Genomic DNA, 115,343 nt, shown 5'->3' with positions numbered 1-115,343 from the left:
AAGAGTGTCGTTCCATCTAAATGAAGACCCGTTAGTCTTTTGACAACTCGAACCGTTGCTGTCGCTGTATAAGTGTTGCCCTTATTCGTAATAACCGTTAGTTTAACGGTAGAAGTTCCTTTGTTGATACCAGTAGCTGTTGTTGATGCTTGATTTGTTGGACTGATCGACAAGAAGCTGCTGCCTGAATCAATACTCCAGGAATATGAAGTGACTTGCTCGTAATCTGCAGCCATTAATCTTGATGTCAAAGTGATATTTTCACCCACAGCTACTTCATCAGGTCCGTTAATAAATAGTCCGGGCTTAACGACTGTAATATTGGCTGTGGCTGACAAATTGCTGCCGTCCAGCGCTGTGACTGTGATCCTTGCTGTTCCTTCGGCGATGCCTCTAATAGTACCCGTGTTATCGACTGTTACAATGCCTGGTTTATCCGATGACCAAGTAAAAGGTACATCGGTTAAATCCCCGGGAGTGTAGGTCGGGAACAGTTTCAGTGAATCTCCAACTAAAATAGTCCTGTCACTTAAACTGAGCGAGGTCAGCTTGGTTACAGCTTCTAATGTAGAGCCTGGAAACGGTAATGTGAAATTAGATGATTGACCGATGTCCTTAAAAGTGAGTGTGGCACTATTTAAGGGATAGAATCCACGTTTTATCGGTACGGCTGTAATTGAGAAAGTGACAGGATCTGCTGTATATAACGTGTCAGTACCTTTCTTTGTGTATTGAATATTGCTCAAGTTTCTTGAGATCGTGTATCCCGTTGTGACATTTCCGGTTTTTGTGAAACCAGTAGGCAAAGATGAGACTTCCAGATTTGGAGGAAGTGTCTCTTTGAACTGAATATTAGTTACGCTCATCGATGATCCGCTGCCAGCAATCGGCTTTGGCGTAATCGTATAATTCATCGTAACCGTACTTCCAGTGTCCACTTTATTATTTACAACATTGTTGGAGAAGCTGCGGGACAGCTCCAGATTGGAGCTTACCTTCTTGACCTTTACTTTAATCTGCTTTTTAGATTGTGCCCCTTTACTATCCGTTGCAATAATTTCTACGATTAAGTCCCCCCCATTAGGCAGAGGATTTTCAAAAGACATGTTAATGGTATCGCCCGAAATGATGCTGCGAGCAGGTATCTTGCTGTAGGTTTGTCCATTATAAATGAAGTTAACCGAGGTAGTAAGGTTGGTATCACCCAGATCAAGATCATCAACTTGATAATGAACAGGAATTTCATTGAATGTAGGTATGAAATTGTCCTTTACCGAGTCATATTCTTCAGGCGAGAACACGGTAATGACTGGGCCATGATTAGCCATTGTGAATGCCCGATACATTGTGTTAAGGAAGAGCTGTCTCTCACCTTCGGTATATCCGGTCGTGGTTTGTCCAGAGTGACCTGAATTCGTAAAGGTAATATTACCTTTAGAATAGGCATAGTAGTGGTTCCAGCTATCACCGACTGTACGCCCGCCTCCAGATAAGTTATACCAAGGAATCACATCAGGGTCCTCGAGATCAAGTGTGTAGTATTGGCCGTGTGTGCTCATCACCTCAATATCGTTTGGTAATACAAAAGGAAAATCAGTTAGCAAGCCGGAGTTTGCCCTCTTTGTTGATGTAGTGTAGCTGTTGTTGATATTACCTACATTATTTGCAGGATCAATCATAGCAGCAATAGCTCTAAAATTGTTCCAGTATTCACTTCTATAACCTTCTCTGCTATAAGGGTTGAAGGTATCATGAGTGAACATGACACTTTTTCCAGAATTGATATAACTCAATAACGCTTCTCTTGCTGCTTGAACTTCAATGAAAGCATACTCTTTATATTCATGAGCGAATCCGAAAATCAGCATGTCGTATGCCTGAAATTTTTCATATCCATAAGAGCCACCACCACCATTAAAGCTATTGACCGTAGTCGCCGTAAATTTAATCTCATAATCCCCAGATTTAACGAGATAGCTGCTGTCAAAATTATGATCCTTATCGAGACCTGCATCGTCACCGCTATTATTTGGTCTATATTGCAGAACATTGATTACTTTGGTCTCATCTTTAAATCGAAAGCTGCCAGCATGTACATCCTTGAGACCGCTACTGAGATCTACTAGCTCAAGACGCCAGTACCTTGGACCGGAATAGCCGCGAGGCAGTGAATAGGAAATTGTGCCGTTGTTCGCTGTTACAGTTGTGGAAGCAACGAGCTGTTTCGTGGTAAATGGAACGGCGCTGTCGATTCCAATGTACAGATTTACTTCCAGATTGCCAAGATTATTGGAATTGGTAATGTTATAGCTATAGGTGAGTGTTTCACCCCTCGTATATATTTTGTTAGTGCTAGCATATTCACTTGGTTTGCTGACAATTGTAAGTTGGGGGCGAACAGTTGCTTTTGTCAGTAATGATGTTTTATTAGCAAATGTTGTTGCATTGCTTATTTCACTAGAGTTAACAAAGCTTACATTGCTTTTATTCTGAACCGAAGTAATGAATTTATGCAATTTACCGTCAGTAGATTGTTTTAAGGCACCGGTAGTAGTGTCTCCATAAACAATTAATGGAAGCCCTTTGTTAACAAAATAGTGTTTTAGTTCAGTAGCTTTAAGATTTGTTATGTCGTTTTGTTTAGTACTTGTGTTGAGCACTCCAGCAGGTATTGCTGTACTGTAGGTTCCTTTTCCTATGTAAACGGCATCATATTTTCCGTCCAGATAATCTCGTGAAGCGACGAATTGCTTCATACTGTATGTTGTTAAATCAAGCTTGAAGGCACTATTAGATAGCCCTGTAAGATCAGATGTCCCATTCTCTGTTATTTCGAGCATTTTGATGGTTGTTTGCCCTGCTGCATTCGCGTATTCCAGTTTTGCTCCTAAAGTACTGAACATCACGATGAAAAACGAAATGATTAACAGAATTGAAATGTGCTTTTGTTTAATCGTATTTTTCATAGTTATATCCTCCTAAGAGTATCGTCGCAACAATTATAAAAAAACTGTTACTTTAAGACTATTATATTTGAGAGAATATGTTGTATTAATTCCAACAAAGATTATAATTAGTGTATGTTAGTGCGACTTTAGTTGCAATAGTTTTGATGAAACATTACCTGAATATGAAAAGGAAGCTGGTTTGGGTATAAGTACCTATTTATTTTAAGAGTTTGCAACCTCTCTCTTGAACTTGATTTTAACGAAAATGGGGGTTAAATATGGTTGCTATAAAAAAAAGATTAGGTGATTTGCTTGTAGAAAGCGCTATCATCTCGGAAGATCAGCTTCAGGAGGCATTGCGGGAGCAAAGAAAGAGTAAGCAGAAACTTGGAGATCTGCTCATTACGCAAGGTTACATAACTGAGCAGCAGCTAATAGAAGTATTGGAATTTCAGCTAGGGATTCCTCACGTAAGTTTATTTAAGTATCAGATTGATCCGGCTATAGCGCAGATTATCCCTGAAAGTATAGCCAGACGTTATCAAGTCATTCCGTTCTACAAAGATGGCGATAGACTTATGGTAGCCATGACGGACCCGCTGGATTATTTTGCTATTGAAGAATTGAGAATGAGTACTGGTTTTCGAATTGAACCGGCTATTTCAAGCAAGGATGAATTACAGCGCGCATTGGCGCGTTTCTATGGGCTTCAAGATTCAATGAGCAAAATGATGGTTGATCTATCCACACCGGAAGAAATCGGTGAGCTTGAAATTACGGATGAAGATGCGCCGGTAGTACGACTTGTAAATCAAATGATTGAACAGGCTATACAGCTGCGTGCGTCAGATATCCATGTGGATCCGGGTGAAAATGGAGTCACCATTCGTTACCGGATTGATGGTGTGCTGCGTAAAGAAAGAACTATTCCAAAGCAAATGCAAGGATACATAATTGCCAGACTCAAAATCATGTCCCAACTTAATATAGCCGAACGCAGACTTCCTCAGGATGGAAGAATGAAGTTTCAGGCTGATTTTAAAGTCGTGGATATTCGCGTATCTTCGTTGCCTACGGTGCATGGAGAGAAGATTGTAATGCGGCTGCTCGATTTGAGTACAGGCCTTAAAGCTATTAGTCATCTAGGTTTTAATAATCATAACCTTGAAATGTTCAAAGAAATGATTGAACGACCTTACGGGATTTTACTCATTACTGGTCCAACAGGTAGCGGTAAGTCGACGACGCTATATTCTGCCCTTAGTCACCTTAATGATGAAGAAAGAAATATTATTACGGTAGAGGACCCTGTTGAATATCAGCTGGAAGGAATAAATCAGGTTCAGGTTAACCCTAACATCGGAATGACCTTTGCAGCAGGGCTTCGTTCCATTTTGCGGCAAGATCCAAATATCGTGATGGTCGGTGAAATTCGTGACAGTGAAACTGCAGAAATAGCGATCCGCGCATCATTAACGGGTCATCTCGTATTATCCACGTTGCATACTAATGATTCGATCAGCTCCATTATACGTTTTCGCGATATGGGAGTTGAATCGTATCTAATTGCTTCATCATTGATTGGGGTCGTTGCGCAGCGTCTAGTTAGAAGAGTGTGCAACGATTGTAAGCAGCAGGTTGCTCCAACTGGTCAGGAAGCTGTCTTCTTAAAAAGTCGTGGAGCGCATCCTGAGGTTTTATATCGGGGTAAGGGCTGCGGCAGCTGTAACAGGACGGGATACCGGGGACGAGTAGCCATTCATGAGGTTCTTTTTATTAATAATGAAATAAGAGAGCTTATTAATTCATCGGCTTCATTGAATGAGCTCCGTGAAGCGGCTGCCAAGCAAGGGATGATTCAATTGATGGATGATGGCATAGATAAGGTTATTCAGGGAATTACAACATTGCAGGAAGTACTTAGGGAAACTGTTGCAACATAATGGCAGGGGGATTATATGGATGGGAAAATAATGATGCTTGATTTGTTAAATCAGGCACATAAGAGACAAGCATCTGACTTGCATTTATCCGTTGGGACACCTCCGATGATGAGAATTAATGGCTCACTGGTTGCGATTGGCGAGTCACCGATCTCAATAGAAGCTTCAGAGAGTATGGCTTTAAGCTTGCTTGATGAAGAACAAAAGGGGTTGTTTCACTCAATAGGCGAGATTGATTTTCTGTATGAATTACCAGGTGTTTCCCGATTTCGAATTAATGTATACAGGCAAAGAAAATATGTTAGTGCTGCAGTGAGGAGAATTGCACTTAGCGTACCTTCTTTGATGGAATTAAAGCTTCCTTCAGTTGTTGCCTCGTTTGCTGATAAGAATCAGGGTCTTATTCTTGTAACGGGTCCGACAGGCAGTGGAAAATCATCAACAGTTGCTGCTTTGATTGATTTTATTAATCGAAATCAGTCCAAGCATATTGTTACACTTGAGGATCCTATCGAGTACATTCATACAAATAAGAATTCAATGATTAATCAGCGGGAAGTAGGCAGGGATACTCAGACTTTCGAAAGTGGTCTCAGGTCGGTATTAAGACAGGACCCTGATGTTATTTTTGTCGGAGAAATGCGTGATTTAGAGACCGTTTCAGCGGCTATTACAGCTGCTGAAACGGGGCATCTCGTATTAGCTACTTTGCACACAAGTGACGCCGTGCAAACGATTGACCGAATTATTGACGCTTTTCCCGGTCATCAGCAGGGTCAAATCCGAATGCAATTGTCTTCAGTTCTCGTTGCGGTCATCTCCCAGCGATTATTACCGACCGTTGATGGAAGCGGAAGGGGCTGTGCAACTGAAATTCTAGTTAACACACCAGCCGTTGGTCATTTGATTCGCTCAGAGAAAAATCATCAGATCAAGAGTGTGATGCAAACCAGTTTTCATTTAGGGATGCGCACGTTGGAGATGTCCATCAAGGAGATGATTCAGTCGGGACGAATACATCACTCGGTAGCTAAGACATATATGGTGGAAGGAGGCTCTAATAATGCCTCAGTATATGTACCATGTGAAGAGCAATTCAGGTAAACATCTTAAGGGGAAATTCACGGCGACGGACAAATCCTCTGCAGTAGAGGAGCTTCGCAAGCGAGGATTAACGGTGCTGTCTGTAGAGGAAATTCGTAAAACTGTACTTACAACAGATATTTATATCGGTAACCCTGTAAAAAGTATTCACTTTGTAATCTTCTGTCGTCAATTTGCGACATTGATGCGTGCGGGAGTTCCGATGGTAGAAGCAACGATGATACTAGCTCAGCAAACGGAGAGTAAACCACTTAAAAAGGCTTTAGCTGAAGTTAGTTCAGCATTAATACGAGGATTATCCTTTTCGCAGGCTGCTCAGGAACACAAAAAAATATTTCCCCCGTTGTTTATTAGTATGATTCGTTCAGGCGAGGAGTCCGGTGATTTGGATGGTACGCTTGATCGATTGGCGATGTTCTTTGAGAAGAACCATATCGTAAGGGAGAAAATAAAGTCGGCGATGACTTATCCCATTATAGTTGGGTTATTGTCGATTGCTGCTGTTATTTACTTGTTGCAAGGTGTAGTACCTCAGTTTGTAGAAATGTTCGACTCATTTGATGCTGAATTGCCGCTAATTACGAAAATGGTACTGTCATTAAGTGAAAGTATTTCGAATCAATGGTATATATGGTTGGGTTCTGTTCTTGTCATCGTTGTAGCTTTTCTGTTCATGAAGCGCAGCGAAAGAGGCAGTTATCTAATAGATTATGCAAAGTTGAGAATACCTGTATTTGGTAAGGTCATGCAAAAAGGGGCAATCGCCCAAATGACGAGGACCTTGTCTTCGTTATATGCCAGTTCAGTACCGGTATTGCAATCACTATCTATAGTTGAGGGGGTGGTAGGCAACAAAGTGATCAGTGGTTATATTCACCAATCAAGTGACTCTCTCCGTCAAGGAAATCCGCTGTCAGACCCGCTCAAGAAGGCGTGGGTATTTCCTCCGCTTGTGACGCAGATGATTGCGATTGGGGAAGAGACGGGAGCGTTGGATGAAATGCTCGGTAAAGTCGCTGACTTCTACGAGATGGATGTCGATAATACAGTGGATCGTCTTAAATCATTGATTGAGCCGCTGCTTATTGTGTTTTTGGCAGGGATCATTGGAATGATTGTGATGGCGATCATGTTGCCGATGTTCACATTGTATTCCAACGTTGGATAGGTTGCTTTACTAACTTCGAGAATATCACAAAGGGGCAGTCTGAATGTTAGTATTTTTATAATCAAGGAGGCATAAATATGCAAATGGTATTGAAGCGTTTGAAGAAAGAGGAGAAAGGTTTTACATTGATTGAGCTTCTGGCAGTTATCGTAATTATTGCTGTAATTGCAGTAATCGCAGTTCCGTTGATCGGGAATATAATTGACAATACAAAAACAAAGGCTGATTTGGCTACTGCACGTCAAATTTATGAGGCCGCACGTCTTCACGCTGCCGATAAGACAAATGGAACTCTTGCGGATGTGACATTGGAAAAACTTCAAACTGATAAATTTTTGGATAGCCCACTTTACTTGCCAAGTAATAAACAAGCATTAGTTGTTGCGACTACATTGATAGATGTATCTGAAGAAACTGGCGATTACTTAGTAATGGTAACAACCGGTAAAACCGTAAAATTTACCAAGGCCCAAATAATGGCTCAGTAAGTATGGGATCAGATTTCTTATCAGGGATAAGATTACTATCTTGTCCCTGGTATTAATTTCATTCTATTATCTACCAAAAGAAAGTGACCTACAAATGACTCTATTTATTTCATCCTATCTATTCATCCTTGGTCTGATCCTGGGATCCTTTTATAACGTAGTTGGACTTCGAGTGCCTGTACGAGAATCAATCGTACATCCACCTTCAAGATGTCCATCCTGTGAGACTCGATTGAAGCCTTTCGATCTTATACCTGTTATTAGTTATTTGCTATCACGCGGAAAATGCAGGCATTGCTGCTCTCGTGTATCACCGCTTTACCCATTAGGGGAATTAGCAACAGGTTTGTTATTTGTGTGGATATACCTTAATTTTGGAAACTCTTGGGAAACGTTAACTGGACTGCTGTTAGTTAGTTTGTCTGTTATGATTACGGTTTCTGATTTGAAATATATGCTTATTCCTAATCGGATTTTACTAGTGTTCACACCTTTCTTCCTCGTATTACGCTTGTTGTATCCACTGGAATCCATATGGCTTCATTTTTGGGGAGCAATAGCTGGTGGTGGCGTACTTCTATTTATTGTAGTAATTACTCGAGGTGGAATGGGATCAGGTGATGTTAAACTATTTTGTTTACTTGGTTGGGTGTTGGGTCTCTATAATATAATCCCGGCATTTATAATAGCTTGTCTAATAGGAAGTGTGGTAGGCGGGGGATTGATGCTATTCAAATTGATCAAGCCTAAACAACCGATCCCATTTGGACCTTTCCTGCTTATAGGGTCATTATTATCGTTTACTTTTGGATCTACAATCATTAGTTTTTATCTTTCTATATTCAATTAGCGGGATGTGATGGATTATGTTGGCTGTCAATAGACATATGGGCTTAACGATAGACCCAAGTGGAATCCGTTATGTAACGGTGAAGAAAAAAAAGGAATGGGAAGTAGAAAAATACGGTTTTTTTCCATTTGAAGAGGCTGTTACAGATGGTGAAAAATTCCACTTTTCTGATGAGCTAAGGAAACAGCTAAAAGCATGGGTTAAAAGTGAGAAAATCTATGGAATGGCAGTCACTTTATCGATGCCAACCTCACATATTATTATTCGCAAGCTCCAAGTGGGAACGGTTAATGCACGAGAATTAGATCAATTAGTAGATCTCGAAGTTGAGACAACGCTGCATCTTCCTTTTGCTGATCCGGTATATGATTATTTAGCTGCAACTTCAACTGAGGATTCGACGGAGGTCCTCGTATATGCATCACGTCATAATTGGATAGAACAGTGTAATGAATTACTTAATGACGTTGGGCTTAAAGTCAAAACCGCTGAATTATCTTCCATGGCATTGGCGAGAACGATTCAAGAAGTCTTGAATGAACCGCTTGAGGATACGATGCTGCTGCATTTGGATAAAGAAAGTACAGAAGTATATCTTTTTCACAATGATCTACCTGTTTTTATGAGAGTGCTTAATGAATACTCGCATCAGGAGGTTGTTGAGAAAGAATTTACTCCCGAATTAGTCGGAAGTATTAATGCTGAGCTATCGAGACTCCTGAATTTCTACCAATATAGCATTCGTAATGGCGAATCACGTATTACCAAGGTTGTAGTTTCCGGCGAACGGCGAGGTCGAGAGAATCTTGTATCCGAGTTTCGCACGGAGCAACCAGACATCAAGGTGGATGTATTCGATTTCGATGCAATAGATTATATCGTACCTTTCGGATTGGCTATTAGGGAACGAGGAAGTAAAAGTGTAAATTTACTTCCAGAATCAACACCAATTAAGACAAGTATACCTTTAACTTTTGTTGTTATTGGGCTGGGCTGGATAATGTGTCTGGGCGTTATTTTAACCTTATATATGATGAATCAAAGTGATATCAAAGATCACGAATCCGAGCTTGCAGCTTTAAGTGAGACTGCTTCCGGTTTAGAGCTTCAGATTAGCGAGTTGAGTAAGGATGAGTACACGGACCCTACAGAATTTATTGAATTTGTCAATAAAAACAAAATGTCTGCAAAAGATGTTTGGTGGCAGCTTGATTCACGGCTACCGATAAGTGAGGAGCTTGAAACCTCAAACCTAACATCGATAGAGTATACTTATCTGTTAAAGGAAACGGATTCATTAAAAGTACAAGTTAGCTTTCATGAATTTCATGAAATTGCAGAGTTTTTGATCGAACTGAGGAAAATATCTTTTGTAAAAGACGTAAAGCTTGAATCTTTTACACCCGATACAGTAAATGAGAGTAAAAAATGGATTGGAACGTATAAAATTCAATGGAAAAATGATCTGAATGATAAAGGGCAGAAAGAGGGGGAATTTGCAGATGAGAAACATGCATAATCGCTCAGTGCTCCTTTTGATTACGAGTACCGCTTTTCTTTTATTGATTATTATGTATGTTTGGGTGTATTTGCCTTCCCATCAGCAGTTGTCTGATCTCAAAGCTGAGAAGAATCGAGTGAATACCCAGATTGAAACCTTACAGAGCGTGTTGGATGAAAAGATGTCAAAGAAGTATAATATTGATGAAAGAGTGGTTCAAGCCGCAGTTCCACTTTGGGATAATACAGAGCAGTTGATATTTCAATTGGATGTGATTAATAAGTTAACAAATGTTTCAGTTAAGAACGGGTCAATTGGCTTTCAGGAGAAATCAGAAATAGAACTACAAGATGAATCAAGCAGTCAAACTAATGCTGAAACTAACGGAACATCTGATAATGGAGTAAAGGAAATGGTTGTAAATCTTACGGTAGATGGTAAAGTTACTGATGTAATTGAATGGGTTGACCGACTTGAAAAACTTCCAAGGCTGATCTTTGTTTCTTCGTTTAATTTAAAGAAAGGTGAAACTTATGGTGACGCCGTCGTAGATTTGTCTTTTGTCGCCTTTTTTGATCCAAGCTATGAGCCTATTCTGGAGAAACCCATTTTGCCTAAAACATCGGATGAAGAACACAATTGATATGCTCCCCATACGGTAGACAGGCGAAATAACAAAAACCTGTTACTACAGGGGGAGCATTTTTATGCATAAAAAGAAATATACAGCGAATTTATTTTCATGCCTCAAATGGATATTGTTTAAAAAATTGTTAGACAGTCGGACGTACGGTTTGATGAGGTTTACTCTAGAAACTTGTGCGTAAAATAACTTACTACGGGCACAATAATGCTGATTTGAATAGGTTAGACAATTTGCAGCATGATCATGTACATTTTCAGGAGGACACCATGACAAATCATACCAGCGAATTTTTCATGCCATCGGTTAACTTGTTTGGACAAGGCAAAGTAAAAGAGGTTGGGCCTCGTCTTGTCGGTATTGGCTGTAAGAAACCGCTTATTGTCACAGACGAGGGACTTCACAAGCTCGGGCTATCCGAGGAAATCGCATCCATTATTCGTGAAGCCGGACTGCAAGTAGAGATTTTTCCGAAAGCTCAGCCAAACCCTACAGATCAGAATGTAGAAGAAGGATTAAAGGTATACAACGATTCAAAATGTGATTCCATCGTATCCTTAGGTGGGGGAAGTGCCCATGATGCTGCTAAAGGTATAGCACTAGTTGCGGCCAACGGAGGGAAAATACACGACTATGAGGGTGTGGATCAGTCGCAAAATCCGATTGTTCCGTTAGTCGCAATCAACACTACAGCAGGAACTGCGAGTGAAATGACAAGGTTTACGATTATTACGGATACTTCGCGCAAGGTTAAAATGGCGATTGTCGATAAGCACGTAACTCCTCTGCTTTCCATTAATGATCCGGTACTTATGGTCAAAATGCCGCCATTTCTTACAGCAGCAACTGGTCTCGATGCTTTGACTCATTCCATTGAATCCTATGTGTCCACAGCGGCAACACCGATTACGGATGCTTGCGCGATTCAGGCAATGAAGATTATCCCTGAGTTTTTGCCGCGTGCTGTTGCCAACGGTGAGGATATGGAAGCACGCGAACAAATGGTATATGCGCAGTTTCTTGCCGGAATGGCGTTTAATAACGCGAACCTCGGCTATGTGCATGCTATTGCGCATCAGTTTGGCGGTTTTTACAATTTGCCGCATGGATTGTGTAATGCGCTATTACTGCCGCATGTATGCCGCTTTAACTTGATTGCACGTACGAAGCGCTACGCAGAGATTGCTGAATTTCTTGGTGAAAATACGTATGGTCTTAGCACTCGTGATGCGGCGGAGCTGGCAATTGATGCGATCGTAAGATTGTCTTCGGATCTGGGGGTTTCGGGCGGATTCAAGGCAATGGGCGCGAAGGAAGAGGATATTGAGACACTCGCGAAAAACGCGATGAAAGACGCGACTGCAGTAACGAATCCTCGTCGACCTAAATTAGAAGAGGTTATTCAAATTATTACGAATGCAATGTAATGAGACATGAATCATGTTTGACATCTACTGTAAATCTCGATACATTATTTATAAATGAATAGGAAGTCCACTAGGGGAGCCGTTAGCGGCTGAGACAAGAGTATATCTTGGACCCTTTGAACCTGATCTAGTTCGCACTAGCGTAGGAAAGTGGAGCACGGAATAATGACGCTGCGCATCCGATGTAATGGTGCAGATCACTATGAAGCCGCTCCCGATCTGGGGTGGCTTTTTTTGCTTTACCTTGGTATCGGAACACTCCTTAACCAGGGACTTCCTCCCATTACTTAAAACTGTGGAGGTGGATGAAATTGAGTTTTTCTCAGGAGCTTCGTCAGCAAGGAAACTATATTTTTGAAGCGATTTATGATCATCCTTTTGTACGCGGGATAGCCGAGGGGAATTTGAAAAAGGAGCAGCTCATACATTATGTGAAGCAGGATTTTGAATATTTGAATGCTTACATGCGAATTTATGGGATAGCGATTTCTAAAAGTAGTACTAGAGAGGAAATAGAAGTATTTAACGAGCAGATCCAGTTTATTTTGCACAGTGAGATTCATCCGCATAACAATTTTTGCAGGATGGCAGGTGTAAGCTATGAGCAGCTTCAGGGTTATCCGTTATCTCCATCAGCGCACCACTATATTCGTCATATGCTGACCGTTGCACATGAAGGAAGTCTCGGAGAGATTATGGCGGTGCTGCTGCCTTGTCCTTGGACTTATTTGGATATTGGCCAAAGATTGCTAGACGAGGTTAAACCTACTGAACGTCATCCATTCTATGAGTGGATTCATTTTTATGGCAGCCATGCTGATGGAGTGACGTCCAAATTTTGCAACCGACTGGATGAATGGGCTTTGAAATCGACGGATGAGGAGCTTGCCAGGATGAGAGAGCATTTTATGCTGAGCTGCCAGCTTGAATATATGTTTTGGGATATGGCTTATAAGCTGGAGGAGTGGCCTGTTCCTGTGACTATGAATATATAAAAAAGAGAGGAAGAATAGAATGAGTATTGCTGATCATGAATTGTCTGGTTTGTTAGTTAAGGTGCAGAAGCTGAAGCCATTGGTTCATAATATAACGAATGTTGTGGTTACGAATTTTACAGCGAATGGATTGTATGCTTTAGGTGCTTCACCTGTGATGGCTTATGCTCCTGAAGAAGTGGCAGACATGGCCAAAATTGCTGGAGCCGTTGTGCTGAATATTGGCACTTTGTCTAGCGAGCAAGTGGAAGCGATGATCATAGCTGGCTTATCGGCCAATAGGCATGGTGTACCAGTGCTGCTCGACCCGGTGGGGGCGGGAGCAACACAGTTTCGAACGGATTCAGCGCTGAAAATTTTACGAGAGGTAAAGGTATCACTTGTGCGCGGAAATGCGTCGGAAATTGCACATTTGGTAGGCGAGGCGCGTGAAATCAAAGGCGTAGACGTTGGAGAATCAGGCAGTGATGCTGCAGCGAATATTGAATTGGCTATTCGAGTCTCTCGAGAATTAGGAACAGTAATCGTAATTACCGGCAAAGAAGATATCATTACCGATGGAGATAGTTATCGAATCATTAGCGGTGGGGATGCACTTCTCACTCAGGTGACCGGAACAGGGTGCTTGCTTACGTCGGTGTTGGGCGCTTTTGCAGCAATAGAGGACGATATTTTACAAGCAGGAACAGCGGGGTTAGCGTTTTATGGAGCGGCAGCTTCACGAGCGGCAGAACGAACGGCCGAGGTTGGACCGGGAAGCTTTCAGATTGCTTTTCTAGATGAATTGGCTAAGCTGCATCCTCATTCGCTTAAAGGACATGCGGCTGTTAAAGAATTCGTTACTAGAAAAGTAGAGGAAGTGTAATAATGAAAGGAGAAGCTTCAGAGACTTTAATGAATCAAGTGACGGATGCAAATCAGAATCAGAATGTTCCTAGAGCGTTAACGATTGCTGGATCAGATAGCGGCGGTGGCGCGGGGATTCAAGCTGATATTAAAACTTTTCAAGAACTGGACGTCTTCGGAATGTCTGCCATTACGGCTGTCACTGCGCAAAATACATTAGGCGTTCATGGGGTATATCCTCTCACGGTCGATGCGGTTGTTCAACAGATCGATGCCATAGGCGGCGACCTTGGACTTGATGCATTGAAGACAGGAATGTTATTTAGTGCGGAGATTATCAGAGCTGTCGCGGATCGCATTTCACATTTTGGATGGAGACAGGTTGTAGTTGATCCCGTAATGGTGGCTAAAGGCGGGGCTAAGCTGCTGCAATCTGAGGCGGTAGAGGCAATCACATCAAGCTTGCTGCCATTAGCTCGTATAGTAACACCGAACATTCCGGAAGCAGAGGTATTGACTGGACTTCAGATCAACTCGATGACCGATATACGTGAGGCTGCCAGGCATCTTATGGATTTCGGGCCCTCTATGGTTGTTATTAAGGGTGGTCATGCTGCTGAGGATCAAGAGGAGGTTGTTGATCTGGTATATGACGGGCGTTCGTTTACTGAATTTGCGCATACAAGAATACACACTGTTCATACGCACGGCACTGGCTGCACCTTTTCCTCAGCGATTACTGCTGGTCTGGCGAAAGGAATGTCAGCGGAAGAATCTATTAAGATGGCCAGAACCTACATTCAATTTGCTATAGAAGATAGCTTGGGCATAGGTGGAGGACATGGGCCAACGAATCATTGGGCGTACCGCCGCAGATTAGAGATTGTGCGATGAATCAAGATCAAATCAGACATTATCTGCAGATGTATCTAGTCGTAGGCAGCGTAAATTGTAAAGCATCTGACCCGATTACGATAGTTAAAGCTGCTCTTTCTGGAGGAGTAACTCTTGTGCAATTCCGTGAAAAGGGTGCTGATGCACTCCAAGGGACAGAACTTTTAAGACTAGCTCTTCAAATTCAAGCGTTATGTCGAGCGGAAGGAGTACCGTTTATCATCAATGATGATGTGGATTTGGCTCTGGAAATCGATGCGGATGGAGTCCATATCGGACAGGATGATGAAAATGCTGAAGCAGTTCGAGCTAAAATCGGTGACCGCATCCTCGGTGTGTCCGCACATACGGTAAGTGAGGCCAGATTTGCTATGCAACAGGGAGCTGATTATCTTGGAATTGGCCCTATCTATCCAACACATTCCAAGGACGATGCACATGAGGTACAAGGGACTGCGATTTTGTGCGAGCTGCGTGAGAATGGAATACATGTGCCACTGGTCGGTATTGGCGGGATAACGGAGGAGCGTGCCGCTGAAGTGATTAAAGCCGGAGCAGATGGCGTGGCTGTGATCTCAGCGATTACCGAAGCGAAAGATGTTCATGAAACAGTGGTACGGATGAAGAGTAAGGTCGGTAATACATTAAGAGAGCGTATCACAAGCCAGAGATTGATCTAAGGTTTCGAGATAGATGTTGACATCGAAAAACAGAATTTGTAAGATAAAACTATGAGTTAGCACTCTTTGTATGAGAGTGCTAACAAAATCGTTCTATAGAGGAAGGAGATTAAATTAGTAATGGCTAAACAACAATTTAAAGCAGAATCGAAAAGACTTCTGGAAATGATGATCAACTCTATCTACACACAGCGGGAAATTTTCCTTAGAGAACTAATCTCGAATTCAAGTGATGCTATCGATAAAATATACTACAAGGCTCTGACCGATGATGGGTTGGTATTCAACAAAGATGACTATTTCATTAAATTGACCATCGATAAAGAGAACCGTGCTTTGACTATTACCGATACAGGGATCGGGATGACGAAAGAAGATCTGGAGAACAATCTGGGTATTATCGCGAATAGCGGTTCATTTGCCTTCAAGAACGAAAACGAAGCGAAAGATGGACATAACATTATCGGCCAATTTGGTGTAGGCTTCTATTCTGCATTTATGGTTGCTGACAAGGTTACCGTACTTAGCCGTGCGTTGGGCAGTGACGAAGCATATAAATGGGAATCAACTGGAGCAGACGGCTACAGTATTGAACCAGCTGATAAAGAAACTGTAGGTACGGAAATTATTTTGACCATTAAAGAAAATACAGAAGATGATAGCTACGACGAGTATTTGGAAGAATACCGCTTGAAGTCGATCATCAAGAAATATTCTGATTTTATTAGATACCCTATCAAAATGGATGTTACCGGACATCGTCCTAAAGAGGACGCTGAAGGTGAGTTTGAGGAATACAAAGAAGAGCAAACCGTTAACAGCATGGTTCCAATCTGGCGCAAGAACAAAAGTGAGCTGACAGATGAGGACTACCACAACTTCTACATGGAGAAGCGCTACGGTTTTGATAAACCGATTTCCCACATTCACATTAAAGCCGACGGTGCAGTTGTATATAACGCGATTCTGTTCATTCCTGAGAAGACGCCGTTTGATTATTACACGAAGGAATATGAAAAAGGGCTTGAGCTGTACTCCAACGGCGTGTTAATTATGGACAAGTGTGGAGATTTGCTGCCAGATTATTTTAGCTTCGTTAAAGGTATGGTGGATTCCGAGGATTTGTCGCTGAACATTTCCCGGGAATTGCTGCAGCACGACCGTCAATTGAAGCTGATTGCCAAAAATATTCAAAGCAAAATCAAGAGTCAGCTTCAATCCTTACTGAAGGATGATCGTGAGAAATACGAGAATTTCTATGAATCCTTTGGCCGTCAATTGAAGTTTGGCGTATACAATGATTACGGAATGAATAAGGACGTGCTTCAGGATCTTCTCCTGTTCACTTCTTCCAAAGAGAAAAAGCTTGTATCGCTGGATGAATACGTATCTAGAATGCCAGAGGATCAAAAGTATATTTACTATGCGGCTGGTGAATCAGTAGAACGTCTGGAAAAACTTCCTCAATGTGAGCTTGTCGCAGATAAAGGCTTTGAAATTCTGTACTTCACTGATGATATCGATGAATTCGCAATCAAAATGATACTGAATTATAAGGAAAAAGAATTCAAAAACGTATCCAGCGGCGACCTTGGTATTGAGCCGGACGAAAAAGATGAAGAAGCTAAAAATGAAGAGAACGACAATAAAGAACTGTTTGAGCATTTGAGCTCACTTTTGTCTGGCAAAGTAGTCAAGGTAAAAGCTTCTAAACGCTTGAAATCTCATCCGGTATGCCTCTCTACAGAGGGTGAAGTAACGATTGAGATGGAAAAGGTGTTAAATGCTATGCCTAGCGGCCAGGAAGTCAAAGCAGAAAAAGTTCTTGAAATCAACGTACAGCATGAGGTGTTCCAATCGCTGAAAGACGCCTATGCGAACGATAAAGAGAAGCTAGATCTGTTCACCAACCTGCTCTACAATCAAGCACTCTTGATTGAAGGCTTGCCAATTCAGGACCCTGTAGAGTTTACAAACAATATTTGCAAAGTGATGGTTTAATAAGGAAATTGTTTTCCCAATTAAAAGCCGTTCCGATGATCAAATTCATTGGGACGGTTTTTTTGCCTTCCAAATATTTTTAATGAATTTTATACTAGAGATATATGAATTTTGGAGGTTTGGGTATGAACGGAAACTGGTGGCCTAAATTACTTATCTGTATAGCTTTGATTCCTTGCATTGTTTTTTTCGGATTTTTTGTGATGATATACGTCTCATTAATGGGTGGTGACAAGTTTTATGTCCCACTTATCGCTACAATTTCGATCACATTGATCCTCTATCTTATAGTACGATTATTCATCCCCCTCAGACCTCGGATCATCAATATGTCTTTACTCGTATTGCTGCTTATTGCGGGGCTTATTGTTACTGGTTACGAGATTAATAGAGCGTATCATAATAGCATTTCGACCGTAAGTGAGCAAGGTGTTGATGTTAGTGAATACGAACCTTTTCAAAAAAATGTAAAAATCGCTGCACTTGATGAGCCTTCAAATTTATCTCTTGAGGCCGATCTTCCAAGGCTTGATGGAGCGACAGCATTATATCCGTTATACTCAGCTTTTGCACAGGCTGTGTATCCAGGGAAAAGATATGATCCATACGACAGTGAAGTCATGGTAAATACAACGCCCGAAGCATATACCAATCTGATGACAGGTAAAGTGGATGTGATTTTTGTTGCGGGGCCTTCCGCCAGACAGCTTGAAGAGGCAGAACAAAAGGGCGTTGAATTGAAGCTGACTCCGATCGGACGCGAGGCCTTCGTGTTTTTTGTGAATGCTGAGAATCCGGTTAAAGGGATAACCACTGAGCAAATTCAGAACATCTATTCAGGAAAAATTACAAATTGGGACGAAGTTGGTGGCAACAAGGAAAAAATCCGTCCATTTCAGCGTCCAGAAGGTAGTGGCAGTCAGACGATGCTGCAAAAAGTAATGAATGGAAAAACGTTAATGTCACCTCCACTTAAGGATGTCGTCTCAGGCATGGGAGGAATTATCGAACAAACGGCAGATTATCGGAATTATAAAAATGCGCTTGGATTCTCATTCTTGTATTTTGCCACCGAAATGGTTCAGAACGGGAATATTCGATTGCTTGAGGTCGATGGAGTAGCGCCAAATCGCAACACAATCAGTAGCGGTGAATATCCACTGGCTGCAGAGTTTTATGCGGTTACAAGAAATGATGATCATCCGAATCCGAATGTAGATCAATTGATTGAATGGATATTATCCCCTCAGGGTCAGGAATTAGTGGAGAAGACGGGATATACATCTATATCAAAAAAATGAAGCTCTGAAATTGACATGAGGTAGTTATTTAACTAATATAGATACCAACGGTCGGTATTTATAAAGGAGGGCTTTATTCTATGGCAAGAAATAAATATCCTGAGCTGACATTAGAACAAATTATGTCTGTATCCACTAAACTGTTCACGGAAAAAGGCTTCGAGAAAACAAGTATTCAGGATATTATTGCTGAGCTTGGGATGTCGAAGGGAGCGATTTATCACCATTTTAAATCAAAAGAAGATATTTTGGATGCTGTGATGAAGAAGCAATTTCAATATACAGCGAGAATGCTGAATGAGTTGATTCAGAACACGAAAGCTGCGAGCGCTCGGGAGAAGCTGATCCTTATTTTGGAGCATGTTGTATCTGATCCTGAGGCACATTCAATCGACGATATTTTAAGCACGCAAATCAAAAATCCGCAATTTGTGATGACTGGAATTAAGGAAGGTGTAAATAAAGATGCACCTGTTATAGCCAAGTTGATGATTGATGGACAAGTGGATGGTTCACTTACGGTAGAATATCCTGCCGAATGTGCGGAGGTATTTATGCTGCTCGTTAACATATGGATTAATCCTGTCTTGTTCGAGCGAAGCAGAAGTGAGACAATGCGGCGCCTTAAATTCCTGCAGCACATGATGAGACTGTTAGGAGCGGACATTGTAAGTGATGAACTGATTGATAAAATTACTTCGCGTCACGCTGAACTTGGAGGATACAGGACAGATGATCGAGCAGGAGTGGATGAATGATGGTGTTTAATAGTAATTTAATGATTCTACGAAAAGAACAACATATAGTAGATGCTGTGACGGCGATTTCTCTGGAATGGTTGACTGGAGAAGTACGAATTTTGGCCAGTGAGACGGATGATGTCCGAATCATCCAGTATACGAGCAATAGCTTCTCAGATAAGAAGCTTGTTCAAGTTGACCTGCAGGCTGGAATACTCCGAATAGCTGATGGCAGAAGGAAATATAGTCGCATTGGCTTCAATATTAATACAACGGTTCTGGAAGTATATCTTCCTAAGAAAAAGCTGCATTCCTTTTCAATGAATGGTGTAGGCAGTCATGTATTTATTCAAAACTTGGAGGCTGGGCTGGCCAAATTCAGACTTACTTCCAGTCATGCAACTATATCAGGTAAATATGATAAGTGCGAAATAAATGCGATAGGCACTCATTTTGCGGCAGAAGATATAGTCATCTATAAGCTGAATTTGCGCTCAACCTCATCCAAAGTAGAAATAGCAGGCGAAATTTTCCAAATTCACGTCAATGCAACCGGCAGAGGAATAAATCTCCACTCATTTGTAGTGCCTAATGAAATCCAATCTGTGTCAACCGGAGCAAGTGTTACAGTGTCTATGCCTGATCATGAGGGGTTTGTTCTGGAATTCAAAAAAATATCCGGTCAATTCAAAAGTGATTTTCCAATTACCTCGCAGGGCTCTATCTATACTTATAAAAATGGTGGAAGATCATATTGTGCTGAAGTAAGAGGAGGACAATTTTATCTTCGCAAGATTTATCTAGACTCTAAATCCTCCAGTCATTTCTCTTAATTTCTTCGCCATTTGTGATAAACTATCCGCCGTATGGTCAATTTCGTTCATCGTACTCAGCTGCTCCTGAATGCTGGCATTGATCTGCTCTGTACCGCTAGCGATGTCGTTGGTTGACTCCGCAATATTTTGCAGGGCTTGTTCCATTTCCCGGCTGCTGTTGGCCTGCTGTTCATTATCATAATCAATTTGATCAATTTGAGTGACGATGGTCCCGATGCTATCCAGAATATGAACAATACTGTCGTTGGCCTCTGCGCTTTTTTGAACCCCGAGTAGGATCTTGTCCGTAACTTCTTTTGTTGATGTAACGGCGGTTATCGTTTTTTTCTGATTTTCTGACACCATCCTAGCGATCTCCTGTGCCGCCACATTGCTCTCATCAGCAAGCTTTCTGATTTCGTCTGCGACAACTGAAAAACCTCTGCCAGCTTCACCTGCACGAGCAGCTTCAATGGCGGCATTGAGAGCGAGTAAATTAGTCTGAGCGGATATACCGGAAATTAATGAGCTGATGTCACCTATCGTCTTAGAAGATTCGTTCAATTGGTAGATCGTCTCAGACACAGATTGGGCGGCAAAGTCGATATCGTTCATAGATGACGTAATGTCTTCAATTCTGGCTGCACCTGATTGGGCGGCTTCCTTCACTTTTTTGCTCGTATCCGCAGTTCTCTTGCTTGCAACAGCTGTGGATTCTGAAAATTTGGCCATCTCGGTCAGGCTGGCGGTCGTCTCTTCTGCAACGGCTGCGTTCTCAATGGTTGCTTCTGCAATTTCGCTAATTGTAGTGGACACACTCTGAAGGGATGCTGTTGTATTACCTGTAACCTCACTAAGTATTTCGCTTGAAGTATAAATCGTTCCCGTTGAAGTAATTATTTCCGAAATCATAGCTTGAAGTTTTGCGACGAAGGCATCGAAACTGCTGCTCAGTTCTCCCAGCTCATCCTTGCTGTCGTAGTCGATCCTTCCTGTTAGGTCACCGTTATTTTGCGAAATTTCCTTTAGCTTGGCTGTTACTTTTGCAACAGGGTTTACTACGGTCCGCGTAATAAAGATGGATAAAACTACTGTGACTAAGGCGCTGATCAATAATAAGACGATAAAAGATACCGTAGTAGTTTTATATACGACTTTGCTGTCCTCATAAGTATGCTGAGCGGCTTGAATGTGCTTGTCTATCCAGGCATCCATGGATTTGATGAGATCATTTTTAGATTGATCCAATGTCGCCATTTCGGTAGGACCGCCATTTTGTGGAGCACTGGGATTATTCTCTCCGGTTCCTGAATCATCACCTTTATTTTCCGTCGGATTTGCCTGTGCTGCTGGTTCGGCTGGAGGCTGGCCGCCCAAGTTATCTTTACCAGAACTAAAGCGTTCCACAAACTGTTCAAGAGCAGAGCTATATGTATCGAAAAGAGTGAATACGTTGTTCACCTCAGCTTCGTCGCTGAATGGGGATAGTCCATTTTTGATAGAAGATTGGTATGTTTTAAGCTCCTCTTGAATGGTTGACCGTTCAGTATCATCACTTGCATCCATATATGAGTTTGCCAGTGATCTTGTAGATTCCATGTCGGACTTGATTTGTTCAAGCTCTACGATTGGAATAAGTCTGGAATTGTTTAGCTCTTCCAATTTAGCATTCACACTGTAAATTTGCGTGATGCCCGCAGTGCCGATGACAATTAGAAAAATAAAAAAACTGATGGAGAGTAGCCGGATTTTAGATGCGATTTTCATGTTCTGAATCATTTTCATGTGATTGTCCCCCTGTGTACGAGTTCGTATAATGAATGTTATAGATGTAGTTTAGAGGGTCATACTTAATGACACTTGAAAGGCTACTGAATGTTTGCTTAAAGATTAAGGAGGATAATCGATATGTCACTTGAAATTGAACGTAAATTTCTGCTTAAAGAATTCCCGGAACAGTTAATAAAGGAAGGTCAACTTAAGGTTATATCAGAGCAAGTGATCGATCAGACTTACATAGCAATGGATGAGGATCAGGAATTGCGAGTGAGAAAAATCGTGGATAAACTCTCCGGAGATGTCACGTATACACATACTTTTAAAAACGGAAATGGACTTGTCCGTGAGGAAGTCGAGTACTCGATTTCGGGTGAAATATATGAGCAAATATTCAGTGCCTTTAATTTTACCCCTTTGATTAAAACGCGGACAACAGCGCAATGGGAGGGCATCACGGTAGAAATGGATCAATACCACCAAATTGATTTTATTGTATTGGAGGTTGAATTTACGTCGGAGCAAGAAGCTGCGGAATTTCATATTCCCTATTGGTTTGGTGAAGATATCAGCTCAAATAGGCAATTTAGCAATAAAACGGTGTGGAGAGAGCTTCAGCGGAATAATAATAGCCATGATCTGCATATATAGAGAAGTACAGTGCAAACGCTGTTCATGTGATTTTATAACGTCATGCGCATCTTAGTTCATCATCAGAAAGGAGGCAAGGGGCAAGTGGGGCTTTTGTATGAAATCATTCACCATTCCAGCAAACAACAGTATGAGAAGAAATCATTTCCCAAGCTGCTGGTTGACAAGGTGATCTCAGTCAGCAGTGGAACTGCAGATCGGAAATTGAGGGAATACATGCTACAGGAAAAGGCAGCCACTCATAGCACAAGTACCAACATGATATAGTGAATGAACCGCCTGGACGAAGCCATCCGGGCGGTTATTTACATTGAGAAGTGGACATATGATGTCATTTAAGAGAAAATACTATAAAGAGAAGAAAGAAATTGAGTGAAGGGGTTGAGTCGGTAGTGCTACGATTCGGAATTATCGGAACGAATTGGATCACGGAACGCTTTATTCAGGCTGCGGAGGAGACAGAGCAATTTACTTTGACAGCAATATACTCTCGAACAAAAGAGAAAGGTCAGGATTTTGCTGCCAAATATCATGATGTTGATGTATATACGAATTTGGAGGAAATGGTGTCAAGCGACAAGGTAGACGCTGTGTATATCGCTAGTCCGAATTCCTTTCATATGGAACAAGCTATCATTTGTATGAATCATGGTAAGCATGTTTTATGTGAAAAGCCAATTGGTTCGAATGTATTCGAAACCAAGAAAATGATCGAAGCGGCAAAAGCGAATAATGTGCTGCTTATGGAAGCTATGAAATCCACGCTTATGCCGAATTTTCGTGTGATCAAAAACAATCTGTACAAATTAGGAAGAATTAGACGGTATTTTGCAAGCTACTGTCAATACTCATCACGTTATGATGCTTTTCTTGAAGGTACTGTGTTGAATGCATTTAATCCTACATTTTCAAATGGTGCGCTAATGGATTTGGGTACATATTGTCTGTATCCGATGGTAACATTATTCGGTAGACCGGAGTCAATTCAGGCGACTGGAATTAAGCTCTCATCAGGCGTTGATGGGGAGGGTAGTATCATCATGCGATATGAGGATATGGACGCTATTGTTATGTACTCCAAAATATCCGATTCCTACCTCCCAGCTGAAATTCAAGGTGAGAACGGAACGCTTGTTATTGACAAGATAAATCAGCCATACGATGTCAAAATCTATTATCGAGATGGGACGATTGAGGATTTGAGACAGCCGCAAATGCAGGAATCCATGTTTTATGAAGCGAGAGAGTTTATTGAGTTAGTGCAATCAGGACAAAGAGAGTGCAGTGTGAATTCGCACGCTAGCTCCCTCGTTGTGGCTGAAATCATGGAAGAAGCCAGACGTCAGATCGGAGTTGAATATCCGGCAGATCTGCGGTAGTGCCCCAAACTCTGATCCTCTAGTCACCAGTTTGGTGGCGAATGACAAAAACGTGCAAAAGTACATTTTTTTTAACTAAAGATAGTCGAATAAAGCAAAAAACCTGCGAAAGTGCAGGCTTTTTGCTTTATTTTGTGTGGAATCTAAAATTTATAAGTTGAAAGATGCACTTTTGCAGCAATTTAGATTGACGATGATATGAATGGAGCAAAAGATGTATTTTCTGCAGTTTTTGGGAGTAGCTATCCGGATTTTTTGTAGCACACGGTCAATTTACTCATTACAGCAGTTGTAACGCACATTGCTGAAGCTCATAGCGGACAACATGTTTGCCTTTTATACCAGGTGTCGAAGAGAAGATTCCTTTTGACGCGAGAGATTGTAGTGTTCGAACGGCAGTACGATGATTGATATCCAAGTGAGTCTTTACATCGATGGGACGTAATGGGCGGGATAGTGTATATGCAAGTCGGATAATCTCTCGTTCTATTAAACTTTCTAGACTGATAGGTGAAGAGGACGATTGAAAGCGACCAAGTACCATACGCAGAAGCGTGATACAAATCTCCGGCCGATGCGCAACGTCGTCGTAAGCGAATGAAATCACCTGATAGCCCATGGAGGATAAAAAGGTTTCACGATTAAGCTCGTTGCAGTATTTTTGCCGATCCATATCCCGAACATGCGGGCCAAATCCTTTGATTTCAATAACCAGTTTTAGGGGTTGTTTCAGCCAGACAAAATCACAAAAATAGGACATGCCTCGCCAATCGAGCACCTCAAATTCAGGGTGTAAGCCATCGAAGTTACCACGAAGGGGCCACCATACATTCTGACAAAACAACTTCTCAGCCTCCCGATGTCCCCGTCCTAAACGACCTCTCCGTTCCCCCGTTCTTTTCATCAAATGGTACTGGATAAATGCATCATGTGAATCCTCAAAGTTCATTGTTAACATCCCTCCAAAATAAAAGAACGCCCCGGTTCCATTCATTTAAGAATGTAGCGGGACGTTCCTCGTCTCATACTTCTATTATAATAGAAAATCCATTATTTTGGTATATTAGTTTATTGATGGGATTTTGGTTGAACATACATGAGAAATTGCTGCATAAATGCAGTTTTCTACAACTTCCAGCAGACTCTGCACAATTTTAATGCGAAAATGCATCCTTTAACCCGGTGAAAAGCGATTTTAGCTGTTATACACCAGAATTGCTGCAGTTAAGCAGGCTTTTGCTCTAAATCCGGAATTTTGATGAAAAAAACTGCACTTTAGCAGGCTTTAAACCTGAGTTGAACCAACGCCCATACTAACACACTACTGGTACTTCACGACAATCGCGTTGCTGATTTTACGTCCAGGTGTCGTTAGGTATTTGCCATTATGGTAAAGTCCACTAGATGCACCGCCATCCAGATTCATGGCTTGATATGCTCCGGCCTGCTTCATAATTTCAGCCAACTGCGGAATGGTCGCTCCACTCGTTGTAAGCAGGATCAGCTTATGGTCTCGTGTAATTCCAAGGGCACTTCGGGCTCCGCCGCCAGTTAAAATTTTCGGATCACGGAAGCCTTCGTTTTTGACATCGAGAGATACTTTTCCATTGACTAGCAATCTTGGCCCAGCCTGAAGCCCACCTTCAATTGATCCTTGCTCATACTTTTCCGTAAAATCCTGCCCATATATTAGTGCAGCAAGCGAATTTTTATCATAGGTAAAAATGGTTCTGTTTTCTGTGGGATTTACTTTTTTAATCTCACCCTTGCTCACAATATATCCGTACGGTGTTTTAAAATCATTTTTCGTGTAGGCATCAAAGTATGTACCGTTAATGGCTACAATCGCTTTATTTCGTTTGGCTATGCTGCTTAGGTCCTCAACCTTGCCGATGGTGTTACCTGCTAGAGCTACGTCAAGCTCAATTTTAGGATGCAGCAGAGAGATGGTCACCTTTTGAACTGAAAATGATTTAGAGCCAACTTTGTAAGTTTTTCGTTCACTGACTATAGGGGAAGCTGCTGCTTGTATGCTTCCGCGCGTAATGAAAGGTACGGATACACTGTCATCATTGTATGAAATATGTAAGGATGAGGCGTCTTTATCCCACTTGACAGATAATCCGAGTGATTCGCTAATCCACTGCAAGGGGACATATGTAGTTCCGTTTTCAGCAAAAGGCACTTGCTTGAGCGTTACCTTTTCTTCGTTGTTGTAGGCAGTAGCTTGATTCGTGAAAAGGGTAAGCAGGGTTTCTCCTCTTGTAATTTGAATTTTCTTCTCTGCGGCATTTAATGAAACCACAGTATCCGTAAATTCGCTCAGCAATCGGACGGGAATAAATGCCTGGCTGCTCTTCGTGTCTACCAATACATAGTTTTTGACCGTAGAAGCGGCAAAGCTGGATGGGATGAGACACAGAAAGGCCAGAATGGTTAAAAGGATCGTTCTTTTCATGCTGTAATCCTTATGATTAATTTAGAGACTTGCTGTTCAGCATAAAAAGGCTGATTCCGATGAGGAATCAGCCTTTTGTTATGAGATGGACAAGTTCCTAAGCTTTAATATACATCTTGTTGTAGTACTCGTCGAGCATACGTTTAGTAGCAAAGAACTCAGAAGTTGTTTCGATACTCTTTCTCATCATTTGAACCCATTTTGCATTGTTCTCATAATAAGTTGGCACTACTTTGTTAAGCAATACATCGTACAACGCATCGCTATCGTGACGGTCCAATACTTCGAAATCAGTTGTTTCGAAGCCATCACCGATTTGCCAGCCGTTTTCGCCGTCGATGCAAGCCTCTGGCCACCAACCATCAAGTACGGAGCAGTTCAGAACGCCGTTCATAGCTGCCTTCATACCGGAAGTACCACTTGCTTCAAGCGGTCTACGCGGGTTGTTGAGCCAGATGTCAGATCCACGAGTAAGCTGAGCACCGATTGTCATATCGTAGTTTTCAAGGAAAACAACACTCTTCGGATATTTCTTCATCATGTCAACGAGGTTGCTAACGATTTTCTTACCTACGTCATCAAGTGGATGAGCTTTACCGGAGAATACGATTTGGATTTTACCGGATTTCAAATATGGCTCGATTACTTCAGGCTTCGAGAAGATCAAGTCACTGCGTTTGTATGGAGCTGCGCGACGGGAGAACCCGATCAACAGATTGTCCTTGTTAAGCTCAATACCAGTACGTTCCTTGATGAAGTCGATCAACTCGCCTTTAACTTCATTGTGAACAGCCCAAATATCGCCGTTTTCTTTGTAAGCTTTAGTAATTCTTTCGTCCACCCAAGTTGGTGTGTGGATCGCATTAGTAATTCCGATAATTTCGGAACGACCGGCAACTTCTTTCCACATTTTATTGGATGTATCAGCATGCAGCTCAGCAACACCGTTAGAAATACGGGAGAGGCGAAGACCTGCAATTGTCATATTGAAAGGATTTCCACCGATACGCTCCATTTGGTCGCGAGTCAGACCGTTGAATGCAGACATGTACTCAAGTTTGTCGATTGGATGAGTCTCATTACCTTCTTTAATAGGTGTATGTGTAGTGAACACAACTTCTTCTCTTGTCTCATTCCAAGCTTCTTCAAACGTCTTGCGGGAAGACATTTTCTCACGAATCAACTCAGTTGCAGCAAGAGCTGCGTGTCCTTCATTAAAGTGGTAAACGTCAATTGGGATTTGCAGAGCACGCATAGCTTTTACGCCACCGATACCAAGAACGATTTCTTGTGCGATACGCTCTTCACCAAACCATCCATACAATTGACCAGTAATCCAAGTATCACTGTTCTCAGGAATATCTGTATCAAGCAAATAAAGAGGCGCATTGCCAAATTGTTCGGTTTTCCATACTTTACAAATAACATCTAAGTTTCTAACTTTTACGGTTACTTTAACACCAGTATCTTCGAGGAAATCGTAAACATAATTGTGGTAAGTGTCATAAGGTTTACCATTTCCATCGATTCTTTGATCAGTGTAACCTTGTTTCCATTTAATACCGATTGCTACGAGAGGTGCTTCAATATCTTTAGCACCCTTAATGTAGTCACCAGCCAAAATTCCAAGACCCCCGGCATACATTTTAAAATCGGAATGCAGTCCGTACTCCATGCTGAAATAAGCTACTGTAGGCAGTTTCTTCTCACTCATTTTAGATAAGTCCTCCTCAATATCATTTCCTAGTACGACATTGGCATTACATTTCCGAAAGAAACATAGATTTGTGCAAACGTTTGTCCATCGAAAAATAGCATACCAATGTGTAAGCGATTTCTAGGAATATTTTAGCACACAAATCGTAGAATTGGCTATCAAATCATAAAAAAATATGACAAGATCTAAAAAAAACTGCGGTTTTTTTAAATTTTTGTTCACAAAATAAATAATGATCGGACAAACGTTTGCATTTAGCAGCTCATTTCGTACAAATCATTCATAAAATACTTCAGAATTCGAGTGAGCTTCATCCGCAAGAAATTGAATTTCTTCAGAACCGATCGTATACACATCATACTGTTCGTTTGCTTGCTTTTTAAATGCACGCTGTTTGAAGTACTTGGGGCTGGCTTCACCCGCATCCTCATCATACACCAGAAGAATACCTTCGGTTTTGCGAAAAAGAAGCTCATCACGAGCGATAAATTGCCAGCTTCCAATATACTTTTCCTTGCTGACTGCACCATAATAATCGACTTGTCTGATAAGTTCCCGATAATAATGCTGCTTCTCTTCATTCCATTGCTCTTCCTGATGGCTGAAAGCAGTGATGATCGAACATTTCAAATGGGGGTAGTGCTCTTTAAGGCTGATGGCAGCTTCAATAGCCCATAGATCAACTCCATACTGACCAGGGGTAATGACCCATTCCAGTCCGTCTTCAATTAGAGGAATTAACCGATTGGTGATAGACTGCCGAATATATGGAATGCCACGGTGCTTATTATTATATATTCCGAGCTCATGAGCCCGATAACCGGTAACTAATAGGTTTTTCAAAATAGACCGTCCTTTCTAATGACAGAGCCAGGATGCTTGTCACTTTTCATTATAGCGGTAAACCTTGTTTTTCAGGAATGAACACGAATAAAAAGGGCAGTCCGCAGTCATACATGACAAGGAACAGCCCTAATCTCAATTTGTTATTTTATGGGTATGTTTCAAAAGATAACGGTTGCAAAAATGAGTTGTTAATTTTGTACTGTAGACAATATGAAGACGATATAGAACACTGCGTAGAAAATGCCCAGCGCAATGAACAAACCGAAAATATTACTTTTGTATTTGCTGCTTCCAGGTTCCCACATCAGAATCAGCTCCTTTGGCTGTTGATGATTTTTTGATAATTGTGAACATTTTGTGTCTTTTGTGTCTATATCAATTATTGAACATTTTGTGTCTAAATGCAATTATTTTTTTAAAAAATTAAATAAAATTTTAAATGTCAGGTTAGACAAAACGAAAAACGCAGCCCTGACATACAGGACTGCGTAAAGTACAAAGTATCATCTAATTTATTTTTGCGGGTTGAAACCTTCTTCAGCCAAATATTCACCAGCCTCTTCGCGAGTTTCAAACACCATCTCAATGCTGATCCCGGAGTAAATATACCAGAGGTCATCTTCATATTTAAGCGTTAATTGCTCACCGTTGGCGTTTACCCAAACGCCTCCTTGTGTTTGAATGTTTAGACTTGGCTGTGGCGACTCGGAAGAAGCATCCCTTGAGTTACGCTCCATATTTTCATTAACGGATAGGGAAGAAATAGATTTTTCAACAAGGTCGCGTAGTTTTTCCTCATCGTAATCTCGAATGTTAACGAATCCTTTTGGGTCAACTTCATAACCTTCCAGCAATCCTGCGTAGACGTATCCATTTCCGTTCGGATGAAGGCGATAGACCACTGTTTTTTTGTCATAAACACTTTGTTCATAATGGTAATTTACTCGCCCGAGTGATACATCTCTGCGCTCCAGTTGAGGAAAGGAATCAAATATAGAAAGCTTTTGTTCAAATGTAAGCATCATTAGCCTCCGCTTTAGGTTTCGTATGTTCATATGTCACAGAAATTATACCATAGAGAAAATCCTGATGATATTTAGGATGACATGATATTCAAGTATAATTATATAGTCAGGTTAATCTAATAGGGAGGCGGAAGATAGAATGTTGCTTAATGACAATGATGTGGTTCTTTTTCAAGGTGATAGTATAACAGATTGGGGACGCAACCGTGAGGATGGCGCTTCGCTAGGGGTAGGTTATTCTTTGATGGTTGCCTCGCGAGTGGGGCATTTGTATCCTGAAAAAAATATTACTTTCTTGAATCGAGGAATCGGTGGCAATAGGACAATTGATTTACTGGAACGCTGGGATAAAGATTGTCTGGAGTTAAAACCAAATGTGCTGTCCATTATGATTGGAATTAATGACACTTGGCGCAGATTCGATAATAACGAGAACACGCCAGTAGAACAATATGAGGCTAGATATCGCGATTTGCTTCAGCGTGCAACTGATAAATTAGACGTAAAATTGATCATGATGGAGCCATTTGTCCTGCCAGTTCCAGAAGATCGTAAATTATGGCGTGCTGATTTGGACCCGAAAATTCATGTAGTTCGTGAGCTTGCACGAGAATTCGGAGCTGTGCTTGTTCCGCTGGATGGTCTGTTCGCGGAGGCGTCTACTAAAGCTGATCCTGCATTTTGGACTCCGGACGGTGTTCATCCTTCTCCAGCAGGTCATGGGCTGATTGCAGAAGCATGGTTAAAGGCTGTAGGAGCCATTTAATCTCGATTTCAATAAATTTAAGGATGAGGGGCAGAGATGATTGTGACTGATCGAAAAATAAAATGGGGAATTATCGGGACAGGTACGATCGCAGAGAAGTTTGCCAAGGATTTGCCTTATGTGAGCAATGGTGAAGGGGTGGCCGTAGGATCACGCAATTCTCAAAGCGCTGCACAATTTGCCGCAAAATATAACCTCCCACGGTCTTATGGCAGCTATGATGCACTGTTAGCTGACCCAGACGTAGAAGCGGTCTATGTGGCAACCCCGCATCCTTTTCATAAAGACAATGTTGCATCGGCTTTACGTGCTGGAAAAGCGGTGCTGTGTGAAAAACCTTTTACCGTTAATAGTGCCGAGCTTGAAGAATTGATTGCTCTTGCCAGGAAGAATAACGTGTTCCTGATGGAAGCGATGTGGACACGATTTTTACCGCCTATTATTAAAGTAAGAGAGTGGTTGGAATCGGGGCGAATTGGACAAGTGAAGTTAATTAAAGCGGAATTTGGATTCCGCAGCGACTGGAACCCGCAAGGAAGACTGTTTAATCCGGAGCTTGGAGGAGGTGCCTTGCTGGATATAGGAATCTACCCTGTATCGTTTGCGTCCATGCTGTTTGGTGCGGAGCCTGCTCATATAATGAGCACTGTTCAGATCGGGGAGACCGGAGTGGACGAACATTTCTCGCTTTTGCTGGATTATGGCGAAGGAAGAACAGCGTCACTGCATGGTGCGGTTCGACTTGAACTGAGCAATGGTGTGCATATCCATGGTACGAAGGGTGTTATTCATGTTCCTTCTTTCATAAACAGTACAAAGGCTACTCTGCAAGTATATGGCGAGGGTGAAGAGATTTTCCGTGATGATCGCAAGGCGGAAGGGTACGCTTATGAAGCAGAAGAGGTAGGAAGATGTCTTATTGAAGGGCTTAAAGAGAGTCCGGTAATGAAACTTAAGGAGTCGCTTGATATTATGAGACTGTTGGATCAGACTAGGACGCAATGGGGGCTACGTTATCCTTTTGAGAAGTTCTAAAGCAAGAGATAACGTCATATAATTTATCCAAGGGTGCGACTCCTCTGACATAACTGATTATTTGGCTTGATGCTGTTTGGCATGGTTTGTAGATTTGATTTCTGTATTAGATTCATCAAGTCGCTGAATCTCCTGGGCCAAGTTTTGCAATGAATCTTCCATCTTGCTAAGCTTTTCGTCGACATTTTGCAGGACGTACTTAATTAATATAAAACAAAGTGTGACGGGAAAGCCTACATTGGCAACCATCGATACAATATCTGTGACCTGCATGTGCGTGACCACCTTTCTTTGAAAGTTCCTTTCACTATATAGAGAAAAAAAACTCTACATATGACAACCATTTTTTAGAAAAAATGTTATTATAGGTTTAATAACAGTGGAAATGGTTGTATGACTACCTTGATTTTTTCCCTATACATAGAAGATGAATATGGAAGGGGGAGGTAGTTATGAAGGAACAGCAAACTGCATATGAGCAATATCGTAGAGAAGTATACCGAATCGCTTGGAGGGTTCAGTACAAAGCCAAGGTTGTCAAAAGACGGGAATGTTCATTCAATGGAATCGAGCCAGCCACAACCAGCTTCGCTTCATCTTCTGACAACAAGATTGTCATTAGACAAATGATCAATGCACTTCCTTCCAGTACAGGACGAACTATAATTTATAAAATTTATATGCAGGACAAGACGGAGCGTGAAGTAGCCCTTGAGCTAAATATGAGTCAACAAGGGGTGAACAAATGGAAGCGGAAAATGATCCAAGAGTTATCCCGGATGATGAGTTCCTAAAACTACTGCAGCAGGCCAGACAGAATGATGCGGAATCTACATTAAAGCTCATAGAGCTTTTTAAAGGCGATATTATGAGAGTTAGCAAATTCATTCATACGTCGGAAGAAGATGCTGTTTCCGATATCATTCTGGAGTTCCTCGAAATGATTAAGGAGAGGAAAGAGTGAACAAGTATCACAAAAGACCGACTTGGAAGTAGATCTTCTACTTGCGAGACGGTCTTTTTACGTGGGAAGCTCAACTTGAATCTCTATGCATCCGTTCTGCAGTGCTGCGCTGGTGCTGCCGCCCAGTTGCTCGGTCAGCAGCCTGACAATAGATAAGCCTAGACCTGTAGTCGCGCCTCTTGATTGATCTGCGGTATAGAAACGATCAAAAATCCGGTTGATATCTATTTCAGCTGGACTTGTTACGGGATTTCTGAATGAAACGACTGCATTGTTATTTTGTATAGTAAATACTCGTACCTCAAGGTCTCCAGCGGCATGGGTTGCACTATTCCGAATCAGGTTTTGGATGATTCTTACTAGCATTTCTTTATCGGCAAGAACAAATACAGAATCATCTTCCTCAACACGTACCTGTAAATTTTTCCTTTCAAATTCGGTAATAGATTCCGCGAGGCATTCCGTGACGAGGTTCGTCAAGTTGATACGCTCCAGCTTAGGCTTTGGTTCGGCGTTGACAAGATAGGAGTACTCGAAGAAATGTTCAATCAGGGCTCCTAGCTTATTGGCATGCTTTTGGGCAATTTGCAGCTTTTTTCGCTGCTCGTCGGGTAGCTCGTTGGTTTCCATAAGCTGCTGATATCCCTTGATTGCTGTAAGCGGTGTTCGCAGATCATGCGAGATGTTCGCGATCATTTCTTTAAACTGTTTTTCCTCCCGAATGCTATCAAGACGGAGGTTTTCCTCCGCCTTTAGGCATTTGTTGATATTTGCTGTTAATCGGGTTAGCTCACGGTTGATGAGTTCCAGACTGATCGGTTGTCGTGTATTTCTGGTCAGACGCTTATCAAGCTGCCGGTTGATACTGCGCAGCTGCAGCTGGAGATAGGCGATGTATAGAACGAGAACTATAACAACTACGACTAAAAAACCAACGGCAATGACCAACGTCCTCACCAACCCTTCGATTTACTTCATTTCCGATTTTCTGAATAGAGCGAATGTGACAGCAAGAATCAGAATAATAAATGCTAGACTTACAGCTATTGCCTTGATGAAATCTCCCGCGACCGCATCCAATGTCAAAAAGGTGTAATTCCCTCCGTATGGTGTGCAGGAAAATATACGGTCGAACATTGGGGAGCTATTAGCGATTCCCATCAACTGCGCAGTGAGAATTGAGAACCCATAATATATAGCAACCACAAGAACAGGCTTCTTTAAAACAAAGGCAAGTGGTACACAGATACTAAGCTGGGCCACATATACGATGATCAGGGTCATCATGATCGCTAGCAACTTCCAGATCTCTGATGCAGAAAAGACTGTACCGGCCTCAGAAGTTAATAAATGCAGAAATCCTACAGCGACGGAGCCCATATTAAACTTGGAACCGGAGCCAAGAGCAATCCCTGTAATGATAGCGTAAGGAAGCAGAATGAAGGCTACGGCACAACCGAATACAATGGCCTTACTAACGATGACAGTACCCCTGCTATGCCCGGTTGTAATAGCATCATGGATAGTTTTTGTATCGAAATCGCCACAAATAAATATACCTGCGATCACAGCACCAAGAATGCTGATCATGTTTACATCAGAGAACATGAATCCGATTCCGGTCATGCTGGCCTCGATCTTGCCCTGTGGTATCCAATACGCCATCATCACCATAAGCAAGGCACTTGCGGTGGTGATTCCGACTAGGATTTTAAATGCCATTGATTTGCGAAGCTTGAATAGATCAGCCCTGATCAGATTAACCATTCAGACCACCTCCTATAACCGAAATGAAGTAGTCCTCTAGCGTATCTCCCTGGATAGAAAAATTCGAAACAGCAATCCCATTTTCATAAAGGGTTTTAGCCACGAATTCCTGTTCACCCAAATAATCGTATAGCTTAACCGTTTTGTCTGGCATAACCTTATAATTAATCGTATCTAGCTGCACTTCCAACACGCTCACCAGCTTTTCCGGCTGATCACAGTTAATGAGGAAATGGTGCTTACAGCTTTCTTCAAGCTCTGCAAGAGTAATGGATTGCATGAGCTTGCCTTGGTGGATGATTAAGTAGTCGGTCGCAACCTGATAAAGCTCCGGCAGGTTGTGGCTTGAGATGAGGATGGTCATATGCCGCTCCTCGCACAGCTTGATCAATAGATTTCTTATTTCTACAACACCCAATGGGTCTAGTCCATTGATCGGCTCATCCAAAATCAGCAGCTCTGGATCACCGAGCAAGGCGATGGCAATACCTAAACGCTGCTTCATGCCAAGCGAGAAGTTTTTAGCCTTCTTTTTCCCTGTGTCGCTTAAGCCTACCAATGTTAGCAGCTCATTTTCGATAGTTTCGCTCGGAATACCTCTTAAAATCCGGTGCAATGTGAGGTTATCTTTTGCTGACAAATTAGGGGTTATGCTAGGGTACTCGATCATGCAGCCCAGTCTTTTTCTTTCAGCCTGCAGGTCCTTTTCTCCACTTTGGCCAAAAAGCTCAATGCTGCCAGCGGTAGGAAAAGCAAGTCCGGCCACCATCCGCATTAAAGTAGATTTTCCCGCACCATTTTGTCCGATTAATCCGTAGATTTTGCCCGGCTCCAAAGCAATCGATAGATCACGAAGTGCATATGCACCGTTGTAGCTTTTTGTCAGGCTGTTCGTTTTTAAAACATATTGTTTCATTTCGCTCACCTGTCCTCTCTGGCTTTAGTGTAGGATCTAAAGGTTTAGAAAAGGTTAAGGGCAGCCAAAAGAGTGTAAGGAAACCGATAATTCAATCTTTATGCAGGCGATAGCCAAGTCCCCATACCGTTTCGATATATTCCTTAGTCGGGTTTGCTTTCTTTAGCTTGTTGCGCAGATTGCTGATATGAGTCTTAACTGCATTGTCATCACCAAGATATTCATCCTGCCAGACAGATTCGTAGAGATTGGCTTTTGTAAAAACCTTGCCGACGTTCTTTAGCAGCATCTCCAATATCATATATTCCTTTGCTGTCAGGTCAATTTCAGCATCGTTTATTGTAACGCGCTTTGAAGTGTCATCGATCGTTAAATCTTTATATTGTAAAACGCGATTCACCTGTACATGCTTATGAGAACGCCGCAGATTAGATTCAACACGGGCCACAACCTCGCCCAAATCGAAGGGTTTAGTAATGTAGTCATCTGCTCCCAATCTCAAAAGGTCAATCTTCGTGCCTACCATGTCCTTTGCGGAAATGATGATGACAGGAACGTTGGAAAAAGTCCGCACTTCCTTAAGTATTTCATCACCGCTTTTGTAGGGAAGCATGATGTCGAGCAGAACCAGATCATATGTATTGTTCTTGATGTCATGGAGTCCATCCACACCGGAATAAGCCGATTTCACGTGATAGCCTGCATCGGTTAATGCTTGTCCCAGCATGAGATTAACATCCTCGTGATCTTCAATAATTAGAATAGTATCCATAATAAGCCACCTGAATTGTTTTCTTTTATTATATTACAAAAAAATAGATGATCTATACTCAGGATTGGACTGAGCAAGGATCACCTGCAACAGCTATTTGTGACCACTCGTCAGCAAATTCCTGCAAAAGCGCAGGCTTTAGCCCATGAAGATCACTTCTTTTCGTAAAAACCTGCGAAAGTGCAGCTTTTTCAATCGGAACAGGCGTATTTCTGAATTTTGTTCCAAAAAGGATGCAGTTTTACATGAATTTTAGTCAGGGATCTTAGTATCTGTATAAAGGATGCACTTTTGCAGGAATTTTCTCCGTTCTCCTTGGCCACTAATAATTTTTATCCTGGATTTTCTTCTTTATAGGAAAGCAAATCTCAGTTAATAAATTAGCAGATTCATCAGCCTCTTCAGGCGAAATATGATATATATTGAATTGGGAACCGCACAACTCGTAATCATTATCTAATATCCAGTGAGCGACTGTTTCATTCACTTCGCTAAGCTTGTTATAATTTCCTTCATAGATGCATGAAGCTACGGTCTGCTCCTGTTCAAGTTTAATATTGGTTGCTTGCAAATGGTCATAATCCCCCGAAATGGATTTTTGGACTTCTATATCAATATGTTGATTTTGAACATCTTCTTCATAAAAAATCGTCGTACTGAAATACGGATAGCTTAATCGTATATTCTGTTCGTGCACCATCGTTGAGAGCTGTATCCACAAAAGAGTCTCATCCTGATATCGATTGATTTGTGCACGTAGATAAATCACTTGACGCTGAGGGATTTTCTTTTTGGTCACTGTATATTTTGAGGATTCTTTCTGAGAATTCAAGTGTCTAATCATGGATCTAATTAATAGTATTTTCTCTTGTTTTTCGATCATTTCCTCTTGGAGTTGTAATTCCTGTAAACTCAAAAACTTCATCAAATGGGTATTTGCATCATATTCATACAACATTTTTTTGATTAATTGCAGACTAAACCCCATATTTTTCAGCATGTTTATTTTGTTAGCTATTGCTAATTGATTTTCATAATAATATCGATAACCAGTACTTTCATCTATGAAGCCTGGAGGAAGCAAGTCAATGTCAGCATAGTGCCTAAGCATTTTGATACTCAATTGTGATAGTGTGGAGAAATCACTAATTCTCAGCATTGTAACCCTCCCGATTATTCTCTAATTTCTGGTTTTTAACAAATGTAATGCGAGTATAAATGCCAAAGCACCCAAAATCAGAAACAACAGAAATGTTCCTAGAATCGAACTCCAGTCAATACGATTTTGTAAAATAAGATCTCTTATGCAGTTTATAACATGTGTAAAAGGATTTAGCGATACTGGGATTTTGTAACCAACTGGAATGTACTCATACGACATTAAGGAGGTGCTGACAAAAAATATAGGAAGCGTTAAGGTGTTAACAATTGCCAAAAAGGAATTTTCTGTCTTGAAAATAATACTAAGTGCATAGGATAAGCTTGCTACAAAAAAAACGTTGAGGAAGATTAAACCAATGATAAGCAGAAATCCGAGAATGCCTGTCGCAATTTTGACTGATAGGATAAATGAAACTATAAATAGTATGATAACTTCTACAAAAGTTAAAATAGCGGCATCAAAAATATGGCCCAAGACAATTGAGCTTCTTTTTACAGGAGAAATAAATATTCTGTAGAAGATGCCATCTGATTTCCAAGAGTAATTTGAGATACCACTCATGCCTGATGAAGTAAGTGTTACGAGAATTAGAATCCCGGGAAGCGTATAAGCTGTGTAGTTATCCCCAATAAACGTTTCCGATTGAAAGATTGTAGTAAAGAGTAATAGCCAAATTAGTGGCTGTATGAGTGTCATAATTATGGTCTCCATGTTTTTAAATCTCCATTTCACATTTCTGGAGACAATGCTGAAGATTCTCATTCCACTTCCTCCTCGTTAGTAAATTTCATGAAAATATCGGATAATGATGGTTTCTGGATTTCTACCGCACAAAAATCAATATAATTTTCATTTAAAATTGTATTTGTTCTAGCAAAATCCCGAGTACGATCTTCAACAGTAATATATAATGAGTTTTCCTCGATTCTGATGTTTTTGATATAGCTATGGGTATTTAAATGCTCCAGTAAAGTTGCAGGATTCTCATCGGAGGTAAGCTCCACCCTAATGACAGGTTCATTGAAGTATTGTCTAAGCTCTGTCAAGCTGCCTTGAATTAGAGGTTGTCCTTCCTTCATAATACAAATCGTGTTGCTTAATAACTGAGCTTCTTCTAAATAATGAGTTGTCAAAAATATTGTCGTGTTAAATTTCTCCTGAATCGTTCTAATCATTTGCCATAAAATCTGCCTTGATTCTATATCCATCCCAACAGTTGGCTCATCTAAAAATAACACCTTGGGGTGGGATATTAGACTCATCGCAATATCGAGCCGCCTTGTTACACCTCCCGAATATTCCGACACTTTGTAATCACAATATTTTGCTAGATGGAAGGTTTGAATCAACTCCTCACTACGAGCATAGATCGTGGAAGAATCAAGACCGAATAGTCTGCCTTGAAACTCAAGATTCTCTTTAAGGGACATGTGCTTGTCTATGGAAGTATGTTGAGCAACACAGGATATACAGTTTCGGATGCGCTGACTTTCATTCCTCAGATCATATCCCATAATTGTGATTTCGCCGGAAGTAGGTAATATATAAGTCGTTAGAATGTTAATCAAAGTTGATTTTCCTGCCCCATTTGGACCAAGTAAAGAAAATATTTCCCCTTGTGGGACAGTTAAGTTGAAATTGCTTATAGCCTTTTTTCCATTTTTAAACGTTTTATTCAATTTGTTAATCCTTATTGCCTCCAATTCATTCACTCCCTCGTTTAGTATGCAAGGCGAGCATAAACTATCCTATTATAGGAAAGTCAAGGGGAGGAAGGGAATGGCAATCCGAATACATATCTGTTTTTTGGGATCAGCTGTTTTTTTACAATCCGTCATGATAAAATCTCTTAAGGGTTGGTAGGTATTTATATAGTAGTGATAAGGAGAATGAATACTTATGAATTTTATAAAAAATATATTTAAGTCTTCAAGGGATAAAAGAAGGATTGCAAAGTACGAAGCAAGACAATCCTTTTGGGAGAAGATTGGCCGGGTAGAGGATGACGTGTTAGCTCCAATTATTAATCCGGCTTTTCAGGGCTACCCAATGTGGCCGGATTTAAGACAGGCCTATAAGGTTATTAGAACAACAAACACAATTATTATTGCAACGGATGGATTGTCAGATGATTTTGAAGATGAGGAAACGGGAAATGGCCATGGAATAGAGCTCTATGTTGAATCGAACGCCGAAGAGTTAATCAACATGCCAATGGAGCAGCTAAATAAAACTTGGTTGTTTCAATTGTTATTTCAAGCGGCTTGCAATGCTGCGCAAAGTGGAGCTTATTATAATGCGGTAAATACATATGGAGTAGTATCCAGCGAGTTTTGGGACATAGACATAGATGATCGTTACATGACAGAAAATGAAAGTGTAGGGGTCCTGATTGGGATTGAGCATGAGAATAGATCTTCGGCGATGATTTTTGAGAATGACAAGATCATTATGGCTAGCGTTACTGCGATAAAGCCGGAAGAGCTAAATGAAATTGTGGCTAATGGGAGAGCATGTCGAGATCAACTTGCGAAGCTGCTTCAGGATCAGAAAAGATTCAATGTAATTGACTTGAACAGAGAAGCTTTAAAATTAGTATGATGCGGGGGAGAATGAAGGGGATAAAAAAGAGGGCGCAGGCCCTCTTTTTTATTTATAAAATTAAAAGGATTACTTGCCTGCAGGCGGCGCATACGGACGAACGACCCAGACGTTGGCTGTGTAAGAAATTCCATGATAGGTAGCTGTTATATAAGTGATTCCTTGAGCAACGCCAGTGATGTTCCCCTCTTCGTCAATCGTTGCGATTTCAGGATTAGCACTACTAAAGTCGGTATCCCATGTAACTATAGATGTGCTTCCAAGTTCATCAGTATAGAAAGCAGCTATGTCCAGCTCTGTTCCGATGGAGAGAGAGTATTCATCAGAATCTAAAAAGAAGTGTCCAAGAGGCTCTCCAACTGTTGTTATTTCAATTGAAGCTGTGGTCGACAGTCCACTGTAGGTTGCCGTCACGATAGTGCTGCCAGGATGAACCCCTGTAATTTGTCCAAATGAATTCACAGTAGCGATGCTCGGATCAAGAGATGCATAGATTGCAGAATAAGTCACGTCTGTTACGGAAGAATCGGAATATACTGCATTAACAACACTACCGACCGATTGACCGACGGATAGCTTGAGCTGATGGGGAGAAAATTGTATTCTCGTTAATTCTGGATCAGTAGGCCCACCAGGAGTGCCAGCTATTTTGACCAATTGCAGATGAGAATCTCCTCTTTTCACTGTACCTATGACCAGGTATCCACCATCAGGGGTTGCAATACCTTTTCCTACACTTTTCAAGTCAGAGTCTCCGAAAGCATAAGTTTTATTTAATTCACCATCTTCATTTACAATGACGATTTGATATTTCGTTGTAATGGCAGGGTAATTTCCAGTAGTGTTGCGTCCAAGCAAGGCGTAACCGCCATCTACAGATTGAATTTGAGTAAAAAGGTCATTTCCCGCTGCGGGGTCGAAGTTTTTTTCCCAAAGCACATCCCCGGTTTCATTTATTTTTTGAATATAGCTGGTTGAATTTACGCTTTGAAACAATTGACCGGTAATGATGTAACCTCCATCACGGGCGGGGTGAATCGCAAAGGCTGAAGGTCTTTGAGCACCATCATTTCTTTTGATTTTTTCCCATACTGTTTCACCATTTTCACTAAATTTAACGGTAATTGCAGCATTAACAGAAGGATCAAAAAAATTATCAATGGCTCCGACAGCGATGATTCCACCATCAGGGGAAGCGGCGATATCATTAAAATACTGATTGTCATCCAGCCACAAGGTTCTGTACCAGATTTCTTCGCCATCAGGGTTGATCTTCAGAAGATAGGCTGGAGCATATCCTGGAGATGAAGCGCCATACCCGGTAATCACAAAATCGCCACTTGCTGTTTCAATTATTTTTTGCCCATAAAGATGGTAGTAGGAGGAAGAATATTGAGGATACGCCTTATCCCATAGTATAGTTCCGCTTGCATCAAGCTTTGTCACGTAAATAATGTTCGTCGGTTTGCCAACATAATCTGTTGTATAGCCGGTAATGATAATACTTCCATTCGATGATTCTATTACGTCATAAGCGTAGGTGTCATCGTATCTATAAACAGAGTTGTTAGTGACATCGCGTTCCCATTGAGTAACTCCGTTACTATCCACTTTAATTGCATACACTTTGTTATTCGTAATACCGTTCTTATGATCCAGCGTGTAGTAAGTTTTTTGAATGTTGCCTACTGCAACGTATCCGCCATCAGATGTGGGGGTAACGGATTGACCAACTGAAGCAGTTCCTCCGAATAATCGAGACCATTTGATATCCGGCTGCTCATGCTCAGAATCGGCGGCATAACCTGTACTGGCCAAGCTGGACCATAGTAACAAAAATGATAAAGCTAGTGTAGTAAACGTGTACATTCTTTTGAACACTCACAGATCTCCTCTCGCACTGGAAATATTTTAAAATAATATGTGACTGTTTCTATTATTGGAGAGGATGATATAAATTGAATATCCCGCTATATTCTTATATTTATAGGACGTAATGAGTGACTCTGTTGAGGGGAACGAAAATAAAAATAGTGTTGAAATGTCGAGAGGATTTTTCTCGAATATTAATTGTTCTTGGAGGAAGTTGTTAGCATATGAGAGATATTAGGCTATTTCGTCTAACGAAAGATGGGGTTAAAGAACCAAATGGATACACGGTTACTGGTTACTACAGAAAAATCACCTCAAAACTAGATGGAACGTAATCTGAAGGACCTACTTGCGATTCGTTTTGCTGCGTCCGAATAAGGTATCAGGCTTAGCGATTATCTGCTATAATAATTACAAATTGTTTGAAGGGATGATGGGTGAACGATGAAAAACTAATCATATTTTTGTAGAAATAGCATTTTTGCTGTTTAACCAAAATAGGATTAGTCTGCCCATTTTTTCATATAAGTGTCTGCGAAATATTTGCAGATTTTATTGTGATTTGAAAAAATATTGTGACGACTAGTCCTTCCGAAGTCATCGGGGGGATTTTTTGTTTCCTCCCGCGTAATAAAGGGGGACGACTTAATGACAATACAAGCGATATTAAATGAAGCCACTTATCGGGTTGGGAATACAGAGGTATTTCAGCAGATTAGCGCCAAGCTGAAAAAAGGGGGCAGAATCGGGCTGATTGGCCGTAACGGCTCAGGAAAGTCGACGCTGCTGCAAATTTTAGCGGGTGAACTTGAATTATGTTCGGGAAGTCTAAGATGGGAAGAACCCAATTTGAAAATAAAATATGTCCGACAAGAGGAAGAGGACTTCGGCAGCCATGTTTCACATCATCTGGAGGAAAAGCTGCTGATGAAATGGCAGGTTTCCAAAGACGTGCTGTTCTCGGAGCTAAGCGGTGGGGAAAAATTGAAGAGACGATTAGCCGAGGCATTTGCGGTTCAGGCTAACATACTTCTGCTGGATGAGCCGACCAATCATCTGGATGAGGCAGGTATGGAAGTGCTGTTGCACCAGATGGAACAATTTAAAGGAACGATCATTACGGTGTCCCATGATCGAGCCTTTCTTGATCGATTCGCTCAAATTATTTGGTCACTGGAGCAGGGAGGCTTGGTAGTTCATAACGGTAACTATACGAGCTATAGAAATAAACGTGAGAAGGATAGAGAGGATCAAAGACATCATTACGCTATGCAGCAGCAAAAGATAAGCCAAATTCAGGAACAAATATCGGAGCTGCAGTCTTGGTCCGAGAAGGCCCATAGGGAATCGACAAAAAAGGAAGGCTTCAAGGAGTATTACCGTGTAAAGGCAAAAAGGACGGATCAACAAATTAAGTCCAAACGAAAGCGGCTTGAAAAGGAATTAGCCGAAAATAAAATCGAGCGTGTGATCGAAGATGCTGAGGTTAAATTTTCACTTGAGGCTAACAAGAAGGTCGGAAAGAGGTTTCTGGAAGTAAAGGATTTATCGAAGAAATTTAATGAACGAGTATTGTTTGAGAAGGCTAATTTTACAATAAAGCATGGTGAAAAAATAGCAATCCGTGGAGGAAATGGTGCAGGTAAAACAACATTGCTCCAAATGATTGCTGGCCATGAAAGCTATGATGGAACCTTGTGGGTGTCTCCCTCTGCAAATATTGGCTACCTTACACAGAGTGTGTTTGATCTTCCTTTACACGCAAAGCCTGAATCTTTATTTTACACAACTACCTTTGAAGAACGCGCCTGGGTACAAAATACGATGAAGCACCTTGGATTCACCTCCAGGCAGTGGCAGCAGCCAATCGAAAATATGAGCATGGGTGAACGCGTTAAATTAAAGCTTATGGCGTTTATTCTTGAGGATAAAGATGTACTGATCTTAGATGAACCGACGAATCATCTGGATTTGCCTTCACGCGAGCAGCTTGAAAACACGCTTTCCAGCTTTACCGGAACGCTTATTGTAGTCTCACATGACAATTACTTTGTGGATCGAGTGACGGATCAAAGCCTATGGATAGAAGAAGGTAGAATTCGGCGGGATCCAGGTCAAAAGGAAAGTACTTCTGTTGACTATGAACAGCAGCTTCTGAAGCTGGAAACGGAGCGTCAATACGTCCTGGGCAAGCTGAGCATGCTGACGGTTAAAGACATGGAATATGCCAAATTAGATCAAATGTTTATTGATTTATCGAAGGAGATTAGTGTATTGCGGCAAAATAGCTTGAAAAAATAACAGCAAATGAATTAGCTTGACGGCTCCCTAATCTGATTTGATTGGAAAACAAACCCGCAGATGCTATCTTGTTTTTAAAGTGTTGCTGCGGGTTTTTGTAAGTGGAACAGGCTTGAAGTGACTCCTATGGTAAAATTGATTTAAAACTCACCTTGAAGTCATGATTATGATTACAGTTAAAAGGAGAATGCTGCTCATGTACGAACAAAAAACTAAGGAAACCGACAACAGCGTAATCGAGTTCATTGAGAACGTAGATAACACTAAGAAGCGTGAGGATGCCTATAAGCTGTTAGACATATTTACTGAAACAACGGGATATGAGGCGAAGATGTGGGGACCAAGCATTATTGGGTTCGGTTCATATCATTACAAATATGCGACTGGACATGAAGGTGACGCACCACTCGTCGGTTTTTCACCTCGAAAAGCGAAGATTAGCTTATATTTTGCGACTGGTGATACTGAGAGGGAAGCCCTGTTAAATGATCTCGGTAAGCATACATCGGGAAAAGCGTGTGTGTATATCAATAAAGTAGCGGATATTAATGTGGACATCCTGAAAGCATTAATTGTTCAGTCAGTCCATTTCTTGAGAGAGACATATCCGAACTCATAAGTGATGAAACCCGCCTATCATGAATTGATAAAGCCAGCCTGTTGCAGCAACAGGAAGATCGCTGATGCTACTGCTTCACGTATAGCCGAGACCAACGGATTAAATGCAGCAAGCTCATCGCTCTGGATAGAATGACTTATATAGCGATATATATAACAAAGGACGAGTCAGTGAGGGTCTGAACGATAGCTTGTCCTCGCCGCTTTACACCCAACTAGCCCAATGTATTGGATTCGACTAAACGAAGTAAATACTCAATTATTAATCTCACGCCAGCGACTTAGTAGTTCATCATGATTAGAGGCGGCAAGATCAAAACGGTATGTCGAGAGCTGGTTCTCCATCTCCACAGATTCCAATAATGAATTGGCTTTGATGCCTGGAATAACAGGCCGTGAGAAAGCGGAATTCATATATGTTGTTTGGGCATCTTTGGAAAGCAAGAAATCTAAAAGTTTCTTGGCAGCATCTTTATTTGTGCTGCTCTTTAAAATTGATATTCCTCCAACCTCCCAACCTGCTTGGGGAGGGATGGAGGAGTGAATGCTGTAGCCTGAATTGGTGAAACGCAGCTGATCGCCAAGAAAGCTTACGACTGCGGCAACTTCACCCAGAGCAAGTCGTTGGGCAGAGGAAATGCCAGAAAAGGTCGTCGTAGAGCTCTGATTCTTTAATGCATACATAAGCTGGATCGCTTCATCTTCGCCACGTTCCTGTGCTAAAGAAGCAAGCAGGGTATACCCGGTGCCGGAGGTTTCAGGATCAGGAATTTCAATTTTGCCTTTTAATTGTGGCTGCAGTAGATCCTCGTAGCTCTCTGGCATAGGTAAAGATAAAAGTGAAGGGTCGTTTTTCCATACCTGTTCGTTGACTCCAATAGCCAGACTGCCCATGTACATTCCTGTCCAGTAACCGCTGCTGTCCTTGTAGGCATCTGATATTTTATCACTCATACGTGGGGAATAGCGCAACAATTTGCCTTTGCTCTTTAATTGCTCATGCAAATCGGCGGGTCCACCAAGCACTACATCAATTCCTGAAGGGTTCATTTCCAGCAGATGATAGATTGCCTCTCCGCTTGACATACGAATAATTTCATAAGGCTGACCCGTCTCCTTTTTGAATTTCTCAAGTAGTATACGGCCTTCATCCTCCTGAAAAATAACATACACCTTAAGCGGTTTATTGATCGGTTCCCTAGGATAAATTGTGATCAGCAGCAGTGCCACAGCAACAATAGGTAGAATCAAGAACCACCTTTTTTGCAATCTCATTGCCCCCTCTATATAAACAAAACAATGATAACAATACTGATACTTACAAAATAAAGTAGAAAAATGGAGTAGAATTCCTGCACTTTTCCAGGTTTTTCTGAGTCATGGACTCAAGTAAACAAACTATAATTATACGCCAAAAAGGAAAACGAAATGTTTTCCTTTTTTTGTATCAGTTGGTTTTTTAGTCATTGTTTTTTTTAATGAGATGAAGTTTGTCCGCAGAGGCTGTGATGACTACTTCTCCAGTATAGTGGGTTTGTCCTATGTCATAGGCATCAACAATCCATTCCTTACCGGCATTGTCCTCTAGGAAATAACGTTCCTTCTCGCCAAGGAACATGGAGGATTTCACAGTAGCGCGAATGCAGAATTCTCCGCCATCGGGATGATTGATACGAAGTGATTCAGGACGAACGCTGAGCAATACCTGCTCGCCTTTGTTAACAAGAACCTTGGCAAGCACTTTAGTCGGAGTTTCCTTTCCATAGCTCACCAGTGCTTCACGTTCATTATGCTCCAATACAGTAGCTTCGATGAAATTAGTCGTACCGATAAAATCCGCTACATACTGTGTACGAGGCTCATAATAAATTTCATGTGGCGTGCCGTATTGGTCAATAGCCCCTTTGTTGAAAACAACGACATAGTCGGACATGGAAAGAGCTTCGAGCTGGTCATGGGTAACATAGATTACTGTCAGCCCAAGATCCTGTTGAATACCCCGCAGCTCAACCCGAACCTCCTCACGAAGCTTGGCATCAAGGTTACTTAGAGGTTCATCGAGCAGGATAATCGGTGAATTCATAACCAGTGCACGAGCCATGGCTACACGCTGCTGCTGCCCACCGGACATCTCATGCGGATAACGTCCTTCTAGTCCAGTCAATTTTACTTGAGCGAGGGCCCCCTTTACACGTTTCTCAATTTCTTCTTCAGGTCTTTTTTTAATATCAAGTCCGTAAGCAATATTATCAAATACGGTCATGTGAGGGAATAATGCGTATTCCTGGAACACCATCGGTGTGCCGCGTTTGTATGGAGGAAGGTCGTTAACTTGTTTGCCGTCGATCCATACCTCACCTTCATCAACCGTATAGAACCCAGCGATGGAACGGAGCAGGGTTGTCTTGCCGCAACCACTTGGCCCAAGAAACGTAATGAATTTACCTCGTTCAATTTGCAAATTTATATCTCTCAGTACATGGTTATTGCCGAACACCTTGTTTACATTTTTTAAGTCAAGAAGCACTTGTGGTTCCATGAGGTTCACTCCCTTTTTTAACTACTTATCTAGAAGTCGAATATTTTTACCTTGTCGCGGAAGATCAGCTTGATAATTCCAAGCGTTCCGAGTGTTGCACCCATCAAGCCGACAGCCACTGCTGCTGCCCAGTAATAAGTTCCGGTCTCTGCGTAGTTGAAGATGGATACAGCGGCCACGACCCACTTCGGCGTGATGAGGAAGATGATAGTACTCAAGGTGTTCATATTTTTCATAAACGCATAGACAAAATTGGCTACGACGGTTTTTTGCAGCATTGGGAATACAATCGTGGACAAAGTCTTTTGGCTGTTCGCCCCAAGGTTCGTAGCAGCTTCTTCAATGGATTTATCCACTTGCTTGAAGGCAGCCGTTAATCCACGATATCCGACAGGCATCTGCTTGAGCAGCATGGCAATGACGATGAGCGCCGCTGAACCCTGTAGAACAATTGGTCCTTTGCTGAATGCAACAATTAAAGCCAGACCTACGAATGTTCCTGGGAGTGCGATAGGTAATACAGCGGTAAAATCGAGCGCCTTTTTGCCTGGGAACGGTTTGCGAATGATAACATAAGCCAGTACCAAAGCGAAAGCAACGGCCAGAACGGCACTAATCAGAGACAACACCAAACTGTTAAGAACAGCTGGGCTTGAAGAGCTGAATACTACTTTCATAATGTGGTCGAGAGTAAAGGTATTGTCACGACCAAAGTTTTTCGTAAAGGCGTACAGAATCGTAATAGCAAACATTGAAATAATGAACAATGAAATCAAGCTGTTAAAAATAAAGAGCATGGTATCGGTTTTCTTAGATGTAGTAATCCGTTTCAGCCCGGATACCGGTTTACCCGTAATCGTAGAGTAGGAACCTTTTGAGAGAACCTTATTTTGAAGCCAAAAGACAAGAAGTGCAGGAATAACGAGAATGATACCCATAACGGAAGCAAGTCCAGGTTCGTTGTTAATGATTTCCCCGTAAATTTCTACCGCCAGCAAGCTGTAGTTACCACCGATCAGTTTTGGGTTACCGAAGTCTGCGAAGCAGTTGATCGCTACGAGCAGGAATGCATTGATTACGCCCGGAAGAGCTAGCTTCAATGTAATAGTACGGAACAGCTTAAAGCCTCTCGCACCAAGGTTTTGCGCAGCAATTTCCAGGTTAGGAGAAATGGAGCGCAGGACGCCGGTAATCGTCATATATGCCAGTGGGAAGTAGGAGATCGTCTGTACAATCCACAATCCCGGAAGGCCATACAAATCTAGCTCAATGTTAAAATTTGAATTCAGCCATTGGGAGATCATACCACCGCGGCCAAACAACAACAGGAACGCCAGACCACTCATTACCGATGGAGCAAGGAGCGGTATAAATGCGATGAAGCGGAAAAATTTCTTGCCCTTAATATTGCTATAGTTGATTGCATAAGCGTATATAAATCCGACAACGGTTGCTGTTAAAGCGGATAGAGAGGAACTGACGATCGTATTAAGCAGTGCTTTACCATACCGTGGTTTACTGAAAAAAGTACCCCAGTTGTCAAAACCTGATGTAAATACAACGACGATCAGCGGATAAATAACGAACAGAATTAGAAAAATAAAACTAGTAAGCACAAGTATGAGTGACGATGGATCCTTGAAGAGCCTTTTCATCGACTCCCCAGTGCCTTTTTTTTCTTTCATCATAGGTGGCGACACCTACCTTTCTGCTATTCAATGAAGGAGGCATTGTCTTAAGCATCAAGCCTCTAACAATGCCTCTTGTCTCTTTTATTTCAAATCCTTCAAAGCGTTTTGCAAATCTTTACGCTGAGAAGCTGCTGTCCACAAGTCATAGGAGGTGTTGTATTTTGTTGTCTTGATGTCGATACCGCCTTCTGGAACAGGGATAGATGGTTTAACTGATACTGAGAACGCAGATGAAGTATAAATTGTACCTGGTTCTTCAGTTAGCATGAAGTCCATCAATTTCTTGGCAGCTTCAGTGTTAGGGCCATTTTTCACGATAGACAGAGCACCGACTTCATAACCGGCTCCTTCAGGAACGACACTGACAATGGGATTGCCTTGTTTTTTAATTTTGAGTTGGTCGCCAAGGAATGTAACACCAATGGTGTACTCGCCTTTAGCTGCTTTTTGAATCGGTTCGATACCGGATTTAGGTCTTTCTTTCAAGTTAGGCAGCAATTGTCTAACAAAGTCGATCATTTCGTCTTGACCCCATACTTGAGCAAGGGATGCAACTGCAGTATAAGCAGTACCGGACGTAGCTGGGTCAGACATACCGATTTCACCTTTAAACTTAGGATCTAACAAATCCTTGAAGGTTTCAGGGTATGGGTCATTACCATATTTTTCTTTCCAACGATCTTCATTAATACCGATAGCGATTGGATTCAAGTAGAATCCAGTCCAAAATCCTTCAGAATCTTTCATATTGTCAGCGATGTCAGAAGCGTTAGGGGATACATAAGCTTGAAGAGCTCCAGCGTCTTTCAAAACTACGTGAGAGTCAGCTGGACCACCCATCAAGAAGTCAGCTTGAGGCTTCGCCATTTCGTTCTGAACCCGAGAAACCGCTTCACCACTTGGAAGACGGAGGATATCATAATCAATGCCTGTTTCTTCTTTAAATCTATCAAGAATTTTACGTGCCTCTTCTTCTTGGAAAATAGAATAGACAGTAATTTTCCCTTTGGTTTTACCACCGAAAATCCCCGATTTGTAACCAAAGAATCCGGCGATTAATACAACTGCAATAACGGATAAAATAATGATGGAACTTTTATTTTTCTTCTGTCTTGCCATACTTCAACCCACCCTTTCTTAATAAGAAGCGTCGTTGAGTTTGAAATAGGCTCTTTGATTTGTCTCATCAAGCAGGTCATATACGACAAAATAGATGCTGCCGAATCGATCGAGATGTATCCAGTGTTTTCTCGGCTGATCGTACTCCTCAAGCTGAATGACAAAATGTGCATTCGGCTGCTGCTCTACATTATCGAAATGGCTGAAATCTATAATGCGCGCTGCGGATCGAACCTCGCCTATTAGCGCTTTCCTTTCGTCCGATGAAAGAGAGAATAACTCGCCGTTCTCTAGCTTGAACACTTCGTTATCTTTCTTTTCGATGGCGTTTCCGATCGTCGATGTTGTTAATACTTTGTCAATCAACGTGCTCTGCAACTTGCGAATGTTCGCGCTTACATTTAGCGAGTTGACCGATACATCTCCGAACCGAAAAGCATTTGTCTCAACCGTAAACGGTATATCCTCCTGATCCAGATAGGCCATCATACCAGTAAGGAGTAGACGCGGAGATTTATTATGTCTCCGATCATTACCAGATGAGAGCAAGTCTGAGAAAGAAGATTTCAGCTTAAGAAGTTCCTTTGGATCATCAATGGTGATGGTTCCAAGACCCGGATAAGTAAGGCTTACACGCATTGGTATACCAGTAAACCTGTTTGGGTCATCTTGCGATGGAGCTACTACGCTAACTTCATTCATAGGAATTCGGAAGATATAAGAGCAAATGCCAATTAACAGACAGCCTATTACGACTTGAACCAAGATGAGGCGAAACCATGAAAGCCCTTTCTTATCCTCTGGCATTTACTTTACCTCCCCTATATCTCAGAAAAATCGCAGAATTGTATCAGTTTTGTAACAGCGCTTACATTTGTAAGTACCTATTGAATTTAAGCAGAACTTCTGTACCGACACCTTCATGGGACTGAATGTTGATTGCACCGCCTTGCAATTCCATGAACTGTTTAACTAACGGCAGTCCAAGGCCATGAGTATCACTGGAAATCTCGCGATCCTGCTTCTCTGATGATGGGAGAAACAGCTTCGTTAATTGATCCTCTGGAATGCCTTTACCGTTATCCTTAATGCGTATGATGGAATACTGTCCTTGATCAGCCAGCTTGATTTCCAGATACGTACATTCACTGTGCTTAATCACATTGCCAATAACATTGAATAGCACTTGCTGAGTTCTTTTTGGATCAACATATACTTCACTTGCCGATCCTCTGACCGTAGAAGTAATATGCGATTTTTGAATGGTTGGAAGAAGTATGCTCAGACTTTCTGTGACAAGTGTCTTGAGATCAGCCAGCTCCATTCTAATCCTCCATTCTTCCTCGCCCTTTAACGACGTCTGAAGCAACTCCTCCACCATTGTTAGTAGGCGGGAGCTTTCCTTACGGATGTACGTATTACAGTCACGGATGTTGTCCAGAGTATCCAATTTATCTATCAAATCAGAAAATCCAATGATAGAGGTCAAAGGAGTTTTTAATTCATGAGTCATATTATCGTAAAAAGCCTTCTGCTTACCTTGTTCATAATGCAGCATCTCGATATGATGCTCTAGTGCATCAGACATCTGATTGAAGTTTTGCGCCAATTCTCCCACTTCATCCTTCGTTTCTACTTTAATTTTTTTACTGAAATCACCTACGGACACAAGCTTGAGTGCTTGTTGCAATGCTTGCAGTGGCTTCATCAGAAAAGAGGAGAAGGAATAGGTAGCAAAAAGAGACAATATGAGACAGCCAATGGCTGCTCCTACGAACCAGATTCTCATTTGACTAAGCGTCTGGATATTCTGATTCAAATCAAGCAAATATCGAAAACCTCCGACTATTTTTCCTTCGTACCAGAAGGGGGCGGAGTAGATTAAATATTGTGTTCCTTCACCTGCGGCAATCACCGTTGCGGCTTCTCCCTGCAAGGCGGCGGTAATATCGCTTCGTTTCAGCAAGTTATCCTTATCCGTACTGCTGCCAACGATAGTCTCATCTGGAGCAAAAAGCTGAACCTGCAAATTAATGTTGGAGGCGAGGTGTGAAGCAATGAAGGGAGCATAGGTCCCGGAAAACAACTCATCCATATTGATTTTTTTATCGCTAACAATTTTTAGTGCTTCAATACGATGCAAGGCGAAATACTGACTGAGTGTCTGGGTATCCCGTTCAATCATACTCTTGTTCAGCGTGTAGTTTACAACAAAATACATCGCTGCAAGCAGCATAATGATGGTCACGGCATGTTGGAGAAACATTTTATTCCGCAACCCCATAGCTTAAACCTCCAGTTTATAGCCTGTTCCGTGTACGGTGGCGACTAGATAATCGTTAGGCTTCATTTTTTCTCTTAATCGATTGACCATCATGTCAACCGAGCGGGTGTGACCGTAGTAATCAAATCCCCATACTCGATCAAGAAGCTGCTCACGGGTGAAAACTTTCTTGGGATTTGTGCATAGCAGCCACATAAAATCAAATTCCTTGCTCGTTGTTTTGATCAGTTGTCCGTTCAGCTTGAGCGAACGCTCTAGTTTATCGATCTCAATACATCCGATGCTGATTGTTTCTGGAGGAACCGTGGCCTTCATTCTTCGCATAACGGCTTTTATTCGTTCTAGCAGTTCTCTCGTCTCAAACGGTTTCGTCAAATAATCATCTGCCCCGAGCTGAAAACCGAGTATTTTATCGTTCATCTCGTTTTTTGCCGTTAGAACAATGACAGGAATCGACGTGTATTCCTGCTGCATTCTTTGCAGAAGCTCAAACCCCGATCCATCGGGCAACATCAGATCAAGCAGAACGAGGTCGCTATGTTCAGCTTCCAGCTCAGACAACCCGTCCGCAACCGTACCTACCGCTTTCGCCTGAAAGCCTTCTACCTGTAGGCTCAGCTTAAGGAGCGTCTGAATACTGGAGTCGTCCTCAATAATCAATATTTTCATAGATGACCCTCTTTTCTAGTATGGCTTGTTGTATATATATTAACTTACTTTTTTCTGACGGTTCCGGCAAGGCAAAGAGAGATGAAAATAATAGTGATGTGAAAGGTTTTTTACCAGATTTCAAACAGTCTGCGATTAAAAAGTAGTTTTGTGAGGAAAAAAGTCAGATAGAGTCACTAAGCCTATTGTTCGCGTCTAGAGTAAACGAGCAACTCATTTCCTCTATGGATTGTAATGTAATTTCCTGATATACAGCACGATTGAGTGCTTTTTTTAGTTGACAGAAGCAACATAAAACGATGGGAACAAATTGCGAATTTTATGTGACAGACAATTTTTTACAATTATTTATATAAATTAAAGTAAAATTTATATAAAATTATAAAAGATGTAAATTAACTCCATTAAATTTCGAAGGCATTTTCCAGCCTGGCTACGCAGGTACATGTAGTGACAAAAACGCCATATGAACGTGTCTATTACACCTATGTGCTTCAAGCAGAACGTCGCGATGAACTACGCGATCACCTGAGCCGCGAGGGGATCGAAACGAAAGTGTATTATCCTCGAACGCTTCCGTTGCAGCCGGCGTTCTCTTATTTAGGACATCGGGAAGGGGATTTTCCAAACGCAGAAGCTATCTGTAAGCGTTCAATTGCCTTGCCTTTGTACGCTGAAATGCCGGATGCTCATGTAGAGCAGGTGATTGAACAAGTATTGAATTTTTATGCGAAGGTGAAGGCTCATGTCTAGGCAGCATCCTTATTTACTGTCTGGATTAGGTGATGAAGCCGGTCAATCGCTTGGTGAGCAGATTCGGGCGCATCTGGATCTTGGCTGGGAGGAAATGGAATTAAGATCGCTTCAAGGTGAGTTTCTTTCTGATTGGGATTATGGGGTATTTTTGGGTGTTTGCCGTGATCTTGCTGCAGCCGGGCTTCGCGTTACGGTCATTGATTCACGTATAGCCAACTGGTCCCGACCGATTACGGCGCCTTTTGAGCAAGATGAGGAAGAGTTGAGAATACTCGCTGATCGGATGCATACACTGGGTTCCAGGAATGTGCGAGTGATGTCTTATCCTAATGACGGGCTTCCGGAAGATGAATGGCGAGACCGCGTTGTTGAGCGGATGCATCGATTGACGGAGCTGGCTGCAAAGAACGAGATTGTTCTTCTGCATGAAAATTGCTCCGGCTGGGGTGGGGAATCAGCCGAGAACTGCCTCTCTCTGATCCAAAAAATCAATCATCCGGCTTTTCGTCTTTTGTTTGATACGGGGAACGGCATTGCTTACAAATATGATGCTTTTCAATTTTTGCAGCAGGTTTGGCCCTATGTAGAACATGTTCATATCAAAGACGGGATGCGAAAGCGAAGTGATACGATATACACGCTTCCCGGAGAAGGGCATTCAAAGGTACGAGAATGCGTGAAATGGCTGTATGACCATGATTATCGAGGCATCCTTGCGATTGAACCCCATTTGCATTTGATTCCGCATTTGCAGCAGAGCGGGGGAGGCAGCGATATGAGCGCCTCATATATAACATACGGACGTCATTTTGAGCGATGGTTAGCGGACATGTTCTCCTCCACTGAGGGAGGTGTATTTATTTGATCAGCAAATCGCTGTTTACTTCAGATCATGTGGAATTACTGCACGAATTGCTTAAATTGGACACCGTATCTCCAATGGAGACAGGACGAGTGTCGGAAATCATGACTGCGCAGACGCTTTATGCTAATTTTGCAGCGGAACGAACTCCCTGTAAAGTGGTCCATCATGCTCCGCCTCATCCGCGTTTGCTGCAAAATGAAGCAATCCCCCTATCTGTCCAGGAACGAGCCGAAGAAATGGGCAAGGCATTCTGGGAGAGTCAACCCAGTATGGTACTGCTCATAGGAGAACAACGCCTTCTGGAAGAAACAGTCATGTTCAATTTTCATATGGATACTGTAGAAGGCTCTTTTCCGGTGAGTTATGAACGCGAAATCTTTGTGGGTCGTGGAGCAGTCGATATGAAGGGGGCAGGCGTTGCATTGCTCGCGGGGATACAGTCTGCCTTAGCCGAGGAGCCTGATTTACTTGATGATCTCTCGATTCTGATTTAATGCGTCTCTGGGGAGGAAGGCGGCGCCATGGGAGTTTACGGCACGAAACCGCTGATTGAGCAGGGTTGGCTGGGCAGGCTGAATATTTTTGCAGAGCCTTCAGGCGGGTATTATTTCGATCAATCTACTACTTCTATGACGGCTCGCATCGAGGTTAACGGTCGTGATTCTACAGATGATGCGCCGCACAATGGGCATAATGCGACATTGCTTCTAGGGTTTTTGGCACAGTATTTAGTAGATGAACTGTCACAGCGCATTGAGGATGACCATGGAAAGATGTGTCTTGCTGGTTTGTATACAGGGCAAATGCACAATAAGGTGTTTGGCAGCGGTCAATGTCATATTAACTTTGCGTATTCATCAACTGAAAGCGGTGATAGAATCCGTTGCTGGGTGGAGGAAGTTTTTTCAACAGCTTTACACAGTTTTACCGCCAAATATGCTTCTATAGGCATCGCCGCATTAACTGCTCAGGAAGCGAAAAAAATCTGCAAGCTAACGTGGGTGAAGCAAGGACTGCCGGTCTTGCAGAATCGACATGCGGAGCTTGAACAATTCCTGTATCAGCTTGGAATGGTTCGTAATCCCGATGAACTGCAGGAACAAGCTTTTACTTGCGATGCTATGTGGGCACAGCGTCGGGATGTTTATTCTATTGTGTATGGACCAGGAAGCTTGGCTGATCATTTGGCGCACGCGGATGGAGAGTACGTGCACCTTAGCGATTTAGAGCAATATGCAGGCTCGATTTGCAAATTGCTACAAGCTTATGCATCTGTTTTGCGCAATAAACGAGTGAAGGAGTTGAATAGATGAGCAGCGTATTTGTACAGGTTCAGCGGGAAGCTTTGCACAGTTTTGTAGCAAATACTTTCCGTTCCAGCGGCATGTCGGAAGAGGATAGTTTATTAGCAACAGAGGTACTCTGCTACGCCGATGAGAATGGCTTCGATACCCACGGTGTGGCCAATTTGGATCGGATCTATATCTCAAGCCAGCAGGATGGCCGAATCCATGCTCAAGCGCAATACGAGATTGTAACTGAAGCTCCCGGTACTGCTTTGATGGATGCCAGGAACGGTTTGGGGCTGATTGCCGGAGCACGGGCCATGGAGCTTGCTATCGAAAAGGCGAAGAATGTGGGGATTGGTTGTGTTGTGGTTCGCCACAGTTCTCATTTTGGAAGTGCGGGTTACTATACCGGAAAGGCTCTTGAAGCAGGAATGATCGGGATGGCGATGACCAATCTTGGTTCGCAGACGATTGCCCGCCCGATCGGAGGCAAGGTAGCGATGATTGGTACAAATCCGATTGCGGTAAGCGCACCGGCGGGTGAGGTGCCGCCTTTTGTACTGGATATGAGCACTACGGTGGTTGCTACAGGCAAGATTCAAGCGGCGAGACGACGCGGGGAATCGATTCCTGAAGGCTGGTTAATTGACGATGAAGGCAAGACGGTTACAGATCCTAATGCCTATTTTGATGGGACAGGCCATTTACAAATGCTCGGTGGTTCGCTGGAGACAGGGGGAGCCAAAGGATACGGTTTGGGCTTAATGGTTGATATTCTATGCGGTGTATTGTCCGGTGCTAATGTAGGTCCGGACCCGAGACTGCTGGAGCCGGATGGTCAGAGATATGGACAAGAGGATCAGAATATCGGTCATTTTTTTCTGGCCATTAATATAGATGCTTTCCGTCCGAAAGACGAATTCAAATCACATATGGATCGTATGCTGCTGACACTGCTGGGATGTCCGACAGACAGCTCTGTGAAACAGGTTGTATATCCGGGTTATTTAGAGACGGTACGCAAGCAAGCCTCCGATCTTGTTCAGCTTGATATCACTGTTTATGAACAATTGACTAAACTGGCTAATCGATTGGGCTTATCCGAGTTGAAAGTTGAGAAGGAGGTATCTGTTATATGAACATTCGTGTCGGAATCATCGGTATGGGGGTTATATCCAAATTTTATGTAAAGAGTCATTTTGAGGTAATCCCTGATGATAGCTTGCGAGAAGGTTTGAATGTCATACTGGCGACGGGTAAACGTTGTGCCCCTAACCAAGCTGAGGGATGGTCAAACCACCTGTATCGAAGCGATTCACAGTGGCATAAAGAAAATACTACCCTAAAGTTCATTCCTTACTTTACATGGGCAAATTGCGGACTTGGTGAAATGTTGGTATGGGTAGAAGAATCCTGAAAAGTTAGGCAATCAACAATAAGAGAGGCTGTCCCAAAAGTTATCTAAGATAATTTTGAGGGACAACCTCTTCTTTAGCAGTGGAAAGGCTAGTTATGAGGAAAAGCTGCAAAAATGCAGTTTTATTAAAGTAGCCATGAAAGGATGCACAAAAGCCTGCAAAAATGCAGGAATATGTTTCAGAATAGACTAGTTTGAAGAGAATCCTTAGAGAAAACCTGCACATTTGCAGCAATTTAGGGCATTTAGGGGCTTTACATAAACAAAGCCTGCACATTTGCAGGAATTTCAGGAATTCCGCATCATGACACTATTAGACATGAGATACGGTCATAGAATGTTTGGCAGGATCAAGCGGTGCAGGGACCATCTTCCTTGCACCGCTATTTCTAGTTTTGACAGTAAACCTACTTTTGGAACAGCCCCTTCGTATATGAACCTATAATTATTTTTTTGCAGAATAAGCAAAAATGGAAACGATAAATCCGATGATCAGCAGCGCAATTGGTGATCCAATGAGGAGAAAGAGAGATGATGTCATACCTTCATAGGACGTTGTTCCGATTACAACAGGAATTTCTAGTCCAGCTATGGTTAGAATGAACAAAACGACTCCGACGATTAGTCCCAAAATTCCGAAAATTTTAAGGTATCTTGCTGTAAACGAACCGAATGATTGTTTATCCACTGATAAATACCTCCAATATTCATTGAATTAAGATGCCTCTAATTTCCCAAGCGTTCTAAGCTGAGCTTGTAAGATGGTTCCATGAAATATATGCCACGATAAGCAATCAAATTCCAATCGAAATATATTAATTCCATATAGTGGATTGTTTATTTTGATGCTATGTCAATAAACTTCGCATAAACAAAAGTGAAATTTGAAATTTTATCGTTTACATTTCTGATTCAGATTTCTAGTACATTCATTTAAAGGTGTAAATGAATGTTTATACCACGATAATAATAAATTAACACTCATGGATTAATATAATATTAACTTTTATGGTAAATATGAGATAAAATGAAAAAATATATTGAAATTCCAAAATATAAATATTATTGTAATATACGAAAGTTATATTTTAAAATAATACATTAAAGTAATTTATAGGAAAGATAGTAGAGGAAGGGATTGGAACATCAAATGGATTAATATTAATTAATACCCAATTTAATACAAATAATAACAAAAAATAATTTATTTACATAAATAAGAATTTAATAAAATTTATATTCTATTAACTAACATTTTACATCAAAGATTTCTAGCAATCTTATTTCCTCATCATTGGTCAAAGAGGTGAAAATTAAATGAGTCAAGCAGCATTGGTATTTCCAGGCCAGGGCTCACAATATGTAGGAATGGGCAAGTGGCTATTGGAAAATTATTTTGAAGCTCGTGAGATCTTTGAAGAAGCAAATGAAATTTTAGGAATGGATCTAAGGGCGCTTTGCCTGGATGGAAGCTTGTCTGAGTTATCCCGAACGATGAATGCTCAGCCGGCGATACTTACTGTAAGCACGATAGCACATCGTTTCTACATGAACGAGATAGGAATACAACCAAGGTTCGTTGCAGGACATAGTCTTGGAGAATACTCAGCATTAGTTGCTGCTGGAGCTCTGAGCTTTGACAGCGCATTATACATAGTGCGTCAAAGAGGTCTGCTTATGGAAGAATCGGCTAAGGATGGAATCGGGATTATGGTTTCAGTAAAGGGAGTCAGAAAAGAGTGGATTGAACAGGTATGTAGGGAAATCACTTCGGATGAAGCTCCTGTAGTCGTGTCTTGCTATAACACCTCAAAACAATACGTTGTTTCTGCTCATCGCAGCTCTGCTCCCAAATTATTGGACATACTTGACCGAAATAAGGTGGGCCATGTACCTCTAAATGTAAGTGGACCTTTTCACAGTCCTCTGATGCAGCAAGCTGCAGACAAGCTGTCGTTCATTCTCGATCAATGTACTTTTCAAAATTGGAACGTTCCTGTCATTTCTAACTTAACGGGACGTCCTTATATTTCTCCACTCGATATTGCACATAGTTTGCTTTTACAAATGACTTGTCCTGTTATGTGGGAGCCATCGATATGCTTCATGAGTAAACAGAAGGTAAATTTATTAATCGAACTTGGGCCAGGCTCTGTTTTACGCAACATGATCAAAGATATACCAGTACAAATTGAGGCGTTCGCTTTTGATAAAGAAGAAGATATAACTCGATTTAAGAATGACCATATGTTGCTCCATAAAAATACGAATTTTATTAACCGATGTCTTGCACTTGCTGTATCCACGCCAAATCAGAATGAAGCTGAAGACGAATATGAAGCGGGAGTGGTGCAGCCCATAAGAAAGCTGAAGCAAATCCATGCAGGATTTGAGCAGGACGGCGGGGTTTTGGCGGAGGAACAAAAGAGTGCGGCTTGCGAGCTAGTACGCTGCATTTTACAGACAAAGGGACTTTCAGAAGGGGATATTGTTGGCAATATGAACGAATTGGTGCTTTCACTATGAAATTAAATCCTATTGCAGGGGGAAAGAGGAATGAAAGAAGTATCAACGTTAATAGAATTGCTGCAAAACAGAGCCCGGTTCGGCAATAAGGGCGTTACCTTTATTTCAGGTGACAAAGATGAGCTATATGAGCCTTATGGAGAGCTGTATCAACAGGCGTTGAAGGTGCTGCACCATCTTCAGGCCAAAGGAATCAAGCCTGGAGATGAATTGATTTTACAGATTGAAGATAATCGGAATTTCATGCACGTGTTCTGGGGAGCTATACTGGGTGGAATTGTTCCTGTTCCGGTCAGCATTGGCAATAATGATGAGCACCGGATGAAACTCCTGAAAATATGGAATATACTATCAAATCCTTGCATGGTTACAGAAAGAAAAGCATTCGAGCATCTGAATAAATTTGTGCAAGAGATTGAGACAGATCAACAAGGACAGAAGATTGACGAGATAACAAAGAGAACATTAATAATCGATGAATTGAATGCAAGCTTGGCTGAAGCAAGTGGAGCGATCCATTATGCCAATCCTGATGATTTGGCCTTCATACAATTTTCTTCCGGCTCAACAGGCGACCCCAAAGGTGTAATGCTGACGCACGGGAACCTGATAGCTAACATCAGGGCCATAGCTAATGCCGCTCGCGTACTTCCCGACGATTCCTACATTTCATGGATGCCGCTTACACATGATATGGGAATGATCGGCTTCCACTTAAAAAGTTTATGGGCAAATATCCAACAATATATTATGCCGACCTCACTATTTATTCGCAGACCCTCAATTTGGCTAAAGAAGGCATCAGAATATCAAATTACACATTTAAGTTCTCCAAATTTTGGTTACAAATTTTTACTAGGGCAGTTCAAACCTGAAGCAGCATCAGATTGGGATTTATCACATGTAAAGTTTATATATAACGGTGCGGAGCCGATATCAGCGGAATTATGCGATGTATTCCTCGATGAAATGGGCAAATATGGTCTTAAACGAAGCGCCATGCATACGGTTTACGGCTTAGCAGAGGCCTCTGTTGGCGTCACTATAGAGAGGTCGACAAAGGAATTTGTACGGCTGCATTTACAGCGCAAGTTCATGAATATAGGCGATCAGGTGGTAGAACTTGAGGAAGCAAGTAATCAAACCATTACATTCGTTAAAGTTGGTTTTCCAATAAATGATTGCCAAGTGCGCGTTTGTGACTCGGACAATCAACCTGTCCCGGATAATGTCATTGGTCGTATTCAAATAACGGGCTTGAACGTCATGTCCGGGTATTACAACAATCCGGAGGCTACTGCCAAAGCTTTTACACCTGATGGTTGGGTAATCACTGGTGATTTGGGCTTTATGCGAGATGGCGAACTTATTGTTACAGGGCGGGAAAAGGACATCATTTTTGTAAACGGTCAGAACGTATACCCTCATGACATCGAACGTGTTGCCGAGCAGGTAGACGGAGTGGATCTAGGAAAGGTAGCTGCATGCGGGGCCTATAATAAGCTGACTCAAAAGGATGATATTGTCGTCTTTGTTACTCATACGAAATCACTTGATTTATTTCTGCCAATCAGCAAACGGTTAAAGCACCATTTGAACTCCTTTGGCGGTTGGGACATTAAGGATATTGTACCTATACGACGGATTCCCAAGACGACGAGCGGCAAGGTGCAGAGATACAAGCTGGCTCGAGAGTTTGAAGAAGGTAAGTACTCTGGGATGCTGGATTCTCTCAGCAAGCTGTACCAGCAAGAATGGGAGGAGAGGCGTTCAGTACTTCCAAGAAACAAAGTTGAAGAGAAGTTGTTGAGCATCTGTAAGCAATTGCTTCATGTTGAAGGGATCGGAACTGAAGATAGCTATTTTGATATTGGTGCTAGCTCACTTCAGCTTGTTCAGATTGCCGAGCAGATTGAAAAAGAATTTGGTGTACCGATCAGCATCTCTGATTTGTTCTCTTATCCGAACATTGCGAGATTAGCACAATTTATTGCAGAGGGAGACACCAATGACAAGGAATCGACTGAAGAAGCCTCCTCTGATGTGAAGAGCGACGGTTCGAAGGATAGAGATATCGCCATTATCGGGATTTCAGGTAAGTATCCAATGGCCAATCACTTAGAAGAATACTGGAGCAACTTGGCTGAAGGCAGGGACTGTATTCGAGGTATAAATGCTCAGCGACAGCAAGATGTAAATCATTATCTATCAAATATCAATATGCAGGGCCGTGAGATTCGTTTTGTAGAAGGCGGTTATCTGGATGAAATCGACAAGTTTGATTGTGGATTTTTCAAGGTGACACCTAAGGAAGCCAGTCTGATGGATCCAAACCAGCGTTTATTTCTACAGACAGCCTGGAGCACGCTTGAAGATGCAGGTTATAGTGGAGAGCATTTGAAAGGCAGCAGGGTAGGTGTGTATGTCGGTTTTTCCAAATCGAGCTTCGAGTACGAACGGTTGCTAACAGAAGTAAGCCCGGGTCAGCTGCCCAACTTCGCGATAGGTAATCTATCGTCGATTATTCCGAGTCGTATCTCTTATTTGCTTGATTTAAAGGGACCTGCAATAACTGTTGATACGGCTTGCTCATCATCGCTTGTAGCGGTTCATCTGGCTTGTCAGGCCATACGCAATGGAGATTGTGAAATGGCGATTGCGGGTGGAGTAAAGACGATACTGCTTCCAATCAAGGCAGGTATTGGCATGGAATCGTCAGATGATCGGGCGCGTGCTTTCGACGACAGCTCGGATGGAACCGGTTGGGGTGAGGGCGTTGGCGCTGTCATGCTGAAACGTCTCAGTCAGGCTGAGTTAGATGGGGATAATATCTATGCAGTGATTAAAGGGAGTGCAATTAACCAAGATGGAAGCACAGTGGGCATATCTGCTCCTAATGCTTCGGCGCAGACGGATGTGATTTTACAGGCTTGGAAGGATGCACAGATTGATCCGAAGACAATTAGCTATATTGAGGCGCATGGTACTGGCACAAAGCTTGGTGATCCGATAGAAATTGATGGTATTACGAAAGCGTTCCGTCGCAAGAATGTTACGAAGAAGAATTTTGTCGGGATAGGGTCAGTAAAAACAAACATCGGTCATCTGTATGAGGCTGCCGGCGTGGCAAGTCTTTTAAAGACCGTAATGGCATTGAAGCATAAACAAATTCCGCCGTTAGTCCATTTTGAAAAGCCGAATCGCAACATCGCTTTTGAGGAATCACCGGTTTATTTGAATACGAAGCTATCGCCATGGAAGACGCAGGACGGAGTGCCTCGCCGCTGTGGGATCAGTTCATTTGGCTTTAGTGGGACGAACTGTCATGTGATTGTTGAAGAGTATGTAGCTCCGAAAATTGCAGATTCAGTGGCAGACGCTCCGTGTATTTTCACGTTGTCAGCAAAATCTGAAGCTGCTTTGAAAGAACTGGCTAAAGGATACGTTCAAATGCTGAATCGCCATGATCTAAAGGAACTGGCGCTAAGCGATATATGTTATACAGCTTCAACTGGAAGAGTGCATTGGCCGCATCGGATAGCGATAATTGCTTCGAATCCTGATGAGCTGCGAGAACAATTGCTTCAGTTGAACACATCCGGGCCATCCGGTTCTTGCGTATTTGCCGGGGTGCATCGGGTAACTTCTGATACAAACCAGAGTAAGTCTGATGGCGTCTTGACCCGGCAGGAGATTGAGGTATTAAGTGAACGAACCTCTGAATTAATAGAGGCTGTGAATGAATTGAAGATTGCTAGAGTGCTAGAGTCTTCAGACATGATAGATAAGCTTAGTAAGCTTTGTGAGTTGTATGTCCAGGGCGCTCGGGTGAATTGGAAGGCTCTATATCGAAAAGGGGAAAATAAACGTATTCCTCTTCCGACCTATCCTTTTGAGCGAAGACGCTGTTGGATTGACTATATTGTTGAATCTTCCAATACCATATCAATTGGCACGAACGAGCAGTATACATTGACGAGGGAGCCTGAGATCGCCATGAGTGTTAATCAAATGACAAAAGCTGAGCGTAATGAACAGAGTGAATACGTACTTCAGACACTTAAGCAGATGATTCAAAATGTTTCGCACTTAGAGCTTAGTGAAATTGATGATCACACGCACTTTCTGGAAATGGGTCTGGATTCTATCAATTTAATGCAAGTGAGTCAGAATATTAAGGATACCTTCCATTTGGAAATTCCAATGAATGTTTTCTTTGAATCGTTGACATCGATTAATAATTTGGCAGCGTATGTCCAGGCACAGCTCCCGGAACAGGAAATCGTTCCAGCTCTAGTCAAAGTGAATGGTGACATGGGAGTAGTTAGTACTGCCGGATTGGAGCAAAATCAGCGTGAGCTGCAGCCTGTTGCAAGTTATGCAGTAGCGAATAGCGGATTGTCGAATCCATCGGTTCTTCCAGTGTCGGAGCGAGCCAATTTTACTCAGCCTATCGGAGGCTCGTCGGTAGAACAAATTGTAGTAGAGCAACTTCATCTTATGTCACGGCAGCTTGATTTACTACAAAATAAGCCGGTTGAGGGTGCAAGAGTGTCTGAACGATTTGTGGCATCGACTGAAGAACTCAAGAGTGAGTCCAATCATTCAGCAAATGCGACATTAGTGCAATCTCCACCTGAGATCATTCCAACTGAGATAAAGGATGGAGACGGAGGGAGGCCCTTTCAGCCATACCGTCAAATTGATGTCAAAGCTAAAGAACAATTGACCGACAGACAGGAACGACATATACAGAAATTAATGGAAAGCTACACTTCGAAAACGATAAAGACTAAAGAATACACTCAGCAGTATCGTGATGTCTATGCGAATAACCGTAACGTTGCAGGGTTTCGACCTGTTTTGAAGGAGATGGTGTATCAGATCATTTCCGAGAGAGCTGAAGGCTCCAGGATGTGGGATCTCGATGGAAATGAATATATTGATCTAACCATGGGTTTTGGAGTTAATTTATTTGGTCATAAGCCTTTGTTTATAAAGGATGTGCTTCATAAAGAGCTTGATAACGGTATGTGTGTGGGACCCATGTCCAACTTGGCCGGAAATGTAGCTGAAGCTATATGTAATATGACGGGGGTTGAACGTGTAGCGTTTTACAATTCGGGGACAGAAGCTATTATGGTCGCTTTGCGACTGGCCAGGGCAGGTACGGGACGGTCCAAGGTCGTTATTTTTGCAGGATCTTATCACGGTACTTATGACGGAGTGTTGGCTCTGGCTGGACAAAACCATCAAGCGATTCAGATGGCGCCTGGAACATTGCCTAATATGGTAAAAGATATTGTTGTACTGAACTATGGATCTAAACAGTCACTTGAATACATTCGCACTCATGCACATGAATTGGCGGCCGTTCTGGTAGAACCAGTACAGAGCCGTAGACCTGATTTGCAGCCGAAGGAATTTTTGACAGAAATTCGTGCGATCACAGAGGCATCTGGCACAGCTTTGATATTTGATGAGGTGATTACGGGCTTCCGTATTCATCCAGGGGGAGCACAGGCCTGGTTCGGGATTTCTGCGGATCTGGTTACCTATGGAAAAGTTATTGGTGGAGGGCTTCCAATCGGTGTAGTCGCTGGAAAGTCCTACTTTATGGATTCGATCGATGGTGGTACGTGGCGGTTTGGGGATGATTCCTATCCACAGAACGAGAATCGCAGGGTTTTTGTGGCAGGTACTTTCTGTCACCATCCACTTGCTATGACAGCAGCATTGGCCGTCTTAAATGAAATTAACAATAATGGCGGTAAACTGCATGAAGAGTTGAATCAACGGACGGCTTCACTAGTAAGCAGGTTAAACAGCTATTTCGAATCCGAGCAGGTGCCGATCAAGATGGTTCACTTTGGTTCGTTGTTCCGCTTCGTGCTGAAAGGCGATTTAGAGTTATTCTACTACCACTTGCTTGATAAAGGTATTTATGTTTGGGAAGGACGTAATTGCTTCCTCTCAACAGCTCATTCCGATGAGGATGTTGAACGGATCATTACGGCCGTAAAAGAATCGGTTGAGGAGCTAAGAGAAGGTGGCTTTTTGCCACAGCCTCCCAATCCCAATGGGCCTAATGGACCCAATGGACCCAAGGGACAGGTTGAAAAGCAAATCGGCGTATCCAGTGAACAGAAGCAGATGTGGATCGCTTCACAAGCTTCAGCAGAGGCGAATGCAGCGTTCAATCAGACAGCTGCGCTCAAGATGATCGGTCGATTGCAGGCAGACAAGCTGCAAGAGGCAGTAACAATACTCACTGAACGACATGAGGCTCTTAGAACAGTCATTGATGAAACCGGAGAATGTCAGATTATATTGCCCTCCATACAAGTTAATCTTCCGCTCACAGACTGCTCTATCAGAAATGGTGAAGAAAAAGAAGCGTGGGTTCAGCAATGGATGAAGGAAGAAGCGGGTCGTCCATTTGTTCTTGATTCACGATCTCCGTTGTTTCGGATACAGCTGCTGCAATTTGCAGCAGGAGAGGTAATCACCGTAATAACAATGCATCATATTGTTCTGGACGGCTGGTCCATCAGCGTATTTGTTATGGAATTGGAGCAGGTATACTCTGCGCTGTGCAAGGGAGAGACATGGTCTCTCCCTACTCCCGCGCAATTTAGTAGTTTTTTAGGCTGGCAGGAGAAGCAGAACACCTCAGCCGGGATGGTGGAGACGGTTCAATATTGGGAAAGCAAGCTGGACAAACCAATCCCGGCGCTTCAATTTCCATCCAGCGGAAAACTGTCCAAACCGTCGTTCCGAGGCGAGCGGATTACACAAATGATCGATCCGGTGCTAACGGCTAAATTAAAGGAGCTTAGCATCAGGTTCAAAAACAGCCTGTTTGTGACAATGCTGGGCTCCTTCCAGTTGTTTCACCACCGACTAACTACCCGAAAACATTTTGTTATTGGTATCCCAACAGCTGGCCAGGCGCAGACGGGCAACTATTCTATGACAGGAAATTGCGTTAATCTGCTTCCAGCGATTACAGAACTAGAAGGTAATGAAACTGTAGAGGAGTTCTTTTCCGGGGTAAAAGGGACTATGGCTACGTTGGATCGATATCAAGCGTATCCTTTCTCATATGTTAGTGAGCAACTGGCACATCTTCCTATGTTAAACATTTTATTTAATATGGATAGACCGCTTCGGAAACTAAGATTTTATGAGCTGGAGACGGAGCTGCTTGCAAATCCGGTACAGTATGTGAACTATGATCTGTTTTTGAATGTACTGGAAGTGAAGGATGGAATGAGACTGGATTTTGATTTCCGACCTGATATCATTCGACCTGAAATCATGAGCTTGTGGGTAGAAAGCTACATTCATTTATTGCGTACTCTAGTTGTCGTAAATCCTGACCACACGCTGATTGGAGAATTGTCGCTTCTGACGAATGAACAACGGAAGCAGTTGTCTACAATTTGGGAGAGACAGGAGATGGAAGTATGTGTTATGGACTCCTATTTCCAGCCTGCGCCTCTAGGCACAGTTGGAGAAGTATTTGTCCGTAATCAAATTTCTGAAACTTGGAACAGAACCGGAGAACTGGCTATTTGTACGCCTGAAGACGGTTTGAAAGTATGGGGTTATAGTGATCGGATCGCTTGCATTCAACATTATGATGTTAGTCTAGATCAATTAGAGCAGACACTACTTGAGGTTTCTCCCATATCAGGTTGTGCGGCTGTGTATTACGAAGAGGAGACAAATGCTGGCTTGACGGTATTTGTTGAATCTTTAACCAATTCGGCTAATCCAGATCCAGTTATGTTGAAGGCGATTTGGATGGAAAATGTACCGAGTTATGCTCTGCCTAAACGGATCATCGTAATGGATCAGTTACCACGTACATCAAATGGTGAAATAGACTATGCTTCTTTGCCAGATCCAGCTGAACTAATCCAGCCTGTCCTGGAATATGTCGCACCTAGAGGAGAACTGGAAATTCAACTGGCTGAAATATGGCAGGAAGTTTTGAATACGAGTGGAATTGGAGCGTTGGACGATTTTTTTGCTCTTGGTGGTCATTCCCTGCAGGCCATGGTTCTCCTATCCCGTATTTCCAAGGAAATTGGCGTGACAGTTCCGTTAAGGCTGATTTTTGATACCCCGAATGTGCGCGAAATTGCAAAGTATATTGGAGAGCAGCTTGGAACAGGTGCAACAATGTACAGCGAAATAGCTCCGATAAGTAAACAGGAGTTCTACCCGGTGTCTTCTGCACAAAAACGTATGTACGTCATGCATCAATTCGAAGGACACGGAGTCACCTATAACATATCAGGTATGTTGAAATTGAAGGGACCACTAGACAGGCGGAGACTGGAGAAGGCTTTTGCAACCCTTGTACAGCGCCACGAGGCAATGCGCACCTCATTTATAGAGACTGAAGGCGGGTTAATGCAGCGTATTACAGATCATGTCATGTTCTCTATTGAAGACATCGCCAGCGATGAACATTCACCGGAAGCTGCGATAGAAGCCTTTATTCAACCATTTGATTTAGACGTGGCTCCACTCATTCGCGTAGGATTAATGCGAGAAAACGAGCAAAACCATACGCTGCTTCTTGATATGCATCATATTATTGGGGATGGAATTTCGGTTCAGACGATCCTTCAGGAATTTGCGGATTTGTATGAAGGAAAAGAGCTTTCTGATCTACGCGTACAGTATAAGGACTACTCGGCTTGGCATCAAGAGTGGATGAACACAGAAGCTTACGCCTCTCAGGAGAGCTATTGGCTTGATCAGTTCAAAAACGGGGCAACTGTGTTAGAGCTTCCTTATGATTATTCCCGACCAGCAGTACAAAGTTTTAAAGGCAATCTTCTGTTTTTTTCAGTCACAAGCGAGTTGAAGGAGCACCTGCAGCAGCTGGCCAAGGACAGTGGAGCGACGATGTATATGGTGCTGTTAGCCGCGTATTTCGCTCTTCTCCATAAATATAACAAGCAGGAGGAAATAGTCGTCGGAACTCCGGTTGCCGGACGAAATCACCCAGATAGTGAAAACATGATCGGCGTATTTATCAATACGTTGGCTTTGCGTTGTTCTATTCATGAAGCTATGAGCTTCCGTAAGCTGCTGGAACAGGTGAAGCTGACAGCATTGTCTGCATTCGAAAACCAAAATTATCCATTTGAAGCTTTGGTAGAAAGTCTTAATATTCCAAGGGATCTAAGTCGAAATCCACTGTTCGATACGATGTTCAGTTATGTGAATGACCCGGATACCTTCCAAATGGGTGACCTGCTCTGTACCGTGGAGGAGGCTAAGAAAAATATTTCAATGTTCGATCTGTCTCTAGAGGCGATGGAATACGATAACAGGCTGATTTTCAAGCTTGAGTATGCTGAACATCTGTGGAAGCGATCAACCATCGAACGGATATCTGGACATTATCTTGAATTGCTGGCGGACATTATTTTACATCCAGACGCTGCTTTGACTCAGTTGAATTTGCTAACTACAGGTGAGAGAAAGCAGTTGATTGAGCAATTTGATGTATATACAAGAACAGATGAAATAGATGTGCCATTCCATACTTTCATTGAGGCGCAGGCTGCAAAAACACCGGATCATACAGCGGTCGTATATCTGGATAAGCAGCTGACCTATCGCGAGCTCGATAATACCGCTAATAGACTGGCACGATCATTGATTTCGGCTGGAATTGGACGCGAATCCATAGTTGGGATTTTGGCAGACCGCTCGGTAGAAATGGTTATTGCTATTCTTGCTGTGTGGAAGTCTGGGGGAGCTTATGTTCCGATTGATCCTGAATATCCGGAAGACAGGATTCAGTTCATGCTGGCGGATAGCGGCGCCAAAGTGTTGATCACGCAATCTTGGTTAACTGAACGTGTTGCAGCCTTGACTCAGCAGCAGGATAAAACATCTGCTTCAATCATTTGTCTTGATGATATCAAGGCATATGATAATGATGATTCCCCGTTGCCTAACCGTAATGAAGGGCATGATCTCGCTTACGTGATCTATACATCAGGAACGACTGGACGACCAAAAGGGGTCATGGTCGAGCATCGAAGCCTCGTTAACACGGCCTACGGCAACAGAAGAGAATATCGTTTGAATGAATTCCCGGTAAGATTGCTGCAATTAGCGAGCTTCTCTTTTGACGTGTCCATAGGAGATATTGCTAGAGCTTTATTTAATGGCGGAACGATGGTCATTTGTCCAAAAGAAGACCGGATTGATCCAACACGTCTGTATGACTGGATTCACGATTGGAAAATCACCTTGTTCGAATCACCACCGGCTCTTGTTGTACCTTTTATGAATTACATTGCTGAGCAGGGACTTGAGATTGATTCGTTGGAATTGCTTATTGTAGGCTCTGATGCTTTCAGTGTTGGAGATTACCGCATGTTAAAACAAAGATTTGAAGCATCAATGCGCATTATTAACAGTTATGGCGTTACTGAGGCGGCTATTGATTCCAGCTTATATGATGAACCGATGGATCGTCTGTCACAGACAGGCAGCGTGCCTATTGGCAAGGCTACGGTAAATGCACGGTTCTATATTCTTGATTCGTCACTTAACCCGGTTCCTGTCGGGGTCCCTGGTGAATTATGTATTGGTGGACCAGGTGTAGCCAGAGGTTATTTGAATCGACCAGAGCTGGACGCTGAGAAGTTTATAGCAAATCCGTTCATACCGGGTGAAAGACTGTATCGGACTGGCGACCTTGCCCGCTGGATGGTAGATGGGAATGTTGATTTTATTGGGCGAATGGATCACCAGGTCAAGATTAGAGGCTACCGCATTGAGCTCGGTGAAATCGAAACAAGAATTGTTGATTTGGAACAGGTTCACGAAGCGATTGTGATAGCTCGATCAGACGATACTGGCGGCAATTATTTATGTGCTTACATTGTGCTCAATTCAGGCTATGACGAGACGATACTTTCGGCGCTTCGTGAAGAGCTGGCTAATCAGGTCCCTAATTATATGGTTCCTGCGTATTTTATTAGCTTAGATCGTCTACCCTTGACACCAAATGGAAAGCTGGATCGTAAAGCGCTGCCTGTGCCGACAGGGCCTATGATGTCTGCTGCGGAATATGTTGCGCCTCGCAATCAGGTGGAAGAAGCATTGGCACGTGTGTGGCAGTCTGTTCTTGGCATGCTAACCATCGGAATCAATGATAATTTCTTTGAAATGGGCGGCGACTCTATTAAGTCACTACAGGTTATCTCCCGTTTGTTACAGGCTGGTTTTAAGTTGGAAATGAGGGATTTATTCCAGTTCCCAACGATTGCCTCGCTTAGCCCATACATTCGTGCTGTAACTAAAAGAGCGAATCAGGGGGAAGTAACAGGGGAAGTCAAGCTGTCGCCTGTTCTTGCATGGTTTGCGCAACAGAAGAACGTGGATAACCACCACTATAATCAAGCAGTTGTTTTGCACCGTGAGGAACGTTTTGATATTGAAGCTTTGAAAGCAGCGATGTCTGCAATTACAGTTCATCATGATGCGTTAAGACTTGTGCTTCGTGGGACTGAAGGAGACTATAAGGCGTTGAATCGCAGTGTGAATGAAGGGGATTCCTATACTCTGGAAGTTATTGATCTCGAGGCAATCTGTGATAAGGATCAATTGGCTGAAACTATTAAAGAGAATGCTACCCGGATTCAAAGCACAATAAATCTGACGGATGGACCGCTTGTTAAGCTGGGCTTATTTCGATGCCATGACGGCGACCATTTGTTGATAGCCATTCACCATCTTGCCGTGGACGGAGTTTCCTGGAGGATTTTGTTCGAGGATTTGGGAACCGCTTATGCCCAGGCATTAAATGGACAGTCAATCCGTCTGCCGCACAAATCGGACTCATTCCAGCTGTGGGCAGCAAAGCTCGAGGATTATGCCAGCAGTCAGGAGGCGGCTGCTGAAGCAAAATACTGGGAGGGGATGGAATCCAGTGCTTTCAGTCCGTTGCCGCGGGATATGCAGTATGATCAGCCGCTCAATAGCAGCACGGATTTGTTGACACTCATTTGGTCAAAAGAAGAAACGGAGCTGCTATTGAAGCATGCGCATCGCGCTTATAACACGGAAGTAAATGATCTGTTGCTGGCTGCTTTAGGTCGAGCTTTAACGTCCTGGTCAGGTCTGGAACGTGTAAGGGTTAATTTGGAGGGACACGGGCGCGAGGAGATTATTCCGGATGTTGATATCACTCGTACGATAGGTTGGTTTACAAGCATGTACCCGGTCATTCTTGAGGGCTCCGGTGAAAGTGATCATGATCTGGGTCAATACATCAAACGGACAAAGGAAATGCTGCGAGCGATACCTAGAAAAGGAATCGGGTATGGTATTTGGAAGTATTCTAGTGAACGATCAAAAAGAGCTGAAGTCGCATCTGATCCTGAAATCAGCTTCAACTATTTAGGGCAATTTGATCAGGATTTTGAGGGAAGCGGATTAAAGGAGTCCAATTTCGGGACTGGAGAGACTGTTAGCACAAATGCACCTATTGAGCATGCTCTTGATCTGAACGGAATAATTACCGGCGGGCAGTTTACGCTGACAATTGCCTACAGCAAACAGCACTATTATCGGGAAACCATAGAACGGTTTGGCAGTGAGATGCAGAACAATCTCCATGAGATTCTGATGTATTGCGCAGCACAGGAGCATCCTGAATTGACACCGAGCGATGTTGCAATGAAAGGACTGTCAGTGGATGAGCTCGATCTCTTGGTAGCACAAACAGTGCATATCGGTGAGCTAGAGAACGTATACATGCTGACGCCAATGCAGAAAGGTATGATGTTCCATTACCTGATGGATCCGGAGTCTGGTTTCTACTTCGAGCAAATGAAGCTGGGTGTTACTGGAAATTTTGACCCGGAAACATTTATCAGTAGCTTTAATCATTTGGTACAGCGACATGAAGTACTGCGGACAAGCTTTATCACTGGCTTAACGAGTGAGACTGTTCAGGCTGTATTCAGGGATCGTAGTGTCGGGTTGCATTACGAAGATATCAGCAGCTTGACCGAATCTGAACAGCATTCATATATTGCTCGTTATGAAGCAGAGGATCAAAAGAAAGGATTTGATCTGTCCAGTGATTCTTTGATGCGGCTCTGCGTACTTCGCACGGGTGAAGACAACTACCATATTGTGTGGAGCTACCATCATATTTTGATGGATGGCTGGTGTATCGGCATCGTCATGGACGAATGGTTTAATTATTATCGGTTTTTACGCAATGGAAAAACGCTTGAGCTGCCGGAAGCCTATCCGTACAGCCGCTATATTCAATGGCTTGATGAGCAGCCAATAGAGGAATCACTGCAATACTGGAGATCCTATTTATCTGAATATGAAGAACTGGCGACCATTCCTTCACCTTCTAACAGGAACAGAAAGCTAGAGGAATACAGTTATGGTGAATTAAGCCTGACCTTTAGTGAATCTGAGACAGCTCTGCTGAAGGCAGCAGCGGATCGTCACACGGTTACGTTTAGCAATCTGTTTTTAGCTGCGTGGGGGCTCGTGCTGGGAAGGTACAACGGGACTGATGATGTTGTTTTTGGTAATGTGGTTTCCGGTCGGCCGTCGGAAGTTCCTGGGGTAGAACGGATGGTGGGACTATTCATTAACACTGTTCCAGTGAGGGTGAAGCTGTCTGACACAGAGACCTTTGCCGAGCTAATGAAAAAGCTGCAGCAGGAATCATTACTGTCGCAAAGTAATCATTATTGCCCATTAGTTGATATCCAGGCTCAATCCGTATTAAAGCAACAGCTTTTTGATCATATAGTCGTTTTCGAGAATTATCCATTGGAAGAAGTAGCTTATTCCGTCGATTTCGATCTGGGCTTTGATATTAAAGAGGCTAGTGTATCCGAACAGACGAATTACGATTTTAACTTAAGTGTAGAAACGGGACCACGATTAACAGTAACACTTTCGTACAACCAAAATGTGTATTCAGCAGAAGCAGTTGAAAGAGTTAAGGGCCATTTGCACTCAGTCCTTACTCAGGCATCGGTTAAGCCGGAAATGTCAGTAACTGAATTTGACTTGCTAACTGTTGAAGAAAGAAATCAGTTATTGAACGTGTTCGCCGGATCTGTAGCTGAACGAACAGAGGATACCTTCCACAGATTGTTCGAAGCACAAGCTGCTCAAACGCCAGATCGTGCTGCAGTCGTGTTCGAAGGAGTGACTCTATCGTATCGTGAGCTGAACGAGCGTGCGAATGTGCTGGCCAGACTGCTTAGATACCGAGGTGTAGGACGCGAGAATATTGTCGCCATTCTGATTGAGCGTTCAGCTGCAATGGTCGTAGCTGCTTTAGCAGTAATGAAAGCGGGCGGAGCATATCTGCCAATCGATCCGTCGTATCCGCAGGAACGGATTGCATATATGCTCTCCGATAGTAAAGCGGGAATTCTTTTGTCTCAGAGCGGTCTGCTTGAGGGGCCTTTTGATGGAGTAAATATTGATGTGACTCTATTGTCTGGCGAAAGCGACAAATGGATGCAGTGGTTAAGTGAAAGGGAGCAAGAGCTTCAGGAAGACGCTCATCTACTCAACGTCTCAGACCTTGAACATGTTAGTGAAATAACAGATTTGATTTATGTCATTTATACATCAGGCACGACAGGGAATGCCAAGGGCGTTATGATTGAGCACCGAAGCTTTGTGAATACAGGCTGGAGCTTCCGTTATGATCACCGGCTCTGTGATTTCGATGTGAAGCTGCTGCAGTTGGCGAGCTACTCCTTCGACGTATTTGCGGGCGATTTGGCGCGGACCTTCTTGAATGGGGGGACGCTGGTCATTACTCCGCAGGAGGTAAGGATCGATCCGTCTGCAATTGCGCGTTATATTGTACAGCACAAGATTACGGTATTGGAATCGACGCCGGTACTGGTCATTCCATTGATGAAATACATTTACGAGAATGATCTTGATATCAGCTCTCTCAAACTATTAATTACGGGTTCAGACAGCTGTAGTGTAAAGGATTACCGCGATTTGCTCGAAAAATTCAACGGACGTATGCGCATCATGAGTACTTACGGAGTAACTGAAGCGTCCATTGACTCAAGTTATTACGAGCCGGCGGTTGATGAGCTTCCTGATGCGGGTAATGTTCCGATCGGACGGCCGTTGAGTAATCAACGATTCTATATCGTGGATGAGAAGCTTCAGCCCGTTCCTATCGGCGTGCTTGGTGAGTTATGTATTGCGGGCGCCGGGGTTGCCCGTGGCTATTTTGGACGCATGGAGTTGACGGCTGAGAAGTTCGTGGAATGTCCATTTGAATCTGGCGTTATGATGTATCGCACTGGTGATTTAGCAAGATGGTTACCGGACGGACAGGTTGATTTTGTGGGGCGCCTTGATTTTCAGGTGAAGATCAGAGGTTATCGGGTAGAGCTTGGTGAGATCGAAACGGCGTTGCTGAAATTCGAACAGGTTAAACAGGCAGTTGTAACCGACCGAATGGATGGCAATGGGCATAAATACTTGTGTGCCTACCTGGTTGCTAATAGTGGACACCTTCTCGATCATGCTGCACTACGAAAAACATTGGCCGAAAAATTGCCTGATTTCATGGTTCCTGCCCAGTTCATGCAATTGGATGAAATTCCGCTTACTCCTAACGGCAAAGTCAATCGTAAGGCATTGCCGAAGCCGGAGGGAGATCCAGCGACATCGTCGCCATATATTGCACCACGTAATGCAACAGAGGCAATTCTGGCAAGAATCTGGCAGGAGGTATTAGGAATCTCTCGAGTCGGAATTGATGATCATTTCTTTGAATTAGGTGGACACTCACTAAGCTCCATGCTGCTGTTGAATCATGTAGCAAAGGAATTTAAGACTGAGCTAGCGCTGCGAGATGTGTTCACAAGACCGACGATTCGTCAACTCTCAGAAATGATCCTGCTATCGGAAAAAAGCGAATACACTTTGATCGAGCCAGTTGAGGAAAATATGTTTTATCCAGTTTCCTCTGCTCAGAAGCGCTTGTTCGTCATTCATCAACTAGATACAGAAGGCACGGCATACAACATGTGTGCAGCACTGCTGATGACGGGACCGATAGATCAGAAGAAGCTGGGAGCAGTATTTAATCAGATGATCCAGCGCCATGAATCGTTCAGAACCTCATTTGAGCTGATTGATGGAGAGCCGGTACAACGTGTATATAAAGAGGTTTCATTTGAGCTTAAATACAGTGAGCTTGATATAGATGCAGTAAGTGAAATAGCGGTTACAGTAGTGGAGGCAGAACTAACAGATCGAACAGATCAAGCGCCTGATGTTATTAATGAAACGGAGAAGTTTTTTGAGATGGTGGTTACTCCGTTCGTTCGCCCATTCGATCTGGCTGAAGCGCCACTTCTCCGTTCTGAGCTTATCAGGATTGCTCCGGACAAGCATATGTTGCTGGTTGATATGCATCACATCATTACAGATGGTATGTCTGTTGAAGTGTTCGTTGAGGAGTTCAGCAGGCTGTATGCAGGTGAAGAACTGCCTGAGCTGCGTGTTCAATACAAAGATTATGCCGCATGGCATAACAAATTCCTTAAGCAGGAGCGGATGAAACGGCAGGAAGAGTTCTGGATAGATCAGTTCCGTGGTGAAATACCGATGCTGAATATGCCAACCGATTACTTGCGGCCTGGCGTTCAGAGCTATGAGGGAGAACAATTGTTTTTTGAGCTTGAATCTCATCTGACCGAGAAGATACGCAAGCTGTGCTCGGAAACTGGAGCAACACTGTTTATGGTGCTTTTCACTGCTTACAATGTTATTTTGCATAAATACACAGGTCAAGATGACATTATTGTTGGTACGCCTGTAGTGGGAAGACCGCATAATGATCTTCAAAACATCATTGGAATGTTTGTCAATACACTTGCCTTGCGCAATTATCCTGAGAATGATAAGACATTTGTCCAGTTTTTAGCCGAGGTCAAGGAAAACGCATTGCAAGCTTTTGAACATCAAGAGTATCAGTTCGAGGAATTGCTGGAACAACTGCAAATTCGTCGGGATGCCAGTCGAAATCCATTGTTTGATACGATGTTCGTGTTGCAAAATACCGGAATGAAGCAGATTGAGATCGATGGGGTAAGTTTTAAACCTTATGATTTCTCAACGGGTATATCAAAATTTGATCTTTCTCTGAATATTGAAGAGATCGGTGAGAAGCTCCTTGTGAATTTTGAGTACTGCACCAAGCTGTACAAAGCAGAAACGATTCACAGATTAGCACATCATTGGATCGAAATATTGACTGCCGTTGTCGAACATAAAGAAGTAAGGCTTGCAGACATTGTGATGATTACAGAAGAAGAAAAAAGTCAGATTATCGATTTGTTCAACGATACGGCAGCCGATTTTCCTGACAGTACGATAGTAGAAATGTTTGAGGCTCAGGTAGCCGAGGCATCTGATCGGGTCGCAGTAACCTATGGCGAAGAACAGCTGACATACGGTGAATTGAACGCACGGGCGAATCAGGCGGCTCGCAGATTGCAGCTACTTGGGGTGAAGCAGGATCAAATCGTTGCTGTAATGATTGAACGCTCCACGGAGATGGCCGTTACTTTGTTGGCAGTTCTTAAGGCCGGAGGAGCTTATCTTCCGATTGATCCTTCAATTCCTGAGGAACGTATAAAGTACATGCTGAAGGATAGCGGCACTGAGGTGCTGCTGACACAGCGCAGATTTGAACCTATGCTTGGGCAAATATTGGATCAAGATACTTCTGAGGGTGATAGTGCTAAGGGAAAAGTGACCACGCTGATCGTAGATGAAGCGGAGCTGTGTGCAGGTGATGATCAAAATCTACCGCTTGCTGCTGGTCCCGGCGATTTGGCTTACATTATCTACACCTCAGGAACGACCGGAAATCCGAAGGGGGTTATGATCGAGCATCGCTCGTTAGTGAATCGTCTTCATTGGATGCAGAAAAAGTATCCGATTGGAGAAACGGATGTTATTTTGCAGAAAACACCGTATACCTTCGATGTATCGGTCTGGGAGCAATTCTGGTGGGCGATCCAAGGAGCTAAGGTCGTATTCCTTGAGCCTGGCGGGGAAAAAGATCCTGCGGTGATTATTGAGGCTATCTCCCGTAACAAAGTCACTACGATGCACTTTGTTCCTTCTATGCTATCGGCATTTCTGGACTTCGTGGAAGCAGGAGACAATCAGGCACTTTCGAGCTTGCGCCAAGTGTTTGCTAGTGGAGAAGCATTAAATATAGAGCAGGTAAAAAGATTTAATCAATTGCTGTATCGCGAGGGATCGACCAAGCTGATCAATTTGTACGGTCCTACTGAAGCGACCATTGATGTTTCCTATTTTGATTGCTCTACTGGTGAGCAGATTGGACAGGTTCCTATTGGTCGACCTATCGACAATACAGAACTGTATATTATGAGCACTGGAGGCACGATACAGCCAATCGGAGTAGCGGGTGAATTATGTATTGCCGGGGTACAGCTTGCACGAGGCTATTTGAATCGTTCGGAGCTTACGGCAGAGAAATTTGTGCCGATCCCGTTCCGTTCGGAAGCAAGGATGTATCGTACTGGAGATTTAGCGCGTTGGCTGCCGGATGGAAACATTGAGTATCTTGGACGAATAGACCATCAGGTAAAAATACGCGGTTACCGGATCGAGCTCGGGGAAATTGAGATGGCTATTCTTAGTCACCCGGCAGCTAAGGAAGCTGTCGTAATCGCTCGAGAGGATTCTCAAGGTTTGAAATATCTGTGTGCTTATCTAACTATAAATGATGGTTTGTCGGTGACGGTAACGGAGATCCGAAGTCATCTTATGGAAAAGCTCCCAGACTACATGGTACCCGCTCGATTCATGGTGCTGGAAGGGATGCCGCTCAGCTCAAATGGCAAGGTTAATCGGCGGGAGCTGCCTGTTCCCGATGGAGAATTGGAGACGGGAACAGCTTATACCGCGCCAGAGAATGAGATGGAGGAATTGCTAGCTGATTTATGGCAGGATGTCCTTGGAATCAGACAAATTGGAACAGAACAGAATTTCTTTGAGCTTGGTGGCGATTCCATAAAAGCGCTGCAGATTTCTGCGCGTTTGGGTGGACGAGGCTACAAGATGGAGATCAGAGATTTGTTCCAATATCCACAAATTCGTATGCTTGGCAAATATATCAAGACAGTTGAGCGGGTGATTGATCAGAGACCGGTTAACGGGAATGTCGAGTTAACTCCGATTCAGCGCAGATTTTTTGAGCAAAATAGTGCCGATCTTCATCACTATAATCAGTCGGTTATGCTGTTCAGTAAATCGGGACTGAGTGAGGAGGCTCTCAAACTTGCTCTGGATAAACTCGTGATTCATCATGATGCATTACGGATGACGTTCCATAATCAAGGTGATCGCTTTACTGCATTCAATGCTGGATTGGAATTCACGGGTCAAGGCGAGCATAGAACCAATCATTATTTATTGGATGTGTATGATTGGTCTGATCCATCCGAGGTGGAGCTTGAGGAACGAATAGAGCAGGAGTCTGGCAATATTCAGGAAGGGATGAACCTGGAGTTCGGCCCACTTATGAGACTAGCCCTGTTTAAAACAAGCTCTGGCGATCATCTGTTGATTGCGATTCATCATCTTATTGTGGATGGAGTATCATGGCGCATTTTGCTGGAGGATCTGGGCTCCGTGTATGAGCAGGCAGTTCAAGGTCTCTTACCGGAGGAACTGAATTTGCCGGAGAAGACGGATTCCTACCGGGAATGGGCAGCAAGATTGAAGGAATATGCCAAGAGCTCGAATCTGCGCCGTGAAATCGAGTATTGGAACAATCGTGCTGAGGGAACAGCAGAGCCATTGCCTAAGGATAAGAATGCTCCACTGGGTCATGTGGGGGACAGCCGTGAGGAAACGATAACACTGACCGCTGAACAGACTGACAAGCTGTTGAAGCAGTCGCATCATGCGTATAACACGGAAATAAACGATCTTCTGCTTGCTGCTCTCGGATGTGCTGTACACGAGTGGGCAGGACATAAGCAAGTCTGGATTAGTCTTGAGGGACATGGCCGCGAAGACATTATGAAAGAAATTGACGTGACTCGTACGGTTGGCTGGTTCACTTCGATTTATCCTGTGAAGCTGGAGATTGAAAAACCTCAGGACCTGTCCCATCTAATCAAAACAACAAAAGATGAGCTTCATAGAGTGCCGAATAAAGGGGTCGGGTACAGTATTTTGAAATATATCACTGACCGTCTGGCTGCGAATGAGCGTCCGATTGAACTGACAACAAAGTGGCTGATACAGCCGGAAATTATTTTTAATTACTTGGGAGAAATGGATAGTACAAATGATGGTGAATCTCAATTCAGCGCCTCCCGTATCTCGACAGGCCAAGAAATCAGCTCAAATATGACAAGATCGTACGTTTGGGAAATTAACGGATTTGTTACAGAAGGTGAACTTCAAATGACCTTCGGTTATAACTCGTCACAATATGACGAGAAAACAGCGAAGCACTTTGCTGCTATGTTCCGGAAGCACTTGCTTGCGATTATCGAACATTGCTCTACGAAGCAGGAGACAGAGCAGAGTCCAACCGATTTTACTTACAATCAATTGTCACTTGAGCAATTCCAGTCACTATCTGATCAGTTGAAAAACAAGATCAAGAAATCCAGATCTAAAGATCAAAATCCGAAAGGTTGATTTCAATTGAGTCAAGTACAAATCCTGAATCTATATCCGTTGTCCCCGATGCAAGAGGGAATGCTGTATCACTTTATGCTTGATCCGGAATCAGACGCCTATTTCCAACAAAATATTGTGACAGTAAGCGAAAAGCTTGATCCTGATCTGCTCAATCGTAGTTTAGAGATGATCATTGAGCGTTTTGATGTATTCCGTACGGTATTTGTATATAAAAATGAGGAGCGACCTTTACAGGTCGTTCTCTCAGAACAAGAGGCGCAATTTTATTTTGAGGATCTAAGTGGCTTGAATGAGGAAGTCAAAGTGTCTAGGTTCGAAGACTTTAAGCTTGAGGATCGGAAGCAGCGCTTTGATCTGGAGGCTGAAGGTCTGATTCGTTTATCCGTTTTTGCATGGGATGAAGAAAGGTTTGAGCTGGTCTGGAGCTTCCCTCACATCATTATGGATGGATGGTGTCTGGGCATTATCGCTAAAGAATTTTTTGAAATATATAGTGCACTTAAGGAATCTCGTCCAGTCCAGCTTGGCCCGATTTTTCCCTACAGCAGCTATATTCAATGGGTGAGCGAACAGAGCAGAGAAGAGGCCTTGAGCTACTGGAATCAGTACATTGGAGATGTTGAACAGGAAACGGCATTGCCCGGGCGCAAGCTGGGTGGTTTTACTGAGGAAAAGTTTGAACTGATGCAAGAAACGCTTCGTTTGGACGAATCGCTAACCCAGGATTTGATCCAGCTATCTCAGAAGCATCAAACTACTTTGAGTACGGTGTTTCAGGCAATCTGGGGTCTCTTGCTTCAAATATATAATCGTTCTAATGAGGCAGTATTTGGAACAGTTGTGTCGGGAAGACCAGATGAGGTGGCCGGCATTGAAGAAATGGTAGGTTTGTTCATTAACACCATACCAGTAAAGGTCTCCTCAGCAGAGGGAGATACGTTTGCCTCAATAGTAAGGCGCATGCAATCTGCATTCGTTGAATCAAACAGGTACTCCTATTTGTCGCTTGCCGATATACAGGCTAAATCTATGCTCAAGCAGCAATTGATTCAGCATATTGTTGTCTTTGAAAATTATCCGATCTCTGAAGAAATCATGGGAAGTGAAGAAGAGAAGGAATCAAGACTAGTGAATATTACTGGTTTTGAAGGCTTTGAGCAAACCAACTATGATTTTGATGTTTTGGTTGCACCAGGTAGAACACTAGAGATTAGTTTTAGATATAACGCAGCCCGATACGATTCGGACATGGTTCGCAGGATAAGCTCGCATCTTTTGAATTTAGCTCAGCAGATCGTTTTGAATTCAGATGTTTCTATTGATTCGTATGAGGTTGTGACAGAGGAAGAACGCAGGCAAATTTTCGAAGTATTTAACGATACTGAGGCAGAATTTCCAGAAAACACAACTATTGTAGAGCAGTTTGAAAGAATAGCAGTCAAGGAACTGGAGCAGACTGCCGTAACTTTTGGTGAAGAGCAGCTTACATACAATGCACTTAACCGACGAGTGAATCAGGCTGCACGCAGATTACAGCAATTAGGAGTCAAGCCGGATCAAATCGTAGGCGTCATGATTGAACGATCCATTGAAATGTCCGTTGTGCTGTTAGCGGTTCTGAAAGCTGGAGGCGCTTATCTCCCGATTGATCCTTCATTGCCGGAAGAGCGGATTGGCTACATGCTGAGGGATAGCGGGGCCAAGGTGGTGCTGACACAGCGGAAATTTGAATCCATGCTCCACAATATTTTGATAGCCAATGAAACAGATACTTCCGGGAACGGAGGAAATGTACAGGGAAATGTGACAACGTTAATCGTAGATGATGCGGAGTTATATGTGGGCGATGATCGTAATCTGCCGCTTGCTGCTGGTCCTGGCGATTTGGCTTACATTATTTACACCTCAGGAACGACAGGAAATCCAAAGGGTGTTATGATCGAGCATCGTTCATTAGTGAACCGTCTCCATTGGATGCAGAAGAAATACCCGATTGGAGAAGCGGATGTTATTTTGCAGAAAACACCTTATACCTTCGATGTATCTGTCTGGGAGCAATTCTGGTGGGCCATTCAAGGAGCCAAGGTCGTATTCCTTGAGCCTGGTGGGGAAAAGGACCCTCAGCAGATCGTAGAAGCTATAGCACGCAATAAAGTAACTACCATTCATTTTGTTCCTTCGATGTTATCGGCGTTTCTGGATTCTATCGAGGCAGGAGACGATATTGTTACGAACTCGCTCACAAGCTTGCGTCAAGTGTTTGCGAGTGGCGAAGCGTTAAATGTAGAGCAGGTAAAAAGATTTAATCAATTGCTGTATCGCGGTGGATCGACCAAGCTGATCAATTTGTACGGTCCTACTGAAGCAACAATTGATGTTTCCTATTTTGATTGCTCTACTGGTGAGCAGATTGAACGGGTTCCTATTGGTCGGCCTATCGACAATACGGAGCTGTATATTCTGAGTGAAAGAGGAACGATACAGCCGATTGGAGTAGCGGGTGAATTGTGTATTGCCGGGGTACAGCTTGCGCGCGGGTACTTGAATCGTCCTGAGCTTACGGCGGAAAAATTTGTACCGATTCCATTCCGTCCTGAAGCAAGGATGTATCGCACGGGTGATTTAGCGCGTTGGTTACCCGATGGAAATATTGAGTACCTTGGACGAATAGACCATCAGGTCAAAATACGCGGCTATCGGATCGAGCTTGGAGAGATTGAGACCGCGCTCCTTAGTCACCCTGCTGTTAAAGAAACGGTTGTCATCGATCGGGAGGATTCACATCGAGAGAAATACTTATGTGCGTATTTGGTAGCCGAAGGGGCTGAGCCTCTTCAATCCAAAGAATTGCGTGAATGGTTAAGTGTAAAGCTTCCACAGTATATGATTCCGATGCATTACGTCATGCTGGAACGGATGCCATTATCACCAAACGGTAAAATCAGCCGGAACCAATTGCCTTCACCAGAAGGAAATCAAGTGGGTAGAGCAGAGTATGCAGCCGCTAAAAATATTGTGGAAGTTCAGCTGGTTCGAATTTGGCAGGAGGTATTGGGTCTTCAAAAAATCGGGGTAAAGGACAATTTCTTTGAAATTGGCGGTCATTCGCTGCGCGCTACAACTCTAGTCGCGAAAATTCATAAAGAAATGAACTGCAGTCTTGCGCTCAAGGATGTATTCCAATATCCGACGATTGAGCAAATGGCTGAAGTGATTTCGGCAATGGAAAAAGACGACTTTGAATCCATTCCGCAGGTTGAGGAGAGAAAGTATTATCCAGTATCTTCAGGGCAAAAACGTCTGTATATTTTGAACCAGATTGAGGGTGGAGAGCTCAGCTACAATATGCCGGGTGCAATGACGCTTGAAGGACGCCTGGATTTGAACCGACTGGAGGAAGCTTTCCGACAATTAATTGCGAGACATGAGATTTTACGAACCAGCTTTGAAATGGTTGAAGGTGAACCTGTACAACGGGTGCATTCAAGCGTGAGCTTTTCTATGGAGAAGTACACTCCTGAAGGAAATATCGAAGAAGCGACTCGTGCTTTTGTACGTTTATTTGATTTGCAACAAGCACCTCTAATGCGAGCAGCCGTCATGGAGCTTAAACCGGATCAACATATTTTGCTGTACGATATGCATCATATTATTTCTGACGGAGCATCCATTGAGGTTCTTATTCAGGAATTGATATTGCTGTATAGCAGCAGCTCAAAGGAATTGGCCCCACTGCGAATTCAGTACAAAGACTACGCTGTATGGCAGCAAGGAGATATGCAGGGCGAACGGAAAAAAGCGCAGGAGGAGTACTGGCTGGATGTGTTCCAGGGAGAGCTTCCAGTGCTTGAGATGCCTACTGATTTTGCCAGAGCTGCGATCCAGCGTTTTGAGGGCGATTCTATTGAATTTGTCATCGATAAACATAGAAGCGAAGGGTTGAAGCAGCTGGCAGCTGAAACAGGATCGACCCTGTATATGGTGCTGTTATCGGTATACACTACATTGCTTCATAAGTATACCGGGCAAGAGGATATCATTGTTGGATCTCCAATAGCAGGCAGACATCATGCGGAATTAGAGAATCTGATCGGTATGTTCGTAAATACTCTTGCTTTTAGAAGCTATCCTGAAGGCGATAAAACGGTCCGTGATCTTATTCTGGAAATCAAAGAACATACGATAGAAGCTTATGAGAATCAGGATTATCCGTTTGAGGAATTGGTAGAGAAGCTGGATATCCGCAGAGATTTGGGACGAAATCCGCTGTTTGATACCATGTTCGTCCTTCAGAATACTGAAGCTACAGTGCTTGAGATGGATGGAGTTCAGCTTATACCGTATCAGCTTGGCCATTCGGTGGCTAAATTCGATATCACGCTTCAGGTGATGGAGCAGGCTGATGAATTGATCTGCAGCTTGGATTATGCCACCTCGTTGTTCAAGCGCGAGACTATGGAACGTTTGACTGTGCATTTAATGCAACTGATTGATGCGATGATTATCGATCCTCAGGCTAAGCTTGCGTCGATCGAGCTAATCACACCGGATGAAAAGGCACAAATTTTGGACCAGTTTAACGATACGGATTCCAATATTTATCAGAATGAAACGATTATTACATTGTTTGAAGCACAGGTAGAACGGAGATCGGAGCATACGGCTATTTCGTTTGAAGGGGCAAACATGTCTTATGGAGAACTGAACAAACGGGCTAACGCTTTGGCCAGAACGCTTCAGGCTAAAGGTGTCACATCAGGACATCGAGTGGGTATTATGGCGGAACGATCCCTGGAAATGATGGTGGGGATTTATGCCATTCTGAAAACTGGTGGAGCTTATGTGCCGATTGATCCGGATTTTCCAAAGGATCGGGTTTCTTTCATTCTTGAGGATTCTGAAGCGAAGCTGCTGCTAACTCAAAACCGATTTATGGAGCGGGCAGAATCAAGCTTTGACGGAAAGCTGGCTTCATTGGACGATCCTTCCATTTACAACGAGGATGTCTCTAACCTGTCTCCGGCTGCGGGTCCTAAAGATTTAGCCTATGTTATGTATACCTCCGGATCAACGGGCAGGCCAAAAGGAGTTATGATCGAGCATCATTCGGTTGTAAACTACTTGTCTTGGCTTCAGGCTCAATATCCGATTAACGAAAGTGACATCATATTGCAGAAAACTACGATTACGTTCGATGTGTCCGTCAGAGAGCTGTTCTGGTGGGTTTTGACGGGTTCAAAAATGGTCCTGCTTAGTGTTGGTGGGGAAAAGAACCCAGAGCAAATCCTCCATACCATCCAAGAGCAGAAGATTACGATGATTCACTTTGTACCTGCGATGCTCAATGCTTTTCTGGAGTATGTTCAGCATGTTCCAAGGAAAGAGCTCATGGATAAGCTCGGATCGCTGCGTCAGGTTTTTACAAGTGGGGAAGCACTTCAGCCACAATATGCAGCACATTTTTGGAGAATGCTGGAAGGCAAGGAGATTAGCCTGATCAATGTGTACGGTCCAACGGAAGCAACGGTAGAGGTATCGTATTTCAATTGCGAGCCGGATCAATCCTTCAAGGTGATGCCGATTGGCAAGCCGGTACACAACACGAAGCTATACGTCATGAAGGAAGGTACAACCAGCTTGCAGCCGATTGGAGTTGCCGGGGAGTTATGTATTGCTGGTGTACAGGTTGCAAGAGGGTACTTGAACAGACCGGAGTTGAACGATGAGAAGTTTGTAGTAGATCCGTTCACACCGGGAGGTCGGATGTATCGAACTGGGGATTTAGTAAGATGGATGCCAGACGGTAACATTGAATATTTGGGGCGGATCGATCATCAGGTGAAGGTTCGTGGATATCGTATCGAGCTTGGTGAAGTAGAGGAACAACTGCTGAATGTGGAGATGGTGAGAGAGGCGGTTGTCATCCCGAGAGAGGACGAATCTGGACAAAAGCTGCTGTGGGCTTATTTTGTTGCAGACAAGGAATTAAAAGCATCTGAGATCAATAAAGCGCTTGGACAATTGTTGCCGAATTACATGATTCCGTCGTGGTATGTGCAGCTTGATCGTATTCCGCTTACATCGAATGGAAAGGTCGATCGCAAAGCGCTAGCTGCTCTGGAAGGAGATTTTGCAGCTGGAACGGAGTATGTTCCTCCTCGCAGTTCTGTAGAGAAGCTGCTGGCCTCCGTATGGCAGGATGTGCTGGGTGTTGAAGCTGTAGGCATTATGGATAACTTTTTTGAGCTTGGAGGAGACTCTATCAAATCTATCGGGGTATCCTCAAGGCTGCATCAAGCAGGCTACAAGCTCGAAATCAGGCATATGTTCAATCACTCTACGATTGCAGAATTAAGTCAGCATGTTAAACCGATTGTTCGAAATGCCGATCAGGGAGAAGTAACAGGAAAAGTAGGTTTTACGCCGATCCAGCATTGGTTCCTGGAGCAGAAGCTTCAGGATCAGCATCATTTTAATCAGGCAATTATGACCTACAGGCAACAAGGCTTTGACGAATCGGCACTTCGGAAGGCGCTCAATAAGCTTGGGGAGCATCACGATGCACTTCGCGTAGTATTACGTCGTAATGAAAATGAACTTGAAGCATGGAACCGGGCTGCCAGTGAAGGAGAGCTTTTTGCGCTTGAAATTATTGATTTTACTAGTGAGCCGAATTTAGAGAACGCTATTGAGGAAAAAGCAAATGAGATTCAAAGCAGCATTTCCCTCGAGAATGGCCCATTAATGAGGGCGGGATTATTCCGTTGTGTGGATGGGGATCATCTGCTCCTGGTAATACATCACTTGGTGGTAGACGGTGTGTCATGGCGTATCTTGTTGGAAGATTTGGCGACTGGATATGATCAAGCCCTTCGTGGAGAAGAGCTTCGCCTTCCGGCTAAAACGGATTCCTTCCAGTTATGGATAGACCGATTATCGGATTATGCAAGCAAATCTGTAGTCGTAAGCGAACTGGAATATTGGCGCTCCATTCTTGGTACGGAGACACAGCCGCTGCCAAAGGATATGCACTGTGATCAGCCATTGCTTCGCGATACGGATATGATAACTATCCAGTGGTCGCAGGAGGAAACGGAACAGCTGCTGAAGCAAGCGAATCAGGCGTATAACACAGATATGAACGACCTGTTGTTAACAGCACTTGGAATGGCTGTATCTGATTGGTCAGGCGTTAGTCAGGTACTGTTGAATCTGGAGGGTCATGGCAGAGAAAGCATCATTCCTGATATGGACATTACTCGCACTGTCGGATGGTTTACAAGTCTATACCCTGTGCTGCTTGATGTACAGTCTGATACAGAGCTGCCTTTACAAATTAAGAGAATTAAAGAGAGCCTGCGTCAAATTCCGAACAAAGGAATCGGGTATGGAATATTAAAGTATTTGTCCGGACAATTTGATGAATCTGCATTAGCCATGAGACCGGAAATCTGCTTCAACTATTTGGGACAGTTCGATCAGGATCTGGATAAGAGCGATCTGGAGCTATCTCCGTACTCGAGCGGGGCAGCGATGAGTGAGAATATGGTAAGTACTTATGCTCTTGAAGTCAACGGGATGATTGTCGGAGGCCGTCTGGAATTTTCACTCAGCTACAGTACGAAGCAATACCGGAAAGAAACGATGGAGCAATTGGCTGAGTTATACCAGAAAAATCTTAAAAATGTCATTTCACATTGTGCAGCAAAGAAAATAACAGAGCCTACACCAAGCGATTTCCTGGTCAAGGGAATGACTCTGGAGGAACTGCAGCAATTGTCTCAACAAATGGAGCGATCCGGAAATATCGAAAACATCTATCCGCTTGCGCCAATGCAGAAGGGTATGATGTTCCATAGCCAAATGGACCCGGATTCAGGGGCATATTTTGAGCAAATGACATTTACTATGAAAGGAACACTGAGTCGGGACGTTTTTGTACAAAGTCTTGATATTTTAACGCAACGTCATGATGTGCTGCGTACGAACTTTTATACTGGCTGGAAGGATCAGACGCTGCAAGTCGTGTTCCAAGACAGACGTACAAAGTTTGTATACGAAGATCTTCGCAGTATGCCAGAGCAAGAACTTGAGAGTTATATTAAGAAGCTGCAGCAAGAAGATAAAGCTAAGGGATTTGATCTGGCTCAGGATGCATTAATGCGAATAACGGTTGTCCGCACTGGTGAAAGCGAATATCGCTTCTTGTGGAGCTTCCATCATATTTTGATGGATGGATGGTGCTTGTTCATTGTTGCTAAAGAAGTTTTCTCTACTTATATTTCTCTCTCGAACAATGAGAAGCTAGAGCTGGGCAGAGCCTGGCCGTATCGTCAATATTTCGAATGGCTGGAGCGGCAAGACGCTGGAGCTGCGGCTAGCTATTGGCGAGAGTATCTCTCAGGTTACGAGCAGCAGATTACTCTGCCGCAAGCGAAAACACGGAGGAAGACGGGAGAGTATGTTTCAGAAAAGTTGGTCTGCACTTTAGGTCGTGAATTGACCGGAAGAATCCAGAAAACTGCAAAGCGGCAGCAGGTAACAGTAAATACCTTGATTCAGACGGCGTGGGGAATCTTGCTTCAGAGGTATAACGGAACCGATGATGTTGTTTTCGGTAATGTTGTCTCAGGCAGACCTGCAGACATTCCTGGAATTGAAACGATGATCGGTCTATTTATTAATACCGTTCCGGTTCGTATTAGATGCCATTCAGAGGCAACAGTCGAGGAAGTCATGCGCACAGTTCAGGAACAAGCGCTGTCCTCTCAGGCTTACGATACGTATCCGCTGTATGAAATTCAGGCGTTAAGCAGCCAGAAGCAAGGACTGATCAATCATATTGTGGTGTTCGAGAATTACCCGGTTGATCAGCAGGTTGAAGAGATGGAAAGCGGGGGTCAAGCAGGCTTTGAGATTGTGGATGTGGAGGTTGTCGAGCAGACGAACTATGATTTTAACTTGATTGTTATACCTGATGAGGAAATTGCGATCAGACTCGAATATAATGCAAGCCTGTTTGATACGGCGGGTATAGAGGTAATCAAGGATCATTTGGTTCATCTTATGGAGCAAATTTCGGCTAATCCGCACATCCCTGTGAGCGAGTTGAAACTGGTTACAGAGGAAGAAGAATCACGAATTCTGAAGGTATTCAATGATACGTCAAAGGACTATCCAAAAGATAGAACCATTCACGAGTTGTTTGAAGCTCAAGTCCAGCGTGCACCTGAACAAATTGCGGTAGTTCTTGAAGATACCCGTCTAACCTATCGAGAGCTGAATGAGCAGGCCAATCGATTGGCTCGAGCGTTGAGAGCGGAAGGTGTGGGGGCAGGGCAATTCGTCGGAATTTTGGCTGATCGTTCTCCAGAGATGATCGCAGGTATTCTCGGGGTGCTTAAGGCCGGGGGAGCCTATGTTCCGATCGATCCTGAATATCCTCAGGAACGCATTAGCTACATGCTGCAAGACAGTCGTGCCAAGGTGTTATTGGTTCAAAACCAATGGAAAGACTATGCCGTATTTGATGGTAAAAAGATTGAACTTGGCGATACGACCCAATATAGTGACGATGCCAGCAATCTTGAACCTGTTAGTAAAGCAAATGATCTGGTGTACGTAATCTATACCTCGGGTACTACAGGAAAACCAAAAGGCGTTATGGTAGAACATCGTTCAGTCGTTAATCTAAGCCTTTGGCATCAAAGAGTTTATGAGATTGATCAAAATGACCGCAGCACTCTGTTTGCTGGCGTTGGGTTTGATGCAAGCGCATGGGAGATTTTCCCGTATTTGCTCGCTGGCTCGACGATTTATGTTGTGGATGCTGAGAGCCGGCTGAACCCTGAGCAGTTGAACAGCTTTATGAATCAAAATAAGATCAGCATAAGCTTTTTACCATCGCAGCTCTGTGAGCATTATATGGAATTTGATAATCAGCACTTAAGAGCTTTGTTAACGGGAGGGGACAAGCTTCAGCGTTACAATCCGAATCGATACCAGCTGTACAACAACTACGGTCCTACGGAAAACACAGTAGTAACCACGTATTTCAGAGTCGATCAGCTCGAAGATAATATTCCTATTGGCAGACCGATCGATAATTGCCGAGTGTATATTTTGGACGCACAGCAGCAATTGCAGCCTGTTGGTGTAACCGGAGAGATTTACATCTCAGGAGCTGGGATCGCTCGGGGGTACTTGAACCAACCAGACTTAACGATTGAGAAATTTCTGTCAGATCCATTTGTACCAGGTGAAGTAATGTATCGGACTGGTGACTTGGGCAAATGGCTGCCGGACGGCTCCATTTCTTATTTGGGAAGACTTGATCATCAGGTTAAAATCCGTGGGTTCCGTATTGAGCTTGGTGAAATTGAGGCTCAGCTTCTTAAGGACAACCGTGTGAAGGATGCCGTTGTAACGGTGGATGAGCATCGGGGAGAGAAGTCGCTATGTGCATATTACGCAGTGGGTAAAGAGCAGTCTATTCCGGTAGCCGAGCTTAAAAAACAGATCCTGTCCGAGCTGCCAGTGTACATGATGCCTGCAGCATTTGTAGAGCTATCGGAAATGCCTCTTACGCCAAATGGCAAAATCGATCGGAAAGCACTCCCGATACCGGATTGGAGTGCGCATGAGGATACCTATGTTGCTCCAGAGGATGAAGTAGAGCAGCGATTGGCTGATCTTTGGGGAGAAGTACTGGGAATAGAGCGAGTGGGGGCGATGGATCATTTCTTTGAGCTTGGAGGACATTCATTGAATGCTTCGATGCTGCTCTCGCGCATAAATAAAACATTCCAAGTAACTTTGCCACTACGTATTCTGTTCGAGGCCCCAACATTGAAATGGCAGGCTGAGAAGATCAAGAGTGCGAAGCCTGCTGGATTCGAGGAATTGAGACCAGCAGAGAAACGTGCTTATTATCCGGTAACGTCTGCACAAAACAGGCTATTACTAGTCCATGATCTGCATCCGGTTAATACCACCTACAATGTGCCTTTTGTGCTGGAATCTCAAAATATTCTTGATCCTGAGTTGATTGAGAGAACACTAGTACAGCTTATTGAAAGACATGAGGCCTTCCGAACTTCATTCGAACTTCGCGACGGAGAATACGTTCAGAACATTCACGATCAGGTTGCTTTCCAGCTCCACAAGTCCCAGTTAACCGCAGCAAATGGTTCTGAGGAGGAAAAGGTGCTGCTAGAGAAGAAGATGAACGACTTTGTTCAACCTTTTGAATTGACTCAAGCTCCATTATTGCGCGCGGAGCTCGTCGCGACAAACGGAAATAGAAGCTTCCTGATGCTTGATATGCACCATACAATTGCAGATGGCGTTTCTATGGAAATTATGATCGAAGAATTCTATGCGATTTATAACGGAGAGCCATTATCCGAATCCCGTCATCAATACAAGGATTATGCGGTTTGGCTGGATCGATTGAAGGCTAATGGTGTTATGAAGCAACATGAAAGCTTCTGGTTAGAAACCTACAGCGATGAAATACCTGTTCTTTCGCTGCCAACGGACTATCCTCGGCCTCAAATTCAAAGTCATGCTGGATCGAGTGTTTCGTTGATAGTAATGGAGCCAGGGTTGCTGGAAGAGATCCGTCGGATTGCAGCTGAGACAGGAACTACTGTTTACATGGTGCTATTTGCTGGCTATCAGGTTCTGCTTCACCACTATTCCGGGCAGGAAGATCTTGTTATAGGAACTCCAATAGCCGGACGCGAGCATGCTGATATCCAGCGGACTATCGGAATGTTTGTCAACACGTTAGCGGTTCGAGGTAAACCGGAGAGTGGCAAAAGCTACAGGCAAATTTTGTTGGAGCTGAAAGAGCATTTTCTACAAGTTCTCGAGCATCAGCTGTATCCGTTTGAGGAACTGGTAGATCAATTACAGCTGCAACGTGACGTAAGTCGACATCCCTTGTTCGATACGTTGTTCACGCTGAGAACTTCAGCGCTTAACAAATCTGAAATACAAGATGATTACTTTACACCATATGAAATAAATTCGGGCATATCCAAATTCGATCTTTCGCTCTTTGCAGAGGAGAAGGGCCAGTATCTTCAGCTTGATTTGGAGTACGCTACTAAGTTATTCCGCAAGGACACCGCGGAGCGGATTCTTGAGCATTATGTCAGCATTCTTAAATCGGTCGTTGCTAATGTCGATGAGTCTATCGAGAACATGACCATGATCACTGATAAGGAATATGAATTAATTGTTCATCATTTTAATGACACGGTAACGGATTATCCCAGGGAAGCGACGATTCATGGGTTGTTTAAGGAACGCGCACAATCGATTCCTGATCGTATAGCGATCGTTGAAGAGGGCAGAATCTTGACCTATCGTGAATTGGACGAGCAAGCGGATATTTTGGCTCAGCAATTGCTTGGACTTGGAGTGAAGAGTCAGGAGCCAATCGGATTAATGACGGAAAGATCTGCTGCGGCGATCATTGGCATGTTAGGTATTTTAAAGGCTGGCGGGGTCTACCTTCCAATTGATTCAAGCTATCCTGACGAGCGGATTCTGTACATGATTGAAGATGCCAGTATTCGAACTCTGATGGCTGAGTCCCCTGAAAGAGCTAAAGGCCTTGATTTCGATGGTACTGTACTCAGCCTTAACAAGATTAACCCGATTGCATCGCCTTCTGCATTACCGTCGGTTGCTGCAAATGATTTGTCTTACATCATGTACACCTCTGGTTCAACAGGCAAGCCCAAAGGTGTTATGGTTCAGCACAGGAATGTGATCCGGCTGGTACAGAATACAAATTATGTCACATTTGAAGAAGGTGACCGTATTCTTCTAACGGGTAACATTACGTTCGATGCATGTACCTTTGAGATTTGGGGTGCTCTCTTGAACGGGCTGGAGTTACACATCATTCCTGAATCGGAAATTTTGGATGCGGACTTGTTGTCTGATGCGATTCGCATAAAACACATCACAACAATGTGGTTGACTTCGTCGCTATTTAATCAACATGCGCAGTATAGACCAAATATGTTTACTCCTTTAAGACATTTGATAGTAGGCGGGGATGTACTTGCTCCAAGCTATATTCGAAATGTAAAACAGCATAGTCCTGATTTGAAGCTGATTAACGGATACGGACCGACGGAGAATACGACCTTTTCTACTTGCTTCCAGATAGATGGTGAGTATGCAAATATTCCGATCGGTAAACCGATTGCGAATTCGACTCTTTACATTGTGGATAAAAAGCTCAGATTGCAGCCAATCGGAGTGCCGGGAGAAATCGTGGTTGGGGGCGACGGTGTTGCTTATGGTTATCTTAATCAGGAAGAATTGACAAAGCTGAAGTTTGTGCCTGATCCATACAATGACGGGGAGCGATTATATTTAACAGGTGATTTAGGACGATGGTTACCGGATGGAACTGTTGAATATATCGGCAGGATGGACAACCAGGTGAAGATCCGTGGCTACCGGATAGAAATTGGTGAAATTGAGAAGCAGCTGATGGATTATGAGGATGTAAATGAAGCATTGGTTGTTGTTGCAGAAAGCAGTGACCGTCAGAAGTATCTATGCGCCTATGTAGCGTCCAATGCTCAGTTGAATCCTCAAGAACTAAAAGCACACCTAACCTCCAAGCTGCCGGATTATATGGTTCCTTCACGATATGCTGTTCTGGAGCGGTTGCCATTAACATCTAACGGTAAAATCGACCGTCGTGCTTTGCCTCTTCCTGAATCGGTACAAATTGTACAAAGCGAATACACAGCTCCGCGAAACGAAGTGGAAACAAGACTGGCCGAGCTCTGGCAGCAGGTTCTAACCATAGAACGAGTCAGTATCCATGATAATTTCTTCGAGCTGGGAGGACATTCGCTGAAGGCCATTCAAATTGTATCCAAAGCACGAGAGCTTGGCATATCTATTAGCTTGAATCAGTTGTTCCAGGAGCAGACAATTAACGGATTATCCCGTGTTATTGCAGAGACTTCATCTGTACGCGATAGTTCATCGGAGCAAACAGTTGCGATAACTCGTGAAGAAGCCGAGGAAGCATTATCGAAGTATACAGGCTACACTTGCCAACTCCTGCTGGAAGAATCAACTGATCTTTCTTCAACTGAGGGCAAATGGATACTTTTGGAGGTCGAAACGCCTTTCCTTTCCGGTGAAGAGCAGGATCGATTGATTACTTTTATTCAGTCTCATGTGGATTCATCTCTTCATCCGCATGTCATTCAGACAAATAGGGGAATTGAAGATGTTGCTGTTGGTTTGGAGCAAGAGAAGTCGCTAGATGGTTGGTCAGCGGAGGGTGATGCTAATAAACTAGTAGATCGTCTTGTAGACGCAACTATGGAGCAGCTTGATTCTATGTACGAAACGATTCTTCATAAGCCTGTTATCGGTACTCAGCCATTGTCCGGCATGCAGCGTTATCACATGAAGCATCCCGATAGCTCAGGAACGGTAATCGAGCTGAATAGGTATGTTCGTACAGAGCTGTTGGCTGAAGCGATTCGATTACTTGTTCACAAGCATGAAATGCTTCGCTGCACCCTTTCTTCATTCGATAGTAATCCTGTATGGGAGATAAGGGAGACACCTGATGAATTGCCGCTGCCTGTACTGAATTTGTCAAAATATCAGCCAAAGCTGGCGGAGGAAGTATCGGTCAAGCTGATGTCAAGATTGTTCTATAAGCCTTACGATATGCACGCAGGATTGCCGCTGTATCGAATGCTTTTAGTAGAGCGCAATCTACGGGAACATTACCTCTTGCTGCCTTGCGCTCATATTATTTTCGACTACATGAGCAGTGAATGCATAAGCAGGGACTTGATTCGAATCTATGATCTTCTTGAGAGTGGAAAGGAGCTGCCTGCTGGGGAGAGTCGCAGCTACAGCGAGTATACGACGCAATTGAGTCGTGGTCTGCAAGGGTTGGAGGAAGCGCAGCTGATTGATCAGTTCCTTCTGAAGGCTTTTGAGTCAAAAGCGAATATGGTTGAGGAGAAGCTGGCTCATAAAAATGCAAAGCAATACACGAAGTTTTCGTGGTCGCTTGCAACGGAGCCGGATGATAGCAAGGTATCGGCAGAAAGGTTGTGGCAGGCTGCATTCAGCCAAGTCGTTCAGATTTGCTGCAGTTATTTAAATGTTGATCAGATACCGGTTTGGATCACAAATTTCGGCAGACAGTATGAACATTCGGTTTATTACGATATGGTGGGAGAATTCATCGACCAGATTCCGATTTTAGCTCACCAATCAGATACTCCTGAAGCACTGGCAGAGACCGTACAGATGAGAATTGACAAGGCGGTACGACATAATATTAATTTCATGTCATTAATGTACGATCCTGAGATGGCTTCAAAATATCCTGAGGCAAGCCAGCTTCTCAGATCAAGTCTTGAAGGAACGCCGATCATATTTAACTATATTGGAGAAGGTGGTGCTGCGAGTATGGGAAGTATGATAGAGCAAGTAGAACAGATGGAAGGACAGTTCGAAGACCGCGTCATCATGTTCACGGCGCGTTTCTCTGAAAACCAGCTATATCTGTCACTCGTTTTACCTTACGAGGAGCATCACGATACTATGGTGAACTCCATGAAGCTTAATGATCATTTAGCAAGTCAATCTATAGAGTATAAAGGAATTCTATCATGAAAAATAATCTATTAAACAATCGTCGTTTTCTCTCTTTTTACTTGTCGCGTACCTCTGCCAATGTAGCGGATAGTATTTATATGATGGTGTTGCTGTATTTTATTCAGAGCACAACAGAATCAGTATCCTATACGAGCTTCACGTATTCCGCTATTACAGCTACAGCGATGTTCAGCTTTCTGGTAGGCCCGCTGGTTGACCGGTATTCTCCAAGCAAACTGGTGACTATATCCTTGCTAATTCAGGCGGTTATCATTTTCTCTGTCCCGCTGCTGATTGGAAAGGATCAGTCATATTTGATTCTGATTCTGGTACTCGTGTTTTTAGCATCTTGTTTTTCGCTACTCTTTTATCCCGCTAACAATAAGATGATACCTATGCTGCTTCCTAGCAAGGAAGGCATTGTCAAAGCCAATGCGCTCATTAATTCGACAGATCAAGTGATCAACATTCTTGGTTATTTGGTGGGAGCCTCGGTCATTATTGGAATCGGCATGAAAAATACATTTTTCTTGGCGAGTGGATTACTTCTATTGTCAGGACTTATCTATCTGAAAATGAGTAGGAGCTTAAATCCCCCTACGGTTGCTTCGGAAGAGGAGCAGGCTCAGGAGCCGGGATCATATCTTCGTGAATTGATGGAGGGCTTCGCGTTCGTCAATCGCAATTTATTCCTGAAAATCATGCTGCCATTTTATGCTTTGATCAACTTTTTGCTGGCCATATTGATCATCACAATTCCATCATTGGCAGTAGATGCGGGATCTCCGATTTATTACAGCTTGATTTACATCGCGTTTTTTATGGGTGTGCTGGGTGGTTCTGTAATCATTAATAAGCTGCCAAAGCAAGGCATAGTCATTGCATTAGCATGGATTTTTATGGGTATCTCACTTGGTTTGTTTGCTATCATGCATGGAATTTGGTTGAAAATGTTGGCGGTGCTGCTGATGGGGCTAAGCACGGGGGTAATTAATGTGCTGCAAACCTCTTTAATTCAAATTATCACTCCAACAAATTTGCTGGGTCGCGTGATGTCTTTTCTAACATCTTTATCTAACGCATCATTACCGTTTGGTGCATTAATCGGCGGGATGCTTGCACTTCGTTTTCCATTGGAAATGGTATTGTTAATAAGTGCGATTTTGATCCTTATTAGCGGCATTGTTCTATTATTGATCAAAACGATACGAGATTTTGTGTTTACAGATGAGGATGAGAAGGAAAACGACACGGAATCGGCAGGATCGAGTGGTGAAACGGTGCAAGTGTAGAAATAAATAAAGCTTGGGCTGTCTCCTGGGTCATATAATGACTAAGGGACAGCCCATTGTTATGGATTAAGTTAGCGATTTAAATTTGAATGATTCAGCAATTTTTCAACAAATACCTTGATTTCATTATTGGACTCGTTTAGCTGTTCGATAATCGTCATGAACTCGGTAACGAGAACTGCTTGTTCTTGGGAAGAGGCAGCGATTTGTGAGAAGTCGGTCTCTAGTTGATGGATGGAAGATTGTACAGCGTTAAGAGTTTGTGAAATGTGGACAGCGGCGTTTTTTGTATCGACGGAGAGCTTGCGCACTTCCTTGGCAACAATACCAAAGCCTGCACCAGCTTCTCCGACTCTTGCTGCTTCAATGGCTGCGTTAAGTCCGAGGAGATTCGTTTGATTGGAAATTTCGCTAATAAAGCCTATGGTTTCGTTCATGTTCTTGGAATTGTCAACGGCAAGCTTGGTGTTGGTAAGGACATGTTCGCTAGTAGCCGAGAGCTCCTCGGAATGAGCCGCTACAGTCTGTACCATTTCGAGTAGTTTGTTCGTAATTTCGTTGAGTGTGATCGCTTTTGCTTTAAATATTTCTTCATTTTCGATGGAATGGGCTACAGCCAACGTTCCGATTACAGTTCCATCATCGTCTGTTACAGGGATTACATAAGCACTTATCGCAAAGCCATAGAGTTCAGGAGGGACACTATTTATTGCAAATTTACCGTTTAAGGCGTCTATAAAGTTTTGATCCTCTAGAGAGATGCGATCGCCAGGTTTAATGCCAAAATCAATATCGCTTGATGGTGCGTAGAATAAAAACTTTTCACGATCTGTAATGCCGATCATAATATCATCTTTATTCATTTTTTTCATATAAGGGACGGCTTCAATAAGTGCTTCTAATTTGTTCATAAGGCAGCTCCTGACATAGTTTGTATGTAATAAATGTCACTTCGACCCCATTATACTCTTATCCAGCAAATTGCGACAACAATCAATTTTTAATGCGAATAATTATTAATTATCTTCATTGACATTCCCTTGTAGTACAGCTACAATTGCATAAATCTGGAGGAGAATTCCGTTTTATAATTGGCAGGAGATGAGTACGAATTGGTTACGATTTATGATATTGCTAAAGCCACAGGATTATCACCGACCACCGTGTCGAAGGTTTTTAATCAATATTCAGATGTAAGTGAGAAAACAAGGCGTAAAATATTGGAGGCATCTGAGCAAATGGGGTATATACCTAATGCTCAAGCTCGGACACTGACGACAAAACGTTCCTGGATGATTGGGGTGCTGTACATCGAGTCTTCCGGTGCTGGTCTTCTCCATCCTTACTTTGGTGGCGTTATTGAGGGGTTTAAAAAGGTAGCTACTTCAAAGGGCTACGATCTAATGTTCATTTCCAAGCACATCGGCGGGAAAAAGGGCGGATATTTAGAGCATTGTAAATTACGTGGAATTGACGGAGTTGTCGTTGTACTGCCGGATTACACGGACCCTTATTTCAAGGAGCTTCTGGATTCGGAGATTCCATGTGTATTGCTGGATCAGGAAAGTGATCTTAAGAGTACAATTAGCTCTAACAATATGGATGGCAGCAAGCAGGCTGTTGATTATTTGTACGGACTAGGACATCGGAGCATCGCTCATATAAGCGGGGGAACTACATATGCAGGTGAACAGCGTCTTCAAGGTTATCTAAAGGCGATGGAGCAGCTTGGCTTGACTGTTCTGCCGGAGCATATTATTCAAGGAAGTTATGATTACACGGTAGAAAGCGGTCAAAAGGCGATGGAGCAGCTTTTAGCTCTGGAACATTTGCCGACAGCTGTTTTTGTAGCGGGAGATAACCTTGCGGTCGGGGCTATGCTGGCTATGAAAAAACACGGATTAAATGTGCCTGAAGATATGTCGATCGTCGGTTATGATGATATTGAGATGGCAAAATATTTAACTCCTGCATTGACAACTATTCGACAAAATACATATGCACTTGGCAGCAGGGCGGCCGACATGTTAATCTGTTCAATAGAAGGTGGATCTGAAGCGAGACCTCAAACTGATCAAATTGCAGTTGAACTAGTGGTTCGAGGATCATGCCGAGAGGTGTAAGCAGCGGCTTGACCTCTGTTTTTTTCAACAAATTCGAAACCGGTTTCGATATAAGGGGGATAAGCGTTATGGCAAAATATTTTTTCGAAAACAACACATTTGTTATTGAGGGGTATGATCAAGCTAAAACTTTTTCCAGCTTTTTGCCTGGATTAGCAGGTCTCAAAGGAATTCCAATGTGGACTTTTTATGTGAATAGGGGTCAAGGGATTTGCAGCTTCGGGATCGGAGACAAGAACAATCCGATTATGGAGTTTTCTCCGGCTAACATGGCATATCAAAAGGTTGAATTGCAAGGATTTCGGACCTTTATCAAAACTGGAGGATGTTTATACGAGCCCTTTCAGAGCGGACCAGCTGATTCTGCTATAAAGCGTACTATGCGGATTTCGCCAAATGAATTATGTGTAGAGGAACTAAATCCATCGGTTGGTTTAAAGACAAAAGTAACTTATTTTCATATTCCGAATGACGACTATGCTGCACTTGTCAGAAAGGTAGAAATCGAGAATATTTCTTCATCGAGCGAGGCACAAGCTCTAGAAGTGCTTGATGGATTGCCGGAAATTTTACCGTATGGAGTGGAAAATGCAGCGTACAAGGATATCGGTAATTTGCTGCGCAGTTGGATGGAGGTCGACAATTTGGAGAACGGAATTCCTTATTATCGTCTTCGTTCCAGCATTCATGATGAGGCTGAAGTAAGCGAAGTGAAGAAGGGGCATTTTTACTTATCCTTCGATCGTGACGGTGCTCGAATTCAGCCTATCACAGATTTCGAGGTCGTTTTTGGAGAGAATACTTCGCTCAGTTATCCTGAAGGATTTGCTAATCTTTCATGGTCTGAGCTGGCGGCTAAACCACAATATTGCACAAATAAAGTGCCTTGCGGCTTTAGCGGGGTGCAGGCTGAGCTGAAATCAGGCGAGTCGACAACGATTTATACGCTAGTAGGGCATATTGACAGTGTGGAGCGCCTAAACAGCAAAGCCTCCTTGATTGCTTCTCCAGTCTACATTGAGCAGAAACAACAAGAAGCCTGTCAGCTAATAGAGCAGCTCACAGAGGATATTGCTACCAAGACAGGGCTTCCGTTATTTGATGCTTATTCCAAACAGAGCTATATGGACAATTTTCTGCGGGGCGGATATCCGTTTATTTTTGACAATGGAAAAGAGGACGGCTACGTTCTTCATTTGTATTCTCGCAAGCATGGTGATTTGGAGCGGGATTATAACTTTTTCTCGATCGCACCGGAATATTATTCGCAAGGGAACGGTAATTTCCGCGATGCCAATCAGAACCGGAGAAATGATATTTTCTTCAATCCACGTGTAGGTACGTTTAATATTGTGACCTTTTTTAGCCTGATTCAGGCCGATGGTTATAACCCGCTTGGTGTGGCGGGAACGAGTTTTAAAGTCCCCGAGAGCAGCGCTGCGGAATTAACGAAGCTGCTTGCTCAAGCGGCACCGGATGCTCAGGCTGAACTGGAAACAATTTGTCGCAGCAAATTTACACTGGGTAAAATTTTCTCCTTTATGGCAGAACGCGGTATTTCATTGAATATGAGTGAGGAGCAGTTTTTAACTGGCATTTTAAGTTTGGCTGATCAGCAAATCGAAGCTTCGTTTAATGAGGGCTACTGGTCGGATCACTGGACCTATAATATGGATTTGATCGATAGTTACCTGAATATTTTCCCTGATCGTAAACAGCAATTATTGTTCGATGAGAAGTCGTATATGTTCTTTGATAGCCCGGCCAGAGTGCTGCCAAGAAGCGAGAAATATGTCCTCAGTGGAGATCAGGCACGGCAGTTTGGCTCTCTTGTGCATGATAAAGAGAAGATGCAGAAATTCGGGATTACGCTGAACAGTACCAATTGGCTGAAAACAGGTTATGGGGCAGGAGAAGTATATCGTACGCATCTTTTCGGGAAGCTGGTATCCCTCTCATTAATTAAGTTCGCGACACTTGATCCATATGGCATGGGAATCGAAATGGAAGGCAACAAACCAGGCTGGAACGATGCGATGAATGGACTTCCCGGATTGTTTGGTTCAGGGATGAGTGAGACGTTTGAGTTAAAAAGAATGATCAGCTTCATGTTAGAAGTGATGGATGAGTATGGAGCTGTGGAAGTAGCGATTCCGAAAGAAATCGTGACTTTGCTGGAGACGGTGAAGGAACTGCTAGAGAGCAATTTAAATAATCAGCTCTCAGCATTTGATTATTGGGATGCCGTGGCGACGGCCAGAGAGCATTACCGTGAGGAGATTCGTCACGGGATAAGTGGTACGGAGACAGCGTTGGCGTTGTCGGAATTGTCAGCCTTGTATCGCCAAATGGTTCGTAAAATCGATCAAGGGATTGCTCAGGCGATTTCGCTCGGCAAAGGATTAACACCAACATATTTTGCGTTTGAAGCAGTGGAATTTGATCCAGTCGTTAATGAGCAGGGAGAACCGGAAATAAGCGGATATGGACTGCCTAAGGTACGCGTGAAAAAATTCGAGGTTCGTCCGCTTCCGCATTTCCTCGAAGGTCCGGCACGCTGGATGAAGACGCTGGACAATCATGAAGATGCAAAGGCTGCATATGCCACCATTCGGAGCAGTGAGCTGTACGATACTAAACTCAATATGTATAAAACATCGATCAGCATCAATGAAGAATCGATGGAAACCGGACGTATTCGCGCATTTACACCGGGCTGGCTGGAGCGTGAATCTATTTTTTTGCATATGAGTTACAAGTATTTGCTCTCTTTGTTGAGTACTGGTCTGAAGCACGAATTCTTTAATGAGATCAAAACTTCACTTGTTCCGTTCCTTGACCCAGCTGTGTATGGACGGAGTACGCTCGAGAACTCATCATTTATCGCTTCCAGTGTGAATCCTGATCCTAAGCTGCATGGTAGAGGATTCGTTGCTCGGTTAAGCGGCTCAACATCGGAATTTATTAGCATGTGGATTATGATGATGGCTGGCAAGCATGTGTTTAATATGAAGGATGGCAAATTGGAGCTTGCATTCGATCCGTCCCTGCCAGGCTGGCTGTTTAATGAGCAGGGCGAAATTGCTTTTAAATTCCTCGGTAGCACAGAGGTTGTATATCATAATCCTGTTAACAAGGACACTTATGGGCCGAACAAGGCAGAGGTTAAGTCCATGACGGTTCATAAAAAAGACGGACAAATGCTCGAAATCAACGCTTCTGCTATAACAGGAGAACTAGCCGAAGATGTACGAAATGGATTGATTCAACGAATTGACATTATTTTAGCTTAATAAAAAATATAGATAATCGCATTATATTTAGTACTAAAGTGACATTCTGATGGGTATCGTCAGGATGTCACTTTTTAATTGTTAAAATATTTAATGCGGAGTATTTACCTTATAATTGGAATAAAGGGTGTGAATGTCAATTATTAGGTATCTAATTAGGCATAAGGTTGCGATATGTCTGCCTTAATAGAACAGGGAATGAGTCCAGTAGATCAATTTTGAAGCGTAGCTACTATGTGTTTTGTGCTTATTTACTGCAGTCGTTTGACCTATTCACAATACTCCTCAATTATGGTTTTCTGGATAGTGGTAGCGGATTCTATGTCGAATTTTGGATGCAGTAGATCCCCTGCTTCTCGCTCCAGATTCATGCTTTTTGGCGCAAGTTTATATTAATTCAGGAGGCTCTACAATGATAGGACAGATGAAATCACGTATATTGGCAGGTAACGTTGCCATTTGGCTGACGATTGGCTTGCTAACTAGTCTGATAGGAGGGGGAATACCTCCTTTATCTGTGTCTGCTGCCCAGACTCAGAGTCCTGTATTTAAGGATATCGGAGGACATTGGGCACAGGATGAGATTGAGGAGATGGTGAAGCAAGGGATTTTGGACGGATACCCGGATGGCAGTTTTCGACCCAATGAGCCAGTGAAGGTGGATCAATTCATCAAAATGCTCATTCTATCATATAGTGAGCAGCATCCTAATCAGGAGCGCAGCTGGCGGGGGGCATTTCTTGAATCTCTAACAGATGAGAACCGCACTATTTTGAAGCAGGATTATCGGTATTTTAGTTTTAAGCCAGCTATGTCAGGATATTGGGCAAAACCATTTATAGACGTGGCGAGTGACCTGAACTTTTTGAACAAAAGCAGGTATAGTGATTTTCAGATGGACATGACACGCGAAAATGTTGCTGAAGTTCTCTTCTATACTTTGCAAGAAACGGAGTTTCTTGAAGATGAGCAGTTTAGCCGCTCTGTGGCGCAATCCTATGGCGATTTAACAAGCGCTAATGACAGAGAGCAGAAATTTATTTCTGAATCCTTGATCAAAGGCATTATGCAAGGTTATCCAGATGGTAAATTTGGTGTGGGACAGTATGTAACTCGGGCAGAATCGCTAGTCATTTTGAATCGTCTTATTGATAAAACCAAACGGATTCCGATTCAGGCAGAAGCCGAGAAGCTTCAGCGTGTTGTACCGACAGTAGGCGGAGGACAAAGAATCGTAGTGTTCCCGGACAAGCAGATGTGGAATGCATACGATGCTTTATTGCAAGCAGGAAAGCTTCGCGGCACGAATTATGATCTATTAGATACGACGCTCAGACTCTTTAAGGATGAGAAGGAGAAGAAGGCAGTTCAACAGGGAGCTGCGGGAGATAATGCAGAAGAAACTTCTATTTGGCTCGATCCTACATATAACACTTATGGCATTACAGTTCGGCTGCGCGAAGGAACGTTGGCTCGTAATCAGGAGCCGATCGAGCTTTTTGCAAATCAATTGTTTACTTATGATGCCACCGTGTTCCTCCGCTGGTTCAACTCCATATGTACTGAGGTAGAAGCAGGCAGACCTCTGGCTTCATCCAAGCAAGCCACCGTCGGGGAATATACGGTAAATGTACTGATCGATAATACAGCCAAAACCGTTATTTTTTCTACAGCGACTAAAAAATAATGAGAGTAAAAATCTGCAATCTTGCGAGATTGCGGATTTTTGTTTTTTCGTTGGTCAGTTAACGAGTATGTGGACATGAGAGACCTTATATGAGCTCAAACGTAACAATTTCGACAGATTTTTGGCAAATAAAAGTACTGGTGTCCGTTAGTTGCTCAAATCAGCTCTAGCGTTCAAATAGATGAATAAGCATCTAAAGTGACGTAGAAAAAGTCGGTGGAGCGGCAAACGGGAGCATGAGCGTCAGATTTACTACCAGTTAGTCAAAATATAAACGATGATCTGTCCTTGTTTGTTTCTGTATGATGAGTATTTTGTGTGAGGGGGTTAGAGAGAACTTGTTATTTTCAAATAAATCGTGTACGATATATCGTATACGATTTATTTTTGAGGAGGTAAGATAATGAGTACGGTATATGATTTTCAGGTTAAAATGACAAATGGACAGCAAAAGTCGTTGAGGGAATATGAAGGTAAACCCTTAATCATTGTGAATACGGCAAGTAAATGTGGATTAACGCCACAGTTTGGTGGGCTTGAGGAGCTATATAGCAAGTATAAAGAACAAGGTCTGGTCATTCTGGGCTTCCCATGTGACCAGTTCAACAATCAGGAATATGATGATATTGAGGAAACTACTCAGTTCTGTCAATTAAATTATGGCGTAACGTTCCCGATTTTCGCTAAAATAGATGTGAACGGTGACAATGAGGATGCGTTATTTACATTTGTTAAACAACAGCAGAAAGGGATATTATCAAGTCGCATCAAATGGAATTTCACTAAATTTCTGATTGACCGTAAAGGGAATGTTGTGAAGAGATATGCGCCAACAGTCGCACCTAATAAAATAGAAGATGATTTAGCCAAACTGCTGTAATTTTGATGAAATAAACGACGAACAACGAACAAGGAGATCACTGTGGAAGATTTTTTGACGCTAAAAAAACAGCTGTGCTTTACCATATATCAAACATCGAGCGAGTTTAACAAATTATATGCCAGCGTGCTTCAGCCTTTTGGATTAACCTACCCGCAATATTTGGTGCTGCTTGCACTATGGGAACAGGATGGCATAACCCTCAAGGAGCTTGGGGAGAAATTGGATCTTGGCACAGGCACATTGACTCCAATGATTACACGGATGGAGAGTAACGGCTGGCTAAGGAGAAGACGTTCCGATACTGATGAGCGAAAGGTTCACATCCATTTAGAGCAGAAGTCGTTCGATGAACAACAGAGTATTACGAAATCGATTAGTGAAGAAATACTATCCTGCGATATTGGGCTCGAAGAATACGTAGGGTTGATGTCGCAATTGAATGAGCTGCAGAGTAAGCTGAAGCTTCGCAAGCAGGGTCAGAATCAGTGATTTCATAAATTCAATATATTTGTTCTTGTATAGGCCAGCTATGGATAAATGATAAACCATACTGGTCTTTTTGTATTTTATAGGGAGTTTGGAGGTTACATGGTAACTTTTCTCAGTGTCTAACGTCTAATGATTATGTGTCTGAAATGAAGTAAGCAAGATTCTTCAGAAAAAGGGGTAACCTGCTATGAGCCGCTCGAACATTAAAAACATTCTTTTCAGGATTTTATGCAGTGCAGCAATGGTGTTCAGCTTGATCGCTCTTTCTCCTTCAGGAGTCAAGGGGGCTGGTCAAGCAATAGAGAAGTCATTAGATTATACTTCTGCACCTGTTTTTGCTGCTGAACATGAAACATTGATAACCTTACCCAAAAAAGGAGATCTAATTACGCTGCGACATTATACTCCTCTCTTTCAGGAACGATTGTCTGCTCAAAGTGATTTACATAAGCTTCAAGTTCTGCATTACGGCCAACAAGCTGAGGAATTTAAGGTCAGATCGACGTCAACCGAAATGGTCTCTGTCAACACGCCTGATCGGGGGATACTTTGGATTCCGCTTTGGTATTTATCAGAACGATCCAATGGGATGGTGGACATAGCTCCCCAATATGTGAATTTGAAGAAGCAAGCCAGAATGAAGCTGACTCCTACCAGTTCACTTAAGTGGCAGGCAGATGGGAGCTTGCCTGATCTGCGTCTGATTGCGATTGCTAAGTGGAGCGATTGGTATGGAGTGATCATCAATCCGGCGAAATGGCATGATGAATATTCAATATATTATCCTGTGCTGCTCTGGGTAAGGGATAAGGATATTGAAAAAATAGAAGCAGTACCGAATCAACTTCTGTCACCAAACTCAACTGTCCCTACTGAGGACGTAAGGGGAATTGCTGATTTGCTTCTGCAGAGAACCAATAGGGACATCGACACTGCAAATGTACTAAAATGGTTAGGGCCTCCTGTAGTTCGGGAAATATCCGCCAATTTGCAGAATGTCGTTGGGGAACCTATGGTGTTAGGCGAAACATGGAGATATGAGCGTACTGATGCCCAGTTCACCATTACATTTTCCTCGGAAGGAAAGCTTGCGCGGACGAAGTGGGTTTTACCTGGTGAAGGCCGCCCGATGATGAATTTATATAGCGGTGAAGATTATGCTTTTTCTAATGATTATGTAGTAACCCCTTTAGCTCCCACGCTGAAAATAGAACCAGACTGGCGCAATCAGGGAGATTTAGACTATACCTATCTAGTGGGGGCAAATGAGAAAGTATTGCTCATTAAAGGGGATGATGGAGGTTACAGTGGAATGCATCATGATTCATCATTGTATGCATTGGATCGAGTGAACGGAGATAAGCTGTGGCAAATCGATGCTGGATTTGGCGGCTTAACCGCCTATATGGAGCCTTCAAGCAATTATGTAACAATTTTTACGGCATACAACCCTCACGCCAAAAAATATGAGAACAGCATACAGAGAATTCGGTTAACCGACGGAAAAGTGATGTGGGAACTCAAGCCTGCAAGTGAGAGCGAAATAGCTATGCTGGCTGCTAATCGTTCAATTATTTTGTGGGACAAGATGAAGCTGACGGTGCTTGATGCTGAGACCGGACGTGAAAAATGGAGTATGGGGACAGATAAAGATGCCAGAGTGATTAATCAGGGTACGGGAGATCCGTATGTTTTGATTCGGGATAACAAGTGGCTTCGCGCTTATGATCCTGATAACGGAATGGAAAACTGGAAGCTGGAGATAAAAGAAGCAGTAATGGAAGATCCGTCGGACTATCCTTATTATGCGGCTGGACTAAGAATCGACCCTTTTAAAGAGCAAAGCTCTAAACGGTGGATTTTGGTGGGGCAACAGTGGCTGCTTCTTGATATCAGGAATGGGCACACAATCACAGAGTATCCTGCTTCCCCTAAGGAACAGTTCGAAGTGCTTGATTCTAAACAACGGTATCTACTAGTACAGCGCTCATTAGATAATGAGAGTTACTGGGGAGCTTCTCTTTATGAAACTATATTATATGATTCAGTTGAAGAGCGAGAGTTATGGAGGCTGGATGGAAAAGGCGCTAAGGGAAGTATTGATGGGGATGTACTCTTTTTAACCGTTGATGGTATACCGACAGCAGTAAAGCTTGATACCGGATCTGAATTATGGACAATGTCCAATGCTGCCTCTAAGGCTGCTGATTTATCTTCTTTTGCTGCCAGCAGTTTTATCGTGTTAGAGCAGGATCTTTTGTATCCTTATGGTCATGATTTGCTGGTTATTCATAAACGGGATGGTGAGGTACGCGGGCGGATTCAAAATATGAGAATGGGATATGCAGAGCTTCGCGAGCAATATACACGAAACGGAACGTTAAATGTATCTGGCGAAGAACTGTATTCAGGCTCGGCAAATGGAGGGTTTTCGCGATTTAGTATTGCTAATGTAGAGAAGTGGCAGGAGCAGCGTTAGTCTGCTCCTGTTGTAGCTCATTAAAACTCTATTCCTCTTACTTTGGAAAATACCATCGTACTACAGAGCGCGCCATCGACATCACATACCTCATTGCGAATAATCCCTTCTAGCGTAAATCCGGAACGCTCGGCGACCTGAGCACTCCGTTGATTGCGAGAATCACAACGGATTTCAATACGATTGGCCTCCAGATGCTCAATGGCGAACTTCGTAATCGCTGCAACAGCTTCTGTCATGTATCCTTGCTTGGTGCAGGATGTACGCAGCCAGTAGCCGATTTCAAATTTACGAGCCTTCCAATCAATACGGTGAAGCCCTCCGCTACCTATGAACTGGCCTGAATCTTTATTGATAAAATGCAGTCTCAAGTCCTTATGCTCTAAAAAATCCAACTTAGCTCGCCGCACGTTTATTTCAGAGGCTTGAACAGATGGAACCTCCTGCGCCCAAGGCATCCAGGGACGTAATTCTTTAATACTCTCAGCGATAGCTTCATTGAGCAGGACCCCATCTCCAAAGAGAGGTGCGCGTATGAACAATCGATCACTCTCAAAACTCTCAGGTACAGACAAAAGAATCGGGTCTTGATGATTGGATTCTTTTTGCATGATAACCCCACCTTTTCTGAAAATATTTCAAACCAACATAACATGGATTGTATTGTCTTTTCAATATGTAATGATATCGATACAATGGTAAAAATGAGATTTACACTAATGAACGTATTGGAGAACCGGAATGAAAACCAATCAGGAACGGCAACGGAAAATTGTCATTATTGAAGATGAAAAAGATATGGCTCGGATCATGCAGGACTACATCAAGGTGAACGGATATGAAGTATATGTGGCAAATTCCGGACTGGATGGAATGAATCTGATTGAGATGACGGAACCGGATTTTATCATTTTAGACATTATGCTGCCGGATGCTGATGGAATTGAGCTATGTCAACAGATTCGTGAGAAGCATGATACGCCGATTCTCATTCTGAGTGCGCGAGGCAGTGATACGGATAAGGTGCTTGGATTAGGGTTTGGAGCTGACGATTACATGACCAAGCCGTTTTCGCCGAGTGAGCTAGTTGCAAGAATAAATGCTCATTTGCGGAGAGAAGAGCGAAGTAAGAATAGAGCCGTTCGTCAGGATGAGGTGTTGCAATTCGGTGAGCTTGTTATAGATCAGAAGGCATATCAGGTTAGTCTGAGAGGGCGGGAAATTTCGTTGTCAGCTAAGGAATTTCAGCTGTTATTCTGCTTGGCAAGCAATTACAATCAGGTGTTCTCAAAAAGTGTACTGCTAGATAAAATATGGGGCTATGACGTGTATGGAGATGAGAATACGATAACGGTGTATGTGCGTAGATTGCGGGAGAAGCTGGAGGATGACCCGGCGACTCCTCGATATATTAAGACAGTATGGGGCGTTGGATACAAGTTTAGTAATGGCGAATCGTAACCGGAATCGGGGTAAGGATCACGATGAACATGAAACAATGGATGAATAAATGGGTGATTACCCTCCTGGTTAGTGTATTGATTTTGTCTGGCTGCGGGTTGTACTTGTTAATCGAACGCAGCAATCGCAACCATAGCCTGCTTGAGAACAAATCTGCATCGTCAGCAATGAACCAGGCTCGTCTTTTGGCGAGCGAGACTATGACTTACTTGGAGCAGCATCATTACTCTATCGAAGAGCATTCGGACCAACTGCAGCGGATGTGCTCTGAGCAGAACCTGAATCTGCTGTTGGTGGATTTAAAGGGAAATGTGATTTTTAACAGCGATTCTGAACATCCTCAATCTGTTATAGATATCAAAACAACTATTTACTACGATCATTATCCAACCACAAACAATTCTAGCGAGCTCAAATTTGTTTTTCCAGTAACAGATATGGCTTCAGGCCAACAGGTTGCAAACGCGATTTTTACTGTACCGGAAAAGTTTTTGAATATACCAAAAGACTCTACGACTACGTATATTTTTACTATGGCTATAATCATATCTATTCTTATCGTATTTATGCTGGTGATATTGTTTAGACGGAAAATGCAGCAGGAAATGATTACTCCTGTTCAGCAGCTAAAGCGACATGCAGAGGTTATCCTGAAAGGTGATTATGAACAAAGGGTAGAGTATGTGCATGGCGGTGAAATGGGTGAGCTCTATTCTATGTTTGATCAAATGAGAATGGAGATTATGGATCTTAATCAGCGCAGGGATGCTGGAGAGAAGGCTCATAAAGAGCTGATCTCGAACATTTCTCACGATCTGAAGACACCATTAGCTACAATCAGAGCCTATATCGAGGCGGTTCGAGACGGAGTGTGTCCCGATATGGATACATTAATGGAATACATACAGGTTATGCATGCGCAGAGTGATAAGATGACCGCATTGATTGATGATTTGTTTGTACATGCGATACGGGAGCTGGGGCAGATTACCGTTAGATTGACAGAGCAGTACAGTAGACCGTTATTTACACAAATACTAACCCCGATAGGACATTTCGTAGCTACACGAGGTGTGATATATGAAGGACCTGATGAAGTTCCAGATGTATTAATTAAGGCAGATGCGGCCAGAATCGAACAAGTCGTTATGAATCTAGTAACGAATGCACTGAAGCATACTTCAGCGGGTGACCGGATTTCTATACATATTGAGCAGATAATTGAACTTGGGCCAGAATATAGCGGGATGCAAAAGAATAGTAACATGCTGAGGATTGCCGTTGCTGATACGGGAGAAGGGATTCTTCCTAAGGATATCCCGTTTATTTTTGAACGATATTATCAAGGACAATCGGACAAACCACATACCTTGGGTGAGAAAAGAAGTAATGGCTCCGGGCTAGGATTATCCATTTGCAAAACGATTGTTGAAGCTCATAACGGGAATATTTCTTTTCATAGCAGCAAGAATCAAGGGACAACATTTTATTTTACAATCCCGGTTCATTAGCAGTAATAATTTATTCATATTTAGATAAGAACCTGATAATATCTGCTCTCTACAATGAGTAATAACAAGCAGAATGAAGGGGGCGGCAGAAGGGATGAAATCTACAAAAAGAGCCATTATCAGAGCTTCAAATTTATGCAGAACATATAGCAGCGGCAGCGAGCAATTTCATGCTATTCGCAATGTAAATCTTGATATCTATGAAGGGGATTTTACCGTCATCATGGGTAACTCAGGCTCTGGAAAGTCTACGCTGCTATACATGCTTAGTGGTTTGGATCGTGTTTCGGTGGGGGAAGTCTATTTTGATGATCAGAGAATTGATGAAAATAACGAAAAGGAAATGGCGAATTTCAGGGCGAGAAGGATAGGTTATATTTATCAGAGTATTAATCTGGTTCCTGATCTCACCATCTATGAGAATATTGCACTTCCAGGTTATATAGCTGGCAGTTCAACGAAAGAAGTTACAAAGAAGGCGACTGACCTAATAAAAGCAATGGATCTTGAGGGGCAGCAGTTCCGCCTTCCATCACAAACTTCAGGTGGTCAGCAGCAGCGTGCTGCAATTGCGAGAGCATTGATCAATTCCCCTGAGGTTATTTTTGCTGACGAGCCAACAGGAAGCTTGAATTATGATCAAGGGGTCGCGGTGCTTGATATTTTAACTGAATTGAACCGGAACGGACAGTCCGTTGTAATGGTTACGCATGATATTAAAGCGGCATGCAGGGCGGATCGATTGATTGTGATCCGTGACGGCAAAGTGAATGGGGAGCTTCATTTCAATAAATATGATGAACAAGATGTGCCCTCCAGAGAAGCAGTCATCTTTTCTCTAGTGTCAGGAAAGGGGTAAGAGGATGAAAGCAGTCTGGATGCTTTGCTGGTCTTTTTTGAGAAAGAAGAAGCTGCAAAATGGCTTGATCTCCATCCTCATTATGCTTGCGACGCTTCTGCTTACCACAGCGGTTTTGGTGATCGTCAACACGGGAAATATTTATTCAGAGATGCATAAAAAGACTAATGGTGCTCATCAGATTTTGACGATGGGCGAGAAGTATCATGACCCCGTGAAGGTCCATGAATGGTGGAATCATCATGAAGAGGTGCAGGCATCGGAGCTGATGTCTTATCGCAATCTGTCGGGTATTTTTTTCGAAGGGAAAGAGATAGCTAACCAGTTTTTGTTCATGATGAAGACCGGTGTTCAGCCGACGGCAGTTGATGAGTTAACATTTGCTGAGGGTGTTGAGACACAATTACCTCAGGAGGGAACGGTATGGATATCAACTTCACTTGCTTATTCGAAGGGGATTTCTGTCGGAGACAACCTTGGCTTCAAGACGGGCGATCACGACATTAAGTTAACTGTATCGGCTATCGTTATCGATCTTTCTTTCGGAGCACCGTTCTCAACGAACTCTCGAATTTGGATGAATCCGGAGGATTATGATGAGGAGTTCGCCTCACTGTCCGGTAAAGATCAATACATGATGGGGCTTAGATTTGATAATTATGATAACAACACAGCAATATGGAATGAGTTTGAACAGTATTTAGGAACCCCTTATTTAGAGACAAAAAGAGAGTTTGAAGATTTATCTGCGTTCTACCTGATTATTAATAAAATTATCGGATTTGTGATGGTTTTTTTGGGTGTCGTTATGATGCTTGTTGCCTTGTCTACAATTGGGTTTACGATATCTGATACGATCATTGCCAATTATAGATCGATTGGTGTGTTTAAATCTCTTGGATTGTCGTCTGCAAGAACGATTTCCACTTATATTATCCAGTATGCTATTGTTACCATTGTGTCCATCGTGCCGGGTGTTCTGGTCAGTTTTCTTTTATCGGGAATCATTGTGGGCAGCTCCATGACGTACTTGAAAAGTGAAACTTCGTGGATACCGGAAGGCGGCATACCTATTGGTTGGAGTGTTGGTAATTTTATCATTATACTCGTGCTTTTGTTCGTGTGGTTGTATGCGAACAGAACGCGTAATATTGAACCCGTTCAAGCGATCCGTTATGGAATGTCGGAGGAGGACAACAGCAAGTGGACAAGACGACTTCATTCCTCGCGTCGCAGCTCACGACTAGGGCTAGGGCGTCTGCCCATTATTCTAGTTATCGCATGGCGCAATATCCGGAAGAATCGCAGAGGCTCTATCGTAATGCTTACTTTGACGACCATTACCTCATCCGTATTAGTTCTCGGTTATGTATTGCTTAGCAGCGTTATGAATACAGGTCAGACCGCACCGCAATGGGGGTATGATGATTCGCATGCAGCGGCAACAATATTTAACAAATCTGAATTCTCCGAAGAGAATTTTAACCGAGATTTGTTGGCCGATTCCAGGGTAGAAACTATTGGATGGATTGGAGAAAAGATAGGTGTATTACCTTTGGAGCAAAGTCATCAGCAAGGTGGTTATTCTTCGCTGAACATTTATGTAAGTGTTCTGAGGGGGAGTTATGATACGTTCGGATTTTCTGTGCTGGAGGGTCGCAATCCGCGTAATCGAAATGAAATAGCTCTGGGGATGAATGTTGCTCGCAGATTGGGTGTAGTTCCTGGTGATGTGACGGACGTTTATTTGGATGGAAAGAAGCGGACTCTGATGGTAAGTGGCATTTATCAGGCAATAGCGAATATGTCATATTCTGCACGAATCACTGCCGATGTGGTGACATCAAATCCTTCGGATTACAGTGATGCGGATATAGTCCTTATTAATCTGCATGAGAAGTCAGAAGTAGACACACTAGTTCAGGAATTGAATGAGAAGTACAAGAAATCGTTGACAGTCGTTACACAGCAGACTTTGCTCGATTCCGTCTATAGCGAAGCAACCTCTGTATTAATGCTGCCGTTCATCATCATGGGATTGCTTTTTAGTGTAGTCACTTTTCTGATCATTTATAGCATTTGCCGTATTGAGATTCGTAAAGAGAGCAAGACGTATGGTATCTATAAGTCTTTAGGTTTAACCTCAAGAAAGATCAGATGGTCTATTACGCTTGGAATTGTTATTTTGTCTTTGATGGGTGCGTGTGTTGGTGCCATATGCGGAGTGTTTGTGCTCCCTCTTATTTTAGAGAACATTTTGACTGCTTACGGAATCAAGGAGCTGCCTCTTGTTTTTGGCGGGGGAGGTATTCTAGCTGTCATGTTCATAAGTATACTATCGGCTACGTTCGGTTCATGGCTATCCTCTAAAATAATTGGTAACACCTCTCCAAGAATTCTCGTTGTGGAATAATACATTTGCACCTATTCTGTTATGCAAAATGTGTATTTGGCTTGGCATGGCGGAAATGTGATGCCAGCTATATAAAAATCAAGAGGCTGTCCCAAAAGTGATCTAAGATAACTTTGAGGGACTTCTTGTTTAGCAGTGGACAGGCAAGATATCAGGAAAAGGATGCAAAAATGCAGTTTTTTAAAAGTAGTCTTGAAAGGATGAACAAAAGCCTGCAAAAATGCAGGAATATGGTTCAGAATAGACTAGTTTGAAGAGAATCCTTAGAGAAAGCCTGTACATTT

Annotated in this window: 71 protein-coding genes, 1 pseudogene and 1 riboswitch (1 of these 73 running past the window's edge); of the genes and pseudogenes, 46 read left to right on the top strand and 26 right to left on the bottom strand. The window is 43.0% G+C overall.

Translation table 11 applies throughout. From position 1 onward, the window contains the following. Nucleotides 1-2,966, bottom strand: the 5' portion of a protein-coding gene (locus BLS49_RS08475) for an Ig-like domain-containing protein (protein WP_091228370.1). It extends 766 nt beyond the left edge of the window; the window shows 2,966 of its 3,732 coding nt (coding positions 1-2,966); its start codon is at nt 2,964-2,966; its stop codon lies beyond the left edge, outside the window. Between the two features lie 260 nt (nt 2,967-3,226). Between BLS49_RS08475 and BLS49_RS08470 the strand changes: the two genes are divergently transcribed. The 16 genes from BLS49_RS08470 to BLS49_RS08395 all read left to right on the top strand — a co-directional run bounded on the left by BLS49_RS08470 (nt 3,227) and on the right by BLS49_RS08395 (nt 20,362). Further along, nucleotides 3,227-4,891, top strand: coding sequence for a GspE/PulE family protein (locus tag BLS49_RS08470; protein ID WP_091228366.1), 1,665 nt, complete (start codon nt 3,227-3,229; stop codon nt 4,889-4,891). Nucleotides 4,892-4,906: 15 nt separating this feature from the next. Beyond that, the gene (locus tag BLS49_RS08465; protein WP_091228362.1) at nt 4,907-5,995 is read left to right on the top strand and encodes a type IV pilus twitching motility protein PilT; all 1,089 of its coding nucleotides are present in this window, start codon (nt 4,907-4,909) and stop codon (nt 5,993-5,995) included. Continuing rightward, nucleotides 5,955-7,163 (top strand): type II secretion system F family protein, encoded by a 1,209-nt coding sequence (locus BLS49_RS08460; protein WP_091228359.1) that lies wholly within the window; start codon nt 5,955-5,957, stop codon nt 7,161-7,163. The genes BLS49_RS08465 and BLS49_RS08460 overlap by 41 nt, the downstream gene beginning before the upstream one ends. Before the next feature lie 77 nt (nt 7,164-7,240). After that, nucleotides 7,241-7,651, top strand: a complete 411-nt coding sequence (locus BLS49_RS08455) for a prepilin-type N-terminal cleavage/methylation domain-containing protein (protein ID WP_091228357.1) — start codon at nt 7,241-7,243, stop codon at nt 7,649-7,651. Nucleotides 7,652-7,745: 94 nt separating this feature from the next. Continuing rightward, complete coding sequence (locus BLS49_RS08450; protein ID WP_091228356.1) at nt 7,746-8,501, top strand: prepilin peptidase; 756 nt, start codon at nt 7,746-7,748, stop codon at nt 8,499-8,501. Nucleotides 8,502-8,517: 16 nt separating this feature from the next. Continuing rightward, the gene (pilM, locus tag BLS49_RS08445) at nt 8,518-10,020 is read left to right on the top strand and encodes a pilus assembly protein PilM (RefSeq protein WP_091228354.1); all 1,503 of its coding nucleotides are present in this window, start codon (nt 8,518-8,520) and stop codon (nt 10,018-10,020) included. Then, nucleotides 10,004-10,645 (top strand): hypothetical protein, encoded by a 642-nt coding sequence (locus BLS49_RS08440; protein WP_091228353.1) that lies wholly within the window; start codon nt 10,004-10,006, stop codon nt 10,643-10,645. The genes pilM and BLS49_RS08440 overlap by 17 nt, the downstream gene beginning before the upstream one ends. Before the next feature lie 269 nt (nt 10,646-10,914). Further along, the gene (locus tag BLS49_RS08435; protein ID WP_091228352.1) at nt 10,915-12,072 is read left to right on the top strand and encodes an iron-containing alcohol dehydrogenase; all 1,158 of its coding nucleotides are present in this window, start codon (nt 10,915-10,917) and stop codon (nt 12,070-12,072) included. Nucleotides 12,073-12,134: 62 nt separating this feature from the next. Next, nucleotides 12,135-12,238, top strand: a riboswitch (TPP riboswitch). Nucleotides 12,239-12,383: 145 nt separating this feature from the next. Then, the gene (gene tenA / locus BLS49_RS08430) at nt 12,384-13,067 is read left to right on the top strand and encodes a thiaminase II (protein ID WP_091228350.1); all 684 of its coding nucleotides are present in this window, start codon (nt 12,384-12,386) and stop codon (nt 13,065-13,067) included. Nucleotides 13,068-13,086: 19 nt separating this feature from the next. Next, entirely contained in the window at nt 13,087-13,932 is an 846-nt protein-coding gene (gene thiM / locus BLS49_RS08425; RefSeq protein WP_091228348.1) for a hydroxyethylthiazole kinase, read from the top strand. Nucleotides 13,933-13,961: 29 nt separating this feature from the next. After that, the gene (gene thiD / locus BLS49_RS08420; RefSeq protein WP_091228485.1) at nt 13,962-14,807 is read left to right on the top strand and encodes a bifunctional hydroxymethylpyrimidine kinase/phosphomethylpyrimidine kinase; all 846 of its coding nucleotides are present in this window, start codon (nt 13,962-13,964) and stop codon (nt 14,805-14,807) included. Beyond that, complete coding sequence (thiE, locus tag BLS49_RS08415; protein ID WP_091228346.1) at nt 14,804-15,487, top strand: thiamine phosphate synthase; 684 nt, start codon at nt 14,804-14,806, stop codon at nt 15,485-15,487. Before thiD ends, thiE begins: the two co-directional genes overlap by 4 nt. A 120-nt stretch (nt 15,488-15,607) precedes the next feature. Beyond that, nucleotides 15,608-17,488: a molecular chaperone HtpG gene (gene htpG / locus BLS49_RS08410; protein WP_091228343.1), complete on the top strand. Its 1,881-nt coding sequence runs from the start codon at nt 15,608-15,610 to the stop codon at nt 17,486-17,488. Nucleotides 17,489-17,613: 125 nt separating this feature from the next. Further along, on the top strand, nt 17,614-18,789 hold the full coding sequence (locus BLS49_RS08405; RefSeq protein ID WP_091228341.1) for a PstS family phosphate ABC transporter substrate-binding protein: 1,176 nt from the start codon (nt 17,614-17,616) through the stop codon (nt 18,787-18,789). 80 nt (nt 18,790-18,869) lie between these two features. Next, nucleotides 18,870-19,547, top strand: a complete 678-nt coding sequence (locus tag BLS49_RS08400; RefSeq protein ID WP_091228339.1) for a TetR/AcrR family transcriptional regulator — start codon at nt 18,870-18,872, stop codon at nt 19,545-19,547. After that, on the top strand, nt 19,544-20,362 hold the full coding sequence (locus tag BLS49_RS08395) for a DUF4097 family beta strand repeat-containing protein (RefSeq protein ID WP_091228337.1): 819 nt from the start codon (nt 19,544-19,546) through the stop codon (nt 20,360-20,362). Before BLS49_RS08400 ends, BLS49_RS08395 begins: the two co-directional genes overlap by 4 nt. On the opposite strand, the gene BLS49_RS08390 is transcribed toward BLS49_RS08395, so the two are convergent. Then, the gene (locus tag BLS49_RS08390) at nt 20,330-22,129 is read right to left on the bottom strand and encodes a methyl-accepting chemotaxis protein (protein ID WP_091228335.1); all 1,800 of its coding nucleotides are present in this window, start codon (nt 22,127-22,129) and stop codon (nt 20,330-20,332) included. The two genes, BLS49_RS08395 and BLS49_RS08390, sit on opposite strands and share 33 nt — an antisense overlap. Nucleotides 22,130-22,252: 123 nt before the next feature. Here BLS49_RS08390 and BLS49_RS08385 point away from each other — a divergent pair, with 123 nt between their 5' ends. The 3 genes from BLS49_RS08385 to BLS49_RS08375 all read left to right on the top strand — a co-directional run bounded on the left by BLS49_RS08385 (nt 22,253) and on the right by BLS49_RS08375 (nt 24,150). Then, nucleotides 22,253-22,771, top strand: coding sequence for a CYTH domain-containing protein (locus tag BLS49_RS08385; RefSeq protein ID WP_091228333.1), 519 nt, complete (start codon nt 22,253-22,255; stop codon nt 22,769-22,771). Nucleotides 22,772-22,855: 84 nt separating this feature from the next. Beyond that, nucleotides 22,856-23,038, top strand: coding sequence for a hypothetical protein (locus BLS49_RS08380; protein WP_091228331.1), 183 nt, complete (start codon nt 22,856-22,858; stop codon nt 23,036-23,038). A gap of 125 nt (nt 23,039-23,163) precedes the next feature. Then, nucleotides 23,164-24,150 (top strand): Gfo/Idh/MocA family protein, encoded by a 987-nt coding sequence (locus BLS49_RS08375; RefSeq protein WP_091228482.1) that lies wholly within the window; start codon nt 23,164-23,166, stop codon nt 24,148-24,150. Between the two features lie 280 nt (nt 24,151-24,430). Here the strand turns inward: BLS49_RS08375 and BLS49_RS08370 are convergent, their stop codons facing one another. The 5 genes from BLS49_RS08370 to BLS49_RS08350 form a co-directional block, all read right to left on the bottom strand. Beyond that, nucleotides 24,431-25,108 carry a DUF559 domain-containing protein gene (locus tag BLS49_RS08370; protein WP_425432131.1) on the bottom strand — a complete coding sequence of 226 codons (678 nt, stop codon included), beginning with the start codon at nt 25,106-25,108 and terminating at the stop codon, nt 24,431-24,433. A 363-nt stretch (nt 25,109-25,471) separates the two neighbouring features. After that, nucleotides 25,472-26,608, bottom strand: a complete 1,137-nt coding sequence (locus tag BLS49_RS08365; protein WP_091228327.1) for a phosphodiester glycosidase family protein — start codon at nt 26,606-26,608, stop codon at nt 25,472-25,474. A 97-nt stretch (nt 26,609-26,705) separates the two neighbouring features. Continuing rightward, on the bottom strand, nt 26,706-28,322 hold the full coding sequence (gene glgP, locus BLS49_RS08360) for an alpha-glucan family phosphorylase (protein ID WP_091228325.1): 1,617 nt from the start codon (nt 28,320-28,322) through the stop codon (nt 26,706-26,708). A 279-nt stretch (nt 28,323-28,601) separates the two neighbouring features. After that, on the bottom strand, nt 28,602-29,168 hold the full coding sequence (locus BLS49_RS08355) for an SLOG family protein (RefSeq protein ID WP_091228324.1): 567 nt from the start codon (nt 29,166-29,168) through the stop codon (nt 28,602-28,604). 515 nt (nt 29,169-29,683) lie between these two features. Then, nucleotides 29,684-30,193 carry a hypothetical protein gene (locus BLS49_RS08350; protein ID WP_091228322.1) on the bottom strand — a complete coding sequence of 170 codons (510 nt, stop codon included), beginning with the start codon at nt 30,191-30,193 and terminating at the stop codon, nt 29,684-29,686. A 142-nt stretch (nt 30,194-30,335) separates the two neighbouring features. On the opposite strand from BLS49_RS08350, the gene BLS49_RS08345 reads away from it, so the two are divergent. Together BLS49_RS08345 and BLS49_RS08340 are read left to right on the top strand one after the other, a co-directional pair. Then, nucleotides 30,336-30,962, top strand: a complete 627-nt coding sequence (locus BLS49_RS08345; RefSeq protein ID WP_091228321.1) for an SGNH/GDSL hydrolase family protein — start codon at nt 30,336-30,338, stop codon at nt 30,960-30,962. A gap of 36 nt (nt 30,963-30,998) precedes the next feature. Next, entirely contained in the window at nt 30,999-31,997 is a 999-nt protein-coding gene (locus BLS49_RS08340; RefSeq protein WP_091228318.1) for a Gfo/Idh/MocA family protein, read from the top strand. Between the two features lie 57 nt (nt 31,998-32,054). On the opposite strand, the gene BLS49_RS08335 is transcribed toward BLS49_RS08340, so the two are convergent. Then, the gene (locus BLS49_RS08335) at nt 32,055-32,270 is read right to left on the bottom strand and encodes a hypothetical protein (protein WP_091228317.1); all 216 of its coding nucleotides are present in this window, start codon (nt 32,268-32,270) and stop codon (nt 32,055-32,057) included. A gap of 179 nt (nt 32,271-32,449) precedes the next feature. Between BLS49_RS08335 and BLS49_RS08330 the strand changes: the two genes are divergently transcribed. Together BLS49_RS08330 and BLS49_RS08325 are read left to right on the top strand one after the other, a co-directional pair. Further along, the gene (locus BLS49_RS08330; protein WP_091228315.1) at nt 32,450-32,791 is read left to right on the top strand and encodes a hypothetical protein; all 342 of its coding nucleotides are present in this window, start codon (nt 32,450-32,452) and stop codon (nt 32,789-32,791) included. Beyond that, nucleotides 32,743-32,961: a hypothetical protein gene (locus BLS49_RS08325; protein ID WP_091228313.1), complete on the top strand. Its 219-nt coding sequence runs from the start codon at nt 32,743-32,745 to the stop codon at nt 32,959-32,961. Before BLS49_RS08330 ends, BLS49_RS08325 begins: the two co-directional genes overlap by 49 nt. A gap of 57 nt (nt 32,962-33,018) precedes the next feature. On the opposite strand, the gene BLS49_RS08320 is transcribed toward BLS49_RS08325, so the two are convergent. The 7 genes from BLS49_RS08320 to BLS49_RS08290 all read right to left on the bottom strand — a co-directional run bounded on the left by BLS49_RS08320 (nt 33,019) and on the right by BLS49_RS08290 (nt 39,281). Further along, entirely contained in the window at nt 33,019-33,918 is a 900-nt protein-coding gene (locus BLS49_RS08320) for a sensor histidine kinase (RefSeq protein ID WP_091228311.1), read from the bottom strand. Between the two features lie 12 nt (nt 33,919-33,930). Next, nucleotides 33,931-34,728, bottom strand: coding sequence for an ABC-2 transporter permease (locus tag BLS49_RS08315; RefSeq protein ID WP_091228309.1), 798 nt, complete (start codon nt 34,726-34,728; stop codon nt 33,931-33,933). Then, nucleotides 34,721-35,644, bottom strand: coding sequence for an ABC transporter ATP-binding protein (locus tag BLS49_RS08310; protein ID WP_091228307.1), 924 nt, complete (start codon nt 35,642-35,644; stop codon nt 34,721-34,723). Before BLS49_RS08310 ends, BLS49_RS08315 begins: the two co-directional genes overlap by 8 nt. Nucleotides 35,645-35,735: 91 nt before the next feature. Then, nucleotides 35,736-36,416, bottom strand: coding sequence for a response regulator transcription factor (locus BLS49_RS08305; protein WP_091228305.1), 681 nt, complete (start codon nt 36,414-36,416; stop codon nt 35,736-35,738). A gap of 322 nt (nt 36,417-36,738) precedes the next feature. Continuing rightward, entirely contained in the window at nt 36,739-37,575 is an 837-nt protein-coding gene (locus tag BLS49_RS08300) for a MerR family transcriptional regulator (RefSeq protein ID WP_091228303.1), read from the bottom strand. A gap of 21 nt (nt 37,576-37,596) precedes the next feature. After that, on the bottom strand, nt 37,597-38,340 hold the full coding sequence (locus BLS49_RS08295; RefSeq protein WP_091228301.1) for an ABC transporter permease: 744 nt from the start codon (nt 38,338-38,340) through the stop codon (nt 37,597-37,599). Then, nucleotides 38,337-39,281 carry an ABC transporter ATP-binding protein gene (locus BLS49_RS08290; RefSeq protein WP_091228299.1) on the bottom strand — a complete coding sequence of 315 codons (945 nt, stop codon included), beginning with the start codon at nt 39,279-39,281 and terminating at the stop codon, nt 38,337-38,339. Before BLS49_RS08290 ends, BLS49_RS08295 begins: the two co-directional genes overlap by 4 nt. 196 nt (nt 39,282-39,477) lie before the next feature. Here BLS49_RS08290 and BLS49_RS08285 point away from each other — a divergent pair, with 196 nt between their 5' ends. Next, entirely contained in the window at nt 39,478-40,179 is a 702-nt protein-coding gene (locus BLS49_RS08285) for a suppressor of fused domain protein (protein ID WP_091228297.1), read from the top strand. A 69-nt stretch (nt 40,180-40,248) separates the two neighbouring features. On the opposite strand, the gene BLS49_RS08280 is transcribed toward BLS49_RS08285, so the two are convergent. Continuing rightward, nucleotides 40,249-42,060: an Ig-like domain-containing protein gene (locus BLS49_RS08280; protein ID WP_091228296.1), complete on the bottom strand. Its 1,812-nt coding sequence runs from the start codon at nt 42,058-42,060 to the stop codon at nt 40,249-40,251. A 639-nt stretch (nt 42,061-42,699) separates the two neighbouring features. On the opposite strand from BLS49_RS08280, the gene abc-f reads away from it, so the two are divergent. Beyond that, nucleotides 42,700-44,352: a ribosomal protection-like ABC-F family protein gene (gene abc-f / locus BLS49_RS08275; protein ID WP_091228295.1), complete on the top strand. Its 1,653-nt coding sequence runs from the start codon at nt 42,700-42,702 to the stop codon at nt 44,350-44,352. Between the two features lie 196 nt (nt 44,353-44,548). Continuing rightward, on the top strand, nt 44,549-44,971 hold the full coding sequence (locus BLS49_RS08270) for a DUF1801 domain-containing protein (RefSeq protein ID WP_091228292.1): 423 nt from the start codon (nt 44,549-44,551) through the stop codon (nt 44,969-44,971). A gap of 254 nt (nt 44,972-45,225) precedes the next feature. Here the strand turns inward: BLS49_RS08270 and BLS49_RS08265 are convergent, their stop codons facing one another. From BLS49_RS08265 to BLS49_RS08235, 7 genes are all read right to left on the bottom strand, one after another. Next, on the bottom strand, nt 45,226-46,239 hold the full coding sequence (locus tag BLS49_RS08265) for an extracellular solute-binding protein (RefSeq protein ID WP_175471350.1): 1,014 nt from the start codon (nt 46,237-46,239) through the stop codon (nt 45,226-45,228). A 190-nt stretch (nt 46,240-46,429) separates the two neighbouring features. Continuing rightward, nucleotides 46,430-47,509 carry an ABC transporter ATP-binding protein gene (locus tag BLS49_RS08260; RefSeq protein ID WP_091228288.1) on the bottom strand — a complete coding sequence of 360 codons (1,080 nt, stop codon included), beginning with the start codon at nt 47,507-47,509 and terminating at the stop codon, nt 46,430-46,432. Between the two features lie 29 nt (nt 47,510-47,538). Continuing rightward, nucleotides 47,539-49,197 (bottom strand): ABC transporter permease, encoded by a 1,659-nt coding sequence (locus BLS49_RS08255; RefSeq protein WP_091228286.1) that lies wholly within the window; start codon nt 49,195-49,197, stop codon nt 47,539-47,541. An 84-nt stretch (nt 49,198-49,281) separates the two neighbouring features. Beyond that, a complete protein-coding gene (locus tag BLS49_RS08250) occupies nt 49,282-50,319 on the bottom strand; it encodes an ABC transporter substrate-binding protein (RefSeq protein ID WP_091228284.1) in 1,038 nt (345 codons plus the stop codon). A gap of 18 nt (nt 50,320-50,337) precedes the next feature. Continuing rightward, on the bottom strand, nt 50,338-51,126 hold the full coding sequence (locus tag BLS49_RS08245; protein ID WP_091228283.1) for a DUF3919 family protein: 789 nt from the start codon (nt 51,124-51,126) through the stop codon (nt 50,338-50,340). 61 nt (nt 51,127-51,187) lie between these two features. After that, nucleotides 51,188-52,603 carry a sensor histidine kinase gene (locus BLS49_RS08240; RefSeq protein ID WP_091228281.1) on the bottom strand — a complete coding sequence of 472 codons (1,416 nt, stop codon included), beginning with the start codon at nt 52,601-52,603 and terminating at the stop codon, nt 51,188-51,190. 3 nt (nt 52,604-52,606) lie between these two features. Then, nucleotides 52,607-53,272 (bottom strand): response regulator transcription factor, encoded by a 666-nt coding sequence (locus tag BLS49_RS08235; protein WP_091228280.1) that lies wholly within the window; start codon nt 53,270-53,272, stop codon nt 52,607-52,609. Nucleotides 53,273-53,722: 450 nt separating this feature from the next. On the opposite strand from BLS49_RS08235, the gene BLS49_RS08230 reads away from it, so the two are divergent. The 6 genes and pseudogenes from BLS49_RS08230 to BLS49_RS08205 all read left to right on the top strand — a co-directional run bounded on the left by BLS49_RS08230 (nt 53,723) and on the right by BLS49_RS08205 (nt 57,599). Next, nucleotides 53,723-54,025, top strand: coding sequence for a DegT/DnrJ/EryC1/StrS family aminotransferase (locus BLS49_RS08230; RefSeq protein ID WP_245742306.1), 303 nt, complete (start codon nt 53,723-53,725; stop codon nt 54,023-54,025). Next, a complete protein-coding gene (locus tag BLS49_RS08225) occupies nt 54,018-54,893 on the top strand; it encodes a sugar phosphate isomerase/epimerase family protein (protein ID WP_091228278.1) in 876 nt (291 codons plus the stop codon). The genes BLS49_RS08230 and BLS49_RS08225 overlap by 8 nt, the downstream gene beginning before the upstream one ends. Next, complete coding sequence (locus tag BLS49_RS25605; protein WP_091228276.1) at nt 54,890-55,387, top strand: M20/M25/M40 family metallo-hydrolase; 498 nt, start codon at nt 54,890-54,892, stop codon at nt 55,385-55,387. Before BLS49_RS08225 ends, BLS49_RS25605 begins: the two co-directional genes overlap by 4 nt. 18 nt (nt 55,388-55,405) lie before the next feature. Beyond that, nucleotides 55,406-56,206: pseudogene (locus BLS49_RS08215) on the top strand (hypothetical protein); the annotation flags it as partial. Then, the gene (locus BLS49_RS08210; protein ID WP_091228272.1) at nt 56,203-57,321 is read left to right on the top strand and encodes an Ldh family oxidoreductase; all 1,119 of its coding nucleotides are present in this window, start codon (nt 56,203-56,205) and stop codon (nt 57,319-57,321) included. The pseudogene BLS49_RS08215 and the gene BLS49_RS08210, both read left to right, overlap by 4 nt. Continuing rightward, nucleotides 57,318-57,599, top strand: coding sequence for a hypothetical protein (locus BLS49_RS08205; RefSeq protein WP_091228270.1), 282 nt, complete (start codon nt 57,318-57,320; stop codon nt 57,597-57,599). The genes BLS49_RS08210 and BLS49_RS08205 overlap by 4 nt, the downstream gene beginning before the upstream one ends. A gap of 445 nt (nt 57,600-58,044) precedes the next feature. Here the strand turns inward: BLS49_RS08205 and BLS49_RS08200 are convergent, their stop codons facing one another. Then, the gene (locus BLS49_RS08200; RefSeq protein WP_091228267.1) at nt 58,045-58,287 is read right to left on the bottom strand and encodes a hypothetical protein; all 243 of its coding nucleotides are present in this window, start codon (nt 58,285-58,287) and stop codon (nt 58,045-58,047) included. A 629-nt stretch (nt 58,288-58,916) separates the two neighbouring features. Between BLS49_RS08200 and fabD the strand changes: the two genes are divergently transcribed. The 4 genes from fabD to BLS49_RS08180 are packed head-to-tail and all read left to right on the top strand — an operon-like array spanning nt 58,917 to nt 97,861. Then, nucleotides 58,917-60,125: an ACP S-malonyltransferase gene (gene fabD / locus BLS49_RS08195; RefSeq protein WP_091228265.1), complete on the top strand. Its 1,209-nt coding sequence runs from the start codon at nt 58,917-58,919 to the stop codon at nt 60,123-60,125. 30 nt (nt 60,126-60,155) lie between these two features. Continuing rightward, a complete protein-coding gene (locus BLS49_RS08190; RefSeq protein ID WP_091228263.1) occupies nt 60,156-80,894 on the top strand; it encodes a non-ribosomal peptide synthetase in 20,739 nt (6,912 codons plus the stop codon). Between the two features lie 6 nt (nt 80,895-80,900). Beyond that, nucleotides 80,901-96,587, top strand: a complete 15,687-nt coding sequence (locus tag BLS49_RS08185) for a non-ribosomal peptide synthetase (protein ID WP_091228261.1) — start codon at nt 80,901-80,903, stop codon at nt 96,585-96,587. Then, the gene (locus BLS49_RS08180) at nt 96,584-97,861 is read left to right on the top strand and encodes an MFS transporter (protein ID WP_091228259.1); all 1,278 of its coding nucleotides are present in this window, start codon (nt 96,584-96,586) and stop codon (nt 97,859-97,861) included. Before BLS49_RS08185 ends, BLS49_RS08180 begins: the two co-directional genes overlap by 4 nt. 71 nt (nt 97,862-97,932) lie before the next feature. Here the strand turns inward: BLS49_RS08180 and BLS49_RS08175 are convergent, their stop codons facing one another. Continuing rightward, nucleotides 97,933-98,772 carry a methyl-accepting chemotaxis protein gene (locus tag BLS49_RS08175; protein WP_091228257.1) on the bottom strand — a complete coding sequence of 280 codons (840 nt, stop codon included), beginning with the start codon at nt 98,770-98,772 and terminating at the stop codon, nt 97,933-97,935. A 201-nt stretch (nt 98,773-98,973) separates the two neighbouring features. Between BLS49_RS08175 and BLS49_RS08170 the strand changes: the two genes are divergently transcribed. The 6 genes from BLS49_RS08170 to BLS49_RS08145 all read left to right on the top strand — a co-directional run bounded on the left by BLS49_RS08170 (nt 98,974) and on the right by BLS49_RS08145 (nt 108,815). Beyond that, nucleotides 98,974-99,984, top strand: coding sequence for a LacI family DNA-binding transcriptional regulator (locus BLS49_RS08170; protein ID WP_091228479.1), 1,011 nt, complete (start codon nt 98,974-98,976; stop codon nt 99,982-99,984). A 68-nt stretch (nt 99,985-100,052) separates the two neighbouring features. Then, a complete protein-coding gene (locus BLS49_RS08165) occupies nt 100,053-103,277 on the top strand; it encodes a cellobiose phosphorylase (RefSeq protein ID WP_091228255.1) in 3,225 nt (1,074 codons plus the stop codon). A 412-nt stretch (nt 103,278-103,689) separates the two neighbouring features. Further along, on the top strand, nt 103,690-104,964 hold the full coding sequence (locus BLS49_RS08160; RefSeq protein ID WP_091228253.1) for an S-layer homology domain-containing protein: 1,275 nt from the start codon (nt 103,690-103,692) through the stop codon (nt 104,962-104,964). Nucleotides 104,965-105,367: 403 nt separating this feature from the next. After that, nucleotides 105,368-105,844 (top strand): glutathione peroxidase, encoded by a 477-nt coding sequence (locus tag BLS49_RS08155; RefSeq protein ID WP_091228251.1) that lies wholly within the window; start codon nt 105,368-105,370, stop codon nt 105,842-105,844. Nucleotides 105,845-105,886: 42 nt separating this feature from the next. Further along, nucleotides 105,887-106,336 carry a MarR family winged helix-turn-helix transcriptional regulator gene (locus BLS49_RS08150; RefSeq protein WP_091228249.1) on the top strand — a complete coding sequence of 150 codons (450 nt, stop codon included), beginning with the start codon at nt 105,887-105,889 and terminating at the stop codon, nt 106,334-106,336. A gap of 187 nt (nt 106,337-106,523) precedes the next feature. Continuing rightward, nucleotides 106,524-108,815: an outer membrane protein assembly factor BamB family protein gene (locus tag BLS49_RS08145; protein ID WP_091228247.1), complete on the top strand. Its 2,292-nt coding sequence runs from the start codon at nt 106,524-106,526 to the stop codon at nt 108,813-108,815. A gap of 20 nt (nt 108,816-108,835) precedes the next feature. On the opposite strand, the gene BLS49_RS08140 is transcribed toward BLS49_RS08145, so the two are convergent. After that, on the bottom strand, nt 108,836-109,426 hold the full coding sequence (locus BLS49_RS08140; protein ID WP_091228245.1) for a GNAT family N-acetyltransferase: 591 nt from the start codon (nt 109,424-109,426) through the stop codon (nt 108,836-108,838). A gap of 130 nt (nt 109,427-109,556) precedes the next feature. Here BLS49_RS08140 and BLS49_RS08135 point away from each other — a divergent pair, with 130 nt between their 5' ends. The 4 genes from BLS49_RS08135 to BLS49_RS08120 all read left to right on the top strand — a co-directional run bounded on the left by BLS49_RS08135 (nt 109,557) and on the right by BLS49_RS08120 (nt 115,059). After that, complete coding sequence (locus BLS49_RS08135) at nt 109,557-110,276, top strand: response regulator transcription factor (RefSeq protein ID WP_091228243.1); 720 nt, start codon at nt 109,557-109,559, stop codon at nt 110,274-110,276. A 29-nt stretch (nt 110,277-110,305) separates the two neighbouring features. After that, nucleotides 110,306-111,787 carry a sensor histidine kinase gene (locus BLS49_RS08130; protein WP_175471349.1) on the top strand — a complete coding sequence of 494 codons (1,482 nt, stop codon included), beginning with the start codon at nt 110,306-110,308 and terminating at the stop codon, nt 111,785-111,787. A gap of 94 nt (nt 111,788-111,881) precedes the next feature. Beyond that, nucleotides 111,882-112,646 carry an ABC transporter ATP-binding protein gene (locus BLS49_RS08125; RefSeq protein ID WP_091228238.1) on the top strand — a complete coding sequence of 255 codons (765 nt, stop codon included), beginning with the start codon at nt 111,882-111,884 and terminating at the stop codon, nt 112,644-112,646. A gap of 4 nt (nt 112,647-112,650) precedes the next feature. Beyond that, nucleotides 112,651-115,059 (top strand): ABC transporter permease, encoded by a 2,409-nt coding sequence (locus BLS49_RS08120; RefSeq protein ID WP_091228236.1) that lies wholly within the window; start codon nt 112,651-112,653, stop codon nt 115,057-115,059. The last annotated feature ends 284 nt before the right edge of the window (nt 115,060-115,343 follow it).

This window comes from Fontibacillus panacisegetis, from assembly GCF_900102215.1.
GTDB classification, from domain to species: Bacteria; Bacillota; Bacilli; order Paenibacillales; family Paenibacillaceae; genus Fontibacillus; species Fontibacillus panacisegetis.
This window is presented reverse-complemented; position numbering and strand designations above follow the sequence as displayed.

Excerpts from the sequence above, each read along its gene's own strand:
- BLS49_RS08470 (WP_091228366.1), top strand. The coding sequence starts at position 3,227 with ATGGTTGCTATAAAAAAAAGATTAGGTGATTTGCTTGTAGAAAGCGCT.
- BLS49_RS08465 (WP_091228362.1), top strand. The coding sequence starts at position 4,907 with ATGGATGGGAAAATAATGATGCTTGATTTGTTAAATCAGGCACATAAG.
- BLS49_RS08460 (WP_091228359.1), top strand. The coding sequence starts at position 5,955 with ATGCCTCAGTATATGTACCATGTGAAGAGCAATTCAGGTAAACATCTT.
- BLS49_RS08455 (WP_091228357.1), top strand. The coding sequence starts at position 7,241 with ATGCAAATGGTATTGAAGCGTTTGAAGAAAGAGGAGAAAGGTTTTACA.
- BLS49_RS08450 (WP_091228356.1), top strand. The coding sequence starts at position 7,746 with ATGACTCTATTTATTTCATCCTATCTATTCATCCTTGGTCTGATCCTG.
- pilM (WP_091228354.1), top strand. The coding sequence starts at position 8,518 with ATGTTGGCTGTCAATAGACATATGGGCTTAACGATAGACCCAAGTGGA.
- BLS49_RS08440 (WP_091228353.1), top strand. The coding sequence starts at position 10,004 with ATGAGAAACATGCATAATCGCTCAGTGCTCCTTTTGATTACGAGTACC.
- BLS49_RS08435 (WP_091228352.1), top strand. The coding sequence starts at position 10,915 with ATGACAAATCATACCAGCGAATTTTTCATGCCATCGGTTAACTTGTTT.
- thiM (WP_091228348.1), top strand. The coding sequence starts at position 13,087 with ATGAGTATTGCTGATCATGAATTGTCTGGTTTGTTAGTTAAGGTGCAG.
- thiD (WP_091228485.1), top strand. The coding sequence starts at position 13,962 with ATGAATCAAGTGACGGATGCAAATCAGAATCAGAATGTTCCTAGAGCG.
- thiE (WP_091228346.1), top strand. The coding sequence starts at position 14,804 with ATGAATCAAGATCAAATCAGACATTATCTGCAGATGTATCTAGTCGTA.
- htpG (WP_091228343.1), top strand. The coding sequence starts at position 15,608 with ATGGCTAAACAACAATTTAAAGCAGAATCGAAAAGACTTCTGGAAATG.
- BLS49_RS08405 (WP_091228341.1), top strand. The coding sequence starts at position 17,614 with ATGAACGGAAACTGGTGGCCTAAATTACTTATCTGTATAGCTTTGATT.
- BLS49_RS08400 (WP_091228339.1), top strand. The coding sequence starts at position 18,870 with ATGGCAAGAAATAAATATCCTGAGCTGACATTAGAACAAATTATGTCT.
- BLS49_RS08395 (WP_091228337.1), top strand. The coding sequence starts at position 19,544 with ATGATGGTGTTTAATAGTAATTTAATGATTCTACGAAAAGAACAACAT.
- BLS49_RS08390 (WP_091228335.1), bottom strand. The coding sequence starts at position 22,129 with ATGAAAATGATTCAGAACATGAAAATCGCATCTAAAATCCGGCTACTC.
- BLS49_RS08385 (WP_091228333.1), top strand. The coding sequence starts at position 22,253 with ATGTCACTTGAAATTGAACGTAAATTTCTGCTTAAAGAATTCCCGGAA.
- BLS49_RS08370 (WP_425432131.1), bottom strand. The coding sequence starts at position 25,108 with ATGTTAACAATGAACTTTGAGGATTCACATGATGCATTTATCCAGTAC.
- BLS49_RS08365 (WP_091228327.1), bottom strand. The coding sequence starts at position 26,608 with ATGAAAAGAACGATCCTTTTAACCATTCTGGCCTTTCTGTGTCTCATC.
- glgP (WP_091228325.1), bottom strand. The coding sequence starts at position 28,322 with ATGAGTGAGAAGAAACTGCCTACAGTAGCTTATTTCAGCATGGAGTAC.
- BLS49_RS08350 (WP_091228322.1), bottom strand. The coding sequence starts at position 30,193 with ATGCTTACATTTGAACAAAAGCTTTCTATATTTGATTCCTTTCCTCAA.
- BLS49_RS08345 (WP_091228321.1), top strand. The coding sequence starts at position 30,336 with ATGTTGCTTAATGACAATGATGTGGTTCTTTTTCAAGGTGATAGTATA.
- BLS49_RS08340 (WP_091228318.1), top strand. The coding sequence starts at position 30,999 with ATGATTGTGACTGATCGAAAAATAAAATGGGGAATTATCGGGACAGGT.
- BLS49_RS08335 (WP_091228317.1), bottom strand. The coding sequence starts at position 32,270 with ATGCAGGTCACAGATATTGTATCGATGGTTGCCAATGTAGGCTTTCCC.
- BLS49_RS08330 (WP_091228315.1), top strand. The coding sequence starts at position 32,450 with ATGAAGGAACAGCAAACTGCATATGAGCAATATCGTAGAGAAGTATAC.
- BLS49_RS08325 (WP_091228313.1), top strand. The coding sequence starts at position 32,743 with ATGGAAGCGGAAAATGATCCAAGAGTTATCCCGGATGATGAGTTCCTA.
- BLS49_RS08315 (WP_091228309.1), bottom strand. The coding sequence starts at position 34,728 with ATGGTTAATCTGATCAGGGCTGATCTATTCAAGCTTCGCAAATCAATG.
- BLS49_RS08310 (WP_091228307.1), bottom strand. The coding sequence starts at position 35,644 with ATGAAACAATATGTTTTAAAAACGAACAGCCTGACAAAAAGCTACAAC.
- BLS49_RS08305 (WP_091228305.1), bottom strand. The coding sequence starts at position 36,416 with ATGGATACTATTCTAATTATTGAAGATCACGAGGATGTTAATCTCATG.
- BLS49_RS08300 (WP_091228303.1), bottom strand. The coding sequence starts at position 37,575 with ATGCTGAGAATTAGTGATTTCTCCACACTATCACAATTGAGTATCAAA.
- BLS49_RS08295 (WP_091228301.1), bottom strand. The coding sequence starts at position 38,340 with ATGAGAATCTTCAGCATTGTCTCCAGAAATGTGAAATGGAGATTTAAA.
- BLS49_RS08285 (WP_091228297.1), top strand. The coding sequence starts at position 39,478 with ATGAATTTTATAAAAAATATATTTAAGTCTTCAAGGGATAAAAGAAGG.
- abc-f (WP_091228295.1), top strand. The coding sequence starts at position 42,700 with ATGACAATACAAGCGATATTAAATGAAGCCACTTATCGGGTTGGGAAT.
- BLS49_RS08270 (WP_091228292.1), top strand. The coding sequence starts at position 44,549 with ATGTACGAACAAAAAACTAAGGAAACCGACAACAGCGTAATCGAGTTC.
- BLS49_RS08260 (WP_091228288.1), bottom strand. The coding sequence starts at position 47,509 with ATGGAACCACAAGTGCTTCTTGACTTAAAAAATGTAAACAAGGTGTTC.
- BLS49_RS08255 (WP_091228286.1), bottom strand. The coding sequence starts at position 49,197 with ATGATGAAAGAAAAAAAAGGCACTGGGGAGTCGATGAAAAGGCTCTTC.
- BLS49_RS08250 (WP_091228284.1), bottom strand. The coding sequence starts at position 50,319 with ATGGCAAGACAGAAGAAAAATAAAAGTTCCATCATTATTTTATCCGTT.
- BLS49_RS08245 (WP_091228283.1), bottom strand. The coding sequence starts at position 51,126 with ATGCCAGAGGATAAGAAAGGGCTTTCATGGTTTCGCCTCATCTTGGTT.
- BLS49_RS08240 (WP_091228281.1), bottom strand. The coding sequence starts at position 52,603 with ATGGGGTTGCGGAATAAAATGTTTCTCCAACATGCCGTGACCATCATT.
- BLS49_RS08235 (WP_091228280.1), bottom strand. The coding sequence starts at position 53,272 with ATGAAAATATTGATTATTGAGGACGACTCCAGTATTCAGACGCTCCTT.
- BLS49_RS08225 (WP_091228278.1), top strand. The coding sequence starts at position 54,018 with ATGTCTAGGCAGCATCCTTATTTACTGTCTGGATTAGGTGATGAAGCC.
- BLS49_RS08210 (WP_091228272.1), top strand. The coding sequence starts at position 56,203 with ATGAGCAGCGTATTTGTACAGGTTCAGCGGGAAGCTTTGCACAGTTTT.
- BLS49_RS08205 (WP_091228270.1), top strand. The coding sequence starts at position 57,318 with ATGAACATTCGTGTCGGAATCATCGGTATGGGGGTTATATCCAAATTT.
- fabD (WP_091228265.1), top strand. The coding sequence starts at position 58,917 with ATGAGTCAAGCAGCATTGGTATTTCCAGGCCAGGGCTCACAATATGTA.
- BLS49_RS08190 (WP_091228263.1), top strand. The coding sequence starts at position 60,156 with ATGAAAGAAGTATCAACGTTAATAGAATTGCTGCAAAACAGAGCCCGG.
- BLS49_RS08180 (WP_091228259.1), top strand. The coding sequence starts at position 96,584 with ATGAAAAATAATCTATTAAACAATCGTCGTTTTCTCTCTTTTTACTTG.
- BLS49_RS08175 (WP_091228257.1), bottom strand. The coding sequence starts at position 98,772 with ATGAACAAATTAGAAGCACTTATTGAAGCCGTCCCTTATATGAAAAAA.
- BLS49_RS08165 (WP_091228255.1), top strand. The coding sequence starts at position 100,053 with ATGGCAAAATATTTTTTCGAAAACAACACATTTGTTATTGAGGGGTAT.
- BLS49_RS08160 (WP_091228253.1), top strand. The coding sequence starts at position 103,690 with ATGATAGGACAGATGAAATCACGTATATTGGCAGGTAACGTTGCCATT.
- BLS49_RS08155 (WP_091228251.1), top strand. The coding sequence starts at position 105,368 with ATGAGTACGGTATATGATTTTCAGGTTAAAATGACAAATGGACAGCAA.
- BLS49_RS08145 (WP_091228247.1), top strand. The coding sequence starts at position 106,524 with ATGAGCCGCTCGAACATTAAAAACATTCTTTTCAGGATTTTATGCAGT.
- BLS49_RS08140 (WP_091228245.1), bottom strand. The coding sequence starts at position 109,426 with ATGCAAAAAGAATCCAATCATCAAGACCCGATTCTTTTGTCTGTACCT.
- BLS49_RS08135 (WP_091228243.1), top strand. The coding sequence starts at position 109,557 with ATGAAAACCAATCAGGAACGGCAACGGAAAATTGTCATTATTGAAGAT.
- BLS49_RS08130 (WP_175471349.1), top strand. The coding sequence starts at position 110,306 with ATGAAACAATGGATGAATAAATGGGTGATTACCCTCCTGGTTAGTGTA.
- BLS49_RS08125 (WP_091228238.1), top strand. The coding sequence starts at position 111,882 with ATGAAATCTACAAAAAGAGCCATTATCAGAGCTTCAAATTTATGCAGA.
- BLS49_RS08120 (WP_091228236.1), top strand. The coding sequence starts at position 112,651 with ATGAAAGCAGTCTGGATGCTTTGCTGGTCTTTTTTGAGAAAGAAGAAG.